The 113,608-nt window shown below is 63.9% G+C and carries 102 protein-coding genes and 1 tRNA gene (1 of these 103 only partly in view); 54 read left to right on the top strand and 49 right to left on the bottom strand.

All coding sequences use genetic code 11. The features are described 5' to 3' along the window. Positions 1–553 carry the 5' portion of a PfkB family carbohydrate kinase gene (locus tag AC5RU3_RS11300; protein WP_493965561.1) on the bottom strand. 332 nt of this gene lie to the left of the window's left edge, so 553 of the gene's 885 nt are visible here — the first part of the coding sequence; its start codon is at positions 551–553; its stop codon lies off the left edge, out of view. 93 nt (positions 554–646) lie between these two features. Beyond that, positions 647–1,651: an SIS domain-containing protein gene (locus AC5RU3_RS11295; RefSeq protein ID WP_309071253.1), complete on the bottom strand. Its 1,005-nt coding sequence runs from the start codon at positions 1,649–1,651 to the stop codon at positions 647–649. A gap of 362 nt (positions 1,652–2,013) precedes the next feature. Here AC5RU3_RS11295 and AC5RU3_RS11290 point away from each other — a divergent pair, with 362 nt between their 5' ends. Genes AC5RU3_RS11290 through AC5RU3_RS11275 form a run of 4 tightly spaced genes read left to right on the top strand, consistent with a single transcriptional unit; the run spans position 2,014 to position 5,999 of the window. Then, positions 2,014–3,333: an ABC transporter substrate-binding protein gene (locus AC5RU3_RS11290; RefSeq protein ID WP_309071252.1), complete on the top strand. Its 1,320-nt coding sequence runs from the start codon at positions 2,014–2,016 to the stop codon at positions 3,331–3,333. A 3-nt stretch (positions 3,334–3,336) separates the two neighbouring features. Further along, the gene (locus AC5RU3_RS11285) at positions 3,337–4,299 is read left to right on the top strand and encodes a carbohydrate ABC transporter permease (RefSeq protein ID WP_493965560.1); all 963 of its coding nucleotides are present in this window, start codon (positions 3,337–3,339) and stop codon (positions 4,297–4,299) included. Continuing rightward, entirely contained in the window at positions 4,293–5,129 is an 837-nt protein-coding gene (locus AC5RU3_RS11280) for a carbohydrate ABC transporter permease (protein WP_493965559.1), read from the top strand. Before AC5RU3_RS11285 ends, AC5RU3_RS11280 begins: the two co-directional genes overlap by 7 nt. A gap of 18 nt (positions 5,130–5,147) precedes the next feature. Beyond that, positions 5,148–5,999, top strand: a complete 852-nt coding sequence (locus AC5RU3_RS11275; RefSeq protein ID WP_493965558.1) for a sugar phosphate isomerase/epimerase family protein — start codon at positions 5,148–5,150, stop codon at positions 5,997–5,999. Here the strand turns inward: AC5RU3_RS11275 and AC5RU3_RS11270 are convergent. After that, on the bottom strand, positions 5,991–6,758 hold the full coding sequence (locus AC5RU3_RS11270; RefSeq protein WP_493965557.1) for a VOC family protein: 768 nt from the start codon (positions 6,756–6,758) through the stop codon (positions 5,991–5,993). The genes AC5RU3_RS11275 and AC5RU3_RS11270 overlap by 9 nt on opposite strands. Before the next feature lie 77 nt (positions 6,759–6,835). On the opposite strand from AC5RU3_RS11270, the gene AC5RU3_RS11265 reads away from it, so the two are divergent. Next, positions 6,836–7,480, top strand: a complete 645-nt coding sequence (locus AC5RU3_RS11265; RefSeq protein ID WP_309071247.1) for an alpha-ketoglutarate-dependent dioxygenase AlkB family protein — start codon at positions 6,836–6,838, stop codon at positions 7,478–7,480. A 90-nt stretch (positions 7,481–7,570) separates the two neighbouring features. Here AC5RU3_RS11265 and AC5RU3_RS11260 read toward each other — a convergent pair whose 3' ends face one another. The 4 genes from AC5RU3_RS11260 to AC5RU3_RS11245 form a co-directional block, all read right to left on the bottom strand. After that, positions 7,571–8,092, bottom strand: a complete 522-nt coding sequence (locus AC5RU3_RS11260) for a mycothiol transferase (RefSeq protein WP_309071246.1) — start codon at positions 8,090–8,092, stop codon at positions 7,571–7,573. 108 nt (positions 8,093–8,200) lie between these two features. Further along, positions 8,201–9,076 (bottom strand): sugar phosphate isomerase/epimerase family protein, encoded by an 876-nt coding sequence (locus tag AC5RU3_RS11255; RefSeq protein WP_458115794.1) that lies wholly within the window; start codon positions 9,074–9,076, stop codon positions 8,201–8,203. Beyond that, positions 9,073–10,284, bottom strand: coding sequence for a dihydrodipicolinate synthase family protein (locus AC5RU3_RS11250; protein WP_309071244.1), 1,212 nt, complete (start codon positions 10,282–10,284; stop codon positions 9,073–9,075). The genes AC5RU3_RS11255 and AC5RU3_RS11250 overlap by 4 nt, the downstream gene beginning before the upstream one ends. Further along, positions 10,281–11,417 (bottom strand): Gfo/Idh/MocA family protein, encoded by a 1,137-nt coding sequence (locus AC5RU3_RS11245; protein WP_309124424.1) that lies wholly within the window; start codon positions 11,415–11,417, stop codon positions 10,281–10,283. Before AC5RU3_RS11245 ends, AC5RU3_RS11250 begins: the two co-directional genes overlap by 4 nt. 202 nt (positions 11,418–11,619) lie before the next feature. Here AC5RU3_RS11245 and AC5RU3_RS11240 point away from each other — a divergent pair, with 202 nt between their 5' ends. The 3 genes from AC5RU3_RS11240 (at position 11,620) to AC5RU3_RS11230 (ending at position 14,317) form a co-directional block, all read left to right on the top strand. Further along, complete coding sequence (locus AC5RU3_RS11240) at positions 11,620–12,633, top strand: LacI family DNA-binding transcriptional regulator (protein WP_493965556.1); 1,014 nt, start codon at positions 11,620–11,622, stop codon at positions 12,631–12,633. Next, entirely contained in the window at positions 12,630–13,778 is a 1,149-nt protein-coding gene (locus AC5RU3_RS11235) for a glycerate kinase (RefSeq protein WP_493965555.1), read from the top strand. The genes AC5RU3_RS11240 and AC5RU3_RS11235 overlap by 4 nt, the downstream gene beginning before the upstream one ends. A gap of 77 nt (positions 13,779–13,855) precedes the next feature. After that, a complete protein-coding gene (locus AC5RU3_RS11230; protein WP_493965554.1) occupies positions 13,856–14,317 on the top strand; it encodes a MarR family winged helix-turn-helix transcriptional regulator in 462 nt (153 codons plus the stop codon). A gap of 9 nt (positions 14,318–14,326) precedes the next feature. Here AC5RU3_RS11230 and AC5RU3_RS11225 read toward each other — a convergent pair whose 3' ends face one another. Continuing rightward, positions 14,327–15,007 (bottom strand): FadR/GntR family transcriptional regulator, encoded by a 681-nt coding sequence (locus tag AC5RU3_RS11225; protein ID WP_309071240.1) that lies wholly within the window; start codon positions 15,005–15,007, stop codon positions 14,327–14,329. A 76-nt stretch (positions 15,008–15,083) separates the two neighbouring features. On the opposite strand from AC5RU3_RS11225, the gene AC5RU3_RS11220 reads away from it, so the two are divergent. The 3 genes from AC5RU3_RS11220 to AC5RU3_RS11210 all read left to right on the top strand — a co-directional run bounded on the left by AC5RU3_RS11220 (position 15,084) and on the right by AC5RU3_RS11210 (position 19,191). Continuing rightward, positions 15,084–16,310: an alpha-hydroxy acid oxidase gene (locus tag AC5RU3_RS11220; protein ID WP_309071239.1), complete on the top strand. Its 1,227-nt coding sequence runs from the start codon at positions 15,084–15,086 to the stop codon at positions 16,308–16,310. A gap of 133 nt (positions 16,311–16,443) precedes the next feature. Further along, the gene (locus AC5RU3_RS11215) at positions 16,444–16,767 is read left to right on the top strand and encodes a hypothetical protein (protein WP_458115800.1); all 324 of its coding nucleotides are present in this window, start codon (positions 16,444–16,446) and stop codon (positions 16,765–16,767) included. 264 nt (positions 16,768–17,031) lie between these two features. Then, complete coding sequence (locus AC5RU3_RS11210; RefSeq protein ID WP_309124038.1) at positions 17,032–19,191, top strand: FG-GAP-like repeat-containing protein; 2,160 nt, start codon at positions 17,032–17,034, stop codon at positions 19,189–19,191. Between the two features lie 67 nt (positions 19,192–19,258). On the opposite strand, the gene AC5RU3_RS11205 is transcribed toward AC5RU3_RS11210, so the two are convergent. Next, positions 19,259–19,501, bottom strand: coding sequence for a CDGSH iron-sulfur domain-containing protein (locus AC5RU3_RS11205; RefSeq protein ID WP_309071236.1), 243 nt, complete (start codon positions 19,499–19,501; stop codon positions 19,259–19,261). Positions 19,502–19,705: 204 nt separating this feature from the next. On the opposite strand from AC5RU3_RS11205, the gene AC5RU3_RS11200 reads away from it, so the two are divergent. Genes AC5RU3_RS11200 through AC5RU3_RS11190 form a run of 3 tightly spaced genes read left to right on the top strand, consistent with a single transcriptional unit; the run spans position 19,706 to position 21,590 of the window. Further along, on the top strand, positions 19,706–20,470 hold the full coding sequence (locus AC5RU3_RS11200) for a hypothetical protein (RefSeq protein ID WP_309124039.1): 765 nt from the start codon (positions 19,706–19,708) through the stop codon (positions 20,468–20,470). After that, positions 20,470–20,940 carry a phage holin family protein gene (locus tag AC5RU3_RS11195; protein WP_309071234.1) on the top strand — a complete coding sequence of 157 codons (471 nt, stop codon included), beginning with the start codon at positions 20,470–20,472 and terminating at the stop codon, positions 20,938–20,940. Before AC5RU3_RS11200 ends, AC5RU3_RS11195 begins: the two co-directional genes overlap by 1 nt. Continuing rightward, on the top strand, positions 20,937–21,590 hold the full coding sequence (locus AC5RU3_RS11190) for a DUF3618 domain-containing protein (RefSeq protein ID WP_309071233.1): 654 nt from the start codon (positions 20,937–20,939) through the stop codon (positions 21,588–21,590). Before AC5RU3_RS11195 ends, AC5RU3_RS11190 begins: the two co-directional genes overlap by 4 nt. Before the next feature lie 65 nt (positions 21,591–21,655). Here AC5RU3_RS11190 and AC5RU3_RS11185 read toward each other — a convergent pair whose 3' ends face one another. After that, the gene (locus tag AC5RU3_RS11185) at positions 21,656–22,108 is read right to left on the bottom strand and encodes a MarR family winged helix-turn-helix transcriptional regulator (protein ID WP_493965553.1); all 453 of its coding nucleotides are present in this window, start codon (positions 22,106–22,108) and stop codon (positions 21,656–21,658) included. Positions 22,109–22,323: 215 nt separating this feature from the next. Continuing rightward, positions 22,324–22,396, bottom strand: a tRNA-Ala gene (locus AC5RU3_RS11180). 69 nt (positions 22,397–22,465) lie between these two features. Here AC5RU3_RS11180 and AC5RU3_RS11175 point away from each other — a divergent pair. Both AC5RU3_RS11175 and AC5RU3_RS11170 read left to right on the top strand, forming a co-directional pair. Then, complete coding sequence (locus AC5RU3_RS11175; protein WP_493965552.1) at positions 22,466–23,932, top strand: DHA2 family efflux MFS transporter permease subunit; 1,467 nt, start codon at positions 22,466–22,468, stop codon at positions 23,930–23,932. A gap of 32 nt (positions 23,933–23,964) precedes the next feature. Then, positions 23,965–25,443: a S10 family peptidase gene (locus AC5RU3_RS11170; RefSeq protein WP_493965551.1), complete on the top strand. Its 1,479-nt coding sequence runs from the start codon at positions 23,965–23,967 to the stop codon at positions 25,441–25,443. A gap of 182 nt (positions 25,444–25,625) precedes the next feature. Here the strand turns inward: AC5RU3_RS11170 and AC5RU3_RS11165 are convergent, their stop codons facing one another. Then, complete coding sequence (locus tag AC5RU3_RS11165; RefSeq protein WP_493965550.1) at positions 25,626–26,126, bottom strand: DUF456 domain-containing protein; 501 nt, start codon at positions 26,124–26,126, stop codon at positions 25,626–25,628. Positions 26,127–26,231: 105 nt separating this feature from the next. Between AC5RU3_RS11165 and AC5RU3_RS11160 the strand changes: the two genes are divergently transcribed. After that, on the top strand, positions 26,232–27,137 hold the full coding sequence (locus AC5RU3_RS11160) for a YrzE family protein (RefSeq protein WP_493965549.1): 906 nt from the start codon (positions 26,232–26,234) through the stop codon (positions 27,135–27,137). An 89-nt stretch (positions 27,138–27,226) separates the two neighbouring features. Here AC5RU3_RS11160 and AC5RU3_RS11155 read toward each other — a convergent pair whose 3' ends face one another. From AC5RU3_RS11155 to AC5RU3_RS11140, 4 genes are all read right to left on the bottom strand, one after another. Then, a complete protein-coding gene (locus AC5RU3_RS11155; RefSeq protein WP_493965548.1) occupies positions 27,227–28,201 on the bottom strand; it encodes a glycosyltransferase family 2 protein in 975 nt (324 codons plus the stop codon). Further along, entirely contained in the window at positions 28,198–29,226 is a 1,029-nt protein-coding gene (locus tag AC5RU3_RS11150) for an iron-containing redox enzyme family protein (protein ID WP_493965547.1), read from the bottom strand. Before AC5RU3_RS11150 ends, AC5RU3_RS11155 begins: the two co-directional genes overlap by 4 nt. A 136-nt stretch (positions 29,227–29,362) precedes the next feature. Beyond that, a complete protein-coding gene (locus AC5RU3_RS11145) occupies positions 29,363–30,244 on the bottom strand; it encodes a manganese catalase (RefSeq protein WP_493965546.1) in 882 nt (293 codons plus the stop codon). Positions 30,245–30,586: 342 nt separating this feature from the next. After that, positions 30,587–31,480 (bottom strand): SDR family oxidoreductase, encoded by an 894-nt coding sequence (locus AC5RU3_RS11140; RefSeq protein WP_309071784.1) that lies wholly within the window; start codon positions 31,478–31,480, stop codon positions 30,587–30,589. A gap of 149 nt (positions 31,481–31,629) precedes the next feature. On the opposite strand from AC5RU3_RS11140, the gene AC5RU3_RS11135 reads away from it, so the two are divergent. The 5 genes from AC5RU3_RS11135 (at position 31,630) to nhaA (ending at position 36,350) form a co-directional block, all read left to right on the top strand. Continuing rightward, positions 31,630–32,586: a TIGR03885 family FMN-dependent LLM class oxidoreductase gene (locus AC5RU3_RS11135; RefSeq protein WP_309124044.1), complete on the top strand. Its 957-nt coding sequence runs from the start codon at positions 31,630–31,632 to the stop codon at positions 32,584–32,586. Then, complete coding sequence (locus tag AC5RU3_RS11130) at positions 32,586–34,259, top strand: alpha-amylase family protein (protein ID WP_493965545.1); 1,674 nt, start codon at positions 32,586–32,588, stop codon at positions 34,257–34,259. Before AC5RU3_RS11135 ends, AC5RU3_RS11130 begins: the two co-directional genes overlap by 1 nt. Positions 34,260–34,416: 157 nt before the next feature. Beyond that, positions 34,417–34,755 (top strand): DUF3140 domain-containing protein, encoded by a 339-nt coding sequence (locus AC5RU3_RS11125; RefSeq protein ID WP_309071787.1) that lies wholly within the window; start codon positions 34,417–34,419, stop codon positions 34,753–34,755. A 62-nt stretch (positions 34,756–34,817) separates the two neighbouring features. Beyond that, a complete protein-coding gene (locus AC5RU3_RS11120) occupies positions 34,818–34,985 on the top strand; it encodes a hypothetical protein (RefSeq protein WP_309071788.1) in 168 nt (55 codons plus the stop codon). Between the two features lie 75 nt (positions 34,986–35,060). After that, complete coding sequence (gene nhaA / locus AC5RU3_RS11115; protein WP_493965544.1) at positions 35,061–36,350, top strand: Na+/H+ antiporter NhaA; 1,290 nt, start codon at positions 35,061–35,063, stop codon at positions 36,348–36,350. Here the strand turns inward: nhaA and AC5RU3_RS11110 are convergent. Further along, positions 36,345–37,166, bottom strand: coding sequence for an SGNH/GDSL hydrolase family protein (locus AC5RU3_RS11110; protein WP_309071790.1), 822 nt, complete (start codon positions 37,164–37,166; stop codon positions 36,345–36,347). The genes nhaA and AC5RU3_RS11110 overlap by 6 nt on opposite strands. Positions 37,167–37,286: 120 nt before the next feature. Here AC5RU3_RS11110 and AC5RU3_RS11105 point away from each other — a divergent pair, with 120 nt between their 5' ends. The 11 genes from AC5RU3_RS11105 (at position 37,287) to AC5RU3_RS11055 (ending at position 48,817) form a co-directional block, all read left to right on the top strand. Beyond that, a complete protein-coding gene (locus tag AC5RU3_RS11105; protein WP_493965543.1) occupies positions 37,287–38,126 on the top strand; it encodes an SDR family oxidoreductase in 840 nt (279 codons plus the stop codon). Between the two features lie 74 nt (positions 38,127–38,200). Further along, positions 38,201–38,551, top strand: a complete 351-nt coding sequence (locus tag AC5RU3_RS11100; protein ID WP_458115815.1) for an ArsR/SmtB family transcription factor — start codon at positions 38,201–38,203, stop codon at positions 38,549–38,551. 2 nt (positions 38,552–38,553) lie between these two features. Further along, positions 38,554–39,033, top strand: coding sequence for an SRPBCC family protein (locus tag AC5RU3_RS11095; RefSeq protein ID WP_309071793.1), 480 nt, complete (start codon positions 38,554–38,556; stop codon positions 39,031–39,033). Between the two features lie 72 nt (positions 39,034–39,105). Next, entirely contained in the window at positions 39,106–39,729 is a 624-nt protein-coding gene (locus AC5RU3_RS11090; RefSeq protein WP_493965542.1) for a flavin reductase family protein, read from the top strand. Beyond that, entirely contained in the window at positions 39,726–40,862 is a 1,137-nt protein-coding gene (locus AC5RU3_RS11085; protein ID WP_493965541.1) for an acetylesterase, read from the top strand. The genes AC5RU3_RS11090 and AC5RU3_RS11085 overlap by 4 nt, the downstream gene beginning before the upstream one ends. Positions 40,863–41,054: 192 nt before the next feature. Further along, positions 41,055–41,999: a carbohydrate ABC transporter permease gene (locus AC5RU3_RS11080; protein ID WP_309072477.1), complete on the top strand. Its 945-nt coding sequence runs from the start codon at positions 41,055–41,057 to the stop codon at positions 41,997–41,999. Next, complete coding sequence (locus tag AC5RU3_RS11075) at positions 41,989–42,927, top strand: carbohydrate ABC transporter permease (protein WP_493965540.1); 939 nt, start codon at positions 41,989–41,991, stop codon at positions 42,925–42,927. The genes AC5RU3_RS11080 and AC5RU3_RS11075 overlap by 11 nt, the downstream gene beginning before the upstream one ends. Before the next feature lie 77 nt (positions 42,928–43,004). After that, positions 43,005–44,309, top strand: coding sequence for an ABC transporter substrate-binding protein (locus AC5RU3_RS11070; RefSeq protein WP_309072474.1), 1,305 nt, complete (start codon positions 43,005–43,007; stop codon positions 44,307–44,309). Between the two features lie 45 nt (positions 44,310–44,354). Then, complete coding sequence (locus AC5RU3_RS11065; RefSeq protein ID WP_493965539.1) at positions 44,355–45,665, top strand: ABC transporter substrate-binding protein; 1,311 nt, start codon at positions 44,355–44,357, stop codon at positions 45,663–45,665. Positions 45,666–45,689: 24 nt separating this feature from the next. Then, on the top strand, positions 45,690–47,714 hold the full coding sequence (locus AC5RU3_RS11060; RefSeq protein ID WP_493965538.1) for a DUF6807 family protein: 2,025 nt from the start codon (positions 45,690–45,692) through the stop codon (positions 47,712–47,714). Beyond that, positions 47,711–48,817 (top strand): M24 family metallopeptidase, encoded by a 1,107-nt coding sequence (locus AC5RU3_RS11055; RefSeq protein WP_375164446.1) that lies wholly within the window; start codon positions 47,711–47,713, stop codon positions 48,815–48,817. Before AC5RU3_RS11060 ends, AC5RU3_RS11055 begins: the two co-directional genes overlap by 4 nt. Positions 48,818–48,819: 2 nt before the next feature. Here the strand turns inward: AC5RU3_RS11055 and AC5RU3_RS11050 are convergent, their stop codons facing one another. Together AC5RU3_RS11050 and AC5RU3_RS11045 are read right to left on the bottom strand one after the other, a co-directional pair. Next, the gene (locus tag AC5RU3_RS11050) at positions 48,820–49,449 is read right to left on the bottom strand and encodes an alpha/beta hydrolase (RefSeq protein ID WP_493965537.1); all 630 of its coding nucleotides are present in this window, start codon (positions 49,447–49,449) and stop codon (positions 48,820–48,822) included. Next, complete coding sequence (locus AC5RU3_RS11045; RefSeq protein WP_309072133.1) at positions 49,446–50,486, bottom strand: ring-cleaving dioxygenase; 1,041 nt, start codon at positions 50,484–50,486, stop codon at positions 49,446–49,448. The genes AC5RU3_RS11050 and AC5RU3_RS11045 overlap by 4 nt, the downstream gene beginning before the upstream one ends. 105 nt (positions 50,487–50,591) lie before the next feature. Here AC5RU3_RS11045 and AC5RU3_RS11040 point away from each other — a divergent pair, with 105 nt between their 5' ends. Then, entirely contained in the window at positions 50,592–51,683 is a 1,092-nt protein-coding gene (locus tag AC5RU3_RS11040) for a phosphotransferase (protein WP_493965536.1), read from the top strand. Here AC5RU3_RS11040 and AC5RU3_RS11035 read toward each other — a convergent pair. The 4 genes from AC5RU3_RS11035 to AC5RU3_RS11020 are packed head-to-tail and all read right to left on the bottom strand — an operon-like array spanning position 51,680 to position 56,008. Then, positions 51,680–52,744 (bottom strand): mandelate racemase/muconate lactonizing enzyme family protein, encoded by a 1,065-nt coding sequence (locus tag AC5RU3_RS11035; protein ID WP_493965535.1) that lies wholly within the window; start codon positions 52,742–52,744, stop codon positions 51,680–51,682. The two genes, AC5RU3_RS11040 and AC5RU3_RS11035, sit on opposite strands and share 4 nt — an antisense overlap. Continuing rightward, entirely contained in the window at positions 52,741–53,646 is a 906-nt protein-coding gene (locus AC5RU3_RS11030) for a 5-dehydro-4-deoxyglucarate dehydratase (protein WP_493965534.1), read from the bottom strand. Before AC5RU3_RS11030 ends, AC5RU3_RS11035 begins: the two co-directional genes overlap by 4 nt. A 3-nt stretch (positions 53,647–53,649) precedes the next feature. Then, a complete protein-coding gene (locus AC5RU3_RS11025; protein WP_493965533.1) occupies positions 53,650–54,597 on the bottom strand; it encodes an NAD-dependent epimerase/dehydratase family protein in 948 nt (315 codons plus the stop codon). Then, positions 54,590–56,008: a Gfo/Idh/MocA family protein gene (locus tag AC5RU3_RS11020; RefSeq protein WP_493965532.1), complete on the bottom strand. Its 1,419-nt coding sequence runs from the start codon at positions 56,006–56,008 to the stop codon at positions 54,590–54,592. Before AC5RU3_RS11020 ends, AC5RU3_RS11025 begins: the two co-directional genes overlap by 8 nt. Before the next feature lie 153 nt (positions 56,009–56,161). Between AC5RU3_RS11020 and AC5RU3_RS11015 the strand changes: the two genes are divergently transcribed. From AC5RU3_RS11015 to AC5RU3_RS11000, 4 genes are all read left to right on the top strand, one after another. Next, complete coding sequence (locus tag AC5RU3_RS11015; RefSeq protein ID WP_493965531.1) at positions 56,162–57,175, top strand: LacI family DNA-binding transcriptional regulator; 1,014 nt, start codon at positions 56,162–56,164, stop codon at positions 57,173–57,175. 134 nt (positions 57,176–57,309) lie between these two features. Beyond that, positions 57,310–58,674: a pectate lyase family protein gene (locus AC5RU3_RS11010; protein ID WP_309072140.1), complete on the top strand. Its 1,365-nt coding sequence runs from the start codon at positions 57,310–57,312 to the stop codon at positions 58,672–58,674. Further along, positions 58,671–60,533 carry a pectinesterase family protein gene (locus AC5RU3_RS11005; RefSeq protein WP_493965530.1) on the top strand — a complete coding sequence of 621 codons (1,863 nt, stop codon included), beginning with the start codon at positions 58,671–58,673 and terminating at the stop codon, positions 60,531–60,533. The genes AC5RU3_RS11010 and AC5RU3_RS11005 overlap by 4 nt, the downstream gene beginning before the upstream one ends. 90 nt (positions 60,534–60,623) lie before the next feature. Continuing rightward, entirely contained in the window at positions 60,624–60,887 is a 264-nt protein-coding gene (locus tag AC5RU3_RS11000; RefSeq protein ID WP_309072724.1) for a GlsB/YeaQ/YmgE family stress response membrane protein, read from the top strand. A gap of 191 nt (positions 60,888–61,078) precedes the next feature. On the opposite strand, the gene AC5RU3_RS10995 is transcribed toward AC5RU3_RS11000, so the two are convergent. Next, positions 61,079–61,441, bottom strand: coding sequence for a MerR family transcriptional regulator (locus AC5RU3_RS10995; RefSeq protein ID WP_309072726.1), 363 nt, complete (start codon positions 61,439–61,441; stop codon positions 61,079–61,081). A gap of 219 nt (positions 61,442–61,660) precedes the next feature. Between AC5RU3_RS10995 and AC5RU3_RS10990 the strand changes: the two genes are divergently transcribed. Beyond that, complete coding sequence (locus tag AC5RU3_RS10990) at positions 61,661–63,184, top strand: SulP family inorganic anion transporter (protein WP_493965529.1); 1,524 nt, start codon at positions 61,661–61,663, stop codon at positions 63,182–63,184. 181 nt (positions 63,185–63,365) lie between these two features. Here the strand turns inward: AC5RU3_RS10990 and AC5RU3_RS10985 are convergent, their stop codons facing one another. From AC5RU3_RS10985 to AC5RU3_RS10975, 3 genes are read right to left on the bottom strand one after another with little or no spacing between them, the layout of a single operon-like run. After that, positions 63,366–64,739, bottom strand: a complete 1,374-nt coding sequence (locus AC5RU3_RS10985) for an NAD(P)(+) transhydrogenase (Re/Si-specific) subunit beta (RefSeq protein WP_493965528.1) — start codon at positions 64,737–64,739, stop codon at positions 63,366–63,368. Then, positions 64,736–65,059: an NAD(P) transhydrogenase subunit alpha part 2 gene (locus AC5RU3_RS10980; RefSeq protein WP_309072716.1), complete on the bottom strand. Its 324-nt coding sequence runs from the start codon at positions 65,057–65,059 to the stop codon at positions 64,736–64,738. The genes AC5RU3_RS10985 and AC5RU3_RS10980 overlap by 4 nt, the downstream gene beginning before the upstream one ends. Next, on the bottom strand, positions 65,059–66,192 hold the full coding sequence (locus AC5RU3_RS10975; protein ID WP_493965527.1) for a Re/Si-specific NAD(P)(+) transhydrogenase subunit alpha: 1,134 nt from the start codon (positions 66,190–66,192) through the stop codon (positions 65,059–65,061). The genes AC5RU3_RS10980 and AC5RU3_RS10975 overlap by 1 nt, the downstream gene beginning before the upstream one ends. 290 nt (positions 66,193–66,482) lie before the next feature. Between AC5RU3_RS10975 and AC5RU3_RS10970 the strand changes: the two genes are divergently transcribed. After that, complete coding sequence (locus tag AC5RU3_RS10970; protein ID WP_493965526.1) at positions 66,483–67,565, top strand: fatty acid desaturase family protein; 1,083 nt, start codon at positions 66,483–66,485, stop codon at positions 67,563–67,565. A 127-nt stretch (positions 67,566–67,692) separates the two neighbouring features. Here AC5RU3_RS10970 and AC5RU3_RS10965 read toward each other — a convergent pair whose 3' ends face one another. After that, positions 67,693–68,538 (bottom strand): HpcH/HpaI aldolase/citrate lyase family protein, encoded by an 846-nt coding sequence (locus AC5RU3_RS10965; protein ID WP_309124412.1) that lies wholly within the window; start codon positions 68,536–68,538, stop codon positions 67,693–67,695. Positions 68,539–68,695: 157 nt separating this feature from the next. Here AC5RU3_RS10965 and bcp point away from each other — a divergent pair, with 157 nt between their 5' ends. After that, positions 68,696–69,166: a thioredoxin-dependent thiol peroxidase gene (bcp, locus tag AC5RU3_RS10960; protein WP_309124413.1), complete on the top strand. Its 471-nt coding sequence runs from the start codon at positions 68,696–68,698 to the stop codon at positions 69,164–69,166. Between the two features lie 100 nt (positions 69,167–69,266). Here the strand turns inward: bcp and allB are convergent, their stop codons facing one another. The 6 genes from allB to AC5RU3_RS10930 form a co-directional block, all read right to left on the bottom strand. Continuing rightward, positions 69,267–70,610, bottom strand: a complete 1,344-nt coding sequence (allB, locus tag AC5RU3_RS10955) for an allantoinase AllB (protein ID WP_493965525.1) — start codon at positions 70,608–70,610, stop codon at positions 69,267–69,269. Continuing rightward, positions 70,610–71,761 (bottom strand): glycerate kinase, encoded by a 1,152-nt coding sequence (locus tag AC5RU3_RS10950; RefSeq protein WP_493965524.1) that lies wholly within the window; start codon positions 71,759–71,761, stop codon positions 70,610–70,612. The genes allB and AC5RU3_RS10950 overlap by 1 nt, the downstream gene beginning before the upstream one ends. 7 nt (positions 71,762–71,768) lie before the next feature. Then, a complete protein-coding gene (gene gcl, locus AC5RU3_RS10945) occupies positions 71,769–73,547 on the bottom strand; it encodes a glyoxylate carboligase (RefSeq protein WP_309072442.1) in 1,779 nt (592 codons plus the stop codon). Between the two features lie 86 nt (positions 73,548–73,633). Continuing rightward, the gene (locus AC5RU3_RS10940) at positions 73,634–74,509 is read right to left on the bottom strand and encodes a 2-hydroxy-3-oxopropionate reductase (protein ID WP_493965523.1); all 876 of its coding nucleotides are present in this window, start codon (positions 74,507–74,509) and stop codon (positions 73,634–73,636) included. A gap of 28 nt (positions 74,510–74,537) precedes the next feature. Beyond that, positions 74,538–75,341 carry a hydroxypyruvate isomerase family protein gene (locus AC5RU3_RS10935; RefSeq protein WP_493965522.1) on the bottom strand — a complete coding sequence of 268 codons (804 nt, stop codon included), beginning with the start codon at positions 75,339–75,341 and terminating at the stop codon, positions 74,538–74,540. A gap of 210 nt (positions 75,342–75,551) precedes the next feature. Continuing rightward, complete coding sequence (locus tag AC5RU3_RS10930; protein ID WP_493965521.1) at positions 75,552–76,493, bottom strand: type IV toxin-antitoxin system AbiEi family antitoxin domain-containing protein; 942 nt, start codon at positions 76,491–76,493, stop codon at positions 75,552–75,554. A 188-nt stretch (positions 76,494–76,681) separates the two neighbouring features. Here AC5RU3_RS10930 and AC5RU3_RS10925 point away from each other — a divergent pair, with 188 nt between their 5' ends. Next, complete coding sequence (locus AC5RU3_RS10925) at positions 76,682–77,008, top strand: hypothetical protein (RefSeq protein ID WP_309072446.1); 327 nt, start codon at positions 76,682–76,684, stop codon at positions 77,006–77,008. Positions 77,009–77,012: 4 nt separating this feature from the next. On the opposite strand, the gene AC5RU3_RS10920 is transcribed toward AC5RU3_RS10925, so the two are convergent. Further along, a complete protein-coding gene (locus AC5RU3_RS10920; RefSeq protein ID WP_493965520.1) occupies positions 77,013–79,811 on the bottom strand; it encodes a glycoside hydrolase family 3 C-terminal domain-containing protein in 2,799 nt (932 codons plus the stop codon). Positions 79,812–80,047: 236 nt separating this feature from the next. Here AC5RU3_RS10920 and AC5RU3_RS10915 point away from each other — a divergent pair, with 236 nt between their 5' ends. The 3 genes from AC5RU3_RS10915 to AC5RU3_RS10905 are packed head-to-tail and all read left to right on the top strand — an operon-like array spanning position 80,048 to position 83,668. Beyond that, positions 80,048–81,730 (top strand): extracellular solute-binding protein, encoded by a 1,683-nt coding sequence (locus AC5RU3_RS10915; protein ID WP_493965519.1) that lies wholly within the window; start codon positions 80,048–80,050, stop codon positions 81,728–81,730. Positions 81,731–81,740: 10 nt separating this feature from the next. After that, positions 81,741–82,748: an ABC transporter permease gene (locus AC5RU3_RS10910; RefSeq protein ID WP_493965518.1), complete on the top strand. Its 1,008-nt coding sequence runs from the start codon at positions 81,741–81,743 to the stop codon at positions 82,746–82,748. Continuing rightward, complete coding sequence (locus tag AC5RU3_RS10905) at positions 82,745–83,668, top strand: carbohydrate ABC transporter permease (RefSeq protein ID WP_309070208.1); 924 nt, start codon at positions 82,745–82,747, stop codon at positions 83,666–83,668. The genes AC5RU3_RS10910 and AC5RU3_RS10905 overlap by 4 nt, the downstream gene beginning before the upstream one ends. A gap of 20 nt (positions 83,669–83,688) precedes the next feature. On the opposite strand, the gene AC5RU3_RS10900 is transcribed toward AC5RU3_RS10905, so the two are convergent. Further along, the gene (locus AC5RU3_RS10900) at positions 83,689–84,684 is read right to left on the bottom strand and encodes a LacI family DNA-binding transcriptional regulator (RefSeq protein WP_493965621.1); all 996 of its coding nucleotides are present in this window, start codon (positions 84,682–84,684) and stop codon (positions 83,689–83,691) included. A gap of 126 nt (positions 84,685–84,810) precedes the next feature. Between AC5RU3_RS10900 and yicI the strand changes: the two genes are divergently transcribed. Next, complete coding sequence (gene yicI / locus AC5RU3_RS10895; protein ID WP_493965517.1) at positions 84,811–86,988, top strand: alpha-xylosidase; 2,178 nt, start codon at positions 84,811–84,813, stop codon at positions 86,986–86,988. Between the two features lie 15 nt (positions 86,989–87,003). Here the strand turns inward: yicI and AC5RU3_RS10890 are convergent, their stop codons facing one another. Beyond that, on the bottom strand, positions 87,004–88,695 hold the full coding sequence (locus tag AC5RU3_RS10890; RefSeq protein ID WP_309070210.1) for a thiamine pyrophosphate-binding protein: 1,692 nt from the start codon (positions 88,693–88,695) through the stop codon (positions 87,004–87,006). A gap of 127 nt (positions 88,696–88,822) precedes the next feature. Here AC5RU3_RS10890 and AC5RU3_RS10885 point away from each other — a divergent pair, with 127 nt between their 5' ends. Continuing rightward, the gene (locus tag AC5RU3_RS10885) at positions 88,823–89,662 is read left to right on the top strand and encodes an alpha/beta fold hydrolase (RefSeq protein WP_309124109.1); all 840 of its coding nucleotides are present in this window, start codon (positions 88,823–88,825) and stop codon (positions 89,660–89,662) included. A 6-nt stretch (positions 89,663–89,668) separates the two neighbouring features. On the opposite strand, the gene AC5RU3_RS10880 is transcribed toward AC5RU3_RS10885, so the two are convergent. From AC5RU3_RS10880 to AC5RU3_RS10860, 5 genes are read right to left on the bottom strand one after another with little or no spacing between them, the layout of a single operon-like run. Further along, positions 89,669–91,657, bottom strand: coding sequence for a beta-galactosidase (locus tag AC5RU3_RS10880; protein ID WP_493965516.1), 1,989 nt, complete (start codon positions 91,655–91,657; stop codon positions 89,669–89,671). A 30-nt stretch (positions 91,658–91,687) separates the two neighbouring features. After that, positions 91,688–92,329, bottom strand: a complete 642-nt coding sequence (locus AC5RU3_RS10875) for a hypothetical protein (RefSeq protein ID WP_493965515.1) — start codon at positions 92,327–92,329, stop codon at positions 91,688–91,690. Beyond that, on the bottom strand, positions 92,326–93,240 hold the full coding sequence (locus AC5RU3_RS10870; protein ID WP_309070214.1) for a carbohydrate ABC transporter permease: 915 nt from the start codon (positions 93,238–93,240) through the stop codon (positions 92,326–92,328). Before AC5RU3_RS10870 ends, AC5RU3_RS10875 begins: the two co-directional genes overlap by 4 nt. Continuing rightward, positions 93,237–94,223: a carbohydrate ABC transporter permease gene (locus AC5RU3_RS10865; RefSeq protein ID WP_309070215.1), complete on the bottom strand. Its 987-nt coding sequence runs from the start codon at positions 94,221–94,223 to the stop codon at positions 93,237–93,239. The genes AC5RU3_RS10870 and AC5RU3_RS10865 overlap by 4 nt, the downstream gene beginning before the upstream one ends. A gap of 38 nt (positions 94,224–94,261) precedes the next feature. After that, positions 94,262–95,560 carry an ABC transporter substrate-binding protein gene (locus AC5RU3_RS10860; protein ID WP_309070216.1) on the bottom strand — a complete coding sequence of 433 codons (1,299 nt, stop codon included), beginning with the start codon at positions 95,558–95,560 and terminating at the stop codon, positions 94,262–94,264. 140 nt (positions 95,561–95,700) lie between these two features. On the opposite strand from AC5RU3_RS10860, the gene AC5RU3_RS10855 reads away from it, so the two are divergent. Next, the gene (locus tag AC5RU3_RS10855; RefSeq protein ID WP_309124111.1) at positions 95,701–96,735 is read left to right on the top strand and encodes an acetylxylan esterase; all 1,035 of its coding nucleotides are present in this window, start codon (positions 95,701–95,703) and stop codon (positions 96,733–96,735) included. Between the two features lie 73 nt (positions 96,736–96,808). Continuing rightward, positions 96,809–97,879: a hypothetical protein gene (locus AC5RU3_RS10850; protein ID WP_309070218.1), complete on the top strand. Its 1,071-nt coding sequence runs from the start codon at positions 96,809–96,811 to the stop codon at positions 97,877–97,879. A 107-nt stretch (positions 97,880–97,986) separates the two neighbouring features. Here the strand turns inward: AC5RU3_RS10850 and AC5RU3_RS10845 are convergent, their stop codons facing one another. From AC5RU3_RS10845 to AC5RU3_RS10815, 7 genes are all read right to left on the bottom strand, one after another. Beyond that, complete coding sequence (locus AC5RU3_RS10845; RefSeq protein WP_493965514.1) at positions 97,987–100,551, bottom strand: rhamnogalacturonan lyase; 2,565 nt, start codon at positions 100,549–100,551, stop codon at positions 97,987–97,989. Positions 100,552–100,790: 239 nt separating this feature from the next. Then, complete coding sequence (locus AC5RU3_RS10840; protein ID WP_493965513.1) at positions 100,791–101,498, bottom strand: hypothetical protein; 708 nt, start codon at positions 101,496–101,498, stop codon at positions 100,791–100,793. 148 nt (positions 101,499–101,646) lie between these two features. Beyond that, positions 101,647–102,789: a ThuA domain-containing protein gene (locus AC5RU3_RS10835; RefSeq protein WP_493965512.1), complete on the bottom strand. Its 1,143-nt coding sequence runs from the start codon at positions 102,787–102,789 to the stop codon at positions 101,647–101,649. Positions 102,790–103,096: 307 nt separating this feature from the next. Continuing rightward, a complete protein-coding gene (locus AC5RU3_RS10830; RefSeq protein WP_493965511.1) occupies positions 103,097–104,014 on the bottom strand; it encodes a family 43 glycosylhydrolase in 918 nt (305 codons plus the stop codon). Continuing rightward, positions 104,011–105,099, bottom strand: a complete 1,089-nt coding sequence (locus AC5RU3_RS10825) for a Gfo/Idh/MocA family protein (RefSeq protein ID WP_493965510.1) — start codon at positions 105,097–105,099, stop codon at positions 104,011–104,013. The genes AC5RU3_RS10830 and AC5RU3_RS10825 overlap by 4 nt, the downstream gene beginning before the upstream one ends. 101 nt (positions 105,100–105,200) lie before the next feature. Continuing rightward, a complete protein-coding gene (locus AC5RU3_RS10820) occupies positions 105,201–105,542 on the bottom strand; it encodes an L-rhamnose mutarotase (protein ID WP_493965509.1) in 342 nt (113 codons plus the stop codon). Positions 105,543–105,638: 96 nt separating this feature from the next. Next, positions 105,639–106,637, bottom strand: a complete 999-nt coding sequence (locus AC5RU3_RS10815; protein ID WP_309070225.1) for a LacI family DNA-binding transcriptional regulator — start codon at positions 106,635–106,637, stop codon at positions 105,639–105,641. Between the two features lie 250 nt (positions 106,638–106,887). Between AC5RU3_RS10815 and rhaI the strand changes: the two genes are divergently transcribed. From rhaI to AC5RU3_RS10790, 5 genes are read left to right on the top strand one after another with little or no spacing between them, the layout of a single operon-like run. Continuing rightward, positions 106,888–108,054 carry an L-rhamnose isomerase gene (gene rhaI / locus AC5RU3_RS10810; RefSeq protein WP_309070226.1) on the top strand — a complete coding sequence of 389 codons (1,167 nt, stop codon included), beginning with the start codon at positions 106,888–106,890 and terminating at the stop codon, positions 108,052–108,054. Positions 108,055–108,068: 14 nt separating this feature from the next. After that, positions 108,069–110,111, top strand: coding sequence for a bifunctional aldolase/short-chain dehydrogenase (locus AC5RU3_RS10805; RefSeq protein WP_493965508.1), 2,043 nt, complete (start codon positions 108,069–108,071; stop codon positions 110,109–110,111). A gap of 9 nt (positions 110,112–110,120) precedes the next feature. Next, positions 110,121–111,563, top strand: coding sequence for a rhamnulokinase (locus tag AC5RU3_RS10800; RefSeq protein WP_493965507.1), 1,443 nt, complete (start codon positions 110,121–110,123; stop codon positions 111,561–111,563). Between the two features lie 14 nt (positions 111,564–111,577). Then, a complete protein-coding gene (locus tag AC5RU3_RS10795; protein ID WP_309070229.1) occupies positions 111,578–112,687 on the top strand; it encodes a Gfo/Idh/MocA family protein in 1,110 nt (369 codons plus the stop codon). After that, the gene (locus tag AC5RU3_RS10790; RefSeq protein WP_493965506.1) at positions 112,680–113,585 is read left to right on the top strand and encodes a DUF6807 domain-containing protein; all 906 of its coding nucleotides are present in this window, start codon (positions 112,680–112,682) and stop codon (positions 113,583–113,585) included. The genes AC5RU3_RS10795 and AC5RU3_RS10790 overlap by 8 nt, the downstream gene beginning before the upstream one ends. Positions 113,586–113,608 lie beyond the last annotated feature (23 nt).

Below are 113,608 nucleotides of genomic sequence, written 5' to 3'. Positions count from 1 at the left end.
AAAGAAGCTGCTCGGTATCAGTGTCCGTGAGACCCGAACACGAGATGAGGGCGAGATCAACGGAGGGGCAGACCCGCCTCAGGTACCCGGTGCTGCGAAACTCATCTTCACTCGAGAAGTCATAGCTGACCAGGGGTCCGGAAGGGCGGATCTTTCCGAGCTCGGTCTCGGAACGGGAATAGACACTCGAATGCACCAGGTCGAACCCTGCGACATAGCCCAGCAGGTCCTCGTCGAGTTCAAGAGGGTCTGACACGGTTACACCGCCTCCGTTCCACCCTCCGAACACCCGCTCTCCCTGCACGATGCTGATGGACGAGACTCCGCTAGGGCCGTCTCTGGTCACGGAACGACGGGTGTCCACCCCTTCAGCCTCGATTGCGTCCCGAAGGAAGCGTCCGTGTTCATCGGATCCGAACACTCCCAAATAGGACGACTGTGCTCCCAATTGGCGGGCGAATACGGCGAAGTTGACGCAGTTGCCACCGGGGTAGATCATCCCCCGGTCAAGGTACCGATCAACGATGTTGTCCCCGAACCCCAGAACCCTCACGGAGCCTCCCGTCCGATGTTGTAGATGCTTCATAGCCGCCCTTAGGTAGCTGGGCGCCTGCTCCCCAGAACAGACGCCCAACCTGGAAATGGATCAGTATTCGACAACGCGGTAGTAACGCCTGAGGTCCAAAGAGTGATTGCGTACCCGCTCGAGGTGTTTGCTGATACGACCGGTGACGGTGTCGAGGACGGCTGGTGCGAGAAGTCCGCGGAATTCCTCGCTGATGCCTTCCAACGGATAGTCCTTGGTATCAAGGACGGTGACGTCATCCGAAACCCGCTTGGCGAACTTTTCGACGCGCTCGGTCAGGGCGCGCGTCTCATCCTCACCCTGGAAAATGATGACGCTGGTGTCCTTCTCCAGCAGTTCGAGCGACCCGTGGAAGAACTCGGCGCTATGCACACGGGTGGTGCGCAGCCACTGCATTTCCTCAAGGATGCACATGGAGTAGAGGTACGTGAAGCCCCACAGGTTCCCACCCCCCACGAGGAAGTGATAGTCGGTGTCGGCATGAGCATCGGCGAAGGCGGCTGCGATGGGTTCCGCCTGGCGAGCCACGTCGACAAGCACACCGTCCAGCCCTGCCATCTCATCAGCGAATTTCTCGTAACCCGCGAACTCTCCGCGTTCAGACAGCAGCCGCGTCATGAAGAGCAGCATCTGCATGTCGAACGGCCAGGTCTTCGGCTCAGAGATAAGTGCAGCATCCACTGCCTGGGCAATAGGAGAATCCGCGTAACCGGTGAACGCGACGGTGTAGACGCCGCGCTGCTTGCAGTACTCGATAGCGCGCAGGCTGTCGTCGGTCGTTCCAGACACGGAAGTGAACACGGCCACGGAGTTCTCCCCCAGGGTCGCATCTCCGGAAACGATCAGCTCGGCCGCTATGGCGGCCTTCACCGGCAGGGTTGAATGCCGGCGGGCGAGGTGCTCGTAGGGCCACATGGCAGCGTAGGTTCCGCCTGCCCCGATCAGGAAGACGTTGCTGACCCCCTTCGCGGTGATGGTACTGACCAACTCCTCGATGTTCGGGCGGAGGGACACTGCACTGGCGATCTGTTTGCGGAATGCTGACTCGTCAAAACCGAGCATCATTTTCCTTTCGGAGGGAGGTGTAGGCGATAGGAGAACCGTTCGTATCGAAAGAACCTGATACCGGTATCAGCCATGACCGATGCTGGCACATCCAGCTGGAGGCCGTCAAGGACTTTCGTGAGAAGACTGCCGAGACCGCTTGTTTCCAGTGCGCTACAACTGGGGCATCGTCCCGAAACCACCGCTTCCGAATGGCTAGAGGACCAGGCAATTAAATATTTTTCGGAAAGGTCTGGTACCGGTACCAGATGCTCTGTATAGTCGTCGAAATCACGCAGTACCTGTTCTCACATCCAACGGCGGGTTTGATGGCTCACATACGTGGCTATGACGGTCCCGCTCGTCCAACATGAAGGACCACCATGCAGAAACGAGATTCCCTGGCGGCCATCGCGCTGGTTATGGCGTCGGCGCTCGGACTCAGCGGATGCGCAAACCAGTCGAGCACCGCTGTCGCCAATGTAGGAGCCGAACCGGAGTTCTCCGGCACACTGAGCATTCTCACGAAGTTCGCCGGCGACCCGCTGCAGCCCTACTTCGAAGACCTTGCCGCTGAGTACACGGAACTCCATCCGGAGGTCGAAGTTGAACTCATTCAGGAAACCGATCAGAGCATCAAGGACAAGACGAAGACACTGACAGCATCCGGAGCACTGCCGGACATCTACTTCAGCTGGACAGGCGACTGGGCGGAGAACTTCGTCACCGGCGGGCTTGCAGCTGACCTCACCGGGGTCATAGGTCCCGACACCGAATGGGGAAAGACCTTCGGAGAGGCTTCGCTCGACGCGTTCAAGTACAACGACAAGTACTTCGGGGTACCGCTCTACAACAACGGCAAGTTCATGGGATACAACAAAGCTGCGTTCGAGGAGGCCGGGATCGAGGTTCCGACGTCGTTCGATGAGCTCATCGAGAGCTGCGGCCCGCTTCGGGAGGCGGGTTTTGAACCCATAGCGTTCGGAAACAAGGACGGTTGGCCTGGGCTGCATTATCTCCAGCAGCTCTTCGCCTACAATGTGCCGGCTGAGGTGCTGCAGGCGGACTTCAATCCGGAGAGCGCAAAGCTGGACCACGAGGGATACGTCGCTTCGCTCGAACAGTTCAAGACCCTGGTTGATGAGTGCACCGACAGTGGTGACGGCACCAACGGGGTTCTGTACACCACGGCCCAGGAGGCGCTGGCAAGCGGATCGGCCGCGATGTACTACCAGGAGATCCTGGAGTTCGACACTGTCACAGCGGAGGGCAACGAGCTCACTGGCGAGAACTTCGGAATCTTCAAGCTTCCGGTCCCCGCAGGAGCCGAGGGTGACCCGGATGCCATTGAAGGCGCACCCGAGGGATACCTCATCAACGCCAAGTCCCCTCGCGCAGCACTAGCGGTGGATTTCATGAAGTTCGTGACGACAGCGGAGAGCGCCAAAACTCTCTCGTCACCGCCCTACGGACAGCCAAGCACCGTTCTCGGGGCCGTCACGCCGGAGACTTCGAGTGTCGCCGTAAATGAGGGCATCACCCAGGTCAACGACGCGAGCCAGATCGTCGTCTGGCTCGATACGGTGACCGTTCCGGAGGTCGCCGATGCCTGGCTTGCTGGCGGAGAGGCGATTATCAGCGGTAGCTCGACGCCCGAAGAGGTGCTCGAGAGCGTGCGCAACGCTTCCAACTCGGCGAAGTAAGCCATGCTGACAGTGGAGGGCACCCGCGCAAAGCGGGTGCCCCGGCCCCACTCCCCGATCCGCAAAAGCTCATCGACGCGCCAGTCCGGGATCAAGCGCATTCTGGGTTTCGCTTGGGTGCTTCCGGCCCTGGTGCTCCTGGCCGTGTTCGTCTACCTGCCGCTGGTACAGAACCTTGGGTTCAGCTTCCTCGAATGGGATATCTACAGCGGTAGCCAGACCTTCGTCGGCGCGGAGAACTACATCAAGCTTTCCAGTGACCCGATCTTCTGGTCAGCGCTCGGCAACAACGCTTTGTATGCGGGTGTCTCCATCGTCTTCCAGGTATGCGGGGCACTCGCGTTGGCTGCACTGATCGAAAGTGTGCGCAGGGAGCGCTGGAGGCGGGCACTGCGAGCGGTCTACTTCATCCCGTCCGCTATCTCCCTCACGGTTGCAGGCCTCCTTTTCTACTTCATCTACGAGCCCAACCTCGGCTTGCTGAACTACGTACTGAGCGGGGTAGGCCTGGATGCGCTGACCCAGCCCTGGCTCGGCCAGGAGAGCACCGCCATGATGGCGGTGATTGCGATGAGCCAGTGGCAGGGATTCGGGTACTCGACCCTCCTCTTCGCGGTCGCAATCCAACGCATTCCTTCGGAGCTCTACGAGGCCGCCTCCATCGACGGAATTGGGGTGATCCGCAGATTCTTCACGGTGACCGTGCCCCTGGTCCGTGAGATGACCGGCCTGATGACCATCGTCACGATCTCCGGGGCCTTTCAGGTCTTCAACGAGGTGATGGTGATGACCAGTGGCGGGCCCAACAACTCCACCCAGGTGCTCGCTACCTGGCTGTACCGCAGCGGTTTCGTCCGCAACGATTTCGGTTACGCGGCCGCGATCGCCATGGTGATCTTCCTTGTCACCCTCATCATCGCTCTCGCGCAGCTCTGGATTACACACAGGAGAAGAGTGGAATGGTGACTCGATTCTCGTTCCTCGGCATCATGGCGAAGGTCTTCATGTGGACCTTCCTCCTCGGCCTGGCGGTGGTGGTAATTTATCCGCTGCTGTGGATGGTGCTCAATGGTTTCAAAGAGAACGCCGAGCTCTTCGGCAACCCCTTTGCGCTCCCCGTGACCTGGGACTGGGAGAACTACGCGAATGCCTGGAACAGGGGCGTCAGCAATTACCTGATGACCAGCGTTCTTGTGACCGTAACCTCCACCATCGCCACGGTGTTCATCAGCGCATGGGCCGCCTACGGACTGACGCGCGTCAACATCCCTTTCAACAGGGCTATCGTGACGGCAATCCTCGGTGGGCTCATGCTCGCCCCCGCCGTCGCCCTCGTTCCGCTGGTGAAGATGTTTCAGGGCCTGGGGCTTTACAACACTTTCTGGGCGCTTCTCATTCTCTACACAGCTTTTCGCATCCCTTTCACGACCTTCCTGATCCGGGCGTACATGATTGATCTGCCGAGGGAGATTGACGAGGCCGCGAAGGTGGACGGTGCCACACAGTGGACAACTTTCTGGCGGGTCATTCTGCCCATGTGCAAGCCGATCATCGTCTCGACGGTCATCCTTCACGTCTTATTCGCATGGAACGAGTACCTCTTCGCGATGGTCTTCACAAGCGGGACGGGCGTCCAAACCCTCCCTGTGGGCCTGACCAGCCTGATGAGCAAGCACGGAACCGACTACCCGGTGGTCTTCGCGGGGATGGTGATCGCCGCGGTGCCCGTGGTGCTCCTGTTCTTCCTGGGGCAGCGCTACTTCGTGAAGGGGCTGGCCGATGGCATCGGAAAGTAAGTTCCCGGGAGGTCTCTCGTGAGCCTTTCGACGAATCAGATCACCGGGTCGAACTTTTCCTATCAACACCTGCCGTTCGAGACTTTTCTCGATGACATGGTGGCCCTCGACAGGGAACGGCTCGAGTTATGGGGCATCGCCCCTCAGTTCCACATCCCGCAACTCACCGCTGCTGATCTGTTGGCCGTCCGCCGACAGCTCCAAGAACGGCAGCTGCACATCCACTGCATCACCGCGGAACAGGTTATGTACCCGGTCAACATCGCGTCTTCCATCGCCTGGTTGCGAGAGCAGAGTATTGCCCTGTTCCGTCGCGCGGCGCAGGTGTGCGCCGAACTACAGGCTCCGCTGCTGTTTCTGACCCCCGGCCGGGGCTTCGAGAACGAAAGCGTGGGTGCTGCGTGGCAGCGATCCGTCGACGCGGTGGGAGAGATCACCGCCTATGCCGGCAGTCTTGGCGTTGATTGTGTTCTGGAGCCCTTGCAGCGGGTGGAGTCGAACCTAGTCAACGATTCCCCGGCACTTCGCCGGATGATTGACGACGTCGGCGCCTCACATCTCGGTGCCGTGCTGGACACGGTTGCCATGGCGGCAGCCGGCGAAACAGTCGCCGACTATCACGAGCATCTGGGAGCCCTCATCCGGCATGTGCACCTCGTTGATGGACGCCCGACAGGGCACCTCGCATGGGGGGACGGTGAGCTGCCGCTGGGAAGCTACGTCGCGGCCCTTGACGATTACGGGTACACGGGCCACTTCACCTTTGAGCACTTCGGTGACGGCACCTACGCATTCAATCCCCGTGCGGCGCTCGAACAATCCCTCGACGCGTTCAGAGAGGCGATCGCGGGCAGTGACGCACTAGCGTGAGTTGATCCAGAAAGCTACGCCGGACGGGTCTGTTGCACTGCAGACCCGTCCGTAGGGCGAGTCCTGCGGTTCGGACGTCACCGTTCCACCGGCTTCAGGAATGCGAGCCGCGACGGCGTCCGTGTTCTCCACGCCGAAATACACTCCCCAGGCGGAAGGTGCGCCTTCGCGCAGCAGGTTGGCGGCATCCATGATGCCCGCCTGTTGATCGCCCTCCACCAGGCCTGTCGTGTAGCGGAAGTCCTCCGTGTCGCTTTCCACCTGCGGTTCCCAGCCAAGGACACGCGGGTAGAAGTCGACGCACAGGCGGTACTGTCGGGTCATCAACTCGTGCCAGACAGCGGCACCCGGCTCACCGTGCAGTCCAAAGCCGGGCAGTTTCTTTCCCTGCCAAAGCCCGAAGGTCGCTCCGGACGGATCGGCAAGATGGGCGACGCTCCCCTGGTCTGAAACCTCGAACGGCTCAATCAGGATTTCTGCTCCCGCCAGTGCTGCCTTCTCAGTCAAGTCCCGCACGTTCCCGGCGGCGAAGTAGGTGATCCATCCGTCCGGGGAACCTGACTCGTTCGAGTTGGCGATGAGGCCTGCAACCGCCTTACCCTTCCTGAGGAACTTGGTGTAGTGCCCATAGTCGGGTCCCAGGTCCTCGACATCCCAGCCGAACAACCCGCTATAGAAGCGCGCAGACCGCGCCGGATCGGAACTGGCGAGGTCGATCCAGCAAGGCATTCCGTCACGGAAGGTTTCTCGGCTGGGCATGGCTCCTCCTCCTGGCAAGTCGGTCGAAGCGAGCGTATCGCCCGACTACGGCGCACACAATGGAAGACAATTAGCCCATGGCTACTCTCCTGCCTCGCGATCCGGCCGTCGTCGCTCCCGGCGCTGTGCATATTCCGGGCTGGTTGAACCTGGATCGCCAACGCGAGCTCGTGACGGCGTGCCGAGACTGGGCATCCGGTCCGGTGCCGATGCGGCACACACGCATGCCCAACGGCTCCCAGATGTCGGTGCAAACGGTGTGCCTCGGTTGGCACTGGATGCCCTACCGCTATAGCAGGACAGCCGACGACGTCGACGGCGGCCCGGTCGCGGACTTCCCTTCCTGGTTGGCTGAGTTGGGGCGGGACGCCGTCGGGGCTGCGTATGGTGCGCGCGACGAGAGCTACAACCCGGACGCGGCGCTCATCAACTTCTACGACGCCTCAGCGAAGATGGGCATGCACCAGGACAAGGAGGAGAAGTCCCTTGCACCGGTTGTGTCGCTGAGCATCGGCGACAGCTGCCTCTTCCGGTTCGGGAACACGGAGAACCGGAACAAGCCATGGACCGACGTTCGGCTCGAGTCCGGCGACCTGTTTGTGTTCGGCGGCGAGTCCCGTCTGGCGTACCACGGGGTCATGAAGACGTACCCGGGGACATCGGACCCTGCGCTGGGCCTGGAGGGGCGGCTCAACATCACGCTACGGGTGACCGGGCTCTGAGCCAGATCCGGCCAGAATCGCCGGTTCGGTGCAGAATCGTCGGATGTGCACAACTATCCTGCACCAAACCGGCGATCTTGCAAGGTCGAGTCAGGTCAGGAGTCCCCGCAGGTAGGCGGCCTGCCCGGCATGCTGCATGCAGTCCTCGATGACGCTGACCAGACGTACCCGTAGCGTGACCGGCGGATCCCACGATGTGTCGATGATCCGGTTCAGGTCCGTCTCGCTCAGGTTTTCGACGAACTCCAGCGTTCGGGCGTGCACTGCGCGGTGATACTCGATGAGCAGCTCGGCCTCCTGGACACGCACCCTGTCCACGTCCGCGGATCCGTGACCGTACCCGGTGTCCTCCCGCGGCAGGTCGAGGGTGAACTTCTCGGCCCAACCGTCGGCAAGCCACAGCTCGTTACGATCGGCGGCATCTGCAAGATGGTTGTCCTGTACCCGGGTGAGGTGCCAGATCAGCCAGGCGATGCTGTTCCCGGAAGAGCCGGAACCATCGGAGAGACGCGGCCGGTAGGCGAGCTGGCCGGCGTCGAGCCCGTCCGTCGCCTGCGACACCGCGTCGGGAATTCGTGAAAAGGCCTCAACCAACACGTCGCTTCCACTCATGCGCCCAGCCTAACGACTCCGCGTCCACGCAGAAACGCCGGAAAGGTGCAGAATCGCCGGATTGATCCGACGATCCTGCACCTTTCCGGCGCGTTTGTGTCTGCAGGCCTAAAGGTAGGGCTCCACGAGGGACTCGTAGCGGGCCTTCACCGTGGCCAGTACGTCGGCAGCCGGCGAATTCCAGATCTCCTGGTTGAAGATCTCGACCTCGACAGGTCCCGCGTAGCCGGTCGCGGCAACCCAGCGGGTGATGGTCTCGAAATCGATGTACCCGTCACCCATGTAGCCGCGGGAGAGCAGTGCGTCCGCCGCAATGGGCAGGTTCCAGTCGCATACCTGATAGGACGCAATGCGCCCCTCGGCACCCGCACGCTGAATCGAGGACTCGAGCGCAGGATCCCACCACACGTGGAAGGTATCGACGACGACGCCCACGGTCTCCGCCGGGAACGACGCCGCAAGGTCGAGCGCCTGACCCAGTGTCGAGAGCACCGCGCGATCCGCCGCGTACATCGGGTGCAGGGGCTCCAACACCAGGCGCACGTTGTGCTCCTGAGCCACCGGCACCAGTTCGGCGATGCGGTCAGCGACCCGCTGACGGGCAGCGGCGACGTCCTTCGCACCCGGAGTTGAAGGGTCGACGGCGGCACCACCGATGAGCGCGCCGGCGGCCGGCAGTCCGCCGACCACCATGATCAGCTCCCGGGTACCCAGCGTCGCCGCTTCGACGATTGCCTGGGTGTTGTCGGCCAGCGCAGCTGCCTGCCCGGCCTCGTCCGCAGCGGTGAGGAACCCTCCGCGGCACAGGCTCGAGACCTGCAGTCCGGCTTCGGACACGAGCCGCACGGCCTTGTCCAGACCGACCTCGGCCACCCGGTCGCGCCAGACACCGATGTGCGAGAGCCCGGCATCCGAAGAGAGGGCGACCGCTTCGGCAAGCGTGATGTTCTTGGTGGTCGCTGTGTTCAACGAGAGACGGCTCATGCACCCACTCCGTAGCTCGCCAGAAGCCATTCAAAGCGGTGTGCGGCGGTCTCCGGGTCGCGCAGCAGCCCGGCCTGGTCCGCAAGGCGGAAAGTCTCGGCGAGATGCAGCGCCGAGCGTCCGGAATGCAGGCCGCCGACCATCTGGAAGCCCGGCTGGTGGCCGTTGACCCAAGACAGGAACGCCACACCGGTCTTGTAGTAGAACGTCGGCGAGCTGAAGATGTGCTTGCCGAGTTCCCGGGTGGAGTCGAGGATTGCGCGCCCGCGGTCCGCGTCGCCGTCGTCGTACGCCTGAAGGGCTGCCGAAGCGGCAGGGTAGATCGCCGCGAAGATGCCAAGCAGGGCATCCGAGTAGTGCGTGCCGTCGCCGTGGATGAGTTCGGGGTAGTTGAAGTCATCGCCGGTGTAGAGCCGCACGCCCTCTGGAAGTGCTGCCCGCAGCGCGGTCTCGTGTGCGGCGTCGAGCAGTGACACCTTGACGCCGTCCACCTTCTCAGGCTGCGCGCGGATGAGGTCCAGGAAGATGCTGGTTGCGGCATCCACGTCGCTGTTGCCCCAATAACCGCTCAGCGCCGGGTCGAACATGGTGCCGAGCCAGTGCAGGATCACGGGCTCATCAGCCTCGGCGAGCAGGATTCCGTAGACGTACTGGTAGTCGGCCGGGCTCTGCGCAACCGCTGCGAGTGCGCGGGAAGCCATGAGGATGACCTTCGCACCGGCGTCGGACACCACCTTGATCTGTTCCCGGTAGGCCTCGACGACGGCGTTCAGCCCAGCCCTGCCGGACGGCAGGCTCGCGAGGTCCAGCTGATCCGTGCCGGCACCGCAGGCGAGCAGGTCGCGGACGGTCTTGCCGCGGGTCGCGTCAGCACCCGAGCCGACGACGGCGGCAGCCTCCGCGCCGGAGCGACGGATCAGTTCCTGCGTGGCAGCCCAGTCCAAGCCCATGCCGCGCTGCGCGGTGTCCATGGCATCCGCGACACCGAGCCCGTAGGACCACAGCTCCCGGCGGTAGGCCAGCGTGGTGTCCCAGTCGAGGACCGCAGGCGCGCCGGGGGTGTTGTCAGCGGTGACCTCGGGGATGACGTGGGCGGCTGCGTAGGCATGACGCGCGGTCAGCGGCGCGGTCGGCTTCGCCCACGTGGTCGCCGGAGCGAGTTCGTAGCGCTCAAGCCCGGTCGAGGATGGAAGGTAGAGCGAGGTCATAGCGTGATCTCCGGGATGTCGAGAGTGCGGCGCTCGGCGGAGGACTGCAGTCCGAGTTCGGCAAGCTGGACGCCGCGGGCTGCGGAGAGGAGACCGAAGCGGTGCTCGCGGCCGGCCGAAACGTCGCGGAGGAACTCTTCCCACTGCAGCTTGAAGCCGTTGTCGAGTTCGGCGTTCGCGGGTACTTCCTGCCACTGGTCGCGGAAGGACTCGGTGACGGGCAGGTCAGGGTTCCAGACCGGCTTGGGGGTGTGGGCTCGCTGCTGGGCAACGCACTTGTTGAGGCCCGCGACGGCGGAGCCGTGGGTACCGTCGATCTGGAACTCAACGAGCTCGTCACGGTAGACGCGCACAGCCCAGGAGGAGTTGATCTGCGCGAGCACCTGATCGCCGGCGGGGGTCTCCAGTTCGAAGATGCCGTAGGCGGCGTCGTCGGCCGTTGCCTTGTATTCCTTGCCCTGCTCATCCCAGCGGGTGGGGATGTGGGTGACAGTGTTGGCGTTGACGGTCTTGACCTTGCCGATGATGCCCTCAAGGACGTAGTTCCAGTGGCAGAACATGTCGGTGGTCATGCCGCCGCCGTCTTCCTTGCGGTAGTTCCAGGAGGGGCGCTGTGCGGGCTGGTGGTCGCCCTCGAAGACCCAGTAACCGAACTCGCCGCGCAGGGAAAGGATGCGGCCGAAGAAGCCTTCATCCACCAGGCGGCGCAGCTTCACCAGGCCCGGCAGGTAGAGCTTGTCGTGGACAACTCCGGCGGTGATGCCGGCTTCCTGGGCGATGCGCGCCAACTCAACCGCCTCGTCGAGGGTCTCCGCCGTGGGCTTCTCGGTGTAGATGTGCTTGCCGGCTGCAATGGCCTTCTTGAGGGTTGCAGGGCGCAGCGAAGTCATGGAGGCATCGAAGACGACGTCAACGGTGGGATCGGCGATGATCCCGTCCAGGTCGGTGGTCCAGTGCTCGACTTTGTGCTGCTGGGCCAGGTCGCGGATCTTCGCTTCGTTGCGTCCTACGAGGATGGGCTCTACCTGAACCTTCGATCCGTCAGCGAGGGTGACTCCACCCTGCTCACGGATGGGAAGGATGGAGCGCACCAGGTGCTGCCGGTACCCCATCCGACCGGTGATGCCATTCATCGCAATGCGGATGGTCTTGGTCTCAGTCACGTTGTACTCCCAGAGGGCTAAGAATGTTGGTGGAAAGCGCTTTCCAATATAGAGTGGTGATCGAGACCACGTCAACCCCCTTCTTCCACTGAGTGCACCTCATGACGCCGCGAGGCGTTCAGCGGCACGTCGACTGCACTCAATAGGCGGAACCCTCACATCAAGGAGCCAGGTGGCAGCTGTAACCCTGTCCGGCGTAGCCCGCCACGCCGGAGTTTCCCTGGCCACGGCGTCACGGGTCCTGAACGGCTCGTCGCGCCGCCCGGCGGAGGACATTGCCGAGCGGGTTCGCGCAGCCGCGATTGAGCTCGGCTACGTTCCCAACGCGCAGGCGCAGGCCCTGGCCCGCTCCTCCACAGGCCTGGTCGGCCTGGTGGTTCACGACATTTCCGACCCGTACTTCTCTTCGATCGCCCGCGGGGTCCAGCACGCTGCCCGGAACTACCGGCGCCAGGTGCTGCTCGCCAGCACCGACCCCTCGGAAAGCGCCGAGCACGACGCCGTCAGCGCCTTTGCTTCCCACCGCACCGACGCAATCATCCTGGCCGGTTCGCGACGCGCACACAGTGATCCGGACCTCGAACAGGAGCTTGCCCGCTACCAGCAGAACGGCGGGCGGGTGGTCACCATCGGCGGTCAGCCCGGATCCGGACTCACAGTACCGGTGGGGAATACCGACGGCGCCGCCGCTCTGGTGTCCCGGCTGGTCGCCCTCGGCAACACCCGGTTCGCCATTCTGGCCGGTCCCGGTGAGCTGAACACCGCCCGGGATCGCGTTGCGGGTTTTACTGCCGCGTTGACTGCTGCGGGGCTGGAACCGGTCGCCGTCGTCCGGAGCGGCTTCGACCGTGAGGGCGGCTTCGAAGCCGCCCAGCGCTGCTGGGAGGAGCTCCGGGGTGAGCGGGGGGTGTGCCTGCTCGCGGTCAACGACGTCATGGCGATCGGTGCCATCGCGGGATTACGTGCACTCGGTGTCTCCGTACCGGCGGATGCACTCGTCACGGGCTTCGATGACATTCCCACGCTTCGCGACTACTCCCCCGCCCTCACGACGGTCCATCTGCCGCTCGAGCAGTTGGGTGAAGAGGCCGCGAACCTTGCCCTGAACCCGGATCAGGAGCTTCCTGCTCCCGTCCTGGGCGAGGTTGTTATCCGTGAATCGGCAGGAGCTGGATCGGTATCATGAGGATTTTGGTTGCACCCGACAAGTTCAAGGGAACGCTGACGGGGGCCGAAGCAGCTGAGGCGATGGCCGCCGGCGTCCGCCGCGTCCTGCCGGAGGCTGACATCACCTTGCAGCCCATCGCGGACGGCGGCGAAGGGACGCTGGAGGCCGTGCTGGCGGCGGGTGGAGTCCGGCACGAAACGACCGTCCGCGGACCTCTTGAGGACTCGGTGACTGCACCCTGGGCACTCACCGGTTCTGTTGCGGTTATTGAGACGGCGCGAGCCAGCGGACTGGAGTTCGTCATGCCGACCCCCGGGACAGCGGGCTCAGCCCACTGCTACGGCAGTGGCGAACTCTTGAGCGCTGCACTTGACACCGGCGCCACCGAGGTGGTGCTCGGGGTGGGAGGCTCCGCCATGTCCGACGGTGGGTCCGGGGCCCTGCGCGCGCTCGGCGCGAGAATCCTCGATGCTGAGGGCGTGGAGCTTCCGCTGGGTGGACTCGCCTTGTCGCGGGCGGCCGTGCTTGACCTGTCCGGCCTGGACCCGCGGCTTCAGGACGTTCAACTGCGCATCGCGGTCGACGTGCAAAACCCGCTGTGCGGACCCGATGGCGCCGCCCACATCTTCGGCGCGCAAAAGGGCGCCGACGCGGACCTTCGCGAGGCTCTTGACGCCTCGCTCGCTCATTGGGCCAGGCTCCTCCTGGACACCACGGGCGTAAACGTTCAGCAGCCCGGCGCAGGGGCCGCAGGCGGTTTTCCCTCGGCCTTCCTTGCCTGCGCTAACGCATCGCTTGAGCCCGGCTTCGACCTCGTCGCCGACCTGACCGGACTGAATTCCAAGTTGGCGGCGACAGATCTTGTACTCACGGGAGAGGGTTCGCTTGACGCGCAATCCCAGTTCGGCAAAGCACCTCTTGGCCTGGCCAACCGCGCGCATTCCCGTGGTCTTCCGGTCCTTGCGGTCGCCGGCCGGATCACGCTGTCAGCCCCGGAACTAGCGGCAAACGGCGTTGTACATGCGCGCAGCCTCGCCGATACTGCACCCTCGTTGACAGCCGCAATGAACGACGCCGGACGCTTCACTGCCGACGCGTCTGAATGGGTTCTCAGGGCCCTCCTCTCGAACCAGTCCGGGTTGACAGGCACCTTGCCCGGGTAGCACGGTTGATTCCATACCAATCATAAGTAAGCTGATGATTAGATGGATAAACGGTTCGACAGGGAAGGTGAAAGCGCATGCCCGATCTTTCAGCCTGGTCGACAGGCCGGCTCCTCACAACAGCGGCGCGGCTGGTTGAGCAATCATGGAATCAGCGCCTCGCGGAGCTGGACGTCACGCACGCCGGGTTTACAGCCCTGGCCGTTCTGGCGTCCTACGGCCCGTTACGACAGGCACAGCTTGCTGAGCTGGTGCACGTACAGGCGCAGACCATTGGGAAAACCCTTAACCGGCTAGAGGCCAGGGGTCACATCGAGCGCACCAGAGGAGACGACGACCGGCGCAGTCAGACGGTCCGAATCACAGAGAAGGGCCGGGTGACGCTCGAGAAGGGCCGCGACATCGAGCGCACGCTGGTGTCGGATGAAGCGTTATTGTCTCCGGAACTGCGCTCGCACCTGCGGGCAGCCATTGAGGAACTTGCAGAGCCCCAGCGCCAGGTCCGCGGCCGCACCGGCCTGCACGCCGTTGACGATTAGTAGCCGGGGCTAGAAGCCGGCCTCCGCATAGAACCCCTCGATGTGGCGGGCAACGATCTCAGCGGCGCGGGCGCCGTCGTCGTTCTGGATAGCGGTGTGGATGTCGCGATGCTCGGCCCGCAGGCGTGCAGAGGTTGCCTCCCAGTCGGGGAGGGTGCGCGTGAGCTTCAACGTGTACCCCTCTATGGACTCTCTCAGCGATGACATCATCGCGCCGATCAGTACGTTGCCTGCCGCTTCAGCGACGGCGACATGGAAGAGGGCGTCCAGCCGCAGGAATTCCTTCTCATCCTTCGCGGAGGAGTCCATTGCATCCAGGAGGGCTGCAGCCTCACTCATTGCTGAACTTGCCGGATCGGCATGGGCGGCAGCCCAGGTCTCGAGAAGCAACCGTGTCTCGACGATGTCATTGACCGGAAGATGCGACGTCGCCATGTGCAAACGAAGCGCGGACCCAAGGGCAGCTCCGGGGTTGGCTGTGATCACCGTGCCCGAACCCGGGCCGGAACCGACACCGGCCCGCACTATGCCCATCGCCTCAAGGACACGGATTCCCTCTCGCGCGGACGCCCGTGAGATGCCCAGCTGCTCCGCCACCGTTCGTTCACCCGGGAGTCGATCACCGACCGCCAGCCTGCCGGCGGCGAGCTGATTCTCGAGCCAGGACTGAACAAGCTGATGGGTGCGCATGCGGCAAGTTTAGCTTGCATGGTCAGACCACACCGCGCTACTGTGGTCGGACCACATCTCGACCTGAAGGTTTCTCATGTCCAATACGCCTGAGGCGCTCAAGCGCCGGATCCCCAAAGTTGCTGATCTTGCCCCGCTGATGCAGTTCAAGAAGCCCGAGTTCAGCCAGAGCGCCAGGTTGAGCCGCGCAAACACCATCGGAGACCTGCGGGCCATCGCAAAGCGCCGCACACCCACCGCGCCCTTCGACTACACGGATGGAGCAGCTGAAGCAGAGATCACGCTTCGACGGGCACGCGAAGCGTTCCTGGACATCGAGTTCCGCCCCGGCATCCTGCGGAACGTTGAGAAGGTCGACACCTCGGTGACTGTTCTCGGCAAGGAGTCTGCACTGCCGTTCGGCATCGCACCCACGGGCTTCACCCGCATGATGCAGTCGGAGGGTGAGTATGCCGGTTCACAGGCTGCTGAAGCCGCAGGCATCCCCTACACGCTTTCCACCATGGGCACGGCGTCGATCGAAGACGTGGCCAAGGCGGCACCGACCGGGCGCAACTGGTTCCAGCTGTACCTCTGGACGGACCGGGAACGGTCCATGGAACTCATCGAGCGCGCGGCCGCCGCGGGCAACGACACCCTCATGGTGACCGTGGACACCGCCGTAGCCGGTGCCCGTCTTCGCGATGTTCGCAACGGCATGACCATCCCGCCGGCCCTGACAGTAAAGACGGTCATCGACGCCTCCTACCGCCCCGCATGGTGGTTCAACTTCCTGACTCATGAACCTCTGGCGTTCGCCTCCCTGAACCGCTACTCCGGCACCGTCGCGGATCTCATCAACTCCATGTTCGATCCGACCCTGACCTTCGACGACCTGGACTGGCTCCGTCAGGTCTGGAAGGGCAACCTTGTCGTCAAGGGCATCCAGACCCTCGACGACGCCAGGAAAGTAGTTGACCATGGCGCCGACGGCATCGTCCTCTCCAACCACGGCGGCCGCCAGCTCGACCGCGCACCCATCCCGCTCCGACTCCTTCCCGAGGTCACTGCCGAGCTGAAGGGCAAGACGTCCATCATGCTGGACACCGGGATCATGAGCGGCGGCGACATCGTGGCAGCCCTCGCCCTGGGAGCGGACTTCACGCTGATCGGACGGGCCTACCTGTACGGCCTCATGGCCGGCGGCAGGGCTGGAGTGGATCGCACGATCGGAATCCTGGAGAAAGAAATTACCCGCACCATGCAACTGCTGGGAGTAACTCGGGTAGAGGATCTCACGCCCGACCACGTGCGCTTCCTCTAACCTTTTTCATCGCTCGGCAGCCGCGTCGATTCTTTTGGCGTGGCTGCCGGGCGACAAAAGCTTTCCCGGGGCTTATTATCATGAGAGGAACTCGCGGGGCGCGGGATCCGTGAGACCTGGGGGTCACAATAAAATGAAACGGCGGCGGGTGCATTATCCGTTGAAGTACCGGCGTGCCCGGACAGTTATCTATGCTGTCGCACTGTTCTGGTTGTGGACCTGGCTTGGAAGCGCAGCGTTCATCGCCAGTCTCTTTCACTCCCCCGTACATGCGATCATCGCCATGTACGCGCTGGTGACCTTCATCCTGCTCTCCATTCCCGTCTTCCTGCTGGCCATCGCACAAATGGCTTTGAACCGGCCGGTCATGATGTCGGAGCAGGCCGTCGTCGTACAGCTGGGGTCGCGGCCGGCGACGGTTGTTGAGTCGATGGGGATCGCCCGCAACGCTTCCTGATTTCCCATTCGTAATTGTTGTCCTAATTGCTCTATGCAATTAGAACTTCACGATAATTACGCAATACATTCTTCCTGCGGGGATCTTGAGGAAAAACTGCGGGTCCTTGGACAATCCTTTGTGAATTCCCGGCGATTTTCCGGAGATTGCTAAACCTATACTTGGTGCGGAGCTTTTGAGCGCCGCCTATTCGAGCGGTCGGGCGCTGCCGTCGGGGGACACGGCGGTGCTCGCTCCAATCCACTCGTACCACCAAGGACCTTCATGCTTTCACTTCAGCGTTCCACTGCTGCGCTCACCGGCATCCTGCTCCTGGCGGCAAGCCTCTCGGTCGGCGTGCACCCCGCGGCGGCACAGTCCGCTCAGCCCGCACCTGCTGCAACCCAGGAGGCCGGACAGACCCACCCGACTACAACTGCGCCGGCCGAAACTGCTTCCAATGAGGTCGCACATACGGAGGCTGCGCCGGCCGATCTAAGTGACCTCTTCCCCGGTGGCATTCCGTCCTACCCCGATCACACCTATGAGGGCGGAACATCGCTCGACGGGCACGGACATGACCTGAACACCCACGCACTGGAAGGGGCAGCGATGTCCCCACTCGGCGCCGGGGGAACACTGGCCCGGAGGGGTGACATCAAGGTTCGACTGGTGACCGTCGATCTCGCGGACAGTACAGCACTGGTTCCCGCGGCAGCGGCAAGGACCGCCATCGCGAAATCCAGCGAGTACTGGAAGAGCATGTCCAACGGGCGCCTGACCATGACGGTGGCTACTGAATCGCTGAACTTCAAATCAGCGGCAAAATCGACGGATTCGTATGACCAGATCATGAACAAGGTCACCGCCGAGCAGAAGTGGTCCTACAGCCCTTACACGGCCCTCGTCGTCTTCATCCCCACCCCCCTTAAGGAGGGTTACCTGGGGTACGGCTGGAGCAGCAGTGGCACCAGCGGCCGCATCCTGATGCCCTACACATCGTCGCTGAGCAACTTCACCACCAACGTGGTGACTCACGAGTTCGGCCATGTGCTCGGCCTTATGCACGCTGATTCGCTGCAGTGCACCAGCGGCAGGCCGGACACGGCCAGCTTCGGGACGGACTGCTCAATCCGCCACTACGGTGATACCTCCGACCTGATGGGTATCTCCCGATGGTTCGACACCCCCGCCATCAGCTCGAGCTTCTGGGACTACGGTGCCTTCGGCCGCGGGGACGAGATCCTCAACGTGGGTGTGGCCTCCGGCAGCAAGACGTATACCCTTCGACCCTGGGCTGGCACCAGCGCAAATCGGGCGTTGAAGTTCACCGACCCGAAGAGCGGCGAAATCTACTACCTGGAGCTCAGGGTCCCGGTTGGTTTTGACGCGAATACGGCCACCGCCGGTAACCGTGGCGTGAAAGTTGTTCAGAGCGGCGGCCTTACGCCGGCGTCCTCGGTCCTCCTGATGCCATCCAGCAAGCCGTACACGGGTTACTACGCAACCAACACGGCCTGGCAGGCGGGCAGTGTCTTCACGACCCATGCCGGGACTACGGTCCGAATCAACTCAGTCTCGGATACGGCGGCCTCAGTGACCATCACTGCGACCACACCCGCAGCCGTCAACCCAGCACCAAGCCCCGCTCCCGCCCCAACCCCGGCCCCGGCCCCTGTAGTTGCATCAGCTGGCCGCACGGACATGAACAGAGACGGCAATCCGGACATCGTCGCTCGAGACTCCACCGGCAAGCTGTGGCTTTACCCCACCACGTCTGCAGGAGGATTCAACGGCAGGGTGCAGATCGGATCCGGCTGGGGCGGAATGAACATGATCTTGCAGCCCGGGGATTTCAGCGGAGATGGCATTGCGGACATCCTCGGGAGGGACAGCACCGGCCGGCTCTGGCTTTATGCCGGCACCGGAACGGGCGGCGTGAAGTCCGGAGTACAGATTGGGAACGGATGGGGCGGAATGACCGCCCTCGTGACACCGGGTGACTTTGACGGCGACGGATACCCGGACCTTCTGGCCCGCGGCAGCGACGGACGGCTTTACCTCTACTCAGGCAATGGAAAGGGCGGCTGGCGCAGCCAGGCTCAGATTGGTTCGGGGTGGGGCGGAATGACTGCAATGCTGAGCACCGGCGACTTCAACGGCGACGGCAAGTCTGATCTCCTGGCCCGCGATTCCAGAGGCGGTCTGCATCTGTATCCAGGAAACGGCAGGGGCGGCTTCCTGGCGAAGTCACAGCCCGGAGCAGGTTGGAACGGAATGACAGCCTTCGCCGGCCCGGGACCATGGGGTGCCGATTCCAATGCCGACTTGATCGCCCGCAACAGCAGCGGCGACCTGCTCCTCTACACCGGCAGCGGAACCGGACGCTTCACCGGCTCGCAGAAGATTGGCCAAGGCTGGAACGGAATGTACATCGTGGAGTGATCCGCAAAGGTGATCCAAGAGGTCGCTGACATCGTCTGAGGGCGGGGTCAGCGACCTCTTCGTTTTGCTACTCCTGAATCGCAGGAAGGTCGGGATCGGTGCGGAAGTTGATGAGCTTATGGGAGCCATCGCAGTAGGGCTTGATGGTCGACGCGCCACACCGACACAGCGCCACGGTCTTGCGGCGGCGCGGCACGGGTTCCCCCGCAGGCGTCACGATGGCAACTTCTCCCCTCACCAGCAAAGGCCCATCAGGGCACGCCACAATACTGACGTCGTTGTTCCTCGGTGATGATGCTGGCGAAGTCATGGTGTCTCCCTGGTTTTCCTTGCCGCGGCCCTAGTCGCTTCACCGATAAGGATACTAAGCTGGCTGTCCATACAGGACTCGGCGAGCTTGTCGGTTATGCGGAGAGTTTTCGTCGCGGTCTTGTGATCATATGCTAAGCATGCTTATTGTGTAGATGCGATGACTTACTTCCCAGGAGTCCTCCACATCAATAAAGGAGTCATTATGAGCACAACGAACTGGTCAGAAGACCCGCTGGTCACCTCAACGCCGGGCACACAGGGCTACTCGTCCTCGGGACAGTCCACTACGTCTGCTGCGAAGGATGAGGCCAAGGATGTAGGGCGGCAGGGCGTGGACGCAGCCAAGGGCGTTGCACAGACCGCAGGGTCAGAAGCAAAGAATGTTGCCCACGAGGCCGGCTCCCAGGCCAAGAACCTCGTTGGTCAGCTTGGGTCGGACCTCAAGAGCCAGGCCGGCACGCAGCAGCAGCGCGTTACGGACGGGCTCCGGTCCCTCACCGACGAGCTCAAGTCCATGGCTGACAAGTCTGAAGGTGGCACCGCGCAGCAGCTCGTCCAGCAGGTCGCCCAGCGTACCGACAGCGCAGCATCCTGGCTCGAAGGCCGCGATCCCGGATCGCTGCTCGATGAGGTTACCGGCTTCGCCCGCCGTCGCCCTGGTGCGTTCCTGCTGATTGCGGCCGGAGCCGGGCTCCTCGCCGGCCGTCTCACGCGCGGTCTGGCCGGAGGATCGGACTCGAGCGGTTCGCCCTCAACCGGTGGGCCCTCCGGCACGGTTGGCGGCGGACAGCATGTCGCCACCTATCCGCCGGTTCCGGACGAGTACGGTACGGATTTGCCAGCGTACGGCGCCGGCATCGATACCCCGCCGGTAGCTCCCCCGACCACGACGCCGACCGTCACCCCCACCACTCCGTTCACCGAGCCGGGCGTGACCGGCCCTGAATCAGGGAGGGACTTCCGCTAATGACTGAACAACACCTCCACGGCTCGCACGCGGCTGGATCGCATGCAGCACAACCGCCACCGCCTTCGGACGGCGATAGAGGTTCGGACGCATCCCTCGGGCAACTGCTCGGAGAGGTCACCCGTGACCTCTCAACCCTGATGCGTCAGGAGCTCGAACTTGCAAAAGCTGAGCTGCGCGAGTCCGGAACCCGTGCCGGTAAGGGCGCAGGTATGTTCGGTGGCGCAGCCGTCGCCGGGCACTTCGTACTTCTTTTCCTTTCCCTCGCGCTGATGTGGGGCCTTGCAGCGATTGACTTCCTCAATCTCGGCTGGGCATCCGTGATCGTTGCACTGATCTGGGGCATCATCGCCGCAGTTCTCGCACTCAAGGGCAAGAAAGAGATGAAGTCGATCAAGGGCATGCCGCAGACCGCTGAGACAGCCAAGGAAATTCCGCCTACGTTGAAACCAGGAGAGCACACGCCATGAACCAGACACCTGATGAAATCCGCGCGGACATCGAACGCACCCGTCGCGAGCTAGGGAACGACGTCGACGCCGTGGCCGACAAGGTCAGCCCGTCGAACATCGCCCATCGCCAGACCGACAAGGTCAAGAACGCCCTTGGCAACGTCAAGGAGAGCGTGATGGGCTCGGCACAGTCGGCCAAAGACAGCGTGATGGGGTCGGCACACGACGCCACCCACTCTGCCAAGGGCAGCGCGCAAGGCGCGTCGCAGACCGTGAAGGACAAGGCCCATAGCGCAGGCGATGCGCTCCACGACGCACCCCAGCGGGTCACCTCGAAGACGCAGGGAAATCCCCTCGCGGCCGGGCTGATCGCATTCGGTGCCGGGCTCCTCGCGGCGTCGCTCATTCCGGCGAGCCAGAAGGAAAAGGAAGCGGCTCAGGCCGTGAAGGAAAAGGCACAACCCCTCGTGTCCGAGGTCACCGACGCAGCCAAGGACGTAGCCCAGGGCTTGAAAGAGCCGGCCCAGGAGGCGGTGGATTCCGTCAAGCAGAGTGCTACGGAGTCGGTAAACACCGTGAAGGAAGAGGGCACCAGCGCGGCATCTGACGTCAAGGACCGCGCGCAGGACGCCAAGTCCAACGTTCAGAGCAGTTCGAACACCCCATAACGGCATACATCAAACCGCCGGTGCTGCGCATTTCATGGTGCAGCACCGGCGGTTCTGTTTTGCCCCTAATTCTGTTGATCAGAGCCACGGGCGCGACCACGGCGGGGAGCCGTTAGATCATTGATCAGGTTTTGCAGCAAGGGCCGCAACTGAGGTGATGCGCGGTGAAGCGCCAGCATGAATTCGCGCTCATGCCGTTCAGCCTCGGAGAGCCGTGATGCGCCGAGATCAGTCAGACTCACTACTGATGTTCGACGGTCACTCTCACTGCTCTGCCGAGCCACCAGCCCCTGCTGCTGAAGACGTGCCAGCGTACGACCAACAGTCTGCGCGGTGACGTGCAGCTGTTCGGCCAACTCCACCTGTGAAAGGGGACCATGCGCTTCGATCGCACGGAGCGTGATGAAGGCAGCGTGCGTAATGCCAAGAGAGAGAAGACGCTCATTCCAGGCATTCTCAGTCAGTCGAGCAGCGGTGGTCAGGAGCCTTTCTGTGGTCCATGAATCGATGTCCGACATCTCTGCCTCTTCCCAACGTGGTCCGGATTGGGGATTTGTAGCCGGCTGCTCCACGGATAATTCTCTTGTACCACTCTTTGAAAGTGAACGTGTATCGAACCCCGGGTATGCCCGAAAAATGGGTGCAAAGAAACGCGAGAGAGAGACTCTTGAGGTTGCTTGTTACTTGCAGTAGACGGGTTCACCCGTCGTGCCCACGCGTGAAAGGCGAAAAGTGGAGCCTAGGGGAATCGAACCCCTGACCTTTTCATTGCGAACGAAACGCTCTACCAACTGAGCTAAGGCCCCGCAGCAACCAAGATACCCCAGCACCTGGGCGGAGAACCAAATGTCAGCGCCCGGCTGTACCCTCAAACCATGCAATCCTCCGCCCCCGACATCCGGGAGTGGCCGGCGCTCTGGTCGCTCGTCATCGGGTTCTTCATGATCCTGGTTGACTCGACCATCGTGTCCGTCGCTACCCCGGCCATCATGCAGGGGCTGCAGGCTGACATTGACAGTGCCATCTGGGTGACCAGCGCCTATCTTCTCGCCTATGCCGTTCCGCTGCTGATCACGGGCCGCTTGGGTGACCGATTCGGGCCACGTCGCGTCTATCTGGCCGGTCTTGCCGTTTTCACGGCATCCAGCGCCCTGTGTGGTTTTGCCGGCACCATTGAGCTTCTGATCATCGCCCGTGTCCTTCAGGGACTCGGTGCGGCGCTGATGACCCCACAGACCATGTCGGTCATCACCCGAATCTTTCCGCCGGACCGGCGTGGGTCGGCAATGGGGCTGTGGGGTTCCGTAGCGGGCATTGCCACCCTCGTCGGACCAATCCTGGGCGGAATTCTCGTGGATTCGCTCGGCTGGGAGTGGATCTTTTTCGTCAACGTGCCGGTCGGCGTCGTCGGACTGGTGCTTGCCTACCGGCTGGTACCGGAACTGACCACCACAAGTCACTCGTTCGATCTCCTCGGCGTGGTGCTCAGCGCAGCCGGGATGTTCTGCCTCGTGTTCGGGCTACAGGAGAGTCAGAGTTATAACTGGGGACCTATCGTCGGTCCCATCTCGGTATGGTCCCTGATTATCACAGGCGCCGTACTGTTCACGGCCTTCCTTGTCTGGCAGCGTTTCAACCGCAAGGAACCGCTCGTCCCGCTCAAGCTTTTCCGGGACCGCAACTTCTCGCTCGCGAATACGGCGATCTCCGCGATGGGCTTCACGGTCACCACCATGAGTCTCCCGCTCATGCTCTATGCGCAGAACGTCCGCAATCTGTCGCCCACCGAGGCCGCGATGCTCCTGACTCCCATGGCCGTCATTTCCGGTGTCCTGGCGCCGTTCGTCGGCAAACTCGTGCAGCGAGGCAACCCGAAGTACATGGCCATTTTCGGATTCTCCGGTATGGCCACAGCACTCTTCTGGTTGGCGTCGCTGCTCACACCGGACACTCCTATCTGGCAACTGCTCCTGCCCCTCGCACTGATCGGTCTCGCGAGCGCAGGAGTTTGGGCTCCGGTCTCGCTGACAGCCACCCGAAACCTTGCACCGTCGCTCGCCGGTGCGGGTTCCGGTGTCTACAACACCACGCGGCAGGTGGGAGCCGTCATTGGCAGCGCAGGGATTGCTGCGATCATGCAGGCACGCCTGATAGCCAACGGTGCGGTGGACGCTCCGGAGCGCGCCGGTGAGTACGCGGCGGCCATGGGGCAGTCGCTGTTGCTGCCCGCATGCGTTGTCGTGGTCGGATTGATCGCTGCCCTGTTCTTCGCCCGGCCCGAACAGCGTCAGCCATGGAACGCCGACGTTCAGCCCGCGGTCCGCACCTCGAGACAGGGGTAGTTGCCTGCTACAACCACCGCTAGGCTCAGGGTATGGCTGAAGAATTCGCAACTGAAGACACCACTGCCGAGAAGACTGAACCGGCCGCAGTAAAAGAGGTCAGCGACGACTTCGTGACGCGGCAGCACACCGCACCGTCAGGGCTTGCCTACACCACAACCACCGGCAGGCTCGTCCTGCGACGGGAAGAAACCAAAGACGGCAAATCCGAGGGGTTCAAACCCAAGGCGGAGATCTTCGTGGTCGCCTACACCCAGGACAACGGCGCCTCGAGCAGGCCCGTCACCTTCGCGTTCAACGGCGGCCCGGGTTCGTCCTCGGTGTGGCTGCACCTCGGCCTCCTTGGACCGCGCCGGGTGGACTCGGGAGACGTCGGCGCCATGACTCCCCCGCCGTTCGGCCTGGTCGACAATCCGGAGACCCTCCTCGAACACAGCGATCTCGTTCTGATCGACCCGGTCAGCACCGGATTCTCAAGGGTCATTGAGGGCGAGAAAACCGACGAGTTCCACGCCTTTGTCGAGGACCGGGACCTGGTCGCCGAGGTCATCCGCCTGTGGACCACGCGCAACAACCGGTGGCTCTCGCCCAAATACCTGGTCGGCGAGTCCTATGGAACGCTCCGCGCGGTCGCTGTAGCGGGCCGACTGTTCGACGCTTACGGGATGACCGTCAACGGTCTGGGGCTCATCTCGACCGTACTCAACATGTCGACCCTCCGGTTCTTCCCCGGCAGCGACACCCCGTACGCCCTGCACCTGCCAACCTATGCGGCGATTGCGCACTATCACGGCCACCATCCCGGTCGCGAGCTCTACGACGTCGTCCGTGAAGCGGAAGAATTCGCCTCGCGTGACTTCGGCTATGCACTGACCCAGGGCAATCGACTCACGCAAAGCGAGTACGACGACGTCGTGACCCGCCTCAGTGCCCTCACCACCCTGGGCGAGGACTTCATCCGCCGAACCAACCTGCGCTGGGCCTATCACGAGTTCGCTGCTGAGTTGCTGCGGGCTGAAGGACTGGTGGTGGGCCGGATCGATGGGCGCTTCACCGCTCCGCCGGCCAACCTTCAGTCCTCAAGTTCGACGGACGACCCAAGCATGCGGGCCATCACCGGGCCATTCGCAGCAGCGATCAACCACTATGTACGCGCCGAACTCGGATACGAGAACGATCTCCCCTATGAGATTCTTACCGCGCGTGTGCAGCCGTGGAGTTACCGGACATTCGAAGGTGCACCAGTTGACGTGAGCGATGTGCTTGAGCGGCTCATGGTGCATAACCCGGCCCTACGGGTTCACGTTGATTATGGCTACCAGGACGGTGCCACACCGCACTTCGCGGCGGAGTATGTGTTCGCGCATATGAATCTCCGGGAAGAGGCACGGGCGCGGATTTCGCATCACTACCACGAGGCCGGACACATGATGTATCTCAAGCCGGAGTGCAGGCTCGCCCAGCTCGAAGCCCTCAGGCTATTCGTCGCGGACCGGTCGACATCCGAATAGTCAGTGTGCTTACTATGGAGGCTCACTCCACGAAAGGCGCACAAGATGCTGAAGAAGATCCTATGGATGCTCGCTCCGGTTATTGCCTCGAAACTGCTCGGTAAGCGCCAGCAGGGCCGGACCACCAGGTACTCGCGTGGAAAGACCCGCGGCTACAGGCGGTAGCAGGGCAAGTGGGCGGGTCAGCGCGTGGAGAAATGCGCCCAGACGGCGAGAACCCATGCGCTGCCCGCCGCGCAGGCCAGCAGAAGCTCGACCAGGATGCCCACGCCCATGGCTTTGAGTGCCGCTCCGCTCGACGACACGGCAGACCGAAAGTCATGAAGACGGGCAGTCTCGCTCAACAGTAGGCCCACAACAAAGCCGACGATCAAGCCCACCACAGGGATGATGAACATGGCCACCACGCCAAGCACGAGCCCGATTGTGATGGATCGTCCCGGTATCTTCCGCTGACGCAGTTTGCGCCCCGTCAGTATGGTCCCCGCGAGAAGACCCGCCACCGCGCAGGTTCCGCCGATCGCAAGGGCGGTCCAACCGGAAGCGCTCGTCACAGTAAGCGCCCACACCAGCAGCGACACAACGATGAGGATGCTGCCGGGCAGGATCGGAATCACCACTCCGGTCACGCCAACCGCTATGGCCAAGCCGCAAATAACAGTTATCAGAATCTCCCAGTCCATGCTCCTAAGCATGCCATCGGCCGGTGTGGCGCCCTTGTACACGCCACACCGAAATACTAAGGTTGCTTATTAAGTTGCCTTAGGGCCCTGAAATCAGGAGACATCATGAGTACACCAGGAACAGGGAACAACGACCGGGACTATCGCCCCAAGCATGCGGATGATTCCCTGACACCGGATGTAGGCGGATCCAGCCGCGCCGATGCACGCCGATCCCAACCGGAGACCCGCGCAATGAACGTCGACCACGACAATGACGGCGTTGACGACCGCGACGAGCGGACCGCTGCAGTACCGGTGTCCTCCAGTAGGGATTCCTATAATCAGGACCGTCGCCCGCGGAAGCTGGATCCGGATGATCGGGACTACGACCGCGACTATGACGGCAGCCGTGACGGCAACAACGCCGTTGCGCCGGTTCCTGTCGGGGCGGAAAGGGATGCGCTCCATCAGCGCGAAAAGGAGACTTTCGGCGGCATGAAGTTCGGTGCCGCGTTCTTCGGTTGGCTCACCGCTACAGGCATGGCGGTCATCCTCACCGCCCTGGTCGCGGCCGCCGGTGCTGCCTTCGGCCTGTCGACGAACACGAACCTGAACGAAGCAACCAACCAGGCATCCCAGAACCCGCAGACCGTGGGGATAACAAGCGCGATCATCCTGCTGGTCATCCTGTTGGTGGCCTACTACTGCGGAGGGTATGTCGCCGGACGCATGGCACGGTTCAACGGAGCCAAGCAGGGCGTCGCCGTCTGGCTCTGGGCAATCATCATCGCTGTGCTGGTCGCAGTTCTGGGCCTCATTTTCGGCTCTCAGTTTGACGTCCTCGCCAACCTGAACAGCTTCCCCCGCCTTCCGCTGAACGAAGGCACACTGACCACTGCCGGCATCATCGCCGTCGTAGTGGCCCTGCTTGCCGCGTTGGCGGGTGCCGTACTCGGCGGACTGGCCGGCATGCGGTACCACCGGAAGATCGACCGTACCGACTACAACGAGATCGACAACAACGCCTAGGTCGGTCCGGCTGCTTCGAGAACTGGCGCAGGTTTGGCTATCCCGGAAGCCCGGGAACCAGCCAATCCTGTGCCAGTTCTTTGTTATAGCTACGGCACAACGCGGACGTGTGCATACTTCCGACGCAGCGCCCGTGGAGAATTTCCCGCATTCGGCAGTCGTGAGCCCGCGTAGGGGACGCCACCGGCCAACCGCATGCCGAGCGCGGCCCAGACGGTAAGCATTCGCTCAGCCACCCATGCAGGCGCCCACAGCGCAGCCGTTGGCGGGAACACCGCCCTGCCGCCCCGCCGTCGTCGTCCTCGTTCCGCCACACCGACGACGACGGCGGCGGCAGGCAAGCAGGCCACCGCGCCGAAGCGGCGCACCAGCAGGATCAATGCGGGAAGCAGCGACAACTCCAGAAGCAGCCGGAGCGGCTGGGCGAAGTCGTCGTACGCCTGCCGCACCCGTTGGCGGCCGAAGTGACCCGTTTCCGGCGGAATCCGGCCGACAAAGAGATCATCGGCCCGTATTTCCGTCCCACCTAATGCTCGAACCGTGCGGAGCAGCTCCAGGTTCTCAAAGAGGACGTCACCGTCATAGCCGCCGCTCGCATCCATGACCGAGCGGCGGACAGCCAGGGTACCCGGAAAGTCGGAACCAAAGGCGCGGTTCAACAGCGTTCGACCGGTGTCCCAGCGGGCATGCCAGGGCCAGGACAGGAAGTGGTTCTGAGGGCGGACCACGTGCCCCTCGTCGAGTAGGTCCACCAGGCGGCGGAACCCGCGCTCGGCATAACGGACGTCGTCGTCGGCAATGACTACCCGCTCGCAGGAGGCCTCCGCCAGGCCGGTGAGGACGCCTGCCACCTTGCCGTTGCGGCAGGAATGGCGTGGGCGGAGATGGCGGACGGATCCAGGGAGAGCAGCGGCGTGACGGGCGAACACCTCATCCGGAGAGCCATCGACAACAATCACCTCGGCCCACTGCACCACCTCGTCGAGGTACGCTGCGAGCGCTTCAATGCCACAGTCCTCGGTCCAGCGCAGCGGCAGGATGTATGTGGCCGCAGGTGGAGTCATGCTCGTGCTGGCGCGGTGGTCCGCAGGGACGACTCACCTTTCTCCCAGGCGGCCATGATGTGTTCACCGAGCATGCCGTCCAGCGTCAACGCTGCAGCGGCACCGAAGTACACGTCTTCCAGCAGCTCCGGCTCTGCTTCGACCAGCCCGCCGGCCAGGTCCCGTCCGGCAATCTGCTCATGAACAGCGTCGGCCTCGACATGCTCGTCGAAATACCAGGTGACGTCCTCCTCGAAGCCAAGACGACGGAAACCGTTCCCGTAGAGACGGTTCGGCTGGGATGAGGTCATCTCGTACGCCGCGAGGTGGCCCACGATGGCGCCGCGAAGGCGGCGGTTCAGCCCGAACATCGACATCATGTTGGTCGAAGCAAGCGTCAGGGCAGGGACTGCGTCGACGTAGCACCCGTAACTGTCCTCGAGGTCCAGGCCTCGCATAGTGCGCGCAAAAAGGGCCGAGTGCATACGATCCTGGCGTCCTCCCCCGTATTCGTCAGCCTGGATCTCAACCATGGCCGCTTTGGCCCTGCCGCTCAGGCGGGGAATGGCCCAGGTATGCGGGTCAGCTTCCTTCAGCTGATAGATGGACTTGTGAATCAGGAATTCCCGGGCCTGTTCCAGCGAGGCCTTCTTCGCGACGAACCGAGAGACGCTCGGTCCAGTGTCGGCAGCGGCCAGCTCGAACAGCACTGCCGCCACGCCGTCGCTGTCCCGCGGTTCCAATGAGGGAAGTTCGACGACGTCACGCAGGGCAGCTTCAAAGGTCCGCTCGATTTTACGGCGGATCGAGATCAGTCCCGGCTCCCACTCCCATTCGGCATGCGCTACGTCGATACCGCTGTAGTGCAGCTCATACAGACAGAAAAGCGTCAGCTGCAGATCATCATCTGCAAGGATTCCGGTGGTCTGGCCGAGCGCGTCCTGCACCGCGAGGGCCAATGCATCAATGCTCTCGCTGTTCGGTGCCTGTGGCAGCAGTTCCAGCAGAGCCGTGCTCGCAGCCCCGCGTGCTTCAGGAATCCTCATGACAAACCTTCCTACCGGTGGGCCGACGTCGTCGTCCCCATCCATCACATAGTACTAAGCCCTCTGTCTATCAGGGCGTAACCCGGAAACAGCCCGCTGCTTCAGCAAGCAGCGGGCTGTTCGAGAGAGGGTCAAACTACTCCTTATGGAGCTTGTCCTGCACGGCACCGGCCATCTTCTCCATGGCGTTTGGCAGCTCGGTTGTCCCGTAGAAACGCGAGTCCGGATGCGTGGGCGGCGGCATGGGAGCCGAGGTGGTCGGACCCTCGTGATACGAGAACTCGCCGTGCCCGTCCGGGGTGGGCCCGGAAGCCCATGAACCTTCGGATGCGGCTTTTCCGTCCGAGAAGTTGAGGTACTGGTAGGACACGCTGCGCTCTTCCTTCTTGAGAGGGAAGTTGCTCGGCACCGGGAAGTTCTCCGCCCCTTCTTCCTGCAGCTCGCAGGCTGCGGCCATCCACTGGTTCTGATGCATCGTGTCCCTCGCGAGGAGGAAGGAAAGCATGTCCCGTACGCCGTGGTCGTCGGTCATGTGATAGAGCCGGGCCACCTGCAGCCGCCCCTGCATCTCCGCGTTCGCGTTGGCTGTGAAGTCCGCCAGCAGGTTGCCGCTGGCAGTGATGTAGCTGCCCTGCCAGGGGTTGCCCATGCTGTCGACGGGACGTGCACCCGCGCCGGCAACGATGGCCTGCTGCATGTCCGTCCCACCAACGACGGCGGCAATCGCCGGGTCTGACTGGACCGCGTCTTCGGTGATGCCGAGAGGCGCCTTTTCAAGCAGCTGCGCGATCATGGTCGCGAGCATTTCGACGTGGCCGAATTCTTCGGCACCGATACCGAAGAGCAGGTCACGGTACTTTCCGGGTATGTGGGTGTTCCAGGCCTGGAAGCTGTACTGCATGGCAACGGTGATTTCACCGTATTGCCCGCCCAGTACTTCCTGCAGCTTGCGCGCGTAAACGGCATCCGGCTTATCGGGAGTCGCTTTGAATTGCAGTTCCTGTTTGTGGAAAAACACGGGGTTACCTCCGCAATCGATGGCTCCTGCACTGAACGGCCAACTCATCTGTACGGCTGGAGGACAGGAGCCCGGGTTCTTCGACGCTAACCCGCGGTCCCGACCCAAGGGAAGTGATAAGCTTACTTATTTTCCTGTGAATCAGCTCCAAGAAAATTCCAAGGTGCGGCCCCGATAGTTAAGGGGCAGGACAGAGGCGGGCGAGACCACCGGCTCCTCCTGCTGGCACTGGTTACCAGAGCCCCCCCGAGCGGGACCGCCTCGTTTCCCCGACTGAGGCGGCCCCGCCCGGGAACACTCAGCAAACCGTTCCCCGAACGCTAATTCGTCACCGCAGGCGAGTTACGGCGTCGGGCTTCCGCCGTTAACGTTCAGCGTCTCGCCGAGCACGTAACTGGATTCAGGCGAGGCGAGGAAAACATATGCCGGCGCCAGTTCCGTGGGCTGCCCCGCGCGGCCCAGGGGCGTGTCCTTCCCGAACTCCGGCAGTGCATCCTTCGGCTGGCCGTCGGAAACCTGGAGCGGCGTCCAGAAAGGGCCGGGCGCTACCGCGTTCACACGGATTCCGCGAGGCGCCAACTGCTGGGCCAGGCCTTTCGTGAAGTTGTTGATTGCCGCCTTGGTGCTCGCGTAATCCAGCAGCGTCGGGGACGGGTTGTACGCCTGGATGGATGTGGTGTTGATGATGCTCGATCCAGCAGGCAGGTGCTGCAGCGCTTCGCGCGTGATGCGGAAGAACGAGTAGATGTTGGTCTTGAACGTGTGGTCGAGCTGCTCATCGTCCAGGTCCTCAAGCCGCTCCACCGCGATCTGCTTGCCGGCGTTGTTGACGAGGATGTCGAGGCCGCCCAGGCCCTCGACCGCCTGCGCCACCAACTGCTTGCAGAACTCGCCGTCCTTGATGTCGCCCGGCAGCTTCACGGCCTTGCGCCCGCACTCTTCGATCAGGCGGACAATTTCATCAGCGTCGGCCTCCTCCTCGGGCAGATAGGAAAGTGCGACGTCGGCGCCTTCCCTGGCGTAGGCGATCGCCACTGCCGCTCCGATCCCGGAATCAGCACCCGTCACCAGGGCCTTCCGCCCCTCGAGGCGACCGGTGCCCCGGTACGATTCTTCACCGCGGTCAGCCTGCGGGTTCAGGTCACGGTCCAGGCCGGGTTCCGGCTGGTCCTGCTTGGGCGGCGAGATCTCCGGAAAGCGGGTGACAGGGTTCTGGAAGGTGTACTGGTCGCTCATGCGTTCCTCCTGGTACGTGGAAGTTTGGGTAGCACCCTTGAGGGCCATTGGCAGTACGGATAGGCTCGAACAACAATTGCTAAGCCTACTGATCACACTAGGACGGACCGGCTCGCCCATTCAAGAGCCCTCCACGGAAAGGCCAGCGCATGCCCCTCATCGGTTTCCACGCTTCCCACGAACAGATCGCGCCGGGACAGCTCCTTGCAGATGTACAGATGGCGGAACAGGCAGGGTTCGATGCCGCGATGTGCTCGGACCATTTCGAGCCATGGTCCGCGGTTCAGGGGCACTCCGGTTTCGCCTGGTCCTGGCTGGGAGCTGCTCTTGCCACCACGGGGTTGCGCTTCGGCGTCGTCACCGCCCCCGGCCAGCGTTACCACCCCGCGATCATCGCGCAGGCCAGCGCAACCCTGGCAAGTATGTTCCCCGGCCGGTTCTGGGCTGCCCTCGGCAGCGGCGAGAACTTGAACGAGCACATCACCGGTGACCCGTGGCCGGCAAAGGCCGAGCGCCAGCAGCGCATCGAGGAGTGCATCGACATCATCCGGCGGCTGCACGACGGCGAGGAGGTCACCCATCGCGGTCTGGTCACCGTTGAGCAGGCCCGCGTGTGGGACGCACCGGAGGTCAAGCCTCCCCTGATCGCTCCGGCGGTTAGCGTGGAAACGGCTGCCCGGAGCGCCCGTTGGGCCGACGGCCTGGTCACAGTGAACCAGCCGCACGAGAAACTCACCGAGATGATCAATGCCTACCGGGAGAACGGTGGACAGGGCAAGCTGATCCTGCAGGTCCACCTGTCATGGGCACCCACGGAGGAGGAAGCCGTGAAGATCGCCCGGTCCCAGTGGGCGTCGAACTGTGTGACTCCTCCGACCACCTGGGACCTGGCTCGCCCGTCTGACTTCGAGGAAGCCACCAGGGACCTTACCGAGGACAAGCTCAGGGAAACTGTACAAATTTCGCCTGACCTGGCTGTCCATGCACAGCGCCTACGGGAGTTCGCGGACCTCGGGTTCGACGAGCTCTACCTCCACTTCGTGGGTACGGAGCAGAAACCGTTCATCGAGGCCTTCGCCGAACACGTGTTGCCCGAGGTGCGCTGATGCGCATCACCGACACCTCGGACCTGTGGTGGAAGAACGCCGTTATCTACTGCCTCAACATTGAGACTTTCTGCGATTCCAACGGTGACGGGGTCGGTGACTTTGCCGGCGCAGCCCAACGGCTGGACTATCTGGCGGAACTCGGGGTGACGTGCGTGTGGCTGATGCCGTTCTACCCCTCGCCCCAGCGAGACGACGGTTACGACATCGTCGACTTCTACGGAGTGGACGAACGGCTGGGGTCGCTGGGTGATTTCGTCGAGTTTGTCCGTACGGCGAAAGACCGTGGAATGCGGGTGATCGCCGACCTGGTGGTGAATCACACGTCGGATCAGCATCCGTGGTTCAAGCAGGCGCGGTCCTCGAAGGACAATCCCTTCCGGGATTTCTATGTCTGGCGTTCTGATGCACCGCCGGACACGTCGGCGGAGGTTGTCTTTCCCGACAAGGAAAACTCGATCTGGAGCAAGGACGAGGAAAGCGGCGAGTGGTACCTGCACCGGTTCTACTCCCATCAACCGGACCTGAACGTGGCCAACCCCCAGGTACGCGACGAGATAGCAAAGGCCATCGGCTTCTGGATGCAGCTCGGACTTTCCGGATTCCGCGTCGATGCCGTGCCGTTCTTCCTGGAAATGCAGGGGCAGGACAACCAGACCGGCGACCCGCATGATTACCTGCGGGACCTCCGCCGGTTCCTCTCACGCCGGTCCGGTGATGCGGTCCTCCTCGGCGAAGTGAACCTGCCGTATGAGCAGCAGGTTGCGTTCTTCGGATCCGCGGCCGATGAGCTCAATATGCAGTTCGACTTCGTCACCATGCAGCAGATGTACCTGTCACTGGCGCGCGGAGATGCGAGACCGCTCGCACGCACTATCACGGACCGCCCGTCCATCGATGGGGATTCCCAGTGGGCGACCTTCGTCCGCAACCATGACGAGCTGACCCTCGACAAACTGCTGGACTCGGAACGCCAGGAAGTGTTCGAGGCCTTCGGGCCCGAGGAGAGCATGCAGATCTACGGGCGCGGATTGAAGCGACGGCTCCCCCCGATGCTCGGGGGAGACCAGCAACGCCTCCGCATGGTGTATTCGTTGTTGTTCTCGCTGCCCGGCACCCCTGTCCTGTTCTATGGGGAGGAGATCGGCATGGGCGAGAACCTCGAAGCCGAAGGACGGATGGCCGTGCGCACCCCGATGCAGTGGACGCATGAGGAGAGCGCAGGTTTTTCTGCCGCCCCTCCGGATCGGCTGGTCGCCCCGCTGGTGCAGGGCGAGTACGGACAGGCCAAGATCAACGTCGTGGACGCACGCCGCGACCCCGAGTCATTGCTGGCTTTCATTGGAACTCTCATCCGCCGCTACCGCGAGTGCCCCGAGCTGGGATGGGGGACCTTCTCCCTCATAGACACCCCGAGTCCCTCTGTCTTTGCTCACCGCTGCGACTGGGAGGACCATTCGCTCTTCCTGTTTCACAACTTCTCAGACCAACCGGCAGAAGTTTCGGTCACGCTGAAGGAGAGCGATGTTCCCGAGGGCGGCGGGATCCTGACAGACCTGCTGGAGAACTCGATGACGGACATCGCCGTGGGCGACAAATTGAAGGTCAAGCTGCCCGGCTACGGATACCGCTGGATGCGCATTCAACTGCCCGACGCGGGGAGGCTCTGGTAGTGCCGGGCTGGAAGTAGCTGCCGGAGCTAGAAGATGGTGGCGAAAAAGCCTGCTCCGATGGACGCCACCATCGCGATGACGATGAGCCAGACAATAGGGGCGCGGTACTTGTTGATGAAACCCATGATGAAACCAGTGTACGAGGGCAGGAGAAGGCATGAGCAACAGCACAGGCGTTGATGAGGTCTGGGACGACTGGAAAGAGGCCGTCAACATGACCGCCTCCGAGTTGGAGAAGTGGCTGGACAGTGACGAGTCAAAGGCAGTCGGGCAGAAGGACGACGGCGGCGAATCGGTCGGCCATGCGTCCGGCCGACGCATCATCAAACTCCTGTCCACGAAGAAGTCAGATCTCACCGACTCGGATGTCGAGCACATGCGCAAGGTGGTGGGGTACGTGCACCGCCATCTGGCACAGAAGCCGTCCTCCGACGTCGAGCATTCGAAGTGGCGTTACTCACTCATGAACTGGGGGCACGACCCGCTGAAGGCATGAGACCGGCGTAGCGGGCACAGGGCGCCGTCGGGCCGTTTTTCGTCCCTTGCTAGAATTGGGACATGATTCCGGCCAGCTTACAGATGCCCCGTGCGCTTGTACGGGCGCTGGCCGTGTTCCCGAACCGCCTGCTGCTGACCAAGCGGGCAAGTGGAACCAACGGATGGATGAGTTCCTGGGGGACCAACGCACACGGCGAGATCGCCGGCTGCCCGCCGCCACGTCGCTGACCTGCATCTGCCCCTCATCGATCAGGACCGCAGATGCCCCATGCCCGCGGACACTCCTCGACGAAAGCACCCCCCATGACGCAGCACGACTCCGCTCTCCCCCCGAACCAGCAGCCGCACTCCATCTGGCGCGGGGCGCACCAGACCCTGAGCAAGGACACCACCGGCGGCGCGCTCCTGCTCGGCGCGACGATACTCGCTCTTATCCTCGCCAACTCCCCGGCAGTGGACTTCTACAATTCAGTCCGCGAATTCAGGCTGGGACCAGAATTCCTTCACCTGAACCTGAGCGTCGGAGCCTGGGCCGCGGATGGGTTGCTCGCCATCTTCTTCTTCGTTGTCGGACTTGAACTCAAGGAGGAGTTCGTCGCTGGAAAGCTGCGAAACCCTCGGAGCGCGATTGTGCCGATTGTTGCGGCTGCAGGCGGCGTCCTCGTCCCAGCGATCGTCTTCACCCTGATTAACCTGCAGGGCGGGGCCGAAGCGCTGAGCGGTTGGGCTATCCCGGCGGCCACCGATATCGCTTTTGCCGTCGCAGTGATCGCCGTCGTCGGACGGCACCTGCCTCCTGCACTGCGGACGTTCCTGTTGACCCTCGCAGTTGTGGACGACCTCCTGGCAATCACGATCATTGCCATTTTCTATACAGCCACCATCCAGATCCTCCCATTGCTCCTGGCCCTGATCCCCCTCGCTGTGTTTGCCGTCCTTGTCCAGCGCGGGGTTCGCACTTGGTGGATACTCATCCCTCTCGGGGTTTCCGTCTGGGTCCTCATCCACGAATCGGGCGTTCATGCGACTGTCGCCGGGGTGCTGCTGGGCTTCATGGTTCCAGTCATTGCCAAGGGCCGGGCGCAGGTGCAAACCGGCACAGACGCAAACGGCAAGCCGGTTGTTGAGGGACTCGCCGCTCATTTCGCTGACCAGTGGGCAGTAGTGTCCACTGCGTTCGCGGTTCCGGTCTTCGCCTTCTTCTCTGCCGGAGTAACCGTGGGGGGTTTTCATGGCCTCGTCGAATCCCTGCAAAGCACTGTGGCGCTGGGCATCATCGGCGGGTTGGTCGTGGGCAAGTTCGTCGGCATTGCGGGGTTCACTTTCCTGCTGACCCGGCTGCGGGGCATCGCCATCGACGCGTCCCTGCGGTGGGCGGACATCATCGGCGTTGCCTTCGTGGCCGGTATCGGCTTCACCGTTTCCCTCCTCGTCGGAGAGCTTTCCTACGACCCGTCCAGTAGCACGGCGGACGATGTGAAAGTCGGTGTTATTGTCGGTTCCCTCGTTTCCGCCGTTATCGGCGCCTTCATTCTTTCCGCTCGAAATCGCCACTACAGGGACATGAAGTCCGTCGACGTTCCTCGTTCATGAACTGGGGGCACGACCCGCTGAAGCAGTGAGTCGTTCGGCAGCAAGCCTCTTCAGCCCGTCCGCTGGGCGGATGGGCGTAGGCCATCGTGGCTCGAGGTGATCGCCCAGCGTTACGTTGCGGAGACGTCGACCGAACATGGGAATCACCCACTCGCCCCACCACGCCGTCTCCTTGCGAAGCAACTCAGCCATCGTCAGGCGCTGGTGAGGCCGGAGCGGTTTGGAGGTGAGGGTGTGGTCGACGCCGAGAACGCGCAGCACATGCGCCGCCATGTTCTTATGGCCGGCCGGGGACATGTGGAGGCGGTCAACGTCCCATAACCGCGGGTCGTGGTATTCGTCGAAGCACCAGTAATCGACGAGCAGCGCGCCGTAGTCTTCGGCGATCCTCCGGACGTGGTCGTTGTAGGTCCAGTTCCGCCGCCTCATCGGTTCGAGAACCGGGTGCAGCCGCACGTCAAAGCCGGTGAAGAGCAGTGGACGGGCGCCGGCCGCTGCTATGAGTGAAACCATTTCCTCATAGGTCTCCATGAGCGGTGTGATGCTCGTGCGCAGTTCAAGAATGTCGTTTCCCCCGGCATAGACACTGACCACCGTTGGGTGCAGATCGAGCGCGGGCTGCAGCTGCTCGTCAATGATCTGGCGAAGACGCTTGCTTCGGATAGCAAAATTGGCGTAGCGCCAAGTGGGATCCTGTTTGCTCAACTGCTTGGCCACCCGGTCCGCCCACCCACGGACGCCGTTGGGGTAACGGGGATCCCAATCCCCCACTCCCTCCGTGAAGGAGTCACCGATAGCGACGAACAGTCTGGACACTGCTCCACGCTAGGGACCAGGGACGACGCCGGCTCATCCTCCATGTGTCGGCGAAGGAAATTGCGATGGAAACTGCGATGAATTTGGAATATTCACGGCGGGATCTGCGCTCCACCGAGCATGAACCCACGAATTGCGGTCACCGGCTCCACCGGACACGTCGGCGGAGAAGCTGCCCGCCTCCTTTCGGACGAAGGCTACGAACAGAAGCTGATTGTGCGGGACCCCGCGCGAGCGCCCGAACTCACGGGCGCCAGCGTTGCCCGCGCCGAGTACGCCGATCGGAAGGCAGCCGTGGAGGCCCTCCGCGGCAGTGAGATCCTCTTCATGGTTTCAGGCGCTGAGGCAGAAGACCGCGTTGACCAGCACCGCACGTTCATCGACGCGGCGGTCGAAGCCGGTGTTCAGCACATCATCTACACCTCGTTCCTTGCCGCATCGCCGGACGCTACCTTCACGCTCGGACGCGATCACTGGGCTACTGAGGAATACATCCGCAACTCAGGCCTGAACTACACGTTCCTCCGCGACAACTTCTACCTCGACGTCCTGCCACTCTTCGCCGGGGATGAAGGGGTGCTGCGCGGACCGGCCGGAAACGGGCGAGTGTCAGCCGTGGCACGGACCGACGTGGCACGCACCGCCGTCGTTGTCCTGAAGGATCCGGAAGCTCACTCCCGCCGCACCTATGACCTCACCGGCCCTGAGGCTCTCTCGCTGGGCGAAGTGGCGGCAACTACCACCCGCGTCACCGGGCGCGAGACCCGGTATGAAGAGGAGACCGTCGAAGAGGCCTACGCGTCGCGCGCCCACTATGGTGCGCCGGGATGGCAGGTGGATGCCTGGGTGAGTACGTACACCGCCATCGCTTCGGGAAAGCTCGAACGCACGACGACGGCAGTCCGGGATCTTACCGGCTCCGAACCGATCGGCCTCGAAGAACTCCTTCGGCGCTCCTAAAAACCCTTGACCTCCGATGAGGACAAGCCTAATGTTGTAATCAATCAATTCGTTGATAAAGGATCGTGTTGACAATGGTGACGGACGCAGACCGGCTGGACCGGGCCTTCATGGCCCTGGCCGACCCCGCGCGCCGGAGCATCATTGCGCATCTCAGCCGCGGTCCGGCAACGGTCAACGAACTGGCCGCACCCTTCAACATCACGAAGCAAGCGGTCTCCAGGCACATACAGGTCCTTGAACAGGCTGAGCTGGTGACCCGCTCGCGAGACGCCCAGCGTCGTCCAGTGCACCTCAATGCGGCACGGCTGGAGACGCTCACCGCGTGGATTGACCAGTACAGGCTTGTCCGTGAGAGCCAGTTCCGCGCACTCGATGATCTACTCGAATCCAAGGCCAGGACCGGCCACGCACCCAAGGATTAATGATGACCAACCCACTCAAGCTTTCCGTCCCAGCCGAACTTCCCTTCATCGACGTCGAGCGGGAATTCGACTTTCCGGTAGAGGCCGTCTTCGAAGCACACAAGGACCCGGACCTCATCTTCCAGTGGCTCGGCCCGAGGGGCCTCACCGCCACGGTCGACCACTACGAGTTCCGCACCGGCGGCAGTTACCGCTACACCCATACCGGACCCGACGGCGTTGCGTACGGCTTCAGCGGCATTTTCCACACCGTCCGCGAGAACGAATTCGCCATCCAGACCTTTGAGTTTGATGGCTATCCCGACGTCGTGAGTCTTGAGTTCCTCCGGTTCGAGGACCTCGGCGGTGGCCGCTGCAAGCTGGTGGGACACTCCGTGTACCCCTCGCAGGAGGCCCGTGACGGCATGGCGCAGTCCGGAATGGAAGCCGGAATGACCGAAGGCTACGAGCGCCTCGATGAGCTCCTGGCCAGTCGTGGGTGAACTTTCCTGCTGAGAGGCCCGAATCGGCTTGGTGCTTCGCGTCTGGTCGCTGCCGCCCCTTAGGCTCGGTAGATGCGCAGGGACTTCTACCGGGACCAACTATCAGCCGCAGCGTTCTATAAGCTGCTGACCGCTACGGTGGTACCTCGCCCCATCGCGTGGGTCGCTTCCCGGTCCGAGAGCGGAGTGGACAATCTCGCTCCGCACTCATTCTTCACCGTGGCGTCCACCGACCCACCGGTCATCCAGTTCACCTCCGTCGGCGAAAAAGACAGCCTGCGCAACGTCCGGGCGACCGGTGAGTTCACGGTCAATCTCACCCCTGAGCACCTCTTCGAGCGAGTCAATGCCACCGGCACAGCGTTCAGCCCGAAGACCAGCGAGTTCGAGGCCGCCGGTCTCCGGCGGGAACCGAGCACCTTCGTGCGCGCACCCAGGGTTCACGAGTCACCAGTGGCGCTGGAATGCCGCCTCCACAGCCTGATTCCCGTGGGGAACTGCACGCTCGTCCTGGGCGAAGTGGTACACGCCGCGATCTCCGAGCAGGTTCTCGACGGCGATCATCCCCGAGTGGATCTGCTCAAGCCGCTGTCCCGGTTGGGACGCAACGAATGGGGCACCCTCGGGGAAGTCCGGCAGATCAACCGGATCAGGCTGGAGGACTGGCCGGGTGATTTCCCGGTTGATACGCCATGACCTCCGCGCCGAGCCCCATCGCCGGGTTTGAAGATTGGCCCGATGCCGTACAGCGGCTGGCCAAACGCAGCGGATACAACCGGGCAAGCGCGCAACTAGCCGCCGCATTGGGCGTACCCGCAGCACTTCCTGCGCCACCTGTCTCGGTACTGAGCTCCCAGGTTGTTGAGGGAGTGCTGCTGGAGGAGCTGGTTTGGCAGCTGCCGTACGGTCCTCCTACCCGCGGTTATTTCCTCAAACCAGCGAACGCGACGGCCCCGCTGCCGGGCATTCTGTGGCTGCACTGCCACGGCGGCAACAAATGGCTCGGGGCGGAGCGGCTGATCGACTCGGCGAGTGGCAGGACCCCGGAAGTCGCAGCAATTCAGCAGAATCTGTACTCGGGACATGCCGTGGCCAACAAGCTGGCGCGCTCCGGCTTCGCAGTTCTCGTTCATGATGCCTTCAGTTGGGGAAGCCGGAGGTTCCAGCTCGATCCTCCGCCCGCCCGAATAGCTGACCAGATGGCCGCCCAGCGGGCCCTGTGGCGCGAACAAGGTGCGCAATGGACGCCGGCATTGGAGTACAACGCGGCAGCGGCTCTGCATGAACACACCCTGGCCAAGACCGCTGGACTTCTGGGCACGAGTTACGCGGGAATCATCGCATTCGAGGATCTGGCCGCATTGGATGTTTTGCGAAGACTCCCCGGCGTCGAGCGCAGAAGCATCGGCGTCGGCGGTTTTTCCGGGGGTGGCGGGAGGGCGCTGGTCCTGTCCGCTCTGGCACAGGAAGTTCGTGCCGCCGTCGTGTGCTGCATGATGACCACCTTCAGGGGTCTTTTCCCCTCCCACATGGACGCCCACTCCTGGCTGCTGGCCACACCTGGGCTTCCTTCGTCGTTCGACTGGCCGGAGCTCACGGGCATCAACGGCTCATGCCGGTATCTGATGCAGTTCGCGCGTCAGGATGCCCTCTTTTCGGAGAGGGGAATGCGTGACGCCGATACAATGCTTCGCGCCTCAGTCCCGCCTGATCGTTACAGCGGCACCTGGTACGACGGCGGACACGTGGTGACTGGCGAGATGCTGCGGGAAACTGCGGCATTCCTGCAGGCTTCGCTCCCTGGGCCCGGAAGCGGTATGACGGGCTGATTCGCTCAAGAAAACGTTTTCCTTGACGTGTGGCACGTCACACACTAGGGTCGAGTGCAGTCACGAGAAAGCGTTTTCTCGAACCTCGAACGCTCACCCTACGACCCCGACAGAAGGTACCCATGAAGCTTCCGAACCTTGCGCGAGCGGCGGCGCTGGAAACCGCCTGCCCGAGTGCGGAAAGGACCGGCGATGTCAGCCCTGTCTGAGATGTCGCGGCTGAAGAAAGAGCCGCGCGGAAGTAAGCGAAAGCTGACCGCTGCCGAAAAGAAAGAGGAGCGGGTCTCCTATCTGTTCCTCGCTCCATGGTTGGTAGGCCTGGTGGTCATCACCATCGGGCCGATGGCGGCGTCGCTTTACCTCTCCTTCACTGACTACAACCTCCTCCAGCCGCCGGAATGGACCGGACTGGACAACTATCTTCGAATGTTCGAGGACACCCGCCTTCAGAACTCGCTCGGGGTGACCTTCCTCTACGTCTTCGTCTCCGTCCCCCTCCAGCTCATCGCAGCACTGGCGCTCGCACTGATCCTGGACCGCGGCATGCGGGGACTCAGCTTCTACCGCTCGGTCTACTATCTACCGTCCCTGCTCGGCGGCTCTGTTGCCATCGCAGTGCTGTGGCGGCAGATCTTCGGCACCTCCGGCCTGATCAACCAGCTCCTCGCCCTCGTTGGCATCGAGGGCATGGGGTGGATCGCCGACCCGTCCACGGCACTGGGAACCCTGATGGTGCTCAACGTGTGGACGTTCGGCGCACCGATGGTTATTTTCCTCGCCGGACTGCGCCAGATTCCGACCATGTACTACGAGGCTGCGGCCATGGACGGTGCGTCCAAGGTACGTCAGTTCATGACCATCACGGTGCCGCTGCTGACACCGATCATTTTCTTTAACCTGGTGCTGCAGATCATCGGAGCATTCCAGTCCTTCACCCAGGCCTTCGTGGTCTCGGGCGGCACGGGCGGCCCCGCCGACTCGACGATGTTCTTCACGCTGTACCTCTACCAACAGGGCTTCGGCAACTTCAACATGGGTTACGCCTCGGCCATGGCCTGGCTGCTGTTGCTCATCATCGCGGCCTTCACCTTCATCAACTTCATCGCCTCGAAATGGTGGGTGTTCTATGACGACTAATATCGCGCCCCAGACCAATACGCCCCGCGAAACCACGCGGAAGCAGGTTCCCGCTACCCCGCCGGTCCGCCGGAAGAAGGGCAGCGACGAGGAACTGCACGGAAGCGCTGGACGCCGGCTGCTGAAACACGTTCTGCTCACCATCTTCGGCATCATCATGCTCTACCCCCTGCTGTGGATGCTCGTCAGTTCACTGAGGCCAAATGACGAGATTTTCCGGGAAGCCGGTCTCTGGCTGACCACGTTCGAGATCAGCAACTACACCGAAGGTTGGAACGCCCTGCAGTCGCCGTTCGGGCATTACATGATCAACTCGATGATCGTGGTGATCGGCTCGATCATCGGCAACCTGGTCTCCTGCTCCATGGCGGCCTACGCCTTCGCCCGGCTGAAGTTCCGGCGTCGCAACCTGCTCTTTGCCATCATGCTCATGACCATCATGTTGCCGATCCACGTGATCATCGTGCCGCAGTACATCATCTTCTCGGAGCTGGGCTGGGTGAACACCTTCATCCCGCTGGTCCTGCCGAAACTGCTCGCTACCGACGCGTTCTTCGTGTTCCTCATGGTGCAGTTCATCCGCGGTCTACCCCGCGAGCTGGATGAAGCTGCCCGTATCGACGGCTGCGGCCATGTGCGGATCTTCACCCGCATCATCCTTCCGCTGATGGTGCCGGCGCTGGCAACCACCACCATCTTCACCTTCATCTGGACGTGGAACGACTTCTTCAGCCAGCTGATCTACCTGACCGACCCCGAGATGTACACGGTGCCGGTTGCACTCCGATCCTTCGTGGACAGCACCGCCACCTCCTCCTGGGGCTCGATGTTCGCCATGTCCATCGTTTCCCTCCTTCCGGTCTTCCTGGTCTTCCTCTTCGGCCAGAAGTACCTGGTCAAGGGCATCGCCACCACGGGCATCAAATAATCGCACCGTCCTGACAAACCAGCGCATCTCTCTACACCTGAGCGCGACAGACACCTGACAGATAGGAAAGAAATTCAATGAGGAAGTTCTCCCGCCCTGCCCGCACGATCACTGCGGCCTCAATGGCCCTGGTCTTCGGTGCCTCCCTCGCCGCTTGTGGAAGCGGCGGCAGCGAGGCCGCCGGTGACGGCAACCTGCGCTTCTCCTGGTGGGGTTCGGACCCGCGCCACGAGGCAACGCAGGAAATCATCGACATCTACGAGGCGAACAACGAGGGCGTCACCGTCGCCGGCGAGTTCTCCGACTTCTCCGGCTACTGGGACAAGCTGGCGACGACGACGGCGGGACGGGATGCGCCCGATGTCATCACCATGGACGAAAAATACATCATGGAGTATGCGGGCCGCGGAGCGCTGACCGACCTCACGGAACTCGAGAATCTGGACCTGTCCAAGTTCCCCGAAGCCGCGCTGGATCTGGGGCGCTACGAGGACGGTGTCTACGGTCTCAGCACCGGACAGAACGCCTACTCCGTGATGGTCAACGCCGACCTCTTCGCCGAGGCAGGCGTGGAGATCCCGGATGACAGCACGTGGACGTGGGATGACTACTACAAAATCTCCGCGGAGATCAGCGAGAAGCTGGGCGATGTGAAGGGAACCGATTACGGCGCGCTGGACGGCGACCTGCGCATCTGGCTCCGGCAGAACGGGGAGGAGCTGTACAACGAGGACGAGCCGGGCACGGTCGGATACTCACAGGAGAACCTCGTCTCATGGTTCGAACACCTGCTCAACGTGCGTGACACCGGCGGCGGCGTCAGCGCAGCCCAGTTCACTGAAGCTGCTGCAGGCACCTTCGAAGCTGAGAACTTTCCGACCAAGAAGGCCGCCATGGGCTGGTACTGGTCCAATCAGCTCGGCGCGCTGCGCTCGGCCACCGGTGATGATGTCCAAATCCTCCGGGTCCCTTCACCGTCGGGCAATGCTGAGGACAACGGCATGTACTACAAGGCGTCCATGTACTGGTCCATCTCCAGCCAGTCCGACGACCAGGAAGCAGCTGCCGACTTCGTGAACTTCCTGGCGAATGACCCGGCTGCCGCCGAAAAGATGCTCGTCGACCGGGGTGTTCCTGCGAACCCGGACATGGCCGCAGCAATCGAGCCGAAGCTGGATGAGGCCCAGAAGACCGTTGTCTCCTTCCTTGAGGAGATCGAGCCGGAGGTGTCGGATTCGCCGAAGCCATCGCCCATCGGAGCGGGAACCGTGCAGGAGACAATCGTGCGCTACGTCGGTGAGGTCCTCTTCGACAACCTCACCCCGGAGAAGGCAGCCGAACAGCTGACCACCGAAATCGAAGGCATGATCAGCGCGGGCTGATCCGGTCACCACCATCCATTCACTCAACAGACAGGACGAGGTTCAATGAAGAAGATCTCCCGTTCAACCCGCACACTCACGGCCGCAGCTGCAGCCGTCGTTCTCACCGTTTCACTTGGCGCCTGCGGCAATGGCGGCAGCGGCGGCACCAATGCCGGCGACGGCAATTTGCGCTTCTCCTGGTGGGGTTCGGATCCGCGCCACGTGGCGAACCAGGAAATCATCGACCTGTTCGAGTCGGAGAATGAGGACATCACCATTGAGGGTGAGTACTCCGATTTCAGCGGCTACTGGGACAAACTCGCGACGACGACGGCAGGCCGGGATGCCCCCGACGTCATCACCATGGACGAGAAGTACCTCCAGGAGTACGCCGGGCGGGGTGCCCTGGCCGATCTGAGCACCCTCGAGGGCATCGACACCTCCAAGTTCGACGACGATGCCCTGAATCTGGGCCGCTACGAAGAGGGTCTGTACGGGCTGACCACCGGCCAGAATGCCTACGTGGTCATGGCCAATGAGGACCTCTTCAAGCAGGCCGGCATGGAGCTCCCGGATGACTCCACCTGGACCTGGGATGACTACTACCGGATCTCGGATGAGCTGACGGAGAAGCTCGGCGGAGATATCGTGGGCACCGACTATGGAGCCCAGGATGTCGACCTGAGGATCTGGCTCCGCCAGCACGGTGAAAACCTCTATAACGACGACGAACCGGGCACGGTCGGATACTCCCCTGAGAACGCCACGGCCTGGTTTGAGCACCTCCTCGAAGTACGCGACGGCGGCGGCCCCAGCGCTGCCCGCTACACCGAGGAGATGTCGGGTTCCTTCGAGGCGGGTGGTTTCGCGACCAACCGCGCGGCGATGGGTTGGTACTGGTCGAACCAGCTGGCAGCGCTTCGCACGGCGAGCGGCAGCGATGTGACCATGCTGCGGGTGCCGTCCGAGAGCGGATCAGCGGCAGACAACGGCATGTATTACAAGGCATCCATGTACTGGTCGATCTCCAGTCAGTCGGATGACCAGGAAGCAGCGGCGGAGTTCGTCAATTACCTTGCGAACAATCCCGAAGCGGCAAAGAAGATGTTGGTCGACCGCGGCGTTCCTGCCAACCCTGACATGGCTGAAGCCATCGCCCCTGAGCTCGACGAGAACGACCAGGCTGTTGTGGACTTCCTCGACGAGATCCGTCCCGACATGGCAGAGCCTCCGCTGCCCTCCCCCGTAGGGGCCGGCGGTGTCCAGGACATGGTCAAGCGCTACGTGTCCGAGGTGCTGTTCGACAAGCTGACCCCTGAGCAGGCCACTGAAAAGATGACCGCAGAGATCGAAGGGATGATCAGCGCAGGCTGATCATCCGCAGAACGGAACGTGAACATGCTCGACCCCGCACCCGGCCAACTGCACCCGTTGGAGCACGCTGCCGGTGACACCACCGCCGTCGCCCGTGTCGCTCTCGTGGGTGTCCACGGCTACGGTGCCCGGCACCTGGACAATCTCCGGCGGCTGGAGAACGACGGCGCTGCACGGCTTGTGGCAGTGGCTGACCCGCACCCGCCGGCTGACGGGGTGCTGGGTGCGGAGGTAGGGGTGTTCACATCGCTGGAGAACCTGCTCGCGTCGGGGGTGGCACCCGACGTCGTCGTGATAGCCACCCCCATCCAGGCGCACGCGCCGCTCGCGCATACCGCGATAGCGGCCGGCGCGGACGTCTACCTCGAGAAGCCGCCTGTGGCGTCAATGGAGCAGTACAAAGCCCTCCTGACTGCTGCGGAGGAAGCCGGCGTAGCCGTGCAGACCGGGTTCCAGAGCCTGGGCTCCGCAGCGCTGGACCGGCTCGACGAACTCGTGGCATCGGGATCGTTGGGCTCGGTTCGGGGCGTCAGTGCGCTGGGAGCCTGGGTTCGAACCCGAGGTTACTTCGCGCGCTCACGCTGGGCGGGAAAGCGAACGCTGGACGGAGTGGACGTGGTCGACGGCGTGGCCACCAATCCGCTCGCCCATGCGGTTGCAACCGCCCTTCGTGTGGCCGGTGCAAGGGAAGCCTCCGACGTGGCTACCGTCGAGACGGACCTGTACCGGGCCCACGACATCGAGTGCGATGACACGTCCACCCTCCGGGTCCGGAGCACTTCCGGCACCGTTGTCACGCTCGCGCTCACCCTGTGTGCCGCGGAGCAGACGCGTCCCAGCGTCACGCTTCACGGCACACAGGGCACGGCGGTGCTCTACTACACCGAAGATGAGCTCGCCGTTACTACTGCTGACGGCACGACGACGGAGCACTTCAACCGGACGAACCTCCTGGACAATCTGCTGGACCACCGTCTACACGGCACTCCCCTGCTCAGCCCGCTGTCCTCCTCCGGAGCCTTCATGCGGGTTCTCGATGCTGTCCGGTTGTCCCCGCCGCCGCAGCCGATCGATCCTTCTTTCATCACCTGGGTGGGTTCGGGAGACGATGCGCATCCAGTGGTGCGCGGCATTGAGGACCTGCTGCAGCGGGCCTGCCTCGCCCAGGCGACCTTTACGGAGCTGGCCCCGGGCTGGGAGCGACCGTCGTCGTCTGTATCCCTTTCGGTGGACGGCCAGGACGTGGGTACGTACCGCGAGGGCACGACCGTTTCACCGATGCTTGCCCCGCGCCCCTATCTGCATCCGATCACAACACGAGGCGGCGTTGTGGTGAGCGACCATTTCCCTGCGGACCACGTCTGGCATCTTGGGGTCGGTGTGGCTATCCAGGACGTCGACGGAGTCAATCTGTGGGGCGGGCGCACCTACCGGCGCAAGGAGTCGGGCTATGTCTGGCGCCCGGACCACGGCCGGATCTCCAGGACGGCCCTTTCACGGCGTGGAAACTCCCTGGAGGAGACCCTGCGCTGGAGCGGGCCCGACGGTACCGCGCTGCTGCACGAGGCCCGACGCATCAGCTGGCGCGCAGTGAACGAAGCGGTCTGGGCGCTCACGCTCGATTTCACGCTGACGCCTGTGGCTGATGGCGCAGTATCTCTCGGCAGTCCCGGCTCTAACGGCCGGATCGGCGGCGGTTACGGCGGCTTCTTCTGGCGCCTGCCCGCCTGCGAAAGCCCCTCCATAACGACGGCGGACGCCTCCGGTGAGGAGGGGGTCCACGGCACAGTATCGGAGTGGCTGTGCTGGCAGGGACGATTCCAGGGTCAGGAGGCCACGCTCGTCTTCCTGCCGAATGACGCAGCCGGCGACCCGTGGTTCGTGCGGGCCGCAGGCTATCCGGGAGTCGGACTTTCCCTCGCCTGGGGCCGGCCCGTAAGCGTCACCCGACAGGACCCGCTTCTTCGCTCCGTCACCATCCTCGTCGCCGACGGCGCCGTTCCACCAGAGACTGTCCGCACCCTCGCGGCCGAAGAAAGGCACGCATGACCACCACACCAGTCGCCAGCCGGGACGCGCTCTCCGAGCCTGTTGATGACCTGACCGGCGAGCATGCCGTCAAGCGCGCGCGGATCATGGAAATCCTCGACCGAACCGGCCACGACTCGCTGCTGATGACGAGCAACACGGTCATGACCTGGTACCTGGGCGGCAGCCGCCTGCACATCAGCCTCGCCGGTGATCCGGTCGCCGTTCTGCTCGTAGACCGCGAACGCGACCACCTCGTGACTTCCAACAACGAAGCGGACCGGTTGATCCGTGAAGAACTGCCTGCCGGCGTCGTTGTTCATCCCGTGCCCTGGTATGAGTCCGTACTGGAGGTGGCGCGCCGTCTGGCGGTACCGGAGCCATTGGCTGAGGCAGACGTGCAGCGGGAACTGCGAATGGCGCGGCAGGAGCTCCTTCCGGTCGAGGCGGAGCACTATGCCGCTCTCAATCGGGAAGTGGCGCGGGCCATGACGGACGTGCTCTCAGCGGTGCGGCCGCATACAAGGGAGCGTGACGTCGCTGCGGAGCTGTCCGCCCGGATCGTCGCCATGGGTGCAGAACCGCTGGTCCTGTTGTGCAATGGCCGCGAGCGCTCGGCTTTCCGTCACCCCCTGCCGACGGCGGCGCCTCTGGGCCGCCGGGCTATGGCCGTTGTCTGCGCGCGGCGTCGCGGCATGGTTGCCAACGTCACGCGCTGGGTGCGGTTCGATGGGTCAACGGCTGCAGAACGCGATGCAGAGGTCCGGATCGCCGCGGTTGAGGCTGACATCTTCGCGGCCACTGTGCCCGGTGCCCGGCTCGATACGATTTTCGACGGCATCCGCCGCTCCTATGCAGTGCATGGTTTTGGTCCCGAGCAGTGGCGTTTACATCACCAGGGCGGTCCGGCCGGTTATGCGGGCAGGGATCCGAAGGTGACAGCGGCAACCGACGACGAGGTGGTGCTGAACCAGGCGTTCACATGGAACCCGTCCGGACCTGGCGTGAAAATTGAGGACACCGTACTGCTCACGGCAGAAGGGGTCCGGGTACTCAGCGTCGATGAGCGCTGGCCTACCGTCGAGGTGAACGGCCTGATGCGTCCGGCGACCCTCGAGATCTAGAATCAGAGGCGCTTGAGCCAACCGACGGCGGCGCTAAGATCCGAACTGGCGACCCCGTGGCCGCCATCCCTCAGAACCTGTTCGACGTCGGCCCCCTGCCGCCGCAGTTCCTGCACCACGGTGGTGACGCTCTCCAACGGCGCCATCGGGTCCGTCCGTCCGTTGAGCACGAGGAACCGGCTGCCGGACAGATCGCCCTCCGTAGTGCGGTCTCCGAACGGATACATCCCGGAGAACGTAATCACGCGGTCGATCACGTCGGCATGGAGCATGGCCGTTGCCAGCGCGATGTTTGCACCGTTGGAGAATCCGACGGCGATGAACTGCCGGTCACCCAGGCCGTACTGCTCCCGTGCCTCACCAACGAACTGTGCCAGCTCGCCGGCACGCAGAATGACGTCGTCGACATCGAACAATCCCTCCCCGCGCCGGGCAAACCACCGCAACATGCCCTTCTCCTGCGTTCGGCCACGCGGAGCGAGCACACCGGCGGACGGGTCGAGTTCCGCGGCGAGCTGGGCAATGTCCTGCTCGTTCGACCCTGTCCCGTGCAGCATCAGGAGGATAGAGCTGTTGGCGGAACCTTCCCGATAGATGTGCGGCCAGTCCGCGGCGTTCGGCGCGCCCGTCATGCGTTCTGTCCCGTTGACTCATTGACGGTCCCGTCGACCGTTCCAACCGCACTTTCGAGGTCAGAGCCGGCGTCGCTACCGAGGATGTTGTTGTCCTCCGGCACCTTGATCCGGGCCACGGACGCCTCGATGTCTTCCCGTGACGGCTCAAGCCACGGCGGGAGCTTCAACGACCGGCCCAGTTCGAGCAGAGGTTCATCGACGTTGAATCCCGGGGTGTCGGTCGCAATCTCGAACAGCACGCCGCCCGGTTCGCGGAAGTAGATGGACGTGAAGTACTGCCGGTCCAGGATGGCCGTGACCCTGAAGCCGCGCTCCACAAGGTCCTGGCGCCAGAGTTCCTGAGTAGCCTTGTCCGGCACCCGGAAAGCGATGTGGTGCACGGTGCCGCCGGCGACCAGCCCATACTGGCCGGAAGAATCCGCGACGACGTCAACGATGTTGCCTGCACCGCCGTCGCCGGCTTCCAGGCGGGTACGGCCGGGGGTCTCCTCTGTGATGCGCAATCCCAGGTCCTCGGTGAGGACACGCAACGTGTGCTCCGGGTTGGCGACGGTCAGCACCGAGGAGTGCTGACCGCGCACGGCGTGGTCCGCAGGGACGAACGAGGAGTCCCAGGGGTTGCGCGGGTCCGTGGTGGAGGAGGCGACGAGATCGAGTTGGAGGCCGTCCGGGTCGCGGAGGGAAAGTCTCTCCTCCTGCGCCGATGCACGGGAGATGGAGGAGTCCACGCCGAGGGAACGAAAGTGGTTCTGCCACCAACCGAGACTTCCCTCCGGAACGGAGAACGCCGTCGTCGTCGACTGGCCTGCACCGATGCGTCCCGGCGCTACCTGACCCCATGGGAAGAACGTCATGAGCGAACCCGGACGGCCGGCGTCATCGCCGTAGTACAGGTGATAGGTGGACGGGTCGTCGAAGTTCACGGTTTTCTTCACGAGGCGCAGCCCCAGACCGCGGATGTAGAAGTCGATGTTCGCCTGAGGGTCGCCCGCGATGGCGGTGACGTGGTGCAGACCCGTGGTGTGCGCTGTCATGGTGATCCTCCGGAGCTCCCGGTCGGCCCCTGCGGTCGACGCGTATAGATGCAAATGCATGCACCTTCTTCGTTATTCCCACGGGCAGCAGATAGCCTGTGGGACGTGGATGAAGGCCCGAACGAGTTGTTGAAGTCGGCCGTTGCGGAAGCTGTCGGCGGCCGCGTTACCGCGCTTGGAGAAATCAAGCGAACACCCCTGGAGTACGACGCGTTCCTCGCCCATCGGAGCGTAAGCCGGGTCCGTGGCATAGCGGCGGTCGGTGGAACAGGCGTTGAGTGGTCCATGATCGAGAAACGCACCGAAGGACCAGGTCTGGCCACCTCGTACCTGCTGGATAACGGCGCGCGCGAGTTCGATGCCTACGCATCCGGAGTGCTCGATGACATCGCTCCAGGGGTGGCAGCGCCGCGGCTGTACGGAAGCGAGCTCGACTCCGAGGGCGGCAGGACGCTCTGGCTGGAGGAAATCGGCCACGACGGAACCCGTCCTCTGGACGCTGAAACGATCCTCGCCGCCGCCCATGATCTGGGCCAGATGGGCGGTCGGTGGGTAGGACGGGAACTCGCTGAGCCGTGGTACTTCACCGGGTGGATCGATCGGCATAGCCAGCCTGAAGCCGTGGAACGAGGCCTGCGCAGCCTCCGTGAGGCTCGCCCGGCCACGTCAGCGCGTCTCGGTGACCGACTGGTCGCAGCCGAACGCCTCGTCCTTGAGCAGGCGCGCTACCGGAGCTTCCTGGAATCCCTCCCCCACACCCTCTGCCATCACGACGCGGTGGGTGCAAACCTCTTCCGGTCGGATTCCCGGACTGTGCTGATTGACTGGGAATCAATTGGCGCCGGTCCCGTAGGGGCTGACCTGGCATCGCTCCTGTTTTCCTCAGTTCGTAGAGGGGATGCCCGGGCCGGTGTAGTGGTTCCGATTGTCGATGAAGCCGTAAACCGTTACTCCGAAGCCCTTCGTGCGGAGGCGGGTCACATCACGCCTGAGGAAATCCGTCTGGGGTTCGACGCCGCCATTGCACTTCGCTGGAAGCTCGCCGCGGACATCGTGGCCGGGATGGATGCGGGGCACCCTCCCCGGCGAGGAAGCCTCCCCGGGGAGGAACCAGCAGCGGCACTGGAGGACCTGATTGCCCTGCTGGACCTGCTCCTCAACTCAGCAGAACGGGCACGCAAAAGAGCATTGAGTTAAGTGAGCGCCAATCCCAGGCCGGGCTGACCGGTAACCGTCAGCCCGGATTCCGTAATCCTGACGGGCGACGGCCCGTCGAGGATGCCCAGCTCAGCCAGGGTGGCGCCGTCGACCGCTTCCACCCAGGCCGTTTCAGCAAGCGTGGACGCCAACTGACCGGACAGTTCCGGCAACAGGTGCGGCGCCACAGCGATGCTGTTCGCCCGCGCGAGCTCAACGATTCGACGGAACGGCGTGATTCCACCGACGCGGACGATGTTCGGCTGGATAATATCGACGGCATCTGCCTCGATGAAGTCGCGGAACCGGTAGATGGTGTGCACGTTCTCGCCCAGGGCGATCGGCACGGACGTGGAACGGCGCAGCCGGCGGTACGCGGACAGGTCATCGGCACGGATCGGCTCCTCGAGCCAGTGCAGGCCGTACTCACCGAGCCGGTCGAGGGCGCGCAGGGTGGTGGGCAGATCCCACCGCTGGTTGGCATCGATCATGAGCGCGCGGTCCGGGCCGATGATGTTCCGCACGGCGGCGATCCGCTCGACATCCTCGCGCAGGTCGGGTTTGCCGACCTTCACCTTGACGGCCTGCCTGCCCTCCGCCACCCAGCGTTGTGTCTGATCGACCAATTCGTCCAGGGAGTAGTGCAAATTCACTCCGGACCCATACACCGGCACCGTCTCGCGACGGCGTCCCAGCAGGTCCGGCACGGAACAACCTGCCTGCCTCCCCGCCAGGTCCCACAACGCAAGGTCGACGCCGGCCATTGCGATGGTGGTGAGACCTCCTCCGCCGGCCTCATGAAGGCGGACCCAGAGCGCGTCCCATACCTCCTCGGCGCGGGCCGGCAACCCCGCCACAAACGGCGCGATGTCATGCTCCAGCAACGCCAGAACTGCTCTGGGCCCGATGGTCGGCGTCCAGGAGAAGCCGTGCCCCGTGCCGCCGTCGTCCGTCGTCACGGTGGTGGCAATGAAGTGGTTCTCCGGGACATCCGCCCCCCACGCGCGCCGCAGGGGCGCTGTGATGAGGCGGGCTGACAGGCCGGTGATCTTCGGGGTCATGAACTTACGAGCTCCCGGCCGGCGGTGAGAATGGCCTTGAGTTCCACCAATTGGCTTTCAGTCGGATCGACCAGCGGTGGGCGGACAGAACCGACGTCGAACCCGTCCAGTCGAAGCCCCGCCTTGATCAGCGAGACACCGAATCCGGGAGTCTGGTCGCGCAACCTCACCAGCGGCGCATAGAAGCCGTCGAGCAACCGATGCCGGGCCTGCTCATCGTTGTCAATGTACGCGCGGTAGTAGGCGGTGGCGATATCCGGCGCCATGGCGAAAGCAGCGGAAGAGTAGAGCGGGATACCGAGTCCCCGGTAGGCGCCCTGGCTGAGCTCGGCGGTCAGCAGACCGTTGAAGAACTGGAAATCAGTTCGGCCAGTAGTTGCGACGGCGGACACAATCTCCTGTGCAAGGCCGACGTCCCCCACACCGTCCTTGAACCCGATCACCTTGGGATTGGCCGCCAGGCGGGCAACGGCGTCCGCGGTGAATGATCCATTAGCGCGGTGATAGATGATGACGGGCAGACTTGATGCCGCTGCCACATCCTCGACGTACGCCACCAGTCCGTCGGTGGGCCCCTTGACGAGGTACGGCGGCAGGACGAGGAGGGCATCAGCGCCCGCCTCCTCCGCAACCTTCGCCGCAGCACGGGCATGGCCGAGCGGCCCGCCGGCACCGGCAATCACCGGGACCTTCCCATTGACGGCACTCACCGCCGTGGTGACCACCGCACGGATCTCGTCGATATCGAGGGCATGGAACTCACCCGTGCCGCACGCGGGAAAGACTCCTCCCGGATTGTGGCTGAGGCGGGACTCAATGTGCTCCCGAAGCTTTGAGGTGTCCACCGTCCCCGATGGCGCGAACGGTGTGACAGGGAAAAACAGAACTCCATTGAACTGCATGTCTTACCTTGCTTCCTGGGTAGCTGACGCGAGCTGCGAGGTTGCCAGCTCGGTGCGCCAGCTGCGTTTCGGCTTCCACCCGAGCAGGCGGCCGGCCTTTTCAATCGAAAATGCCGGGCTGGTTCCATGCAGGTCGGCGGCGAGCGCACCCACTGCGGGCAGATAGCGGGGAATGAGCTCGGACAGCGGCTCACGGGCCAGCGCGTCAGCCGCCCCGACGAAGAACGTTTCGGCGTTCGGAATCCGGTCCATTGACTGCAGCAGCACGTCGAGGAAATCTGCGACATCACGGGCGTCGACGTAATTGAAGATCGCCGGCGCGGACAACGCGGGATCGTCCAGCCGCTCGACGACGGTGTGCCCCTGTTGCGTGGGCGCTCCTGCCCATTCCTCGGGCGAGATGACATAGCAGGGCCGGAATGCGGCGTAGCGGATCTTTTCACCCTGGGCTGCCGCGAACATCCGCATCGTCTGCTCGGCGAGCAGCTTGGAGAGCGCGTATGCGTTCCAGGGTTTCGGGGTCGTCTGTTCATCCAGCGGAAACGCTTCGGGCATCCACCCTGCTGGAGAACCGTACCCGAGCACTGTGGGACTGGAAGCGGTGATGATCCGGCCGACTCCAAGGTCGGTCGCCGCACCCATCACCTGGAAGGCGAGCTGGCTGTTGGTCTGGAGGATGACGCTCTCCGGTGCACTGAAGGGTACAGCGATCGCAGCGAGGTGGATGACGGCGTCGGGCCGGTGCTTTTCGATCACGCTCCCGGCAACGCCGGGGGCCAGCAGGTCGACTGCCTCCTGCCGGATCTGAGCGGGGAACACGCCGCTGGTAACCGGCGCGCGGTCCACGGAGACGACGTCGTACCCTGCGTCAGCGAGGCCGGTCACCACGCTGCGCCCCAGCCTGCCCGAGCCGCCCGTGACCAGGACTGTGGTCCGGGAGCGCTCAGTCATGGCGCACCTGACCGCTCGCATCACGGTCAGCCGCGAGATCTGCGCCCAGGCCGAGTTCGCTGATCCGGACAGGGAGTGAGGAATCGAGCGAGGCGTTGCCTGCAATGCCGACCGCCACGGCGCGCAATCCGTCCAGGTAACCGGACGGCCTGCCCAACGGGTCCTCGCCCGGCCCTTCGAAAAGGTCGGTGAGCAGCAACGCATCACCGCCGCCATGACCGCCTTCTCCGTTCACGATCGGCACTTCCACGGCGCGTTCCCAGTGCTTCTGGAGAATGAGCCGTTCACCGTTCACCCTGAGGGCGTCCTCTTCCTCCACCGGGGTGGCGCTGGGATCGACGACGTTCTTCTGGTCCGTGCTGCTCGAGACAGCGGCGCGTTCCACTACCTCAAGCTCAACCCGGCCGAGCGTCCCGTTCACCGCGACCCGGTACCCCTCCCAGGGGCTGTGTGCATTGAGGGAGTAGCTCAGGGTGGGCCCGGTCCGGTAGTCCACCACCAGGGCGAGGTTGTCCTCGATCGTGATGCCGGGTGCGAAGACGTCCTGGTCACGCTGATAGCCGTCGTGGTGTTCGTTGGCGTAGTAGAGGGCGTTCAATCGCTCGTCCTCGCGCAGATCAAGAGCGAACGGATCCCCGGCGGCGGAGTCGGTGGTGCCGCGCTCCGGGCGGTCGGTCAGCCCACGGCCTGCGGCGTTACGGTCACCGTAGAAGCGAAGCCCCCCACTGGCGAACACGCGCTCGGGGACGTCGTCGATCCACCAGTTGACCAGGTCGAAGTGATGTGAGGCCTTATGGATCAGCAGGCCGCCGGAGTTCTCTTTGCGCCTGTGCCAGCGGCGGAAGTAGTCGGCGCCGTGCACGGTGTCGAGCATCCAGCTGAAGTCAATCGATGTGACAGTGCCGATCGCGCCGCTCTGGATGAGCTCCTTCAGCGCGCTGTTACGCGGCGAATACCGGTAGTTGAAGGTGACGACGACGTCCCTGCCCGTTCGTTCGATGGCGTCGCAGATACGGCGGCAGCCTTCCACGTTGATGGTCAACGGTTTCTCGACGACGACGTCCGCGCCTGCTTCCAGCGCCTCGACAATGTAGTCGGCGTGCGTGTAATCAGGGGTGGTGACGATGACGCGGTCTATGCCGTTGTCCTGGATGAACTGTGTCAGGTCTTTGGGATCGAACTTTCCAATCGCTGTTCCGCCGGCCAGCTCCGCAGCCAGCGCGAGGTAGTACTCGACACGGCCGGGATTGGTGTCACTGATGGCAACGAGTTCGGTTGAGGAAGCATGGTCGCCGAGTGCTGCACGGACGTACATGTCGGCCCTGGACCCGGTGCCGATCAGGACGACGCGGGTGCGCTTCTGATCCTGCGACTGCGGTTCGGCAGACAGGGTGTGGGAGGCGGTGCTCATGGGGCTCCTTGGTTGGTCGGCATCAGGAACGATGCGACGCCGTAGATGGCGAGAAAACGTTTTCTGGAAACGTTATATGCTTTCTATCAATACACCGGCTCACCCGTCAACCATTCACCGTGATCACGCCGATCCCGAGTTCATGAGGAACCCATGGCAAGGAAAACCGCCAACCGCAGGGTAGGCATCACCGACGTCGCACAGCGGGCAGGAGTCTCGCTCGCCTCGGTCTCGCGCGTCATGAACGGCAACTTCTCCGTAGATCCGGACATCGCCGCCCGTGTCCGCACAGCGGCTGCCGAGTTGAATTACCAGCCCAACGCGGTGGGACGCAGCCTGGCGCTGGGCAAGACAGACACGATCGGCGTCGTCGTTCCTGACCTTGCCAATCCAACCTTCCAGGGCATGCTCCGCGGGGTGAGCCGTGCCGCTGCGCAGGACGGCTACCGCGTCCTGATAGCCGACTCCTCCGAGGTTTCCAGTGAGGAGTCCATCCTGGCGGGGGAAGCACGGCGCCGGTGCGACGGCGTCGTGCTCTGCGCACCGCGCATGAATGATGCCGAACTTGAAGCGCTGGCTCCGTCCCTGCGTCCGCTGGTACTGGTCAACCGCTCGACGGCGGACATCCAGACACCCAGCCTCGTGGTCGACTACGGACGAGGTATACAGGATCTCGCGATGCACCTGGTGAAACTGGGTCACACCCACCTTGCCTTCCTCTCGGGCCCCGAGCGGAGTGCCGGCAACCAGGCCCGCCTTCAGGGACTGGAGAAGTTCCGCACGGATCATCCCGCGGTCACTCTGACCGTACTCCCCGGCGGATCCAGCTTCGAGGCTGGCCACGGGTCAGCGGAGGCCGTTCTCGGAACCGGAGCGACCGGCGTACTGGCGTTCAACGACCTCGTTGCCATGGGACTACTGAGCGGCCTGCACGAGCGGGGCGTCGACGTGCCGGGGGATATCTCCGTAACCGGGTTCGACGACATCCCGTTTGCGAACTACACCACCCCACCCCTCACCACGGCTGCCGTGCCGATCAACGACATCGGCGAGCAGGCGTGGCAGGAGATGCGGCGGCTTCTCGGGGACGCCGCTTCGGAACCTTCCCACACCACCTTCCAGCCCGAAGTCCGGCCGCGCGGGAGTACCGGACCCGCGACTCGCTAGACAGCGAAACGTTCACGCGTGGTTGACATGCGAGAAAACGTTTTCTATGGTTGCGGCACCGGGATCGGCCCTCGTCGAGGTGCCGTCAAGAAAGCTTTCGAACACACCACTCAATCTCAATGAGGAGAAGCTCAGTGAGTCTGTTTCGTCCTGCCCTGACCCTGCTTTGCGCCGCGACCCTCGTGTCAACAACCGGCGCCCCCGCTACCGCCCAACCTCCATCTCATGCGGCGCCGCCCGCGCAGACAGCTTCAACGCCACTGGAACACCAGACGCTACCCACCAATGACGGCTGGGGTTCGTACGGTGCGGGTACCACCGGCGGCGCGGGGGCTGACGGTGACCGTATCTTCGATGTCTCATCCCGGGCAGAACTCAAAGCGGCCTTCGCCGCAGCCGGTAACGATTCCAAGATCATCCGCGTCCACGGTGAACTGCTCGGCAACGCCGACGATGCCGGAAATCCGCTCTCCTGCGACCAGTACGCTTCGGGCACCGGCTACTCGCTCGATGCATACCTTGAGGCATACGATCCGGCCACCTGGGGGTGGGACCGGGAGCCCGAGGGTGGGCAGGAGGAAGCCCGAAACCGTGCAGCCCAAAAGCAGAGGGCAACGATTCTCCTCGATGTGCCGAGCAACACCACCATAGTGGGCGCCTCTCCGGATGCAACCCTCAACGGACTGTCGCTGCGCATCAATCGTGCGAACAACGTCATAGTGCGGAACCTTCACCACAAGGGAGTCATTGACTGTTTCCCGCAGTGGGATCCCACCGACGGCAGTTCCGGGAACTGGAACAGCGAATACGACATGGTGCAAATCATCAACGGGTCCACGAATGTCTGGATGGACCACAACCACTACACCGATGATCCCTACTTCGACGACGAGGCACCCGAGTACTTCGGGCGGCCCTACCAGCAACACGACGGCGCTATCGACGTCACCAACGGTTCCGACCTGATCACCATCTCCTATAACCGTTTTGCTGACCGGGACAAGCTGATGCTGATCGGATCCACAGACTCACCCGGCCGTGGAGACCCCGGCAAGCTGCGGATAACTCTGCACCACAACGAGTTCGTGAACGTCGGGCAGCGCGCGCCGCGCGTGCGCTACGGGCAGGTTGACGTCTACAACAACCACTTCGTCACCAACGAGCAGTCCAGGGTTCCTTACCAATACAGCCTGGGTGCCGGCGTGGAGTCCCACATCTGGGCGGAGGCCAACGCCTTCACGCTCACCCCGGAAGTCGACCCTTCGGAGATCATTGCGCACTGGAAGGGAACGGCAATCACCACGATCGACAACACAGTCAATCGGCACGTCGTCGATCTCCGCGCCGCCTATAACGCCAGCGCACCCGCGGACAAACAACTGGCGGAGGACACCTCATGGCGGCCGGTACTTCGCACACAGGTTCATCCGGCTCAGGCGGTTCCCTCGATTCTCAAGGGCAACGTTGGACCCGTATTCACGGCGGGAGATCGCCGGTGATCCCCGAACGACACATCAACCGCAGAACAGTACTGACCGGAATCGCCGGTACTGCCGGATTTATGGCATTGGGTGCGGCTTCCCCCGGCGTGGCCGCGACGCCGGATAGTACCGGCGGCACAGGTCAACCCACCCTCTACGTAGTGGGAGATTCGACTGCGTCCACCTACGCCCACCGGGAATTGCCGAGGGCAGGCTGGGGACAAGCGCTCCCGCTCGCCCTGAATTCAGGCACACGGGTGGTCAATCGTGCCCTGTCCGGTGCATCGTCGAAGAGCTTCACAGACTCCGGGCTCACCGCGGAAAGCCTGACCATGCTGCGCCCAGGAGACTGTCTTCTGATTTCCTTCGGCCATAATGACGAGAAGACATCGGACCCCGCTCGCGGAACACACCCGCAAACCACCTATAAGGAATACCTCGCCGGCTTCATCCGCGGCGCCCGGGCGGCGGGAGCACAACCAGTTCTTGTCACTCCCGTCGAGCGGCGGCGCTTCGACAGTCAAGGCAATGCACGCGAGTCGCACGGCGAGTATCCGGCGGCGATGCGGGAACTGGCAGCGGCGACCAAGACACCGCTGATCGACCTGACGCTCTCTTCACTTGAACTCTGGCAACAGCTGGGCCCCGAAGCCACCACCCGCATGTTCCTGTACACGTCACCGGGCGAGTTCCCGCAGTATCCGTCCGGGGTGCAGGACAACACGCACTTCCGGGCTGAAGGCGCGCTTGCCGTCGCGCACCTGGTTGCCCGCGGGCTTCAGGAGCTCGACCTTGCTCCCCAGAACCCCCGGACTATGGAACTACCTGCCGAGAGCCTCCTGACAGGTATGTTCTGGCCGGGTGAACGTCCCGTGGACAAGCCGGTGGTTCTTGAAGTGGGCCCCGGGCGGAAGTTCCAGAGCGTGCAGGCCGCAGTAAACGCTGTGCCGGACTCCGCGCAGACGCGTCACGAGATCCATATCGCGCCCGGCCAATACCGGGAGCTGATCCTCGTCCCGCGCGCCAAGACCCGCGTGAGTTTCGTCGGGACGGGAGCGTCCGCTGCCGACGTCGTTCTTGTCTACGACAACGCTTCCGGCACCATGAAGCCGGACGGGTCCGGGCCGTACGGGACGAGTGGAAGCGCCTCGACACGACTTGACGGCGCTGACTTTCATGCCAGGAATCTCACCTTCAGCAACGATTTCGATGAGGCGGCGAACGAGCACATCCGTAACCGCCAGGCGGTAGCTCTGCATGTGACAGGCGACCGCTGTGTTTTCGAGAACGTGCGCATCCTGGGCAATCAGGACTCGCTTCTCGTCAACACCCCGAATGCCCAAACAGTGTCGCGCCAGTTCTTCATCAATACGCATGTCGAAGGAGACGTCGACTTCATCTTCGGACGGGCAACCGCCGTGTTCCAGCGTTGCTCCATTGAGTCCTTGGACAGGGGCTCCTCGTCCAACAACGGATACGTCACGGCAGGAAGCATCAATCAGGGGTTCCACTACGGCTACCTTTTTGATGAATGCCGTTTCGAATCCCGCGCCGCTCGCCGCACTGTTCATCTGGGGCGACCGTGGCATCCGAGCGGTGACCCAACCGCCGTCGCCCAGATGCTTGTTCGGAACAGTCACCTCGGAGCGCATATCAAGGAATCCCCCTGGACCGATATGAGCGGATTCTCATGGCGTGAGGCCCGGTTCCACGAATTCCGCAACAGCGGACCCGGTTCCGCACACTCCCCTGATCGCCCTCAAATGGGTAATGACCAGGCTGCGGGCTTCACGGCCAGCCACTATCTCAGGGGTCCAGACTGGTGGCAGCCGCAGCTCGCCGGAACGGGTAGCGATACTGCCACCGTCCGCGCTTAGCGCCCGGCCCCACCATCGGCCAAGTTGCATCACGTTAGGAAGCAGGCTTAGTGTTCTAGCCAGGAACACTCACCTATTGAAGGAGGCATCATGATTGGCTTTATCATCGCCGGATTGATCATCGGGGCACTCGCACGGCTCATCAAGCCGGGCAAGCAGAACCTCGGGCTGCTCGCGACCCTGCTGCTCGGACTTGTCGGATCGGTAATCGGCGGACTGGTTGCCAGCTTCTTCCACACCGGAGGAATCTTCGAGCTGAATATTCTCGGCTTCATCGTCGCTGTCATTGCTTCGGTACTGCTCATTGGCGTCGCCGAAAGCATGTCGGGTCGTCGTCGCAGCGTGCGCCGGTAGCCTCTCCCGGCAAACCGCCCAGTCCGGACGTTCGGGAGGGAATCTTCCTCCTGAATGTCCGGACTGAGCTGTTTAACGCCCCCGGCAAATTAACGCCCCCGGCAAACTGCCGTGCCGCAACGACAGGGGCTCACCTCGATCGGCAGAAACCGTCAGCCGAATGCACAGCCGTATGCACGGCAGCGGGGCGGTCAGCTCTTCGTGCGACGGCGGAGACCTGCAATGAACTCGTCAGCCTGCTTCAGCTTCATCTCAAGCTTGTCCCGCCTGGCCCCGGCTTCCTCAATGTAGCGGTCAAGCCTGGTCAGCAACTCCGGGTCTCCCGACTTGTCTGACAGCTGATCGACAATCTCGAGAAGCTCGGCCATCTGCTCCAGCGTGAAACCAAGCGGCTTCATCGAACGAACCACCAGCAGCCGTTCAAGATCCGTCTCGGTGAAGAGCCGGAAGCCACCATCGGTGCGCTTGGTATCCGGAAGCAGCCCCATCTCGTCGTAGTGCCGGATAGTCCGTAGCGACAGCCCGGTGATCTCCGCAAGCTCCCCGATGTGCATTGTCCGCACGTCCCGCCCGCCCGGTTGTTCAGTTACTCGTCCGCTCACCGTCGCTCACTCTTCCTGGTTGCATTACTGCTCAACCCTCACGTTAGGTTAGAGTTGTTGATAGCCCGGACCCCTCACCTCTCGGCCGGCCTCTCCCAGCGCATTGCAGCGCCCCTCAACATTCCCATGAATGAAGGCGAGCATGCCTTCCGAACGTGAAACGGAGCCTTCGTGGCCACATCGACTCTCGGCTCGAAGCCTACCCTGACGCCCGAGCAGCGGCAGTCCGTCCTGCTGACCCTGAAGTCGCCGCGCCTGCTGAAGACCGAGGTCCTCGCAGGGCTCGTGGTCGCGATGGCGCTTATTCCGGAAGCCATCGCCTTCTCGATCATCGCTGGCGTGGACCCCCGGTTGGGGTTGTTCGCCTCCTTCACGATGGCCGTCTCGATCGCCTTCCTCGGTGGCCGCCCAGCCATGATCTCGGCAGCAACCGGCGCTATTGCCTTAGTCATCGCCCCGCTGGTGGCCAGTCACGGGGTTGATCACTTCATCGCCGCCGTCATCCTCGGTGGCATTTTCCAGGTGGTGCTTGCGCTGCTCGGAGTCGCGAAACTCATGCGCTTCATCCCGCGCCAGGTCATGGTGGGCTTCGTCAATGCCCTCGCGATCCTGATCTTCATGTCCCAGGTCCCGGAACTCCTGGGCGTACCCTGGATGGTCTACCCGCTGACGGCGCTCGGACTACTGATTGTCTTCGGACTGCCGCGCTTCACGAACGCCGTCCCTGCACCGCTGGTGGCGATCGTTGTGCTCACGCTGATCACCGTCCTCGCGGCAGTTGCAGTGCCAACCGTGGGCGACAAGGGCGAACTGCCGGACAGCCTGCCGACCCTCTTTTTCCCGAACGTGCCCCTCACCCTTGAGACGCTGCAGGTCATCTTCCCTTACGCGTTGGCTGTGGCACTTGTTGGTCTCCTCGAATCACTGATGACCGCCAAGCTGGTCGACGACATCACCGATACGCACTCGAGCAAGACACGCGAAAGCTGGGGACAGGGCGCCGCGAACATCATCACCGGGTTCTTCGGCGGGATGGGCGGCTGTGCCATGATCGGCCAGACCATGATCAACGTGAAGGCGTCAGGGGCCCGAACGCGTATCTCGACCTTCCTCGCCGGTGTGTTCCTGCTGATCCTGGTGGTAGCGCTCGGTGATGTTGTTGCGATCATTCCGATGGCGGCGCTCGTCGCGGTGATGATCTTCGTTTCCATTGCCACCTTCGACTGGCACAGCATCCAGCCCTCGACGCTGAAGATGATGCCCAAGAGCGAAACGCTGGTCATGGTGGTCACCGTCGCGGCTACCGTCGTCACCCATAACCTGGCGATCGGCGTGGGCGCCGGTGTGCTGACGGCGATGGTGCTGTTCGCCCGTCGGGTGGCCCATTTCGTCACGGTGGAACGAACGGTGCTCGAGCTGAACGGCGAAGAAGTTGCCACCTACGTTGTTGACGGAGAGCTGTTTTTCGCCTCTTCCAACGACCTTTACACGCAGTTCGAATATGCTCACGACCCACGAAAAATCATCATCGACATGCACGCCTCCCATCTCTGGGACGCATCGACGATCGCCGCCCTTGACGCCATCACGGAGAAGTACCACTCGCACGGCAAGGAGGTCGAGATCATCGGCCTCAACGATGCCAGTGTGGTCATGCGCGAGCGGATGGCCGGCAAACTGGCCGGTGGCCACTAGGCCTACGTAGGGAGCGAACATCCGGCCTCGTCCAGAAATGGTCCTTGAGTGCAGAATTGCCGGTCTCAATCGGCCGATTCTGCACCCGGAGGCCATTTTTCTGCGACGGGGCTATGCGACGGGGCTATGCGACGGGGCTGTGCGACGGGACTGAGCAACGTGGCTGTGCAACGGACCGAGGTCACAGCGCCTTGACTGCGCCGAGCACCCGGGTCAGCGAATCCTTGGCATCACCGAAGAGCAGGGTTGTCTTCGGCGAGTAGAGCAACTCATTCTCGATGCCCGCGAAACCCGGACGCATGGACCGCTTCAGGAAGACCACCTGACCGGCATCGGCCACCTCGAGGATGGGCATCCCGTAGATCGGGGAGCCCGGCGACGTCTTGGCGGCCGGATTCACGACGTCGTTTGCGCCCACCACCAGGGCAACGTCCATATTCCGGAACTCCGGATTCACTTCGGCCATTTCCTTCAGCGACTCGTACGGCACGTTCGCCTCCGCAAGCAGCACGTTCATGTGTCCGGGCATCCGACCGGCCACCGGATGGATCGCGAAGGACACCTCCACTCCCCTGGCTTCCAGCACATCCGCCAGCTCCGCGATGGTGTGCTGCCCCTGCGACACTGCAAGCCCATAGCCCGGGACAATCACCACCTGCTGCGCGTATCCAAGCATGACGGCCACGTCTTCGGGCCCGGATGCCCGAACCGGCCGCTCACTGACCGTCCCTGTCCCGGCGGTCGAGCCGCCACGGAACGCGCCGAACAGGATTCCTGCCACGCCGCGACCCATGGCTGCGGCCATCGCACGGGTCAGGATGGTGCCGCTCGCACCGACCAGTGTTCCGGCCACCAGCAGCAGCACGTTGTCGAGCACCACGCCGGACGCCGCAACCGCGAGACCGGTGAACGCGTTGAGCAGGGAGATGACAATCGGCACGTCCGCCCCGCCGACGGGTAGCACCAGCAGGACGCCCGCGGCGAGACCGAGCACCAGCAGGACCGTCGCCCACACCTGGTTCCCCGTCAACGTCACCAGGACAGCGGCAACCAGAAGCAGGATGACGACGGCGGACATCACCCAGCGCATGCCCCGGAAGATGACCGGACGCGTAGTCATCAGCTCCTGCAGCTTCGCCACGGTGACCCCCGAGCCTGCGAAAGACACTGCCCCCACCATGAGGGTGAAGACGACGGCGCCACGTACCCACACGCCGTCGTGCGCTGCCAGTTCGAGAATGGCCACCAGCGCGGCGGCGCCACCGCCCACACCGTTGAACAGCGCCACGAGCTGCGGCATCTGGGTCATCTGCACGCGGCGCGCGATAGGGGCCGCGATCACGGCTCCCACAGCGATGGCGATGAGAATGGCGGGCAGGTTCTGCAGCCGGGCGGAGAGGAACACAGTGACGACGGCGAGCGCAGCACCCCCGGCACCGATCAGGTTGCCGCGGCGGGCAGTGCGCGGGGAGCTCAATCCCTTCAGTGCCAGGATGAAGCACACGGCGACAGCGAGGTACAGCAGGGCTGTGGCTTCCGGCGCGAGAAGGTTCATGGGTCGAGCTTTCCTGCGGATTGTCCGGTCGATTGGCCCGGTTGATTCCGGCCTCGGAACATGTGGAGCATCCTGTCAGTCACCACGAACCCTCCGACCAGATTCACCGTCGCGAGCAGCACCGCTACCAGCGCGAGGCCCAGAGGCAGAAGCTCCGTGGCCTGACCCGCCACCAGGATCGCACCGACGAGGATAATTCCGTGGATCGCGTTGGCACCGGACATCAAGGGTGTGTGCAGCGTGCTTGTCACTTTGGACACCACTTCGAAACCGACGAACACGGCGAGCACGACAACGGTGAGCAGGGACGGCAGATCCATTAGCGCGTTCCTTTCAGCGCGGCCGCGGTGGGTTGGTGCGCCACCCTGCCCTCGTGGGTGAGGCAGGCGCCGGCCACGACGTCGTCGTCGAAGTCCGGCTCGACGCGCCCGTCCACGGTCATGAGCTCCACAAGGTTCGCGACATTGGCTGCGAACAGCCGGGACGCGTCGGCGGCCATCGCGGATGCAGCGTCCTTCATCCCCACCAGGGTGACGGTTCCACCGGCTCCCGACACCAGGATGTCCTGCCCTGCCACGGAACCTTGCACGTTGCCACCGGTTTCGGCGGCAAGGTCGACGACGACGGCACCGCCCTGCATCCCCTGAACCATGTCAGTGGTCACGAGCAACGGTGCCGGCCTGCCGGGGACGGCGGCAGTTGTGATCAGGACGTCGGAGGCCGCCACATGCGGGACGAGGAGCTCGCGCTGCCGCCGGGCCCGGTCCTCACCCATCTCCCGGGCGTAGCCGCCGGCGCCTTCGATGGCGTCGAGGTCGAGGTTGATGAATGTGCCGCCGAGGGAGGCGACCTCGTCCGCGGAGGAGGGGCGGACGTCGTACGCAGACACACGGGCACCCAACCGCTTGGCCGTTCCGATGGCCTGAAGTCCCGCGACTCCCGCACCGAGCACAAGGACGCGTGCGGGCGGCACCGTGCCTGCAGCAGTCATGTACAGGGGAAAGAACCGGGGGAACCGGATCGCAGCCTCGAGGACCGCGCGGTATCCGGCGACAAGGGACTGGGAGGACAGCGCATCCATCGACTGCGCGCGGGAGATCCGCGGGATGAGTTCCAGCGCAAACGACGTGACTCCGGCCTGTGCGAGGGCGGCGACCGTGTTCAGCTCCGTGGCGGGAGCGGCGAAGCCGACCGTGAAGGTACCGGGCCGCAACATCCCCGCTTCTTCCGCAGCCAGGGGCGCAACGTGGCACAGGAGATCGACCTGGCCGAGTTGGGGAACGACGTCGGCGCCCGCTGTGCGGTACGCAGCATCATCATGGCCCGCCTGTACACCGGCCCCGGATTGCACGACGACGTCCAGGCCGAGTTTGGTAAGTTGGCGGACGGATGCGGGCGTCGCCGCCACGCGTCGCTCACCCGAACGGGTCTCCCGTTTCACTCCCACCAGCACGATCTGTCCCTTCCGAACGGGGCGCCGTCGCCCAATCGCTGGAACACAGCATCACACAGCAGGAGTGTTCGCGGAACGCAATAGCCCGGGCTGTTGCGGGAAGGTTATGCAGCCATGCCCTGCCAGGACCCAAACCTCCACCCACGCCTCAGACGGCTTCGGTGCCGGAAGTAGTCAGCTAACTGCATATTTTCAGCAGACCATCAGGTGGCGGCTGTAGCCTTGAAGAATCTTCGGGAACTTGGGGACCCTCCGCGGCTGGGAAGTCGGTTTCGACTTCAGGGATTCTTATGACCATCACTTCACCCGCACGCACGGTCCGCGTTGCCAAGCCGAACGACGTCGTCGCTTCCTACGCCACGCTTCTCAAGCAGGTGCGCAAGGAAGGCCTGCTCGCACGCAGGCGCGGCTTTTACCTTTCAGTCATGGCACTCCTCGGCCTGGCACTCGGCGCAGCATGGACGGGCTTCGCCCTCCTCGGCGATACCTGGTTCCAGCTCCTGATCGCAGGTGTTCTTGGAGTCGTGCTGACGCAGATCGCTTTCCTGGCACATGAGGCGTCCCACCGCCAGATCTTCGCCTCCCGCGGCGCCAACGACTGGTCGGGACGGATTCTTGCCGCCGGCGTCGTCGGAATCAGCTACCAGTGGTGGATGAACAAGCACTCCCGTCACCACAACGATCCGAACGTTGTGGGCAAGGATCCGGACATCGAGGTGGACACCATCTCCTTCCTGGAAGAGGACGCCGCCAAGGCTAGGGGCATCCAGGCGTGGATTACCCGCCGCCAGGGTTACTTGTTCTTTCCGCTCCTGACGCTCGAGGGCCTGAACCTGCATGCCCGCTCCATCGCCACTCTCTTCCGCCCCGGCGCAGTGCAGGGACGCTGGGTCGAGCTTGCGCTCCTCGCGGTCCGCTTCGGCTTGTACCTCGGAGTGCTGTTCTGGTTCCTGCCTGTGGGCATGGCTTTCGCTTTCATCGGCGTGCAGATGGCGGTCTTCGGCATCTACATGGGCGCTTCCTTCGCTCCCAACCACAAGGGCATGCCGGTCATCCCGCGTGACAGCAAGCTGGACTTCTTCCAGAAGCAGGTCCTCACCTCACGCAACATCCGCGGCGGCAACTTCATCAACAACGCCTTCGGCGGCCTCAACTTCCAGATTGAGCACCACCTCTTCCCGGACATGCCACGCCCGCACCTGCGCAAGGCAGCAGTCATCGTTCGGGAGCACTGCGAGCGACTCAAGGTTCCCTACACCGAAGTCGGTGTCGCGGCGTCGTACGGCGCAGTTGTCTCCTACCTCAACCGGGTGGGACTCGCAGCCCGCGACCCCTTCGACTGCCCCATGGTCAACCGCTACCGCCGGCGGTAGGTCCGGAACCAGCGGCTGAAACCCTTCAAACGACGACGGCGACCCTCACCGAGCGGTGAGCGGTCGCCGTCGTTTCCTGTCTTTGCTGTCTTTGCTGTCTTTGCTGTTGCGATTGTCTGCCCGTGAGTCAGGCGTTCCAAAGCCCGTAGGAGTCCGCCAGTGAGGAAATCTTCTGCGCGCGGGCAAGACGCGGGAGGTACGAGCCATCGCCGACGACGGCGCCGGACGCGTGTGCGTCGAGGAGCTCGTGGGCCCACTGGATCTCGGACTCGCTCGGGGAGAGACCCTTGTTGATGGTGTCTGCCGCTTCCGGGCGCAGACACAGCTTTCCGGTCATACCCATGGATGCCGTGACCTTGCAGGCGTCGAGCAATTCGTCGCCGAGCGCACCTACCGTCGGCCCGTCGATGGGCCCGGGCAGTTGGCCGACACGGGAGGCGACCACAAGCTTGGCGCGCGCGTAGGCAAGGGCCATAGGGTCATCGGAGGCACCCGTGTCGCGGCGGAAATCGCCGACCCCGAATGCCAGCCGGAAGGTTCCGGGGGCGCTCGCGATCGCCGTTGCATTTTCGATGCCGAGCGCGGATTCAACGAGGGCGAGCACGGGAGTGCCGGCCTGGAGCCGCATGGCCGTGTGCGTGACCTGCTCGGGCTTCTCGGTCATGGCGAGCATGACGCCGCGGAGACCGGGCGCCTTGGAGAGGGCAGCGAGGTCATCGGCCCAGAAGTCAGTCTCGATGCCGTTGACCCGCACCCATGCGGTCATGCCGGTGGAGAGTGCTTCGACAACCCTTTCACGTGCTTCAGCCTTGAAGTCGGCGGGCACGGCGTCCTCGATGTCGAATACGACGGAATCGGCCTCGGAAGCCAGCGCCGGCGCGAAGTTCGCCTCGGTTGCCGCCGAAGCGAGCAGCCAGGAACGGGACAGCTTGGCAGGAAGCGCAGCAGCGCGACTATTACGAAGGGGGGCCATACCTAGAACCTTACGCAACCGGCCTCGTCGTAATCCACCGGGTGACGCCCCCGGACGGTAAACACTACGACCAAAAGATCCTTTGACCCCGACGAAGGCGGTCGATAGAATTTTCACGATACAGTATCAAAATATCGTTATATGAAAGTGGTCAGCTATGAGCAAGCAACTCGCGGTCGGAGATCCGGCTCCTACGTTCACCCTCACCGATGCTGACGGACTGCCCGTGAGCCTCTCGGAATTCAAGGACCGCAGCGTGGTGGTCTACTTCTACCCCAAGGCCGAGACCCCGGGCTGCACCACCGAGGCCTGCGACTTCCGGGACAATCTCGCCTCACTTCAGAACGCCGGTTTCAGCGTTGTCGGCATCTCGCCGGACACGCCGGAGGAGCTCGCTTCCTTCACGAGCAATCACGGGCTCGCGTTCCCCCTGCTTTCCGACGCCGACAATACGGTCGCCATCGCGTGGGGCGCCTACGGCGAGAAGGAACGGAACGGCAAGATCGTCACCGGCATCATCCGATCCACGGTCGTTGTGGGACCGGACGGAACTGTGCAGCACGCCGAGTACGGCGTCGATGCACAGGGCCACGTTGCACGCTTGCGGGAGACCCTGAACGTCGCCTGACCCCTGCATGACAGAAGACCCTCCTGCACTGGGTGCGGGAGGGTCTTCTGCTTTCCCGGACGGACGTGCTAGCACCCTTCCGGAGTCTTTGGGTTGCGGGTCAGGCTGCGCCTCGACGGAGCAGGCGCCCGGTGGGCTTTTCGAGGTCCAGCACCTCGCCTCGCAGGTAGGTGGAACGGACGACGCCGGCGAGCGCCTTGCCGGCGTAAGGCGAGATGGGATTCTTGTGGTGAAGCTTGTGCACGTCGACCACGAAGGTCTCGTCCGCGGCGAAGATCGAGAAGTCGGCATCGTACCCGAGAGCGAGCTTGCCCTTCCGCTGTAGCCGCGCGATCGCGGCAGGGCGGGCAGACATCCATTCCACAACCTGCTCCAGAGGAATGTCCCGCGTCCTCGCCTCCGACCAGATCAGCGAGAGACCCAGCTGCAGCGAGGACACCCCTCCCCAGGCCACGCCGAAGTCGCCGTTCTCAAGGTCCTTCAAATCGAGGGTCGACGGGGAATGGTCCGACACGATGCAGTCGATCGTCCCATCCATCAGGCCCTGCCACAGCAGCTCCCGGTTGGATGCCTCGCGGATGGGAGGGCAGCACTTGAACGCGGTCGCCCCATCCGGGATTTCCTCCGAGAGCAGGGTGAGGTAGTGCGGGCAGGTTTCGACGGTGAGGTTCACCCCGTCGCGCCTGGCTGTCGCGATCATGGGCAGGGCGTCCGACGACGACAGGTGCAGGATGTGCGCCCTGGCACCCGTCCAGCGGGCACGCTCGATCACTTCGGCGATGGCCACGTTCTCGGCACCACGGGGCCTGGATGCCAGGAACTTCGCGTACTGGTCGCCTTCGGGGGAAGGGGCGCGGTCAATGGCCCGCGAGTCTTCGGCGTGGACGATCATCAGGGAGTCGAAGGATCTCAGCTCCGCCATGTCCGCTTCCATTTCGTCGGCTTCCAGATGCGGGAACTCGTCCACGCCGGAGTGAAGCAGGAAGCACTTGAATCCGAACACGCCCTCGTCATGAAGCGGGCGAAGATCGGCCTTGTTGCCCGGAATGGCGCCCCCCCAGAAGCCGACGTCGACAAAGGACTGGGTCTCGGCCGCCGCCCGCTTCTGCTCAAGTGCGTCGACGGTCACGGTCGGCGGGATGCTGTTGAGCGGCATATCGATGATGGTGGTGACCCCTCCGGCAGCTGCAGCCTTCGTGGCGGACGCGAAGCCCTCCCACTCCGTGCGGCCGGGTTCGTTGACGTGTACGTGGGAGTCCACGAGGCCCGGGATCAAAGTCTCGTCCGGTGCGAGGTCCACTACTGTTGCGCCGTCCAGCCCATTGCCAAGCGGCTCGATCGCCACAATGACGCCGTCGCGGACGCCGACTTCGCGCGGCGCGATTCCCGCCGTCGTCATAATCCGTTCGCCGCGGATGACGAGGTCATATGTTTCCCTGCTCATCAAAGTCCTCCATTCAGTCCAACACCGACGCCGATCGAGGCGGCGATGGTGCGCCCCACCTCTTCCAGCAACCGGCCCGCGTTGGCAATGCACTCATCTACATCAGGCTCCAGGTCCGTCAGGGCGTACACGCCCGCGAACCCCGAGTCGCGAACCTGTCTGCGGCTGAGACTGGTGCGGCCGCAGACTGCGATCACCGGTACCCCTGCCGCCGTCGCGGCTTCGAGCACGCCCAACGGCGTCTTCCCTCCGAGGCTCTGCTCGTCGAGGCTGCCTTCACCGGTGATCACCAGTTCGGCCCCGTCCAGCTTCTTGTGCAGTTCCGCCAGTTCCAGTACGACGGCGATGCCCGGCTCCCGCTCAGCCTTCAGTACCGCTAGCGCCGCGTAGCCAACGCCGCCCGCAGCTCCAGCGCCCGGCGCCTCGGCCTGCTGTTGAGCTTGGGGGCCCAATCCCTTCCCGAGTACCTCGACGAAGCGGGCGAGGGCACCGTCAAGGTCAGCGACGTCGTCGGGCGCTGCTCCCTTCTGGGGTCCGAAAACCGCGGCGGCGCCGTTGGGCCCAAGAAGGGGGTTGTCGACGTCGGACGCCAGGGTGAACGCAGTCGTGGCAAGCCGCGGGTCAAGGCCCCGCAGGTCGATCCGGGCGAGGCGGGCCAGGGCTGCGCCTCCGTCAGGAAGCGGGTTGCCGCCGTCGTCCTGGAAAGCGGCGCCGAGGCCGGTAAGCATCCCGGCGCCGCCGTCTGTGTTCGCGCTGCCACCGACGCCCAACACAATGTGCGTGCAGCCGAGGTCGAGAGCGAAGCGGATCAGTTCCCCGGTCCCACGACTCGAGGCTTCCCGCGCCTTCAGCACTCCCCCAGGAAGCACCGCGAGACCCGAGGCAAGCGCCATCTCTATCACCGCGGTGCCGGTCCGGACCGCGATCGGCGCCTCCACCGGCTCCCCGGTCGGGCCGGCGACCGTCGTGGTGTGCCGGCTGTACCCGGCGGCGAGGGCAGCATCAAGTGTGCCCTCACCGCCGTCGGCCATCGGAACCACCTCGACCGTGAGCTCCGGGTCTGCCGAAAGCAGCCCTGCCCGCAGGTGAGCGGCGACCTCGGGGGCGGTCAGCGACCCCTTGAACTTGTCCGGCGCGATGACGATCCGCATGTGGCTATTACACCAACAGGGAGATGGCCGTGGGGGCGTCGTCGGCGGATTCGGCGAGGTCCTCAAACTCGTTGATCGCGTCGATGCCCGCGGCGCCCATGGCGATGTTGGTGACCCGTTCCAGGATGACCTCCACAATCACCGGCACGCGGTACTCCTGCATGAGCGCACGGGCCTTTTCGAAGGCGGCCTGCAGGTCATCGGCTTCCCGGACACGGATCGCCTTGCAGCCCAGGCCCTCGGCGACCTTGACGTGGTCGACGCCGTAGCCGTCGAGCTCGGGCGCATTCACGTTCTCGAATGCGAGCGACACGTGGTAATCCATCTCGAACCCGCGCTGCGCCTGGCGGATGAGGCCGAGGTACGAGTTGTTCACGACCACGTGGATGTACGGCAGCTGGAACTGCGCACCCACGGCCAGTTCTTCGATCATGAACTGGAAGTCGTAGTCACCGGACAGCGCGACGACGGTTTCCCCCGGGCTTGCCTGCGCCACACCGAGGGCGGCCGGCGCGGTCCAGCCCAGCGGTCCGGCCTGGCCACAGTTGATCCAGTTGCGGGCCTCGTAGACGTGCAGGAACTGTGCACCGGCAATCTGGGACAGCCCGATGGTCGACACGTACCGGGTGTCCCGGCCGAACGCCTGATTCATCTCCTGGTACACCCGCTGCGGCTTGACCGGCACGTTGGTGAAGTTGGTCTTGCGCTGCATCGTGGACTTCCGCTGTGCGCAGTTCTTGACCCAGGCGTTCCAGTCCGGCAGCCCCTGCTGCTCCTTGCGTTCACGCGCGATCTCAACCAGCCCGCTGAGGGCGGCACCGGCGTCGGACACGATCCCGAAATCCGGCGCGAAGACGCGCCCGATCTGCGTGGGCTCGATGTCGATGTGCACGAACTTCCGGCCCTTGGTGTACACGTCGAGGGCACCGGTGTGGCGGTTGGCCCAACGGTTGCCGATGCCGATCACGAAGTCAGACTCGAGCATGGTGGCGTTGCCATACCGGTGCGAGGTCTGCAGGCCGACCATGCCGGCCATCAGCTCATGGTCATCGGGGATGGAACCCCAGCCCATCAGCGTGGGGATCACCGGGATGTTGAGCAGCTCGGCGAGTTCCACAAGCTGCGCGGAGGCGTTGGCGTTGATGATGCCGCCGCCTGCCACGATCAGCGGGCGTTCAGCGGCGGTCAGCATGTCCAGCGCCTTCTCGAGCTGCTTACGCGTGGCGGCGGGCTTGTGGACCTGGAGGGGTTCGTAGGTATCAGGATCGAACTCGATCTCGGTCTGCTGGACGTCGATCGGCAGGTCGATCAGCACAGGCCCGGGACGGCCGGAACGCATCTCGTAGAACGCCTTCTGGAACGCGCCCGGAACCTGCGCAGCTTCCAGGACAGTCATGGCCATTTTGGTGACCGGCTTGGCGATCGAGGAGATATCGACGGCCTGGAAATCTTCCTTGTGCAGCTTCGCCACGGGAGCCTGGCCGGTGATGCAGAGAATCGGGATGGAGTCCGCCCACGCCGAGTAGAGGCCTGTGATCATGTCGGTTCCGGCGGGGCCGGAGGTGCCGATGCAGATCCCGATGTTGCCGGCCTTGGCACGAGTGAATCCCTCGGCCATGTGGGAGGCGCCCTCAACGTGGCGGGCGAGGACATGGTGGATGCCGCCGTGGGCTCGCATCGCGGAATAGAAGGGGTTGATCGCCGCGCCGGGCAGGCCGAACGCCGTGGTGGCGCCCTCCTTCTCCAGAATCGCAACGGCTGCGTCGACAGCGCGCATTTTGGGCATGGTGTGCTCCTACTGAGGGAAGTTTTGCGCAGCTCAGGCGACTTGCGACGTCGTCGGCTCGCCTAAGCTGCACGGAAGTTTGGGTTTTATTTGCCGGAGAGCTGGTTGATCAGCTTGAAGAGGCCGGAGTGGTCCAGGCCGCCGTCGCCCGTGTTGACGAGCGAGGCAACCAGCTGCGCGACGACGGCACCCAGTGGGGTGGCGACGCCGGCTTCACGGGCGGCTGAGGTGACAATGCCGAGGTCCTTGTGGTGCAGGGCGAGCCGGAAGCCGGGGTCGAAGTTGCGGTCGAGCATCTTCTGGCCCTTCTGGTCGAGTACCTTGGAGCCGGCGAGGCCGCCGCCAAGGACCTTGAGGGCGGCGTCGGTGTCCACGCCGTAGGCCTCGAGGAAGACGATCGCTTCGGACAGAACGCCGATGTTGACGGCGACGATGAGCTGGTTCGCAGCCTTCACGGTCTGACCTGAGCCGGACGGGCCGACATGGACGATCGTCTTGCCGACTGCGGCAAGCACGTCCTGTGCGGCTTCGAAGTCTTCCTTCTCGCCGCCCACCATGATAGACAGGACGGCGTCGATGGCACCCTGCTCACCACCCGAGACCGGTGCGTCCAGCGGGCGGAGGCCGGCAACACGTGCCTGCTTGGCTAATTCCACGGCGACGTCGGGTCGGATACTGCTGGCGTCGACCCAGAGGGCGCCCTGCTTCGCGTTGGCGAAGAGGCCGTCGTCGCCTGTTACGACGCCCTCGACGTCCGGTGAGTCGGGCACCATGGTGATGATGACGTCGGCGTCCTTGACTGCCTCGGCAATGCTGGCTGCTGCTGACCCGCCTTCGGCGACGAGCTTGTCCATCTTGTCCGAGCTGCGGTTGAACCCGGTGACGGTGTAGCCGGCCTTGACGAGGTTGATGGCCATGGGCAGGCCCATGATGCCGAGTCCGATGACTGTTACGTTTTTCATGGTCATTCCTTGTTATGAGCGGACAGCGTTATGAGCGGGCGGCGTGGTCGCGGATGGCCCAGTTGAAGGCGGCGTCCGCCGGTTCCTTGTACTCGAGTCCGATGTGGCCGTCGTAGCCGAGTTCGCGGCTGCGGGCGATCCACTCCCCCAGCGGCAGGTCGCCGCTTCCGGGAGCTCCACGGCCGGGTGCATCGGCGATCTGGATGTGGCCGAAGTCTTTGGCGTGGTTCTCGATGACCTGGCCGACATCGTCGCCGTTGACCGAGAGATGGTAGAAGTCGGCAAGGAGCTTGATGTTGCTCTTGCCCGTTTTCGCTGTGACCTTTTCGATGACGTCGAGTGCATCCTGCGCGGTCAGCAGCGGATACCTGTCTGCACCGCTGACGGGTTCCAGGAGGACGGTGCCGCCGATCCGTGAAACAGCATCCGCCGCGAACGCGAGGTTCTCGATGGCCACGGCGTCCTGCTCCTCGGGGCTGACGCCCGCGACGCGGTTACCGTACAGCGCGTTGAAGGCCTTGCAGCCGAGCCGTTCGCCGATTCCGACGACGACGGGGACGTTCGCGCGGAAGTCCGCCTGCCGTTCGGGCCAGGACACCAAGCCACGGTCACCTCCCGGCATATCGCCGGCGTTGAAGTTGAGGCCGGTGAGCTGGACGCCGGCGGCAGTGATCGCGTTCTCGAAGGCTGCAACCTCCGAAGCAGACGGGGTGGAGGTGCTGAAGGGCCACCAGAACTCGACAGCGTCAAAGCCTGCTTTCTTCGCGGCAGCCGGGCGCTCGAGCAGAGGCAGCTCGGTGAGAAGGATGGAGCAGTTCACTGTGTAGGTCATAGTTGATCCTCGGGTGCTTGGCCAAACGGTCATTCCGTAATGCGGAAGTAACTTTCTGTCTAATGAAAGAGTAGGGCTAAACCGCGAGACGCGTCAACCGTCCCGGAGCACCCCGGCGCACAGAATTGGCCCTAAGCGTCACCTCCACCCCTTCGGAACGCCAAGGCTGACCCTCAGGGCCACATTTGGGACGTGCGGCTCGGCACCCGATCAGGCGGCGGCGGTTCGAGCGGCCCGGGCGAAGGCACGAAGGATCCGTTCCTTGAGCTTCACCTCGTCAAAAAGGTCCTTCCACTCGATCCGAAGGACCGTCCACCCATCCTCCATCAGCGCCTTCTCCCGGCGTCGTTCCTCGAAGATTGCCTGCTCGGTCGGGCGGTAGTCGAAGTACTTCACCTTGCCGTCGAATTCGAGAGCGACTTTCCGCTCGCGCCACCCGAAGTCGAGCCGGTACTCCCCGTGGCGGGTGTGAACAGCCAGTTGCTGCTCCGGCATCGGCACCCGCATGACCGTCATGGCATGGAGCGCGAGCGTCTCCCCAGGGGATTCGGATAGTGAACTGGCAACCGCCAGCACCTTCCTGGCGCGGTGTATCCCTTTGTGACCGGGACGTTCGCGGACGGCTTTCTCCATCACGGCGCGATCCGCACCGAGCTGCAGCCCATGCTCCACCAGAACCAGCGCCGACTTATGCGGAAGGATCCGTGAGCAGTCGACAACTGTGCGCTCAAGCGAAGTCGTCCGTACGCCACGGATCTCGACGACCTCCCCCTCGGAGAGCCGCACTTGATGCACCCGAACGTCAGGCGCGCGACTCGCGGATGACAGCGCTGCCTGCTGGGTCACATGGATGAGGGAATCGGCGTTCCACAGGTGCAGACCGTGCAGTCGCGCCGCTGACGTGTGGCTATAGGTTCTCTCTGCGACGGCCGCGGCGGCCGTCACAAGTCGGTGTGCGTAGATCATCTGGATCCCGTGCTCTCCGGCCGACAAGCCGTGCCAGCGGGAATGATGGATATAGCAACCCCTCCGGAGCCGCACGAGTGACCCGACGGCAACCAGTTCTCTTACTTGGGCCGTGGACAAGCCTCGTTCCTTGAGCACGCGCGTGAGCCATAGGGCGTTGCCTGATAACCAGGGAGGTTCTGCCATGACTCAAGGGTGCGCTCAACACCGGCGTCGATCAGGCGCACGTCGCGCTATGTGCACAATCCGCCCCTTACCGGCTCGGTGCGCGTCCCAGAAGTGGCCCTCCGCGTCAGAAGCGACCGATTCGAACGAGCGAACCCGTGCCCAATGGCCACTTCTGCGCGATAGCCTTAAGGAGGAGAGGGGATCCAATGAAAAACGCGCACCAGCATGACGAAGTCACAGCGGTCATCGAGTGGCCGCGACCGTTGAGCGCGCAGGCGCTCAAAACCATCAAGACAGTGCTTCTGGGCGTCCTGGTGGTCACCGCACTCGTGCAGATCGTGCCGTTCCAGATGCTTGGCGGGCTCGCCAATCACCTCTTCACCATCCTCCTGATCCTCTCCTGGGCAGGGCCCGCCCGCCGGTTCTTCCGGCAACGTGCTGACCGATCCAGCACTGGCGGATCCAGCACTGACGAATCAAACACCGACGGACCCAACGGGGAACGCCGCGACGGGCCCTCTGAGGACAGGTAAGGCCTCAGGGAACGAGCAGCTCCGCGACCGTGACTGGCCCCTCAAGCACTAGCCGAACCACCGAAAGCGTTGCGCCGAAAGGGCACGTGAGCGGAACTTCCACATCACCGGAGTATCCCGCCGCAACATCGGCGGCTCCCACTTCCCGCCAGGTACCCGCGGGCCCGGGCACCTGAATCCGCAGCACGCCACCTCCGCTGCGCACCACGCGAACCGAGACTGACGACGGCGCTGACCCGTCCCAGCCGCGGTAGGTCAGCGTGCCGCGCAGGAGGGCCGGGTCGGCGACGGTCACTGCGGTTCCCCGTAGCGGAGTCTCGGGAACCAGCAGGGCGTTGGCCGATTCGTCGAACAGTTCGGCCCGGGTCCATGTCCCGCGCTTGCGGAGTGGGCTGCCCACACCGTCCACCTCCAGGGAGACGGCCAACGGCAGGTCCTCAGCGGAACGCCCGATCAACAGGTCATAGGACCCGGGTTCCACCACCATTCGCTCCGCGGTAAGGCTATAGGTCGCGAGCTTTTGTTCGTCCACGGAAAGCACGACGACCGACCGCTCTCCCGCCTGCAAGGACACCCGGGAATGAGCGACGAGCCGCCGTCGCGGGTAACCCGACCGCTCTGAAGTGGCGTACACCTGCACCAGCTCGTGAACCTGCCTGTCCCCGGCGTTCCGCACGGTGACCTCCAGGGAGCCGTCCACCAGCTCCGCCGACTCATACTCCACAGGTGCGTAAGCCAGCCCGTGCCCCACCGGATAGAGCGGTTCGGCCGTGCTGTAGTGGTAGGTCGATCGTGAGCTGATGATGTCGTAGTCGAGGATGTCCGCGAGGTCCGCGTCCCGCGCCCACCACGTCTGCGGCAGCCGTCCGGAGGGCTCACGGTCTCCGCTCAACACGTCCGCAACACCACGCCCAAGCTCCTGCCCGCCATGCGAGGACCAGACAACCGCCGGTGTGTCCGCGAGCTCACCGAGCGCGTAGGGATAGGACGAAACGATCAGCAGCACGGTCCGGGGGTTCGCCTCGCGCACCACGCGAATCAGCTCCTGCTCACTCTGCGGCAGGTCCAGTGTGGTGCGGTCCAGGGTTTCGCGCCCGCCCAGATGCGGATCATTTCCAACGACGACGACGGCGACATCCGCCGATGCTGCTGCCTGACGTGCCGCTTCGGTTCCGGAGCGAAGGGTCCGCAGCATGAAACGGTCGGCGTCCTGCTCGGTGCCGGTGACCAACGCGGCGCTGCCTGTGCCTTCTTCGACCCGGACCCACTTCCCGGACGCGACATGGCGCAGCGCAACCGAACCATCGACCGAGTGGTGCAGCGCGAACGTTTCCTGTACCACCCATCCGCCGACCCGGTCAGCGGATGCGCGGAGATACCCACTGTCCCCGGAGACGAAGCGGCCATTCAGGGCGGACCGGAGCGTGCACTCGCCGTTGCCCCAGTCCTTGAGAACGAAGGTCTCGGCAGACTCCGGCCTCATGGAGCAAGCCGTCACCGCAGCTGTTCCTTCGGGAACGCTCAGGTAGGCGTTGGTCCGTATGCTACGGAGCGCCACCAGGTCGAGCGCTTCCTCCGGCACGACTGTGCCGTAACGCTCGGCGAGCCCTTCGGCAACGCTGACGGGGTTAACCAGGGTTCCGCTGTACCAGTCGGCGAGCACGTCGGACCCGAGGGAGCCGAGCACTGCCACCGTACCCGGGGAATCCCCCAGCGGGAGAATGGAACCGCCGTCGCCTGAGGCCTTCAACAGAACGCGGGCGTTGCGAAGCACAACCACGGACTTGCCCGCGGCCTCCCGGGCCAATTCCGCGTGATCGTCCGTGAGTAATGCCTCGGAGGAGATGCCGCCGTACACACCGCCGTCGGGCAGGAACTCGCCCGTGCGTTCACGCAGGGTGAGCAGGCGGAGGACTGCCGCGTCGACATCGTCCATGGACATCAGTCCGCGAGCCAGCGCCTCTTCAAGATAGGCGATCGAGGGCGCAGGATCGTCACCGTCGTCAGTGAAGCTGTCTACGCCTGCCCGCAATGCGGCAGCATAGGCGGACGGTCCGTCGTCGAAGTATTTCTCCGCCGTGAAGAGGGACGAAGGCGCTCCGGCGTCGGTCACGATCGCGACCGAATCGCCGTTGCCCCAGCGCCGCAACTGGTCCGCCACAAGGTCCGAAACGTGGGCGGGCCGGCCGTTGACCAGGTTGTAGGACAGCATGACGGCGCCTGCTGCACCGGACTCGACGGGCAGGCGGTAGGCGGGGAGCTCGTACTCATTCAGTACACGCGGCGGCAGTTGGCTTGAGGTGACGTTGCGGTCGCGCTCGTTGTTGTAACCGAGGAAGTGCTTCAGCGTGGGAACGGTGAGCCACTGCTCGGCGTGGTCGCCCTTCAGGCCTTCACAGTAGGCGGTTGCCAGCAGGGCTGTGAGCCCGGAGTCCTCGGAAAAGCCCTCCTCGTTCCTGCCCCACAGCGGGTGCCGAAGCGGGTTGACGACCGGCGCCCAGACGTTGAGGCTCACGGTCGGGTCGCCGGCCTTTTTCGCCCGCATCTCCAGGCCGACCGCGCGCCCCACCCTGCGCAGAAGGTCCTCGTCCCAGGTGGCCGCCAGCCCCACCGTCTGCGGGAAAACCGTCGCATCACCGAGCCAGGCAACGCCGTGCGCCGCCTCCGCACCCGTGTGGAAATACGCCAGGCCAACCTCTGGAATGGCGGGTGAATGCTGATGGAGCAGCGACACCTTTTCGCTCTGGGACAGGAGGGCGAGGATGCTCTCTGCGGTGCGGGCGACAAGACGGGTTTCGCTCACGAAGAAGTTCCGATCACTGGGGAAATTGTTTAAGCGCTTGCACAGCGCTCTTCGACCCCCATGCTGGCATCAACCGCTGTGATAAGCAACACAATTCGGTCTTGTCCGAAACAGAAACATGCCCTACGGTTGGATCAATCGAAGCGCTTCGACGAATCGGGTAGTCCGACGTCATAGTTCGATAACCAACCATGCAAGCGCCGTCCAAGGCGCGCCTGGACACAAAGGAGTGCACCATGCCAAACAGTTCACACGGCACCGACCTTCAAGGCGTTGCGCTGGGCCGCAAGCCGCTGGGCCGCCGGTCCTTTCTCGGCCTGCTGGGGGGAGCCGCCTTCTTCGCAGCCTCCCCTACGCTGCTGACCGCCTGCAGCACCGGCACATCCGCTCCACAGGCAACGACGGCGGGCGGTCTGGCTGAATCGGTTGCGAAGCTCGTGCCCGACTACATCCCCATGAACCTGGTGCAGCCGGACATTCAGGGCGTCAAGGGCTCTACCCCCGGGTTCACCACCATTCCCACTGAACTGGTCAAGTCTGTCAGCAAGGTGCCGGGCAGCGGCGGCACCTACACGGCAATGTCGCCGGCGTGGTGGGCCATCCCCCGAGGCTTGCCCGACAACGCGTACTACCAGGCGGTCAACGAGCGGCTCGGTGCCACCATCAATTTCCAGGCAACCGACGGCAACACCTACGGCGACAAGATTCAGACTGTACTCGCCTCACCGCGTGACGTTCCTGATTGGGTGGTCATCCCCTCCTGGAACATTCCGCCCCGTTTCGGCCAGGCAGCCAAGGGATTGTTCACTGACCTGGCGCCCTACCTCGCCGGGGACAAGGTGAAGAAGTATCCTAACCTCGCGAATATCCCGACGGCGGCCTGGAAGTACAGCTGCTTCGAGGGCGGTCTGTACGGGCTGCCCATGCCCACCCCGCTGGTCAATGACGCATTTTTCTACCGCACCGACCTGTTCGACGAGATGGGCCTGGAGCAGCCGAAGACGGCGGACGAGTACATCGCCATAGCCAAGGAAGTCACCGATCCTTCCAAGAACCGTTGGGGATCCGAGGACGTCTGGAACGGTGCCCAGCTCATGCACGGGGTGGTCCCGAAGTGGAAGCTCGTCGACGGCACACTCGTGAACAAGTTCGAGACCGAGGAATACCGCGCCGCCCTCGAGTGGATCATCAAGCTCTTCAAGTCCGGCGCCGTGCACCCCGACGCGGTTGCCGGCAACGCACAGCAGGCCAAGCCCCGCTTCGAGTCCGGGGCCACCCTGATGACGACCGACGGCGTGGGCGGCTGGCATGAGGCTCTCGGCCGCGTCCTGCCCACGAACCCGGACTTCAATATGCAGCCCATGGACTTCTTCGCCCCCGACGGCGGTGACCCCGTCCTCTACAGCGGCCAGCCCGCCGGCATCTTCAGCTTCATCAAGAAGACCGAGGACACCGCGAAGATCGAAGAGTTGCTGGCTCTGGCGAACTTCATAGCTGCCCCCTTCGGCACCGAGGAAAACCTTCTCATCAACAGCGGCGTCGAAGGCAAGCACTTCGAGCGCGATGCCCAGGGCATCCCGCAGATGACCGATCTCGGCCGCCAGGAAGTCACCAGCACCTACCAGTTCCTCGTCAGCCCGCCAACGGTCAATTCCCACGTCCAGTACCCCGGGTTCGTCCAGGCGAAGACCGAGTGGGAAGCGCGGCAGGCGCCGTTCGTGCAGGAAGACGTCTTCTTCGGAATGCAGATCCAGGAACCGCCGCAGTACGGATCGTTGAGCGCACCCTTTGACGATCTTGCCAAGGACATTGCCCGCGGCCGCAAGGGTCTCAAGGACCTGGACTCCGAGATCGAAACCTGGAAGCGGAACGGCGGCGAGAAACTTCGTGAGTTCTATGCCGGGTTCCTGACCGCGTAGCTCCGCCGCCATGACCACGACTGACTTCACCCGCCGCGGGCAGCAAGCGCCGGCGAACACGAACGACGACGGCGCCGGCTCGCCTGCCCCGCTGGCGGTCCGCCGAAAGCAAGGACTGCGGGCCCGCTTCCGGCGGGACCGCTCGCTTGTTCTGATGGCGCTTCCCGCCGTCGTCCTTCTGGTGGTTTTCGCCTACGTGCCGCTCCTCGGCAATGTGGTCGCCTTCCAGAGCTACTCGCCCTTCATCGGTATCCCAGCCAGTCCCTGGGTGGGTTTGGAGAATTTCGCACGCGTATTCGGGGATCCGAACTTCTGGAATGCCGTCAGGAACACGCTCGTGATCACCGGGTTCCAGCTGGTGTTCTTCTTCCCCGTGCCGATTGCCCTGGCGCTCCTGCTGAACTCGCTGCTTCGTCCGGCGATGAGGGCAACGATCCAGGCCATCGTCTACCTCCCGCACTTCTTCTCGTGGGTGCTGGTGGTCTCGGTCTTCCAGCAACTGCTGGGCGGCGCAGGGCTGCTGAGCCAGATGCTGCGGGCCAACGGGTGGAACGGCATGGACATCATGACCAACCCCGACACCTTCCTCTTCCTCATCACGTCGCAGGCGGTCTGGAAGGACGCCGGATGGGGCATCATCGTCTTCCTGGCCGCCCTGGCAGCCATCGACCCGGAGCAGTACGAGGCTGCCGCGGTTGACGGCGCCAACCGCTGGCGCAGAATGTGGCACGTCACCCTCCCCGGGCTGCGGTCGGTCATTGTCCTGCTGCTGATCCTTCGCCTCGGCGATGCGCTGACTGTCGGATTTGAGCAGATGATCCTGCAGCGCGACGCCGTGGGCGCCGAAGCCGCCGAGGTGCTGGACACCTTTGTCTACTACACGGGAATCCAGAACGGCGACTGGAGTTACGCGGCTGCCGCCGGACTCATCAAGGGCGTCATTTCGCTCGGTCTCATACTCGCTGCGAATAAAGTGGCGCATCTCTTCGGTGAAAACGGGGTGTATTCCAAGTCATGACAACCATCATCAAGCCAGCCCGGTCCCGCCGGACCGGCACCTCAAGACCCGCCTGGGAAGAAGAACCGGGAATCGCGGCCAAGGCGGGCAAGGGGTTGCTGCTGTTCCTGGTGGTTCTGGCGGTTCTCGGGCCGCTGTACACCATCGTCCTCACCAGCATCTCCTCGCAGGGCACCATCACCCAGGCCGGCGGACTCGTTCTTATCCCGGGAGAGATCTCCTTCGACGCGTACCGCCAGATCCTCAACGGCGGAGTGGTGACGCGCGCTGTGCTGGTGAGCGTCGGCGTCACCGCCGTCGGGACGCTGCTCAGCATGGTGGTGTCGATTCTGTGCGCCTACGGCCTCTCGAGGCCTGGCTCCTTCGCCCATACACCCCTGCTGTTCACCCTGCTCATCACCATGTTCTTCAGTGCCGGAATGATTCCGTCCTACCTCCTGGTATCAGGACTGGGTCTCATCAACTCCTACTGGTCACTGATCCTTCCGAGCGCGGTGTCGGTTTTCAACATCATCATCCTGCGCGGATTCTTCATGGGCATCGACCGGGGCATCCTCGACAGCGCACGGATCGACGGTGCCAGCGAGTGGCGCATCCTTGCCCAGATTGTGCTTCCGATGTCGAAGGCGGTGACGGCCGTCATCGCACTGTTCTACGGCGTCGGCTACTGGAACGCTTTCTTCAACGCGGTGCTCTACATCAATGACAGCGCCAAGAACCCGCTACAGGTGGTCCTGCGCTCCTACGTGCTGCAGGGCGTGTCGGTACCCGGGCAGATTGATGTTGGCCAGGGCGTGGCCCCCTCGCTTGCCCTGCAGATGGCTGTCATCGTGATCGCGATGGTTCCCATCCTCATCGTCTACCCGTTCGTGCAGAAGCACTTCACCAAGGGAGTCATGATCGGTGCGGTGAAGGGATGACGCGGGACACCGGCCCGCGGTCAACGGGCGCTCGTGGTTTCCCGCTGCACCAGCTTGGGAACGATCAGCCGAACCTCCACCGGCTTGTCCGAGTTGAGCCGGTCCATCACCATTTCGACGGCGGCCCTGCCGATGTCGTGCGCGGGAATGGAGACAGCGGTCCACGGCTTCGCTGCGGCGAGCGCCACGTCCTCCGGGGCGATCGCCACCACCGAGATGTCCTCGGGAATCCGCAGGCCCCGCGTGGCCAGGGCCTCGTGCAGGAGCGGCAACAGCCCCTCGTTGTGCACTACGAGCGAGGTGACCGGAGTGCGGCCGTCGTTGTTGATCAGCGCGTCGAGCGCTTCGGCGAGAGCCGGGACGGTGGCCTCGCAGGCGCGCAGCACAGAGGCTACTCCGGCGGCCTCGCACGCCTCAGAGAATCCTTTCCGGGCTCGGTCGGCGTAGGTCGCGTGACGCTCAAGGGAAGCCTGCGGGGAACCGATGAAGCCGATACTGCGGTGGTTCAGCTCGACGAGGTGGCGCACCGCGGTACGGGATGCTCCCGCGAAGTCGAAGTCAACACAGCTGAGCCCCTGCGGGTCATCGGGCAACCCGATCAAAACTGCGGGCTTCCGCAGTTTGGCGAGGAGCGGAATGCGGGGATCGCGTGCCTCGATGTCCATCATGAGGAGCCCGTCCACCATCGACTGGGACGTAACCCGCTCAAGACCACCGGCGTCGTCCTGCGTCAGGAGAAGGACGTCCTGGTTGTAGGTGCGCGCAGTGGTGACCACCGCTGCCACGAACTGCATGACGACGCTGACGTTCACGTCCGCGCGAAGCGGCGCCATCAGGCCGAGCACGTTCGAACGATTGGAGGCGAGCGCTCGGGCCCCCGAGTGCGGGCTGTAGTTGAGCTTCCGGATGGCATCCTGGACGGCCAGCCGGGTCTCCTCGGAGATGGTTCGCTTACCGCTCAGCACATAGGAAACGGTGCTCAGCGAGACGCCCGCTTCCCGAGCGACATCATTCATGGTGGCCACGTTTCCCATCCTAGCTTCGACGGTCTTCGATCCATAGCAGCGCGGAGGATCGGCTCGAAGACCCGAAGCGCTTCGACTGCCCTGCACTCTTGCCCGCACGAAACGTAAAGGAACAGCATGAAATTCACTGACGGGTACTGGATGTACCGTAAAGGGCTGACTGCCCTCCACCCGCGCGCCATTGCCGACGTCGTTTCCACCGATTCCGGCCTGGAGGTCTACGCCCCCACCCGGCCGATCAACGCCCGTGGAGACGCGTTGAACTGCCCCCAGCTGACGGTCTCCTTCAGCTCTCCCCTCGAGGGTGTCATCGGAGTGACCATCGAGCATTTCCAGGGCGCGCTGGATCCCGGTCCCCGGTTCGAACTGCAGGAGGCGCATCCCGCCGTCGACGTGTCCATCGGTGAGACCCACGCGACCCTGACGTCGGGTGCGCTCACCGCGTCGGTCAGCCTCAGCGGTGACTGGGGAGTCGACTTCACCGGCGACGGAAAGCCGCTCACCAGTTCTGTCCCTCGCAGCGTCGGGTTCATTACCGACGACGCCGGACGCTTCTTTGTGCACGAACAGCTCACCCTCGGTGTGGGCACCAACGTGTACGGCCTGGGCGAGCGGTTCGGTGCCTTCGTGAAGAACGGCCAGTCGATTGACGTCTGGAACGAGGATGGCGGAACGTCCAGCGATCTGGCCTACAAGAACGTCCCGTTCTTCCTCACCAACTCCGGCTATGGCGTGTTCGTGAATCACCCCGAGCGGGTATCGTTCGAAATCGGCTCCGAGGTGGTCTCCCGTGCACAGTTCAGCGTCGAGGGGCAGAAGCTTCAGTACTTCGTGATCTACGGCCCCTCGCCGAAGGAGATCCTCCGGCGGTACACGGAACTGACGGGCCGCCCCGCTCGAATTCCTGCCTGGTCCTATGGCCTGTGGCTTTCCACCTCATTCACCACGGACTATGACGAGAAGACGGTCATGTCCTTCATCGACGGCATGGCCGAGCGGAACCTACCCCTCTCTGTCTTCCACTTCGACTGCCACTGGATGCGGGCATTCCACTGGAGCGACTTCATCTGGGACCCGGAGACTTTCCCGGACCCGGAGGGTATGCTCCAGCGCCTGCACGAACGCGGCCTCAAGGTCTGCGTGTGGATCAACCCGTACATTGCCCAGCGCTCCCACCTGTTCCGGGAGGGGCAGGAACTCGGTTACCTCGTGCGCAAGGCAGACGGGTCAGTGTGGCAATGGGATCTCTGGCAGGCCGGAATGGCTCTGGTCGACTTCACCAATCCCGACGCTGTCCTCTGGTATCAGGACAAGCTGCGCGCATTGCTCGGGCAGGGAGTTGACTCCTTCAAGACCGACTTCGGCGAGCGCATCCCCACGGACGTCGTCTGGCATGACGGCTCGGACCCGCAGCGCATGCACAACTACTACACCCAGCTCTACAACGAGGCCGTGTTCCAGCTCCTCGAGAAGGAGCTCGGCGTCGGTGAAGCGGTCCTGTTCGCGCGGTCCGCGACTACCGGCGGCCAGAAGCTCCCCGTGCACTGGGGCGGAGATTGCGAGTCCACCTTCGCTGCCATGTCGGAGTCCCTCCGCGGCGGTCTGTCGCTCGCCTCGTCGGGCTTCGCCTTCTGGAGCCACGACATCGGAGGGTTCGAAGGCACACCGGAACCGGAGATGTTCAAGCGGTGGATCGCCTTCGGGCTGCTGTCATCCCACTCGCGGCTGCACGGCTCAAACTCCTACCGGGTCCCGTGGCTGGTCGATGAAGAGTCCGTGGACGTACTGCGCCACTTCACCGAACTGAAAATGCGCCTCATGCCCTACCTTGCCGGCGCGGCCGAGGAGGCTTACTCCTCAGGCACCCCGCTCATGCGGCCGATGTTCCTCGAATTCCCGGACGACCCGGGGTGCGCCCACCTCGACCGGCAGTACATGCTCGGAAGCAGCCTCCTGGTTGCGCCGGTGCTGGAGGCCGGTGGAAAGCACTCCTTCTACGTCCCCGAGGGAGAGTGGACGCACCTTGAATCAGGTGAAACCTTCGAGGGGCCGCGGTGGCACAGCCGTCCCTTCTCGGTGATGGAGGCGCCGGTCTTTGTTCGGCCGGGAACGGTGCTGCCGGTGGGCACCGTCTCGAATCGGCCCGACTACAACTGGGCCACCGACGTCGAGTTCAGGGCGTTCGCCGCGGAGGGACACCGGTCGGTCCTGGCTATCCCCTCGCCCGACGGCTCGTTGATCTCCTATGACGTGACAGTCGCGGACGGGAAGGTGAGCGCCGTCGTCGTCCGTTGATCTCCCTGATCGGCACTATTTCCTGATCGCCACCGACTCCGCCATGAACTCGGCAACCACCTGCTGGGAGATCGCGACGTCGAGGACGAACACGCCGTCGTCGTGGGTCGCCAGCCAGTCGGCGAGTGTGGAAAGGTCCGCGAGCGAGTGCGCCTTGATGCCTTCAGCACCGAGTGCCCGCCCGACGGCGGCGAAGTCCACTTCATCGATGAGCATCGCCTGGTTGTGGAGCCCCTTGGCCGCGTATTGATGGAGTTCAGCGCCGTAGGCGGAGTCGTTCAGCACGATCAGGACGCCCCTCCGGGTGGCGCGGAGGAAGGTCTCGAAGTCAGCCAGCCCCATCAGGCCGCCGCCGTCGCCGCTGACCAGGACGGTGGTGCGCTCCGGTCGGGCGACCGAGACGCCGGCGGCGGACCCGAAGCCCATGCCGATGGACTGGAAGGCCGTGCCCACCAGGATCATGGCGTGCGGATCGGGCACCGAGAGGTACATCGGGGCCCAGCCGATGAAGTGTCCGCCGTCCATGACTACGGACCGCTCACGGGGAAGTATGTGCTCGAGCGCCGCGACCACCGCGCGGGGGTTGAGCCTGCCGTCCGGTGCGAACTCGACCGGGTCTTCGATTGGTGCGGATGAGCGGAACTCCTCCCCCGCGACTTCCGGGATGCTTTCACGCCAGGTGCTCTCTGCAGGCTGCACGAGCTGCAGCAGGGCTTCGGCGAACGGGCGGATGTCGGACCGGATGTAGTCCACGACGATCGGATGGCGCTCGTCCGGTTCGTTGTCCACGCGGATGATCCGCGTCTCCGGTGGGAAGAGCGTTCCGTAGCGCGTCTGGAAAATGTTCATGCTGGCACCGACCACCAGCACGACGTCGGCCTGCCGCGCCACCTCGAGGCGGTGGCGGCGGGTGAAGCCGCCCGCGACGCCCAGATCCCATTCGCTTTCGAACGCGTTGATCGCCATCACGGAGGTCATGAACAGCGCACCCAACCGGTCGCCGATGTCCCGCAGCGGGGCAGCGGCACCGGCGAGGACCACGCCGCGGCCGGCAATCACGACGGGCCGCTTCGCTGAGGCGAGGAGTGCGGCCACCCGCTCCAGGTCGGCTTCCTGCGGGGGCCATGCTGCCTTGGCGGGTAACGGCTCCAGCGGCTCGGCATCGGTGAGCGGTTCGGTGGCAAGGTCGTATGGGATGGCGACGATCACGGGCTGCACCGTCTGCAGCGCCAGGTCGAAGGCCCGGTGCGTGATCGCTGCGGCATTGCCCGGATGAGCTACGAGCGTAGTCACTCCGACCGCCTCAGCAGCTTTGGGCTGGTCAATGTCGAAGTTCCGGAAGCCACCGGCAGGCGCATCCCCGACAACCAGCACCAGTGGAATCCGGGCGATGCGCGCCTCAGCGAGGGTGGTATAGGCGTTGGTGAAACCCGCACCGTAAGTGGTGGTAGCTGCGGCTACCCCGCCGGTCGCCCGGTGATAGGCGTCCGCCATGGCGACGGTCGCGGATTCATGACGGGCTGAGGTAAATGGGAAGCCGCTCCGTGTGAGCCTGCTGATGAAGTGGGCGTTGCCGTTGCCCATCAGCCCGAAGAGATGGCCTGCCCGCTCCGCGACGGCGTCAGCAACGGCCGCCGATACATGGCCTTCGTCCGGAAGCTTTTGCGCCCCGGCCGTGGGTGGAACGTGCGTACTCGCGCTCGTCATAGTCCTCTGCACTCCTTCGTGTCGTCGTGAATAGGGTATGTGATTCACGGTGCACCGATGACTTCGCCGGCTTGCCCGCGTCTATAAGGCAAACCACAACGGTTGGACGAAGGAAAGGAAGATTTCGATGAACGGCACCTCAGCACCCGTTACCGGCTACGCCCCCGTCAACGGGCTGGACATGTACTACGAGATCCACGGTGGAGGAGGCGATGTTCCGCTTCTCCTCCTCCACGGCGGACTGTTCAACATCGACCTGCAGTTCGGTCAGCTCATCCCTGATCTGGCGAAGACACGCAAAGTCATTGCCGTCGACTTCCAGGCACACGGACGGACAGGCGATATCGACCGTCCGCTGACCAGCGCGGGTCTGGCGTCCGACGTCGTCGGGCTCCTCCGCCATCTGGGCATTCCGCAGGCGGATGTTTTCGGTTACAGCGTGGGCGGTGCAGTGACCATTCAGCTTGCCGTCGAGTACCCCGAGGTTGTTCGCAGGATCGTGACCTCCTCGGTGTCGTTCGACCCGAGCGGTGACAGGTCGGAGAACCAGGGCGCTATGGAGGAGATGACCGTGGACATGATCGCGGGCACGCCGATGGAAGCGGACTACCTCGCGAAGTCACCGAATCCTGACAGGTTGCAGGACCTGTTGAACAAGCTGGTGCGCTTCGACGACGGCGCCTCCGGTTGGAGCGAGGACCAGATCAAGGCCATCGAAGCACCAACCCTCATCACGGTCGGTGACTGCGACATGGTGCGCCTCGAGCACGCTGTACGGTTCCTTCAACTGCGCGGCGGTGATGTGAACGGCGACTTCGAGGGCGTACCTGCCTCCCAGCTCGCCGTGCTTCCCGGCACCACGCACTTCTTTGGTCTCAGCCGTCCGTCGCTGGTGCTTGAGCTGGTAGTCCCGTTCCTCGATGCGCCGATGCCCGGAACGGAACCGTCGACGCCGTTGATGTCCTGAGGACGGCTAGCTCCGGCGCACGAGCGCATACCCGAACGGCTCAAGGTGGACTTTGTCCACGGAGTCACCGTCCACGGAGTCACCGCCCAGCAGGTCAGTTCCTGACACCTCGATGGCGACGGCGTCGGCACCGTGGTTGATGAGCGTTACCACGTCACCGCGCTGAGCAACCTCCACCAGCTCGGGCAGTCCCTCAAGTACGGGCACGACGCCGGCACCTGCGAACACGTGAGCGCTCACCTGGCGTGCGCCGTCGTCGTCGGGCACCGTTGCGAGGTAATAGGCGCGCCCGGCGCCGGCCGTGCGGCCGGTGAAGGCGGGCAGTCCCTCGGTCCGGCCGCCGCTGAAGCTGCCAAGCACCTCCGCGTCGACGGCGGCGATCTCCTCGGCGAGATACAGTCCGTCGAAGGAATCGGAGCCAAGGGAAACCGGCGCGGTCTGCTGGCCGGGCGAGGTGGAAGAAGGCGGCACAAGCGCGCCGAACTCCTCGAGCGTCACGCCGAGCAGCGGTCCGAGCTGGGTCAGGTAGCCGCCCTCGCGGAACCGGTCATACTCGTCCACAACGTCGCTGAACGCGGTCACCAGCAGGTGCCCGCCGTCCGTAACGAACCGGGTGAGGTTCGCGGCGCCGTCGGACGTCAGCAGGTAGAGCTGCGGCGCGACGACCACGGAGTACTGGGCCAGATCCGACGTCGGCTGCACGAAGTCGACCTGCACGTGCTGGCGGTGGATGGCGTTGTACCAGCGCTGGACGCATTCGACGTAGTCCAGGACAACCGGGTGATCGGGGTTCTCGATGGCCCACCAGTTCTCCCAGTCGAAGACGATGGCGACGCGGGCGTCCCGCGAGCCGGCAGGAAGCGTCGGCAGGGAGGCGAGTTCCTGTCCCAACTGGACAACCTCGCGCCACGTACGGGTCGATGTGCCGGCATGCGGGAGCATCGCGGAGTGGAACTTCTCGGAGCCTGCGCGGGACTGTCGCCACTGGAAAAACAGGATCCCGTCGGCGCCGCGCCCGACGCACTGCATGCTGAGGGCCTGCATCTGGCCCGGCGCCTTCGGTGCGTTGGTGGGCCGCCAGTTCAGCGCGTTCGTGGACTGCTCCATCAGCAGCCACGGCTTTTCCGGCTTCAGCGAGCGGATGAGGTCGCGCTGGAACGCCCCGGCGCGGAAGCTCTCGGCCTCGTTCGGATCGGGGTAGCAGTCATCGGAAATGACATCCATCTCCGCGGCCCACTCCCAGTAATTCGCGGGCTTGAACGCACCCATGAAGTTGGTGGTGACCGGCTGGGTGGCTCCGGCGGCGCGGATGATGTCCCGCTCCATCCGATAGCACTCGAGCAGCATGTCGGAGGTGAATCGGCGGAAGTCGAGCAACTGCCCGGGATTGTGGCTGTAGGGCGCCTTGCGCGGGGGGAAGATGTGGTCGAATGACTCGTAGTGCTGGGCCCAGAACCAGGTGCCCCAGGCAACGTTCAACTCTTCGAGCGTGCCGTACTTGCGCTTCAGCCAGCCGCGAAAAGCATCACGGGCCGAGTCGGAGTAGTCCAGGTTCAGGTGACACCCGTACTCGTTGTTCACATGCCACAGGACCACTGCGGGGTGGTCCTTGTACCGCTCGGCCAGTCGCTGCACGAGTGCGGAGGCAAGCCTCCGGTACGACGGCGACGACGGCGCGTAGTGCTGGCGGCTGCCATGCCAGTACGGTGCGCCGTTTTCATCTGCGGCCTGGATGTCGGGATAGGCGACGGTCATCCACGGCGGTGGTGACGCCGTCGCGGTTGCGAGGTCGACGGCGATTCCGGCCTCGTGCAGCATGCCGATGATGCGGTCAAGCCACTCGAAGTCGTAGACGTCCTCCGAGGGCTGGATCCGCGACCACGCGAAGATGCCGAGGCTCACCATCGTGACCCCGGCCTCGCGCATCCGCTCGACGTCTTCCGGCCAGACCGATTCGGGCCACTGCTCAGGGTTGTAGTCGCCGCCGTAGTGCACGGTTGATATTCCTTTCGATGTGGGAAAGTTCTAGCGCCGGGTGACGTTCTTGCGCTCGCGTTCCTTCACAACGAGCACGGCAAAAACCAGACAGCCCATTCCGGGCACAATCAGCGGCGGCAACTGCCAGGTCACGACGACGGTCAGCGCCAGCGCGACAAGCAGAGGCAGGATCGCTCCGGCGTCGGAAACGAAGGCCTGAACACCGTCACGCACAGCCTGCCGCCAGCCCTTCTCGAGACTCCAGCGGACAGCCGACTGCAGCAGCGTGACCGCAAGTGCTGCCAGACCAAACAATCCGACGGCGAACACCGCCTGCCAGCCGGGCAGCACCTGGGTAACGGCGAGGAGCAGGTTGAAAAGTAGGACTGCGGCGAGCGCCACCGCTCCCACGCCCACGATCCAGCCGGTTCGCAGGGCGGACAGGTAGTCCTGCCACCACTGTCCGACGGTGGACCGTTCCGCCAGCAGGTAGCGGTGCAGGTGCCGGGTGGAGGCCGCAACCGCGGCCGGGAGTGTGATCAGCAGGAGTCCGCCGACCACGGTCAGTACACCCATCCACAGCACTTCCGCGAACAGCGCGAACTTCCCCTCGGCACCCGGCCACTTGAGCTGGGTGCCGTCGGGAAGGGGGCGCCTTTGGCGCCTTTCGCGCTGTCCGCGGGGTGTCATCCCTTCAGACCCTGGGTGGCGACTCCGTCGACGAGGAACCGCTGGAAGATCACGAAGAACAGCATCACAGGCAACAGGGCGAGGACCGAGATTGCCACGGTGGCCCCGTAGTCGGAGGCGCTGGACTGGTCATTGAAGACTCGCAGGGCCAACGGCAGCGGGTAGTTCTCGGGCGAGTTCAGGTAGAGCAGAGGCCCGAGGAAGTCGTTCCAGCTCCAGATGAACGCGAAGATCGAGGAGGTGATGAGCGCCGGCTTGATGAGCGGGAGGGTGATCGACCAGAAGATCCGCCAGTGACCACAGCCATCGATGCGGGCAGCTTCGTCGAGTTCCTTCGGCAGGTTACGGATGAACTGGACCATCAGGAAGACGAAGAACGCCTCGGTTGCCAGGAACTTGCCGACCAGCAGGGGGAAGAACGTGTCAACCATGCCCAGGTTCCGGAAGATCATGTACTGCGGGATGATCAGCACGTGGAACGGCAGCAGCAGTGTTCCGATCATCATCGCGAAGAACAGCGGACGGCCCTTGAAATCAAGACGGGCGAAGGCGTAGGCCGCCATCGATGAGGAGATGACCGTACCGATCACCGCGCCGATACCGAGGATGGTCGAGTTCCAGAAGAACTTCCAGGTGGGAATGCCTGCCACGCCCTCCATGACCTTCACGAAATTGTCGAAGGTGGGGTTCTCGGGCAGAAGGCTCTGGTTCGAGCCGAACTCGGCGTTCGGCTTGAAGGATGCCGAAATCATCCACAGGAGCGGATACAGCACGACGGCGGTAAGCAGGACGATCCCGACGATCCACGCTACTGTCGCTGCAGTCTTGCGGGGGGTCTGAGGGCGCTTCCGGACCGGACGGACCGGGGAACCAACGGAGTTAGTCGCTGATTCGATATTTGCAGTGGTCACTTTGTGTCACCTCCGTAGTGCACCCAGCTCTTGGAGGTGCGGAAAAGAATGAACGCGAGAATGCCGACGGCAATCAAGAGAACCCAGGCCATCGCGGCGGCGTAGCCCATCTGGTTGTTCGTGAAGGCGCGGGTGTAGAGGTAGACGGTGTAGAAGTTCGTCGCACCCGCCGGTCCGCCGCTGCCCGAGCCGATGATGTAGGCGGAGGCAAAGATCTGGAAGGCGTTGATCATCTCAAGCAGCAGGTTGAAGAAGATGACGGGAGAGAGCATCGGCAGGGTGACGCTCAGGAACTTGCGCCAGGCCTTTGCACCGTCCACGGATGCTGCTTCGTAAAGCTCTCCCGGAATCTGCTTCAGGCCGGCCAGGAAGATGACCATGGGGGCACCGAACTGCCACACGGCCAGGAGGATCATCATCGGCATGACCAGGGCCGGTACTCCGACCCAGCCGCCGAGGTTGATGCCGAACAGGTTCAGGCCGTTGTCGATCGGACCATTCGTGGAAAACATTGCCCGCCAGACGATCGCAATGCTTACCGATGCTCCAATCAGGCTTGGTGCGTAGAACGCCGACCGGAAGAAGCCGGTGCCCTTCGACTTGAAGTTCAGCAGCATCGCGACGCCAAGCGCCGCGGCCAGCTTGATCGGCGTGCCGACCAGCACGTAGATCAGGGTGATCTGGACAGAACCCCAGAAAACGGTGTCGCCTGCCATCCGTTCGAAGTTGCCCAGCCCGGTCCATTTCGGAGCGGTGAAAAGGTTGTAGTCCGTGAAGGCGAGGTAGAGCGAGAAGAGCATGGGGCCCAGGGTGAGGGCGAAGAGCCCGATCAGCCAGGGGGTGAGGAAAAGGTAGCCGGCGAGATTGTCCTTGCCGCCCTTGCGTTTGGGCTGACCACCCGTCCGGCGGTTGCCCGCCGGACGGGTGCCGGGTTCGGCGGTAGTGCGGGTGTTTACTGGCGCGTGCGCCGATCCCGTTGTCATGAACTGCTCCTAATAGCGGCGATAGCTAAGGTCGGTGTTCAGCCGGCGAGGGTTACCGCGGCCTCGTCGAAGAACTGCTGGGCAGCATCTTCAGGCGAGATTGAACCCAGGCCGATTGAGGTACCGAGGGTGAGGAAGGTGTTTTCCAGTGCGCCGTAGCCTACGACGGGCGCTGCCGGAGGCTCACCGATGCGGTCAGCGACCGAATCCAGGTACTCCTTGACTTCAAGCTCAGGACCTTCGAGTGCCGCGCCTTCGAGTGCGGTTTCGGATGCGGGAACGCCCAGCGATGCTCCGAAGATCTTGCCGACCTCGGGGCTGTTGATCAGGAACTCGACGAACGCCACAGCAGCTTCAGGGTGCTCGGTGCCGGCTGATACAGCGTGCAGCATGGAGGGCTTCTGGTAGAGGTCCTTCACCGAGGGGTCGTTCGTGGGAGGAGCAACGATGTTCAGGTCCTCAGCACCGGTGTCACCGAGGTAGCCGCCCATGAAGTTGGACCAGGTCATCTCGCTTGCGGTGAGGTTGGAGCCGAACCCGGACTTGGGCAGCAGTTCCTCAAGGGTGCGCGCTGGGATGACGGTCTCGTTTTCGCGAAGATCCGCGGTGCTGCTCCAGAATTCAGCAAGCTCTTCCTGGGTGAAGTTCAGCTGGCCGTCCTCGGTGAAGAGCTCGCGGCCCTCCTGGCGGAGCTGCAGCTCGAAGTTCTGGATACGGCCGGTGTAGTCGGTTCCGCCGAAGACTTCATCGCTGGCGTCACTCACGCTGGCCATGTACTCCTCGTATTCCTCCCACGAGGTTCCGCCTTCGTAGCCTTCAACACCTGCCTGCTCGATGAGCGCAGGGTTCTCGAACAGCGACCAGGCGTTGTAGCCGGTGGGCACACCGAGGGTCTGGTCCTCGAGCTTGCCCGTAGCCAGCAGGGTGTCGTCGATGGTGTCGGTGGTCAGGCCGTTGCCGACATAGTCGTTGAGATCCAGCAGCAGGCCGTTCTGGCCGTACTGGCGCAGGTAGCTGTAGTCGAACTGCATGACGTCCGGCAGTCCGCCGCCCGCGGCTTCGGTCTGGCGCTTCTCCCAGTAGGCGGGGAAGTCCATGAAGGTTCCGTTGACGTCGATGTTCGGGTTCTCTTCCTCGAACAGGGCGATCGCCTCGTTGTAGCGCTCAGCGCGGTCTTCGTTGCCCCACCAGGTGAAGTTGAGGGTGACTTCCTCGTTCGGGTCTGGGGTGCCGCCGGCTTCGCCGCCGCCATTGCCGCCACAGGCGGTCAGCATGAGAGCTGCCGCGACCGTGACCGCTACGCCGGAACCGGCGCGTCGTGAGAATTTGTTGAACATCTTTGTCCTCCTGGGGAACGGCTCAGATATGAGGTGAAGCTCTTTGGTTCCGCTGCTACAGTGGTGTGCATCACGGAAAGCGCTCTCCAATGAGAGTAAATTGAATCGTCTCAACACGCAAGGCCTATCTCTAGAATAATGTGATCCGTGATACTTCCGAGACCAAAGAAGCGAAGGATTTCCTGAAGATGCCGCAGTTTGACCTCCCCCTCCGCGAGCTCGAACAATACGCGCCGGAGCGGGCTGAGCCCACTGATTTCGATGCCTTCTGGGAAAAGACGCTTGCCGAGGCGGCGTCGTTCTCGCTTGACGCCCGCTTCGAGGAGGTGGAGGCAGGTTATACCGAGCTCGTTACTGAAGACGTCACTTTCGCGGGATACGGAGGGCACCCGATCAAGGGGTGGATGCTGCGGCCCCGGTCTGCGTCCGGCCCGCTGCCCACCGTCGTCACGTACATCGGTTATGGCGGCGGCAGGAGTCTTGTCGGTGAGTGGACAGCCATCCCCAGCACCGGCGTCGCACACTTTGTCATGGATCTGCGTGGCCAGGGGGCCGGACACAAAAGCGGAGACACCCCGGACCAGGGAGTGAGCGGACCGCACTTCGGAGGGCACCTCACGCTCGGAATCGATTCACCCGAGACCTACTACTACAGGCGCCTGTTCACCGACGCCGTGCGCGCTGTAGAGGCTGCGCAGGCTCATCCGTTCGTGGATCCCGCGCGTGTGGTCATTTCCGGGGGAAGCCAGGGCGGGGCGATTGCGCTCGCATCCGCAGCCCTCACCCCAACCGTCCTGCAACAGGCCCCGCTGGCCGCAATTGTGGACGTTCCGTTCCTCTCGCATATCCGGCGCGCGACCGAGATTGTGGACACGGCACCCTACGGCGAGTTGGTGCGCTACCTCGGTGTACAGCGGGGTCGGGAAGAGGAAATCTTCAACACTCTCGGCTACTTCGACGGCGTGAACTTCGCAGCCCGCGCCACCATGCCGGCGCTCTTCTCCGTGGGTCTGCTCGATGACGTTTGCCCGCCTTCCTGCGTCTACGCCGCCTACAACCACTACGCAGGCGAGAAATCGATGAACGTCTACCCCTACAACGGACACGAAAACGGCGGAGCGGTCCAGCTCGCCGAGCACATCCGGTTCCAACGGGAGATCTTCGCCTCGGCCTGAGCCCCGGACGGTCGGTTGCGCGCCGCGGCCCGGTGATTTCCGTCGGCGGCACCGGTCCGGCGATCATTGAGCGGTGCCCGATACTTCTCCGCCGCAGACCGCCACCGTGACCGAAGTGCCCGAACTGAGGTTCGGCGTCGTCGTCCCTCCGTCGCTCGATCCGGCAACCATGCAGGAGCTGCGTGCATCCCTGCCCGTGCTGCTCACCGAGTCGTATCCGGGAGTCGGATGGCGCGTGGACCTTGCAGTCGAGACCCTCGACGGCCACGCGCCGTCGGAGCTGTTGGAAACCGCGCGGGATCGGCTGCTGGATGAGGACTGGGACCTCGCCGTCGTTGTCAGCGATCTGGCGTTGCGCAGCGGGCGGAAGCCCGTGCTCACACAGATCAGCCCCGTTCACAGGGTGGGCCTGGTGGCTCTGCCCGCGCTGCGGGCGGTGGGACGCAAGGAAAGCATTACGACGGCAGTCAGCCGCCTGGTCGGCCCTCTGGCGGGATGGGACGACGACGACGAACCCGTTGACCGCGCGCGCCGCGCGCACGAGATGGCCGACGACCTGCCCGACCTCGCCGATGAGAACCCTCTTCAGTTCACCGGCCGGGTGCTCGCGGGAAATGCCCGCGTACTGCTGGGCCTCATCCTCGCGAACCGGCCGTGGCGGCTCGCCGTCACGCTCTCCCGTGCGCTGACCGCGGCGGCGGCCGCCGGCGTCGTCACCCTCGCGACCAGTGACCTCTGGCTGCTCGCAACCGCCTACGGGCCGTGGCGGTTGGTCCTCCTGACCCTGCTTGCGGTGGGAGCCGTCACGCTGACGCTCATGATCGGTGCGGACCTGTGGGAGCGCCCACGGCGGCGGGTCGAGCGGGAACAGGTTGCTCTGTTCAACCTCGCGACGACGGCAACCGTGGTGATCGGTGTCGTCACCTTCTTTGCGGCGCTCTTCGTCCTGTCCTTCCTGGCAGCGGTGCTGCTGGTCGACGCGGGGGTGTTTGCCGCCGTCGTCGGTGAATCCGTTGGCCTCGCGGAGTATGCGCAGCTCAGCCTGCTGACCGCCGCGTTGGCGACCGTGGGCGGTGCGCTCGGCGCGGGGCTGGAGAACGACGACGTCGTCCGTGCCGCGGCCTTCACCCGAAACGACGTCTAGCTCCTCGCCGCCGTCCTGCCGGGAAGCGAACAAGAGCAATCCGGACAGGATGGCGCTGACTCGCACCTTCCTGTCCGGATTGCTCTTTTATCCGTAGGGGCCAAACGCTACCGGACCATAGTGAGGACCGTCTGCGCTCCGTTGTCCAGAATTCCCCGGGCGGCATCGGATACGACGTCCGGCTTCTTGCCCTGGTTGAGCGCCTTCACGAACCGGTCCATCGCCTTGCCGACGTTGGTGATGTTGCCCTGCTCAACGCCCTCCTGCGCCTGGGCCAGCGAGGTTTCCAGCTGCTTGGCTACCGGTCCCGATACATCGCCGCTGGCGATCAGGGATTCGAGCGTGGCCTGCAGGTATCCGATGAGCCCCGGAGTCCAGGCATCTGGCACCGGAACATCTGCGAAGTCCATGTCCGAGGCAAAGTAGTAGCTCGTGTAGGACGGCTGGTTGTAGGAGGTGTTCTGGCGGGCCACCTCAGCGCGGTACTGCGGGTCATGCATCAGCGTGGTCAGCTTGTGGTCCGTGACCTCCGTGCTGAGGTACACGCGGATCGCGGAGCTGTCTGCGGTACGAAGGAACAGCTCTTCCCGCCAGTCACCGAAGGCGTCCGCCACCAGTGCCGGGTTGCCCTTGGTGCCGTTGTTGGTCCGGGTGCCCTCAGCTGTCACGAGGCGGCCGCGGGTCCAGTCGTCGATGGTCGGCGTCCCGTTGCCGGAACCGTTGACGGGCTGCGTGGTCATGTCCGCCGCCCACTTGATGCTCTGGTTGGTGCCCGGGGTGCGGGACTCAACCCGCTCGCCGGTTGCGTTGAGCAGACCGGACCCGTCGCTGCCGCCAGGCATGCTGGCCCACACTTCGATACCCTCGACGTCGGAGCGCACATCACCGATCATGCCGCGGCCGGTGTCGCGGCCGGAGTACGCGCCGAAAAGCACTTCGCCCGTTGCCGCGTCACGCATGGCCGAGCCATAGGGAGCCCAGGCTCCGCCCTCGTGAACGGTCCAGATCTCCAGTCCGGGGCGGTTCGGATCAATGTCGGTGACATGCATTGCGTCGCCGTGGCCAAGGCCTGCTTCCGCACCCGGATTGCCGCTGCCCGACGGCAGGGTGTCGAAGGAGCTGTAGAGGAGCGAGCCGTCGTCGTCGATGGTGGCTGCGCCGTAAACGATTTCGTGCTTGCCGTCGCCGTCCACATCGGCGGCGCTGAGGGAGTGGAAGCCCTGAGTGGTGATGGAACCGAACTCGGGATCAGTGCCCAGGCGTCCATGGGGTCCGTCGTTGAACGGATTGGTCATCGGGGTCCAACCGCTGTCCACGTTCCAGACCTTTGAGAGGTTCTTGCCGTCCCAGTTGTAGGCAACCAGGGTGGAGCGGGTGTAGTAGCCGCGGGCGAAGACGGCCGACGGACGCTGGCCGTCGAGGTAGGCGACACCCGCCAGGAAGCGGTCCACACGGTTGCCCGGCTCGATGCGGCTCATGGCGTAGTCGCCCCACATGAGACCGTCGTCGTGACGTCCCGGCTCGTAGTCCACGGTCTGGAGCTCATCTCCGGTGGCGCCGTCGAACACCGTGAGGTATTCGGGGCCGCTCAGGATGAAGCCCTCGAAAGCGCGGAGGTTGTTGCGGGTGCTCCGTGAGGGTGCGTAGACGTCGATGAAGTAGTCCGCCATCGCGCGGGCATCGGCGTCGGAGAGCGGGTACTCGTACCGCTGCTCGATTCCGAACGCTTCCTCGAGGGTTGCCGGCCAGTTTCCGGCAACCACCTCAGGGTGCTCGTGCCAGCCGGCGAACATGTCGACGACGTGCTCGTAGTAATCGGCCGCGCTCTTCCGGTAGTCATCGGTGTTGCTGTAGCCCGCCGCGACGTCGTCCGCCGGCATGGTGATGTATGCAGGCTCGCCGGCCACGCCGTCCGTGTACCTGGTGACCGTGGTGCCTGGCGCGGTCTTCATCATCATCTCGGTGCGGCCGTCGCCGTCGAAGTCATAGACCATGAACTGCGTGTAGTGCGCGCCGGAACGGATGTTCACGCCGAGGTCGATGCGGTGAAGCAGTGTGCCGTCCATCGCGTACGTATCGATGTAGGTGTTGCCGGTGTAGCCGACCTGTGAGACGTCCTTGGAGTTGTTCGGCTCCCACTTCACGACGTACTCATAGTCGCCGTCACCGTCCGCATCGCCGAGGCTCATGTCACTCGCCGAGTAGGCGTAGCTGTCACCCTTGGGGGTGACACCGTCGGCCGGCTTCTGGAGCGGGATCTCGGTGTACCCCTGCGCCCACGGGCTGACGTCTGCGCTGCGCTGCAGTTCAACCCCACCGACGACGGCGGCAACGGAGTAGGTTGCATCAGCCGGCGCGCCGGTGTCGAGGTAGTTGGTGCTGTCGGTGACTGTGGCGATCTTCTCGCCGTTGCGATAGACGGCGAAGTCGGCGCCCGTCTGACCGGTTTCGTTGGCTCCGGTTACTTCAGTAGCCAGGAGACGCCAGCTGAGGAAGGTTCCCTCGGTCGTGGCGGCCGCGACCAGGCCGCGGTCGAGGTGTTCGAGCTGTACGCCGATCTGGGCGTCGGGGGCGGGAGCAGCTGCGGCGGGAACGCCGCCGCCTCCCGCAATCAGGGCTGCACTGACGGCAAGCGTCGCCGGTATGGGTGTCAAGCGAAAGCGCGGGTTCATCTTTGAATCCTTTCAACGGAAAACGCTTTCTCTAGGCTAGGGGAAGTGCCGGAGACAGGTCAAGGTTTTTCCAAGGTCGAGATGAGTGGCCTCGATGCCGTCGGATGCGGAGGAAGTTCGGTGGTGTCCGCGGCCGCCTACCGCGCCGCGGGGCTATGTTGTCTCAGGCAGTAAAGTCGGCCCCCACGACTCGATCAGCAACAAGCGGGGTTGATGGGGTTTGCTAACTGGCGACTCGTTCAGTGATCGTCCGGCTCCTGGAACTCCAATGGAACAGCATCCGGATCACCATCCGGGGCAAGGAAAAGGTGTACGTGTCCTCCCCCTGACTCAACGGTCAGGGTGTCGAGCTGCGCTGCTCCGGACTGCCAGAGGCGAACCGCCGCATCGCGCCGCTCGATCACAGTCTCGGCATACGATTCGCGCTCCTCATGGGGCGCATTGAGAAGGTGGCCATAATCCGCCACAGCCGACTCGAGCAAGTGGGCGGCACCGAAGAAGGCCTCCCTGGCCACCGTCTGTTCGCTTGTGCCTTCCCCGACAGCGTCCAACGCGGACATCGCACGCTCCAGCTCCAGCTCCCACTCACCGGCCCCGTCGGCGCCTGCGACGTTCGGAGTAGCGTCTTGCTGCGCCGACACAGCGAAGGAGAGCTTCTGCAGGACCTCCCCCATATGCCCATGCGCCACTTCGGCGGCGGAAGCAAGGCTGACGTTGAGCTCTGCCCGTTCCCGCGCCTGCTCAGCAGCCAGTTTCTCAGCGACCGCTTCAATTGAAGCGACCTCAGGGGCCTCCTCTCCGCGCGGATCCCGACCAGCGGCAAGCGCGGTAGCGGCGACAGCGACGAGCACCACGGCAACTGCAGCCATGGCGAGGACCAGTGTTATGCGCCAGCGGCGGGACAAACGGTTCACGATGATCAACACAACCTTTGATGGATCTACCACACGCTCCATTCGCTGCCGACTTTTGACGGCAGTGTGGAGCGTCGCGAAGCAAGCACGTCAGCAGGTATCGGGGTAGGCGACCTGATGGCCGCCAGAGGAAGATCGCCGCACTGGCCCTGACGCAGCGGCCAGTGCGGCGACCATACGTTTACTCCAGCTCGCTCTGCCAGGTTTGCAGGTCGCGAACCTTTCCGATCAGCAGGCCCTGCGCTCCGGAACCAGCGTCAACGTGCGCCCGTACCTGTGCGACAGCTGCATTGAGCTTGTCTGCAGAGTCAGCATGCAGGCCCGCATCCGCCAGCTCCTGGGCCTTCTCCAGTTGCTTCGACAGCTGTTCGGCGGCCTTCGGCGAAATCGTTCCGTCAGCCAGCAGGTTTTCGGTCAATGATTCCACCTCGTACCAAGTGGTGCAGTCACCGCCGCCGTGGACAGCACCGGCCGACCATGCGATCCCACCCAGAAGGTGCTCAAGGAACACCGGATCCACGTACGACGCTTCTGTGTGCCCTCCGGCCGTGTACCACGAGCGCGCTGACTCAAAGTTGTGGCACCAGGACAGCGGGTGATCGGAACCCATGGCATTACGGCCGGGGTTGTAGGTTGTCTCATCGAGATTTGTGAGCACACGTACGGCATCGCGCGGGCTCTGGTTGAAGTTGTACCACTCGTCAAATCGGGTCCAGGATCCTGACAGATGCTTCGTGGAAGGGTGGGTGCCGTCTTCAACCGTCTGAACGGCGGTTTGCTGCGCGGGATGGCTGACGAACCGGGCACCGCCGCCTGTTAGTTCGCTGTACCAGGGAACGGTGTGCATCGAATCTGTCGCGGCATGGACACCGGCAAATCCGCCGCCGGCTCGGATATACCCCTGGAATGCTGTCAATTCACTGGCGTCGAGCAGCGTGGGTTTTGCCGGATCGAGGTTATTGGTGCCGTCGACCGTGGATACGAAAACGATCGTTTCGTACTTGGCCAGATCCGACGCACTGGTGAAAGGGGTGGTTGGCAGCGTGCGGTCCGGTTGCCCCAGATTCCTCGACGAGGTCGGCGGATCCCAGACATCGACGCTGAAACCGTTCGCTTCACCGAGGGCGATGATCGCCGTTGTGGCCTCGTCGATGCTGCTATGGCGGAAGCCTGTCGTCTTTCCCACCACAAGAACGTCATAGTCCTCGACCACAGCGGCTGTGGTGGAGACTGGCTCGGCCTGGGCGGGGGCCGTCGCCAACGCGGGAACGACGAGCGCCGCTCCTAAAACGCCGAGGGCTGCCTGACTGATGTATCGCTTCATTGCGCTCCTTCTGTTACGGCTGAATTCCCGAGCCGCGGACGGCTGAGCCGGAGGTTCGGGGGAAGTACGCTGCCGGTCCCCTTCAGCGCCGCTACTCTCATCGGCGGAATATGTTGGATCGAACAACATATTCCAAGTAAAGCGCCAATTGCGTCAGGAATCTACAGTTCGGCCTGAGGAAAATGCCCTGCTGATGAGAAGGGACCGGCAGCCCTACGCCGGGGACAGCCTGATTGGAGAGCTGACCGTGTCATTACGCCGCCGTATCGACAGAAGAAAAGACGGGTTGCGCAGAGCCCTGCTTCCGTCAGCGCAGGGCATCCACGGGCGCGTCGCGGTCGCAGATCAACGTCCCGCCCGCAACCCATAGGCGGGCGCGGTGCACCTCCGAGCGCCGCAGTGCGCCGGACTGGAGCTCGACGTCGTTACTTCCGTCCCACTCCGGATGCGTGAAGTAGAACGCGACGGCTTCCTCGCCACGGACGACGACGTCGGCATGCCTGCCCACCTGCCGATCCTCGGGGTGCTTTCCCGGCGCGTCGAGGATGAGACCCTGAGCGGTCCAATGCACACCGTCATGTGACCGGTAGACGCGCTGGCCCCGCCACTCGTCGACAATCATCCACATCCAGCCGGCGAGCGGGAAAACGTTCGGCCCTTCGTGCGGCAACCCGTCGATGACCCGCCCTTCCACGGTCCACGACTGTCCGTCCGGACTTACTGCAGCCCAGGTGGTGGAGCCGTCCGCTTCGTCCTTGTACCAGAGGCGGAGCAGTCCGTCAGGGGTGCGGGCGACCGCGGCATCGATGACGTAGTTGGAACTCAACTCAAGGAACCCGCGGTGTTCCCAGTTCTCCAGGTCGTCGCTGACCAGGTGGGCGATACGGCGCTCGTGGCCCGCCCAGGTCGAAGCCACCCCACGGATCCACGAGAGGTACATGGAGTACTGCGCGCCCTCCCACACGACTTCGGGCGCCCAGTGGGTGTTCAACCCGGGCTCATCCGCCGGGTCGAGCCCGTCGACCACACCGCGATAATGCCAGTGAGCGCCGTCGTCGGACACCGCCATGCCGATCCGGCTGCCGTGCACCCACTCGACGCCGTGACCGGGGTCCGAGGGGCGCCGCTGGGTGTAGAACATCCGCCACTGCCCGGTCTGTTCATCCCGGATGACCGTTGGATCGGTGGGTCCGCCGAGCGGGTCGGACAGCAGCGGCGCGCTCACTGCCCGGGACGCAGGTCGCGGACCGGTACGCGCATGCTTCTGCGGAAGTCCGGCTCGGCCAACTCGGTTCTGGTCACGGGCCGTCCGCGCCCGGCTGAGGCATACAACGCCGCGACGATCTCGATGGCGCGCGCAGGATCCGCAGCGACCGGCGGCACCTTGCCACCGGCGAAGAGCGATGAGTACACCTCGGAAAGAAGCGCATCGTGTCCACTCGGCACCTCGACCTCCGGCAAGGCCCAGGAGGCGACGCGCTCTGATGTCACATGGCGGGCCGGCGTCAGCTTCCAGCTCGCATGATGGTGGCCGTAGAGGTGCTCGAGCTCAATGGTGGCGTGCTCGGCGTCAATCCGGATCAAACTCGATTCGCGGGGCGCGAGCACGGTGGTCATCACGGATGCCACGGTGCCGCGCTCAAACACGACGACGCCGCAGGAGGTGTCCTCAGTCTCCACATCGCGGTCCAACCGGAACAGCTGCCCCGAGGCGGAGCTCCATTCGCCGAGCAGGTAGGAGAGCAGATCGATCTGGTGGATCCCGTGGCTGAGGGTGGTGCCGCCGCCCTCAGACTCCCAGGTTCCGCGCCACGGCACGTCGAAATACTCTGCTCCGCGGTACCAGTGCGTATGGCAGACTGCGGTCAGCGGCCGGCCGAGTTCCCCGGACTGCAGCAGGTTCCGGATGTGCGTTGCCGCCGTACCGGTGCGCTGCTGGAAGACGACGGCGAGTTGCCGGTCAGCTGCGGCGGCGGCCGCCTGCATGGCGTCAACTTCGGCCAGCGACAGCGCAGGCGGCTTCTCGGCGATGACGTGGGCACCGGCGTCGAACGCCGCTGCAGTCTGCTGCGCGTGGCCGGCAGGAGGAGTGCAGATATGCACGACGTCGACAGCCTCCTCCGCGAGCAACTCCTCCAGGGTGCCGTACCCGGCTGGGATACCGTGCCGTGCGTTGAAATCGCGGACGCGCTCGTCGCTGGGGTCAGCGGATGCGATGACGTTGACGCCGGCGATGTCTGCAAGTGCCTCGGCGTGCAGGTGTGCAACAGCGCCGGTGCCAAGGATGGCGGCACGGAGGGTGGGGGTCATTCGGGATCCTTAGGTGCAGGGCGCAAAATTGTCGGTGTGCCGCAGGATCGTCGACGGATCGCGACGGACCTGAGAACAAGTGACGATCCTGGGGAGGCGGGTCACTTAGCGTGCGGCTCGAGCTGGTCCTCGAGGTTGAAGACCTCTTCGAGCTGAAGGAATCCCTCATCAGGACGGCCCTCGAGAGCCACAAAGAACTCCCCCATCTCAGCTTGCCAGCGGGCGTTGACGCCGGTCTCCGCCATGGCTTTCTGCGCGGCGGCGAAGTCATCCGACTCGACGTAGCCGATCAGGAGACCGTCCGGGCGCAGGAAAAGTGAGTAGTTGTTCCACCCGGTGTCCTTCAGAGCACGCAGCATCTCCGGCCAGACCGCCGCGTGGCGCTCCTTGTATTCCTCGATGCGGTCGGGCTTCACCTGCAGTTGGAAGCAGACGCGTTCCATGATCCTCCTCGTTGAGCGTTGTTCGGATGGCCTAGTGAATCGTTTCACGGCAGATGCTATCACCGGAGAAAGCCGAGCAGTAGCGCGTTGGAGACGCTAGAGCGTGCTCCCGCGGCTGACCAGCTCCGGCTGGAAAATGACTTGACGGCTTTCCGATGTGGGCCGGTCGATGGCCTCAAGCAGGAGTTCGATGGCGGTCCTGCCCATCAGCTCGGTGGGACGCCGAACGGTGGAAAGCGGGACGACCGCGGACTGCGCGAAGTCGATGTCGTCGTAACCAATCAGCGCCAGATCCTCCGGGATGCGGAGCCCTCGGATGAGCAGCACCGCCTGCATGACGCCAATCGCCACCAGATCATTCGCACAGAAGATGCCGTCGGGCAGCGCTTCAAGGCCTCGCTCCGCAAGAAGCTCACCGGCAGCCCGCCCGGCGAGCACCGTCATCGCGGCCGCTTCAACGACCTCGAGCTCCGCATCCGGATACTCAGCGACTGCTTGCTGCGCTCCGGCAAGGCGATCCGCTACCTGCTGGATGTCCGTCGATGCGCCTACGAAAGCGATCCTCCGCCGCCCGCGCGTGAGCATATGCTTCACGGCCATGTACCCACCCGCGACGTCGTCGACTGACACGGAGCTCACGCGACGCTGCGGGTCGACGCGGTCCACCAGGACCACCGGAACTCCGTGCGCACGGAGCTGCTTGAGCCGCTCGTCCACGTTTCCCACCGGTGAAATCAACACACCCTTGACGCGTTGCTGCTCGAACACGTCGAGATAACGGCTCTCCCGCTCTCCGTCGTGTCCGCTGTCCCCCAGCAGCACCGTACTGTCCGACTCTGCCGCGCGGTCCTCGGCGGCGCGCGCGAGGGAAGAGAAGAACGGGTTGCTCACGTCGAGCACGATGAGGCCGATCGTGCGGCTCATTCCGGCTCTCAGTTGCCGGGCGGCGTCGTTCCTCACGAAGCCCAGTTCAGAGATGACGCTGAGAACCCGCTCCCGGGTTTTTTCCGCGACGCGGTCCGGGTTGTTCAATACATTGGACACTGTTCCAACAGCGACCTGCGCCTGGTCTGCGACATCTTTGATACTGACCATTGCGGCTACGCCTCATTTCGTGGGATTGGTAGCTGTGAGCAAGTGATGTTCAAAAATGTGCAGTCTCCAAAAGATTGCTTGACACCACTTTGAGCCAAGGATACCTTTGAATCGTGCCAATGAATCGATTCAAATTCGATTTCATTTGCTGACTCTCCACCTCAGCCTCAGCGGTCCTGTGAAGAGTCGGCGCAAAACAACGACGACGCGCGCCGGCCAAGTAGCCAGCAGCAGTAGATGTGGAGAAGTAATGGTTGACCTGAGCGGCATCACGCCAACCCTGGAGAACCTCGCTATCGAGGTGCCGTCCTGGGCTTACGGCAATTCCGGAACCCGTTTCAAGGTGTTCCAGACACCGGGCACCCCGCGCACTGTGCAGGAAAAGATCACAGACGCCGCCAAGGTTAACGAACTTACCGGTCTGGCTCCCTCTGTTGCCCTGCACATCCCATGGGACAAGGTCGAGAACTACTCGGAGCTGTCGGACTTCGCGCAGGGCCTCGGCATCAAGCTGGGCACGATCAACAGCAACACCTTCCAGGACGACATCTACAAGTTCGGTTCCCTGACCCATAGTGACCCGTCCGTGCGCAACAAGGCCCTGGACCATATGTACGAGTGCATTGACGTCATGAACGTCACCGGCTCCCAGGACCTGAAGATCTGGCTGGCCGACGGCACCAACTACCCGGGGCAGGGTGACATGCGCTCACGCCAGGACTGGCTGCATGACTCCCTGCAGAAGGTCTACGCCCGCCTGGGCGATGACCAGCGCATGGTCCTCGAGTACAAGTTCTTCGAGCCGGCTTTCTACCACACCGACGTTCCGGACTGGGGCACCTCCTACGCCCACACGCTGGCCCTGGGCGAGAAGGCGTTTGTCTGCCTGGACACCGGCCACCATGCACCCGGCACCAACATCGAGTTCATCGTGGCGCAGCTGATCCGTCTCGGGAAGCTCGGATCCTTCGACTTCAATTCACGCTTCTACGCCGACGACGACCTCATTGTGGGATCGGCAGATCCGTTCCAGCTGTTCCGCATCATGTACGAAGTTGTCCGCGGCGGCGCGCTCGATCCCGCCAGCAACGTCGCGTTGATGCTGGACCAGTGCCACAACCTCGAAGAGAAGATCCCCGGGCAGATCCGCTCGGTGCTCAATGTCCAGGAGATGGCCGCGCGTGCGCTCCTCGTCGACCGCGCGGCGCTGACCAAGGCGCAGGAGGCCGGCGACGTACTCGGCGCCCATGCCCTCTTCATGGATGCCTTCTACACCGACGTCCGTCCGGCGCTCGCGCAGTGGCGTGAATCCCGCGGCCTCCCCGCGGACCCGATGGCTGCCTACGCAGCCAGCGGCTACCAGGAAAAGATCAATGCAGACCGCCAGGGCGGGCAGCAGGCAGGATGGGGCGCGTAACGATGGAGAACGCAGTGAGCACAGTAAACAGCACAGTCCAGGCTCTCATCGAGCGCTCCAACCGGCTGGGAGCGGACAAGCGCAACACCAACTACGCGGGCGGCAACACGTCCGCGAAGGGCCCCGCCACCGACCCGGTAACCGGTGAGAACGTCGAGCTGCTGTGGGTAAAGGGCTCCGGTGGTGACCTCGGCACGCTCAAGGAGCAGGGTCTGGCCGTGCTGCGCCTGGACCGCCTCCGCGCCCTGACCAACGTCTACCCGGGCCTTGACCGCGAGGACGAGATGGTCGCCGCGTTCGATTACACCCTGCACGGCAAGGGCGGCGCCGCCCCTTCGATCGATACCGCCATGCACGGCCTCGTCGACGCCGCGCACGTTGACCACCTCCACCCGGACTCCGGTATCGCCATCGCCACCGCCGTGGACGGCGAAGCGCTCACCGAGAAGATTTTCGGTGACAAGGTGGTGTGGGTTCCCTGGCGCCGTCCCGGATTCCAGCTCGGCCTGGACATCGCCGCGATCAAGGCCGAGAACCCGCTGGCAGTGGGCACCGTCCTCGGTGGGCACGGCATCACCGCCTGGGGCGAGACCTCCGAAGAGGCCGAGAACAACTCCCTGTGGATCATCGAAACCGCCGAACGCTACATCGCCGACAACGGCCGCCCGAACCCGTTCGGTGAACCCCTCGAGGGCTACGCGGCGCTCCCACCGGAGGAGCGCCGCGCGAAGGCCGCCGCCCTCGCGCCCGTAATCCGCGGCCTGGCCTCCACCGACCGGGCACAGGTCGGGCACTTCACCGACGACGACGCTGTCCTGGACTTCCTGAGCGCCTCCGAACATCCACGGCTGGCAGCCCTGGGCACCTCCTGCCCGGACCACTTCCTGCGCACCAAGGTCAAGCCGCTGGTCCTGGACCTGCCGGCAGATGCTTCCATCGAGGCTTCCGTTGCCCGCCTGAAGGAACTGCACCAGGAGTACCGCGAGGACTACCGCGGCTATTACGAGCGCCACGCCGAGTCTGATTCCCCGGCCATGCGCGGAGCCGACCCCGCGATCGTCCTGATCCCCGGCGTCGGAATGTTCTCCTACGGGGCGAACAAGCAGACCGCCCGCGTCGCAGGCGAGTTCTACATCAACGCCATCAACGTCATGCGCGGAGCCGAGGCGATCTCGACCTACGCACCGATCGATGAGTCGGAGAAGTTCCGCATCGAATACTGGGCACTGGAAGAGGCCAAGCTCGCGCGGATGCCCAAGCCCAAGTCCCACGCCACCCGCATCGCGCTGGTCACCGGCGCGGCCTCCGGCATCGGCAAGGCCATCGCCACCCGCCTGGCCGCTGAGGGTGCGTGCGTGGTCATCGCCGACCTGAACCTCGAAAACGCTGAGAAAGTAGCCGAGGAACTCGGCGGCTCCGACGTCGCTATCGGCGTCCAGGCCGACGTGACCAGCCCCGAGCAGGTTCAGCAGGCGATCGACGCAGCCGTCCTGGCCTTCGGCGGGCTCGACCTCGTGGTCAACAACGCCGGCCTGTCCATCTCCAAGCCGCTGCTGGAAACCTCCGAGAAGGACTGGGACCTGCAGCACAACGTGATGGCCAAGGGCTCGTTCCTGGTCTCGAAGGCTGCCGCGAAGGTCCTCATCGACCAGGAAATGGGCGGGGACATCATCTACATCTCCTCGAAGAACTCCGTCTTCGCCGGCCCGAACAACATCGCGTACTCGGCCACCAAGGCAGACCAGGCCCACCAGGTGCGCCTGCTCGCCGCTGAACTCGGTGAGTATGGTGTCCGGGTCAACGGCATCAACCCCGACGGTGTGGTCCGCGGCTCCGGCATCTTCGCCGGCGGCTGGGGCGCCAAGCGCGCCGCGGTCTACGGCGTCGACGAGGAGAAGCTGGGCGAGTACTACGCACAGCGGACCCTCCTCAAGCGCGAGGTGCTCCCCGAGAACGTGGCCAACGCCGCCGTCGTACTCACCTCCGCCGAACTGTCCCACACCACCGGGCTGCACGTCCCCGTCGACGCCGGCGTCGCCGCCGCGTTCCTCCGCTAAGTTCCGTCGATGAGTTCGAAGCCTGCGGTCTACGCAGCCATCGATATCGGCGCCTCATCCGGCCGGGTCATCCTCGGCCGGATGGGCGCCGACGGCCCGTCCCTCGAAGTCGTGCACCGGTTCCCGAACGGCGTGCAGGAGAACGACGGCGCGCTGCGCTGGAATGTCGCTGCACTCTTCGAGGAAGTGCTGCACGGCCTCACACTCGCGGGGGAGCGGGCGAAGGCCGCCGGCGAGCAGGTGGTGAGCATCGGTGTCGACACCTGGGCCGTGGACTACGGCCTGGTGCACGACGACGGCGAACTCACCTCCCAGCCGCACAGCTACCGTGACTCCCGCACGGCGGATGTGACGGAAAAGGTACACGCCACCGTTCCGTTCGAGCAGCTTTACGAAACAACCGGACTGCAGTTCCTGCCGTTCAACACCGTCTACCAACTGGCGGCCGAGCCCTCCCTCGCGAACGTCCAGGCGCTGCTGATTCCGGACCTGCTCGGGCTCTGGCTCACGGGGGAGCGCCGAACCGAGGTGACGAATGCCTCGACCACCGGCCTGCTCGACGCATCGACGGGCAACTTCGCTACCCACCTCTTCGACGCACTCGAGATTCCGCGCCAGATCTTCCCGACACTGATCGAACCCGGACAGGCGCTGGGGTCCCTGCTGCCGTCGATCGCGGAACGCATCGGACTGGATGCCGCAACGCGGATCGTCGCCGTCGGATCCCACGACACCGCGTCCGCCGTGGCCGCGGTGCCCGCCGGTGAAGCGAACTTCGCCTACATTTCCTCCGGCACCTGGTCGCTCGTCGGCGTCGAGCTTCCCGAACCGATCCTCACCGCAGCCAGCCGCGCCGCAAACTTCACCAACGAACGCGGCGTCGACGGAACAATCCGCTACCTGCGCAACTGCGGCGGCCTGTGGCTGCTGCAGGAGTGCCTGCGCGAGTGGGGGCCGTCGGTCACGCTTGAGAACGTCCTGGCGGAGGCGGCTGCTCTGCCGCACGGCGGCCCACAGATCGACGCCGATTCGGATGACTTCATTGCGCCGGACACTATGCCGGACCGCATCCGGGCCGCGGCGGGTTCCACGCTTGAGTCCCCCGCCGCCGTCGTCCGCTGCATTATGGACAGCCTCGCGCAGGTCTACGCGCGCACGCTTGCCCAAGCCGCCGACCTCAGCGGACAACCGATCGACGTCGTCCACATTGTGGGCGGCGGATCGCAGAACCGGCTGCTATGCCAGTTGACCGCCGACGTTACGGGTCTGCCCGTGGTTGCCGGTCCGGTTGAGGCGACGGCGCTTGGCAACGTGTTGGTCCAGGCGCGGGCCGACGGCGCACTCGGTGAGGGCGCCACCCTCGCCGACATCCGAGCGGCTGTGAGGAGCACGGCACAGACTCAGAGCTACGAGCCGTCAAGGCATGTCGAAGCAGCACTGACCAACAGCTAAGGCAAAGGATCACAGTGACAGTTCGCACCACACCCATCCGTACCGCCGTCGTGGGAGCCGGAGGAATCGCACAGGGCCAGCATCTGCCCGGGCTGCGGGGGCTCGGCGACCGGATCGAGATTGCGGCGATCGTGGACATGGACGGCAACCGCGCCGCCGAGGTGGCCCGTGAATGGGGCGCGCCGCACTCATTCACGGTGGTGCCGGACATGCTCGAAACGGTGCAACCCGACCTCGTCGTGGTATGCACTCCCCCCGGCTCCCACACCGACGCGGTGATCCGTTCACTCGACGCCGGCGCCTCGGTCTGGTGTGAGAAACCACCGACCCTGTCGCTCGCCGAGTACGACGCGATCCTCGAACACGAGCGGGAGAACGGCCCGTATGCGTCCTACGTCTTCCAGCACCGGTTCGGCTCGGCTGCGCGAACGCTGCGGTCACAGATCGCAGCCGGTGAGTTGGGCCAACCCCTGATCGGTATCTGCCACACGCTCTGGTACCGGGACGCGGCCTATTACGACGTCGCATGGCGGGGCAAGTGGGAGACCGAGGGCGGTGGTCCTGCCATGGGACACGGGATTCACCAGATGGACCTGTTGCTTTCTCTGCTCGGTGACTGGACCGAAATCAACGCCACCATGGCAACTCTCGGCCGTGACGTCGAAACCGAGGACGTATCCTTTGCCCACGTCACGTTCGAGAACGGCGCGATCGTGTCCGTGGTGAACAGTGTGCTGTCTCCCCGGGAAACCAGCTACCTGCGCTTCGACTTCGCCGATGCCACCGTGGAGGTCGAGCACCTGTACGGCTACGACAATTCGCACTGGAAGTGGACGCCGGCGCCACACGTCAACCCTGACACCGTAAGCTCCTGGGCGCCTACCCAGAACCTCGCCAGCTCGCATGCCGTACAGCTAGAGGAGCTTGTGTCCTCCCTCGAACGTGGGGAACGGCCGGCAGCATCCGGTCACGACGGACGGCGGGTACTTGAGCTCGTGGCAGGCCTGTACCAGTCGGCCATCACAGGACGGCGGGTGCGGCGCAACCAGCTGACCCGCGACAATCCGTTCTACTGGTCCATGAATGGTGAACACTCAACGATCGGGGAAACAGCGAATGCCTGACCTGCAGCTCAGCCGTCCGAACAACAGCGAGCTCGTGATCTCCTGCGGCTCCGTGGACCTGGCGACGTACGTGTTCATTCCACCTGCCACCCGGTCCGAAGCGCCAAAGCCGTATCTGCATCCTCTCCGGACGCTGAGCGGGGCGCCCCTGACCGGCTTCCGCCCCTGGGACCATCGCTGGCACAAGGGCCTGCAGATGACGTGGTCCCATGTTTCCGGACAGAACTTCTGGGGCGGGCCCACCTTCTCTCCGGAGACCGACTACCAATGGAGGGACAACCTGGGCTCGATCGAGCACGACGGGTTCCCTGCTGTGTCCGCAGCGCAGGAGCGCATCGCGCTCGGTGAGGAGCTGACGTGGCGCAACTCCGCCGGCGAGCGGTGGATCTCGGAGCAGCGCGAGACCGTGTTCTCCAGCGTGGACCTGCAGGAACAGTCCTGGCAGCTGGATTTCAGTACCGAACTCACCAACATCTCCGACCGCGTTCTCGACCTTGGCAGTCCCACCACGCACGGACGCCCGAACGCAGGCTATACGGGGTTCTTCTGGCGTGGTCCCCGCAGTTGGACCGGCTGTGCGATCGTCGGTCCTGACGGCGTCGACGGGGAAGCGATGATGGGCACCTCCGCACCCTGGATTGCCTTGGTCGGGGAGAATGATGAGCTCGACGGCGGTGCCACGATTGTGGCATTGGCGGGGACGTCGTCGTCGTCGGTTCCGCTGAAGTGGTTCGTCCGGAGCGAGCCGTTCGCGGCGCTGGCCCCCTCCCCCGCGTTCGACGAGGGGATATCGCTGGCACCGGGAGAGTCGCTGCGGCTGCAGCACCGGTACGTCTTCGTGGACCGCATCTGCGAGCGCGACGACGTCGAGCGGTTGGCCAAACAGGCGGCCCTGTGAGTGCTTCGCCGCCGCTGTTCCCC

It is taken from the genome of Arthrobacter sp. MDB1-55 (assembly GCF_059092925.1).
The sequence above is the reverse complement of the archived record's forward strand: the minus strand, read 5'-3'. Positions and strand labels throughout refer to the sequence as shown.

Excerpts from the sequence above, each read along its gene's own strand:
- AC5RU3_RS11095 (WP_309071793.1), top strand. The coding sequence starts at position 38,554 with ATGACCAACCCACTCAAGCTTTCCGTCCCAGCCGAACTTCCCTTCATC.
- AC5RU3_RS11085 (WP_493965541.1), top strand. The coding sequence starts at position 39,726 with ATGACCTCCGCGCCGAGCCCCATCGCCGGGTTTGAAGATTGGCCCGAT.
- AC5RU3_RS10885 (WP_309124109.1), top strand. The coding sequence starts at position 88,823 with ATGAACGGCACCTCAGCACCCGTTACCGGCTACGCCCCCGTCAACGGG.
- allB (WP_493965525.1), bottom strand. The coding sequence starts at position 70,610 with ATGAGCAGGGAAACATATGACCTCGTCATCCGCGGCGAACGGATTATG.
- AC5RU3_RS11250 (WP_309071244.1), bottom strand. The coding sequence starts at position 10,284 with ATGACCTCGCTCTACCTTCCATCCTCGACCGGGCTTGAGCGCTACGAA.
- AC5RU3_RS11220 (WP_309071239.1), top strand. The coding sequence starts at position 15,084 with ATGTCCAATACGCCTGAGGCGCTCAAGCGCCGGATCCCCAAAGTTGCT.
- AC5RU3_RS10875 (WP_493965515.1), bottom strand. The coding sequence starts at position 92,329 with ATGACACCCCGCGGACAGCGCGAAAGGCGCCAAAGGCGCCCCCTTCCC.
- AC5RU3_RS10860 (WP_309070216.1), bottom strand. The coding sequence starts at position 95,560 with ATGTTCAACAAATTCTCACGACGCGCCGGTTCCGGCGTAGCGGTCACG.
- AC5RU3_RS10925 (WP_309072446.1), top strand. The coding sequence starts at position 76,682 with ATGAAAAACGCGCACCAGCATGACGAAGTCACAGCGGTCATCGAGTGG.
- AC5RU3_RS11140 (WP_309071784.1), bottom strand. The coding sequence starts at position 31,480 with ATGAGCGACCAGTACACCTTCCAGAACCCTGTCACCCGCTTTCCGGAG.
- AC5RU3_RS11260 (WP_309071246.1), bottom strand. The coding sequence starts at position 8,092 with ATGAGTGGAAGCGACGTGTTGGTTGAGGCCTTTTCACGAATTCCCGAC.
- AC5RU3_RS11270 (WP_493965557.1), bottom strand. The coding sequence starts at position 6,758 with ATGCCCAGCCGAGAAACCTTCCGTGACGGAATGCCTTGCTGGATCGAC.
- AC5RU3_RS11160 (WP_493965549.1), top strand. The coding sequence starts at position 26,232 with ATGAGTACACCAGGAACAGGGAACAACGACCGGGACTATCGCCCCAAG.
- gcl (WP_309072442.1), bottom strand. The coding sequence starts at position 73,547 with ATGCCCAAAATGCGCGCTGTCGACGCAGCCGTTGCGATTCTGGAGAAG.
- AC5RU3_RS10965 (WP_309124412.1), bottom strand. The coding sequence starts at position 68,538 with ATGGCCCCCCTTCGTAATAGTCGCGCTGCTGCGCTTCCTGCCAAGCTG.
- bcp (WP_309124413.1), top strand. The coding sequence starts at position 68,696 with ATGAGCAAGCAACTCGCGGTCGGAGATCCGGCTCCTACGTTCACCCTC.
- AC5RU3_RS10790 (WP_493965506.1), top strand. The coding sequence starts at position 112,680 with ATGCCTGACCTGCAGCTCAGCCGTCCGAACAACAGCGAGCTCGTGATC.
- AC5RU3_RS10825 (WP_493965510.1), bottom strand. The coding sequence starts at position 105,099 with ATGACCCCCACCCTCCGTGCCGCCATCCTTGGCACCGGCGCTGTTGCA.
- AC5RU3_RS11255 (WP_458115794.1), bottom strand. The coding sequence starts at position 9,076 with ATGAGCCGTCTCTCGTTGAACACAGCGACCACCAAGAACATCACGCTT.
- AC5RU3_RS10915 (WP_493965519.1), top strand. The coding sequence starts at position 80,048 with ATGCCAAACAGTTCACACGGCACCGACCTTCAAGGCGTTGCGCTGGGC.
- AC5RU3_RS11080 (WP_309072477.1), top strand. The coding sequence starts at position 41,055 with ATGTCAGCCCTGTCTGAGATGTCGCGGCTGAAGAAAGAGCCGCGCGGA.
- AC5RU3_RS11285 (WP_493965560.1), top strand. The coding sequence starts at position 3,337 with ATGCTGACAGTGGAGGGCACCCGCGCAAAGCGGGTGCCCCGGCCCCAC.
- AC5RU3_RS10935 (WP_493965522.1), bottom strand. The coding sequence starts at position 75,341 with ATGACCTACACAGTGAACTGCTCCATCCTTCTCACCGAGCTGCCTCTG.
- AC5RU3_RS10995 (WP_309072726.1), bottom strand. The coding sequence starts at position 61,441 with ATGCACATCGGGGAGCTTGCGGAGATCACCGGGCTGTCGCTACGGACT.
- AC5RU3_RS11225 (WP_309071240.1), bottom strand. The coding sequence starts at position 15,007 with ATGCGCACCCATCAGCTTGTTCAGTCCTGGCTCGAGAATCAGCTCGCC.
- AC5RU3_RS10970 (WP_493965526.1), top strand. The coding sequence starts at position 66,483 with ATGACCATCACTTCACCCGCACGCACGGTCCGCGTTGCCAAGCCGAAC.
- AC5RU3_RS11000 (WP_309072724.1), top strand. The coding sequence starts at position 60,624 with ATGATTGGCTTTATCATCGCCGGATTGATCATCGGGGCACTCGCACGG.
- nhaA (WP_493965544.1), top strand. The coding sequence starts at position 35,061 with ATGACGCAGCACGACTCCGCTCTCCCCCCGAACCAGCAGCCGCACTCC.
- AC5RU3_RS11205 (WP_309071236.1), bottom strand. The coding sequence starts at position 19,501 with ATGACTTCGCCAGCATCATCACCGAGGAACAACGACGTCAGTATTGTG.
- AC5RU3_RS11050 (WP_493965537.1), bottom strand. The coding sequence starts at position 49,449 with ATGACGGGCGCGCCGAACGCCGCGGACTGGCCGCACATCTATCGGGAA.
- AC5RU3_RS11025 (WP_493965533.1), bottom strand. The coding sequence starts at position 54,597 with ATGACTGAGCGCTCCCGGACCACAGTCCTGGTCACGGGCGGCTCGGGC.
- AC5RU3_RS11065 (WP_493965539.1), top strand. The coding sequence starts at position 44,355 with ATGAAGAAGATCTCCCGTTCAACCCGCACACTCACGGCCGCAGCTGCA.
- AC5RU3_RS10835 (WP_493965512.1), bottom strand. The coding sequence starts at position 102,789 with ATGAAGCGATACATCAGTCAGGCAGCCCTCGGCGTTTTAGGAGCGGCG.
- AC5RU3_RS11185 (WP_493965553.1), bottom strand. The coding sequence starts at position 22,108 with ATGTCGGACATCGATTCATGGACCACAGAAAGGCTCCTGACCACCGCT.
- AC5RU3_RS10800 (WP_493965507.1), top strand. The coding sequence starts at position 110,121 with ATGAGTTCGAAGCCTGCGGTCTACGCAGCCATCGATATCGGCGCCTCA.
- AC5RU3_RS10820 (WP_493965509.1), bottom strand. The coding sequence starts at position 105,542 with ATGGAACGCGTCTGCTTCCAACTGCAGGTGAAGCCCGACCGCATCGAG.
- yicI (WP_493965517.1), top strand. The coding sequence starts at position 84,811 with ATGAAATTCACTGACGGGTACTGGATGTACCGTAAAGGGCTGACTGCC.
- AC5RU3_RS11105 (WP_493965543.1), top strand. The coding sequence starts at position 37,287 with ATGAACCCACGAATTGCGGTCACCGGCTCCACCGGACACGTCGGCGGA.
- AC5RU3_RS11195 (WP_309071234.1), top strand. The coding sequence starts at position 20,470 with ATGACTGAACAACACCTCCACGGCTCGCACGCGGCTGGATCGCATGCA.
- AC5RU3_RS11265 (WP_309071247.1), top strand. The coding sequence starts at position 6,836 with ATGGCTACTCTCCTGCCTCGCGATCCGGCCGTCGTCGCTCCCGGCGCT.
- AC5RU3_RS11130 (WP_493965545.1), top strand. The coding sequence starts at position 32,586 with ATGCGCATCACCGACACCTCGGACCTGTGGTGGAAGAACGCCGTTATC.
- AC5RU3_RS10950 (WP_493965524.1), bottom strand. The coding sequence starts at position 71,761 with ATGCGGATCGTCATCGCGCCGGACAAGTTCAAGGGGTCGCTGACCGCC.
- AC5RU3_RS11235 (WP_493965555.1), top strand. The coding sequence starts at position 12,630 with ATGAGGATTTTGGTTGCACCCGACAAGTTCAAGGGAACGCTGACGGGG.
- AC5RU3_RS11060 (WP_493965538.1), top strand. The coding sequence starts at position 45,690 with ATGCTCGACCCCGCACCCGGCCAACTGCACCCGTTGGAGCACGCTGCC.
- AC5RU3_RS11120 (WP_309071788.1), top strand. The coding sequence starts at position 34,818 with ATGATTCCGGCCAGCTTACAGATGCCCCGTGCGCTTGTACGGGCGCTG.
- AC5RU3_RS10980 (WP_309072716.1), bottom strand. The coding sequence starts at position 65,059 with ATGGATCTGCCGTCCCTGCTCACCGTTGTCGTGCTCGCCGTGTTCGTC.
- AC5RU3_RS11200 (WP_309124039.1), top strand. The coding sequence starts at position 19,706 with ATGAGCACAACGAACTGGTCAGAAGACCCGCTGGTCACCTCAACGCCG.
- AC5RU3_RS11165 (WP_493965550.1), bottom strand. The coding sequence starts at position 26,126 with ATGGACTGGGAGATTCTGATAACTGTTATTTGCGGCTTGGCCATAGCG.
- AC5RU3_RS11070 (WP_309072474.1), top strand. The coding sequence starts at position 43,005 with ATGAGGAAGTTCTCCCGCCCTGCCCGCACGATCACTGCGGCCTCAATG.
- AC5RU3_RS10845 (WP_493965514.1), bottom strand. The coding sequence starts at position 100,551 with ATGAACCCGCGCTTTCGCTTGACACCCATACCGGCGACGCTTGCCGTC.
- AC5RU3_RS11215 (WP_458115800.1), top strand. The coding sequence starts at position 16,444 with ATGAAACGGCGGCGGGTGCATTATCCGTTGAAGTACCGGCGTGCCCGG.
- AC5RU3_RS11170 (WP_493965551.1), top strand. The coding sequence starts at position 23,965 with ATGGCTGAAGAATTCGCAACTGAAGACACCACTGCCGAGAAGACTGAA.
- AC5RU3_RS11015 (WP_493965531.1), top strand. The coding sequence starts at position 56,162 with ATGGCAAGGAAAACCGCCAACCGCAGGGTAGGCATCACCGACGTCGCA.
- AC5RU3_RS11155 (WP_493965548.1), bottom strand. The coding sequence starts at position 28,201 with ATGACTCCACCTGCGGCCACATACATCCTGCCGCTGCGCTGGACCGAG.
- AC5RU3_RS10985 (WP_493965528.1), bottom strand. The coding sequence starts at position 64,739 with ATGAACCTTCTCGCGCCGGAAGCCACAGCCCTGCTGTACCTCGCTGTC.
- AC5RU3_RS10940 (WP_493965523.1), bottom strand. The coding sequence starts at position 74,509 with ATGAAAAACGTAACAGTCATCGGACTCGGCATCATGGGCCTGCCCATG.
- AC5RU3_RS11035 (WP_493965535.1), bottom strand. The coding sequence starts at position 52,744 with ATGACCCCGAAGATCACCGGCCTGTCAGCCCGCCTCATCACAGCGCCC.
- AC5RU3_RS11030 (WP_493965534.1), bottom strand. The coding sequence starts at position 53,646 with ATGCAGTTCAATGGAGTTCTGTTTTTCCCTGTCACACCGTTCGCGCCA.
- AC5RU3_RS10815 (WP_309070225.1), bottom strand. The coding sequence starts at position 106,637 with ATGGTCAGTATCAAAGATGTCGCAGACCAGGCGCAGGTCGCTGTTGGA.
- AC5RU3_RS11245 (WP_309124424.1), bottom strand. The coding sequence starts at position 11,417 with ATGAATGGCATCACCGGTCGGATGGGGTACCGGCAGCACCTGGTGCGC.
- AC5RU3_RS11290 (WP_309071252.1), top strand. The coding sequence starts at position 2,014 with ATGCAGAAACGAGATTCCCTGGCGGCCATCGCGCTGGTTATGGCGTCG.
- AC5RU3_RS10865 (WP_309070215.1), bottom strand. The coding sequence starts at position 94,223 with ATGACAACGGGATCGGCGCACGCGCCAGTAAACACCCGCACTACCGCC.
- AC5RU3_RS11090 (WP_493965542.1), top strand. The coding sequence starts at position 39,106 with ATGCGCAGGGACTTCTACCGGGACCAACTATCAGCCGCAGCGTTCTAT.
- AC5RU3_RS11210 (WP_309124038.1), top strand. The coding sequence starts at position 17,032 with ATGCTTTCACTTCAGCGTTCCACTGCTGCGCTCACCGGCATCCTGCTC.
- AC5RU3_RS11190 (WP_309071233.1), top strand. The coding sequence starts at position 20,937 with ATGAACCAGACACCTGATGAAATCCGCGCGGACATCGAACGCACCCGT.
- AC5RU3_RS10900 (WP_493965621.1), bottom strand. The coding sequence starts at position 84,684 with ATGAATGATGTCGCTCGGGAAGCGGGCGTCTCGCTGAGCACCGTTTCC.
- AC5RU3_RS11295 (WP_309071253.1), bottom strand. The coding sequence starts at position 1,651 with ATGATGCTCGGTTTTGACGAGTCAGCATTCCGCAAACAGATCGCCAGT.
- AC5RU3_RS10910 (WP_493965518.1), top strand. The coding sequence starts at position 81,741 with ATGACCACGACTGACTTCACCCGCCGCGGGCAGCAAGCGCCGGCGAAC.
- AC5RU3_RS11175 (WP_493965552.1), top strand. The coding sequence starts at position 22,466 with ATGCAATCCTCCGCCCCCGACATCCGGGAGTGGCCGGCGCTCTGGTCG.
- AC5RU3_RS11150 (WP_493965547.1), bottom strand. The coding sequence starts at position 29,226 with ATGAGGATTCCTGAAGCACGCGGGGCTGCGAGCACGGCTCTGCTGGAA.
- AC5RU3_RS10930 (WP_493965521.1), bottom strand. The coding sequence starts at position 76,493 with ATGGCAGAACCTCCCTGGTTATCAGGCAACGCCCTATGGCTCACGCGC.
- AC5RU3_RS10890 (WP_309070210.1), bottom strand. The coding sequence starts at position 88,695 with ATGACGAGCGCGAGTACGCACGTTCCACCCACGGCCGGGGCGCAAAAG.
- AC5RU3_RS11020 (WP_493965532.1), bottom strand. The coding sequence starts at position 56,008 with ATGAGCACCGCCTCCCACACCCTGTCTGCCGAACCGCAGTCGCAGGAT.
- AC5RU3_RS11135 (WP_309124044.1), top strand. The coding sequence starts at position 31,630 with ATGCCCCTCATCGGTTTCCACGCTTCCCACGAACAGATCGCGCCGGGA.
- AC5RU3_RS11125 (WP_309071787.1), top strand. The coding sequence starts at position 34,417 with ATGAGCAACAGCACAGGCGTTGATGAGGTCTGGGACGACTGGAAAGAG.
- AC5RU3_RS11230 (WP_493965554.1), top strand. The coding sequence starts at position 13,856 with ATGCCCGATCTTTCAGCCTGGTCGACAGGCCGGCTCCTCACAACAGCG.
- AC5RU3_RS11280 (WP_493965559.1), top strand. The coding sequence starts at position 4,293 with ATGGTGACTCGATTCTCGTTCCTCGGCATCATGGCGAAGGTCTTCATG.
- AC5RU3_RS11055 (WP_375164446.1), top strand. The coding sequence starts at position 47,711 with ATGACCACCACACCAGTCGCCAGCCGGGACGCGCTCTCCGAGCCTGTT.
- AC5RU3_RS10905 (WP_309070208.1), top strand. The coding sequence starts at position 82,745 with ATGACAACCATCATCAAGCCAGCCCGGTCCCGCCGGACCGGCACCTCA.
- rhaI (WP_309070226.1), top strand. The coding sequence starts at position 106,888 with ATGGTTGACCTGAGCGGCATCACGCCAACCCTGGAGAACCTCGCTATC.
- AC5RU3_RS11075 (WP_493965540.1), top strand. The coding sequence starts at position 41,989 with ATGACGACTAATATCGCGCCCCAGACCAATACGCCCCGCGAAACCACG.
- AC5RU3_RS11045 (WP_309072133.1), bottom strand. The coding sequence starts at position 50,486 with ATGACAGCGCACACCACGGGTCTGCACCACGTCACCGCCATCGCGGGC.
- AC5RU3_RS11100 (WP_458115815.1), top strand. The coding sequence starts at position 38,201 with ATGGTGACGGACGCAGACCGGCTGGACCGGGCCTTCATGGCCCTGGCC.